Origin of the sequence: Terrabacter sp. LjRoot27 (assembly GCF_964254175.1) — a bacterium.
Taxonomy (GTDB): Bacteria; Actinomycetota; Actinomycetes; order Actinomycetales; family Dermatophilaceae; genus Terrabacter.
Window position 1 is genome coordinate 4144107 of the sequence record NZ_CAXUSS020000001.1, and the last position, 114268, is coordinate 4258374.

The window sequence follows — 114268 nt, forward strand, 5'->3', positions numbered from 1 at the left end:
CCAAGGCGCAGGCGCTCGTCGCGCAGGTGTCCGAGATGGCGCGCGAGCTCAAGGACGTGCCGCTGCTCGCCCACACCCACGGGCAGCCCGCGACGCCGACGACGATGGGCAAGGAGCTCGCCGTCCTCGCGCACCGCCTCGGCCGGCAGCTGCGCCGGATCGAGGGGCAGGAGTACCTCGGCAAGTTCAACGGCGCGACCGGCACGTTCGGCGCGCACGCGCTCGCGCTGCCCGACGTCGACTGGCCCGCCGTGTCTCGCGCGTTCGTCGAGGGCCTCGGACTCACGTGGAACCCGCTGACGACGCAGATCGAGAGCCACGACTGGCAGGCCGAGCTCTACGCCGACGTCGCGCGCTTCAACCGCATCCTGCACAACCTCTGCACCGACGTGTGGACCTACATCTCGATGGGCTACTTCGCGCAGGTGCGCGGCCAGGGCACGGTCGGGTCGTCGACGATGCCTCACAAGGTCAACCCGATCCGCTTCGAGAACGCCGAGGCCAACCTCGAGGTGAGCAACGCGCTGCTCGACGTGCTCGGCGGCACGCTGGTGCAGAGCCGCCTCCAGCGCGACCTCACCGACTCGAGCATGCAGCGCAACATCGGCACGGCCTTCGGCCACTCGATGCTCGCGCTCGACAACGTCGCCCGTGGTCTGGCCGGCCTCGACGCCGTGCCCGAGCGCATGGCCGCCGACCTCGAGGCCAACTGGGAAGTGCTCGGTGAGCCGATCCAGTCGGCGATGAGGGCCCTTGGCGCACAGGGGGTTCCGGGCATGGAGGAGCCCTACGAGCGGCTCAAGGAGCTGACCCGAGGGCGTCGCATCGACGGTGACGACCTGCGTGAGTTCGTCCGAGGGCTGGGGCTGCCCGCCGACGTCGAGGCCCGCTTCGTGGCGCTGACGCCGCAGACCTACACGGCCCTCGCGAGCCGGCTCGTCGACGACTACCTCGCCTGACGGCATACGCCCGCTGGTCGGTGGTCCCCCCGCAGGCCGGCGCGGGACCGCGCGACACAGCAAACCCCGCCTCGGCCGGCTGCCCACGCGTGCGACCAGCTTCGGGGCGCAGCTCGATGTGTCCTCGTGGCCCGGCCTCAGCTCCGCGGACGGTCGAGCCGCTCGGCGGCGTCGCGCAGCACCTGGGCGACGCGTGAGCCGAACCGCTCCCCCGGCGTCGGCTCGGTCTCGACCTGGCGGCGCAGCTCGTCGGCCTCCGCCTGCGCCGCCGCCCTGACCTCGGGGTCGGAGGACTCGAGCCGGGCGGCGAGCGCGGCCACCTGACGCACGGCCTCGCCGACCGCGGCCACCGCCGCGGCAGGTGAGGAGGTCAGCTCCTCGGGCGTGCTCCCGCTCTGCCGTGCCACCCACCGCGTCCCGGGGCCGTATGCCGTCTCGTCGGGTTCGTCGCTCATGTGCCCTCCCTCGAGTCGTCCGTCGCAAGCCCCAGCAGGTCGCGTGGGCTGCGCTCCCCGCGTGCCACCGCAGCGAGCTGGTCGAGCGAGGTGACGACGTGACCCGCCTCGGGGCGGGCGGTCAGGTCGAGTCCGGTCGAGCAGGCCCACACGGCGTCGCCGACGCGGTAGCCGACGACGGGCACGCCGGAGTCGGCGAGCTCGATGTTCACCTCGGCGAGATCGGGGTCGTCGAGGGTCACGAGCGGCCCGTCGAGGCCGGCGGCCGCCGTGCGGCTCGGCTCGTCGAGGGGGTTGCCCGTCAGATCGAGCACCTGCACCCCGCCCAGGCCGATGACGGCTGACGCATCGCGGATCCGGTTGCGGCGCAAGGACACCACCTGCAGAGGTAGGCCTGCGAGGGGTGAGAGGTCGGCGAGGTCGCTGTTCTCGACGGCGAGCACGCGGAGCCGGCCCAGCGACGACAGGACCGAGTAGTCACCGACGTCGCACGCGATGAGCGACAGGGTCTCGAGGCGCTCGAAGTGCTCGAGCCCGGCCAGGGAGCGCGCGTGCGACACGATGAGGTCGACGACCTCACCGGGCGGGGTGCCGGGAGGGACGGCGCCGGCTCCGACGAGCTCGGCCAGGGCCCGGTCCACGTCGGTCGTCATGCGCCGGTCTCCGCAGCGACGGCCGCGGACGACGCCGCGAAGCTGGCCTGGATGCGCTGCCAGTTGAGACGCTGCCGGAAGGCGAGCTGGGCCACGGTCAGGGCTGCGTCCTCACCGCTCTCGAGACGGAAGAGCATGCCGACGGGCTGGTTCAGGGCACTCTCCGGGATCATCCCGACGCCGCCGTCCCAGACGCGCCCGGGCAGCTGCGACTGCAGGTGCTGGATGTAGGCCAGCGGGCCGAGGCCGTTCTGCGCGTTGAACTCGGTGCGTAGCCAGTCATGGAACTCCTCCGTGCCCATCGTGCCGGTCATCGAGGTCGGGTCGGCCGGGTCGCGGAAGGCGCCGACGTGACCCGACATCCGCACCGTAGCCACCGTGCTGTCCGCTGCGCGCACGCCTCGCGGGGCCCGCGTGGTCGTGACGACGGGCGGGTGCAGCACGTAGCGGGTCGGCGACCGCAGCGTGTTGTGCGCGACGACCCACCGGAGGCCGTCGCGGATGTTGCCGGTGTTGGCCGTCTCGACCGCGGTCTCGATGACCCGCGGGATGAAACCCGTCGTGATCCACTCGTGGCTCGCCGGCTCGACGTTGCGGAAGAGCCGCTTGACGTAGTTCTTCGTCTCGGCGCTGGCGTTCCAGACGGCGATGAACTGGGCCCACGTGACCCCGTTCGAGCTGCCAGGCGACACCATGGCCCGCAGGAAGGCGATGACGTCGCCGGCTCGGGTGATCGCCGTCTTGATGAGCGGGTTGACGACGTCGGCGGGCAGGCCGACGAACGACCCCCAGCGGCCCCCGGACGCCGTGTAGGTCATCGTCTGGATCTGGCGCAGCAGGGCCGAGTTGTCCTCGGTCGTGATGGTGCGGTTCGCGACCCGGACCATCCGCGTCACCGTGTCGCTGCCCAGCACGCGCAGGAAGTCGGTGCGCACCGTGTGGGCCGGGTCGGGCGAGTCGGTCTCGAACGCGTGGTTCTTGAACGTGCCCGACGAGGCCGACCGCGGGTTGCGCTGGCTGCCGACGAGGAACCACGGCAGCAGCTGCCGGTGCGTCGAGCCCTGGCCGAGGTAGCTGCGCGCACCGTCGGTGGACACGACGCTCGGCTCCCAGATCGGCGTCGTGCCGTCCGGCGCGACCTTGGCCCGACCGATGGTGGGCTCCCACTGCGAGGCGACCGTCGCGGCGTACTCGGACCCGTGTCCCTGGAGGTGCGAGGCGATGTCGCGGAGATACTCGTCGGGGTCCTTCTCCTCGAAGAGCTCGAAGCACTCGCGCAGGACCGAGGCGAGACCGCGCTGCCGGGACTCGAGCGAGTTGTCAGACGGCGGCTCCTGGTCGTCGCGCGGGTCGCGGTTGGCCGCCTCGAAGGCCTGGGCGAGCGCGTCCGCGTCGGCGTCCATCGACGTGAGCAGCCCGTCGAGCTCGGTCAGCTTGGCCTCGGCCGCCGAGCGGTCCTCGGCGTTCTCGATGGCGGACAGCCGCCCCCGCCACTCGGCCGCCTTGTCGCGGATCGCCGTCGGGGTGGAGGCGACCATGAGGGTGGCATCGTTCCCGGAGCGGTCGATCCACGTGCGGTGGGCCTCGTGGGCGGCGCTGAAGCGCACCGTCGTGCCGAGCTCGGAGTCGTCGTTGTGGCCGGCCTCCTCGGGGTCGCCACCGATCCCCATGCGCGCCAGCAGCGCCCGACCCCGCTCGGCGAGGAAGCCGATGACCCGGTCCATGGCGGCATAGACGACCGCCTGCATGCGGGTGATGACGTCGGCGATCTCGCCGGGCAGCCCGCCGAGGTGGCAGAGGCCGGCGAGGAAGTCGATGACGGGCGGGATGAGGGAGGCGAGCGAGCGCTCGACGGCCGCCGCGAGGCCGCCGATGTTGCCGGCGATGACGTCGGCCATGCCGTTGACGATGGCCTCGACGAACCGGAAGATCCGGGCCGCGTTGCGGAAGATCCACGAGCACACCTGGTAGATGAGGTCGATGGCCTGGGCGATGGCGCCCACCGGGTTGAGCATCCCGATGACGCGGACGACGACCTGCTGGATGAGCGTCTCCACGAGGTACTGCACCGCCGCCTCGAGGATCATGTTGACGATGTTCTCGGGGGTCAGCTGCTCCTTGACGAGCTCGACGAGCCCCTCGGGTCCGCGCTCGATGAGGACCGAGACGAGCTGCCACGCCGCCTCGATGACCTCGACGGCCGTCGGCCCGATGTGCCGCACGAGGATCTCGCGCACGCGCGGCCACGTGACGCCCATGAGCTGGAGCGCGAAGGAGAAGAGCGAGCGCGCCGAGAAGTCGCGAGGCATCGGGATCGGTGTCTCGAGCCCGGAGAAGAGCCAGTCCCAGAAGCCGTGCAGCACGTGCGTGCCGAAGTGGTCGAAGAACTGCTCGAAGCCCTGCTTGACCCCGGCGACGAGGTTGTTGATGAAGTTCTCGGGGTCGTCGGCGATGTCCGAGATGACCTGCTCGATGCGGGCGATCAACGCCCAGAAGGCTGCCGGCGGGATGCCGACGAGACGGAGCAGGCCGTTGATGATGGCCCGCACCGGGTCGTCGATGAACTCCTCGATGGCGGCGACGACCCGGCCGATGAGCCCGCCGGCCTCGTCCCGGCGTGCCTGTGCCTCGGCGTGCACCTCGTTGACGGCCTGGACGGCCCGCTGCGACACGTCGCGCACGAAGCTCGTCTGGGCGTCGGTGACGCGCTGGCTCAGGCCGTCGAGCATCCCGGCGAACCGCGCCCGCTCCTGCGCCGCCCACTCCGGGAACTCCTCCTCCATGGCCCGGAACGCCGTGTCGATGTCGTCGCGCGCGTGGTTGATGACGGCCTGCGCCGCGGCGACGACGCCGTTGACGTCGCTCGAGATGTCGGTGAGCAGGGTGCAGACGCCGTCGCCGAACTCCCGCTCGGCGCGGTTGTACTCGTCCGTCACCCAGTCGGGCAGCCCGCCGATGTAGTCGCCGACGGCGAGGATCGCGCCGCCGACCCCGGAGTGCCGGTCGTCGATCCAGCGCTTGACCCGGTCGAGGGTGTCGTGGAAGTCCTGCGAGAGCCGCGCGAGGCCGGCGTCCCAGCGGGCGATCGCGGTGCGGCTCAGTGGCTCGAGCAGGGCGTTGACCTGCGTCTGCGCCTGGTCGTAGATGCCCTGGGCCCGCGTGGAGACCGACTCGCGGGTCTGCTCCTCGGACGTGACCATGCCGCCCTGGGCGCCGCCGACGGCGCCCACGGTGCCGGACCGCGAGGCGCGCATCGCCGCGACGGCCTGCTGCTGCAGCGCCGCCATGTCGCCCTGGGCCGTGTCGATGGCCTGCTGCTGCTCGGCCTGGATCTGCTGCGGCGTCCGCGTCGCGGCCTCCCCCAGCTCGCCGCGCGCGGCCCGGGCCTCCGCGAACGGTCCGTCCGGGATCTCCTGCGTCACCCGGGTGTCGATGCCGGAGTCGGCGATCCGCTGGTCGGTGGCCGCGACGTCGGCGTCGAGCGAGGTGTTCTCCGGCGGGATCGGGTCGGGAGCCGCTCCGGCCGCGTCGACGCCCATCCCCGGTGACGTCGGCGAGGGCGCGGCGATCGGGGTCGGGGTCAGGGCCGGGGTCCCGGCGGGCGGAGAGCCCATGGCGTCGTAGCTGCTGCCGACCTCCGCGGTCTGCGTCTCGACCGACCCCGTGATCGTGGCGCCGGCCGCCTGGGCCTCATGCGTCGGGTCGGTCTCGAGGAGCTCGTCCTCGTCCTCGGGCCGGTTCTCCCGGATCGCCGTCCGGATGCGCTCGCACAGGGCGACGATCTCGGGGCTCGGAGCGGGCCGTTCACCCAGCTCTGCGGCGAGCTCCTCACGGGCGCGGGCCGCCGTCTCCGCGGCCGGCTCGGTCACGGCCCCGCGGGAGTCGGCGACGTTGGCGTCGGCCGTCGGCAGGTCGCGCGCCGCTCCGGCTGCGCTGCGCGCTCCCCCGGCGACCGAGCCGCCCCGGGCCGCCGCAGCAGGTGTGAGCGTCGCCGGCGGCTCGGGCATGATCAGCTCGACCGGCGGGGCGGCCTCGCCCTCCGCCGCACTCCCGTCGGCGCCACCGGGTATGCCGTCCGCCGAGGTCCCGGTCCCGGCGCCCTCCGCGCCGGGCCCGGCCACGGCTGCCGTGGCCTGCTCGGGGGTCTCGCCCGCGCCCGCCGTCGACGCCTCCCCCGTCGCCTCGCCCGTCGCCTCTCCCGTGCGCGCGGCTGCGCCCTCCGCGACCGCGCTCGACGCTGCTCCCTCCGGCACGGTGGCCGGGACGACGGTCGTGTCGGCGGGCGGCGCGGCCGGGGTCGGCGGGGCGGGCGGCACGAGCGGTGCCGGCTCGCCCGTGACGGCGCCGAAGAGGCCGCCCAGCGCGGCGCGCACCGCTGCGTCGAGCACGGCGAGCATCTCGGGGCTGTCGACGCCGTAGACGCCGGGCGCGAGGAAGAGGTCCTCGTCGGTGACGAAGGCGGGTGCGCCGGCGACGGGGGCGTCCGGGTGGACGCGGATGCCGCTGACGTCGACGCCGAGCAGCCCCCGGTAGACCTCGGCCACACGCGGCGTCAGCGGCAGCCCCGGAGGCACCACGTCGCCAGGCAGGTGGATCGTCGCCCGGTCCCCGGCGCGGGGTGCGTCGACGCCCTCCGGCGCGGACCAGCCCGCCTCGGCCGGCAGCGCACGTAGGTCGACGCCGAGCGTCGTGCCCCGCAGCGTGACAGCGGGCGCCGACAGGGCCTGCTCGGGGCTCCAGCCCTCGACGCGCCAGGTCGCCTCGCCGAGGTGCAGCCCGAGCAGGCCGACCCGGGCGCGCATCTCGACGGTCCCGTCGAGCGACCCGTCGGACCGGAAGCCGGCCCGACCCGTCAGCTCGGTGAAGGGGGCCCGTCCGCTCAGCACCACGGCACCGCCGTCGACACCCCACTCCGCCTGCACGGCCGAGAGGCCACCTGCGGTCGTGGCCGGGTCGAGCGCGACCACGGCTGCGTCGCCCACCGGGTGTGGCACGCTCCCGAGCACCGGCGCGTCCTCGCCGACCGGCGACCGCGGCGCGACGGCGTCCCGCGGCGACCGCGTCGAGCCCTTGGACGCACGCTCGGCGTCCGCGCCGGGCCCCGGTCCCGCCCGGGTCGTGACCGGCGTGCTCACCGCGGCACCGTCCGCCCCGCCTTCTCGAACTGGCGACGGATGCCGTCGAGGAGGTGGTCGGTCGTCACGACCCGGCCGTTCGACGCGGCGAGGTAGGCCGCGTCGAGCGTCGCGTCCCGGATCTGCGCCCCCGTCAGCGGGTAACGGCGTGCGAGGTCGCCCAGGTCGATCGACGCGTCCATCGGCAGCGACGCGGGCGCCACTGCGGCCCAGAGTCGTTCGCGCTCGCCCGGTCCCGGCTCGGGGAACTCGACCATGACGTGGATGCGCCGCTGGAAGGCGGTGTCGATGTTGGCGAGCAGGTTCGAGGTGAGCACGACGATGCCGGGGTGCTGCTCGACCCGCGACAGCAGGTAGGACACCTCCTGGTTGGCGTAGCGGTCGTGCGCGTCGCCGACCTCCGTGCGCGCCCCGAAGACCGCGTCCGCCTCGTCGAAGACGAGGACGCAGCGCTCGCGTGCCGCCCGCTCGAAGACCTTCGCGAGGGCCTTCTCCGTCTCGCCGATGTACTTCGACACGAGCGCCGAGAGGTCGACGAGGTATGCCGGGAGGCCGGCTGACGCTGCCAGTGCCGCGGCCGTCATCGTCTTCCCGGTGCCCGGCGGGCCGTGGAAGAGGGCGATGAGGCCGCTCGCGTTGTCGTGGTGGGCGCCGAAGCCCCAGTCGTCGACGACGGTGTCGCGCTGGGTGATCCGGCCCGCGAGGTCGTCGATCCGGCCCCTGGCGGCTGCGGGGAGCACGACGTCGGCGAGGGTGTGGACGGTCGTCAGCGGGCGGGCCGGGAAGTCCGAGGACGCGACGGGCGCCTCCTCGGGCAGCCCCAGCAGCCAGGCGACGAGGGACGGGTCGGGGCGCAGCACCCCGGACAGGTCGCCGGGCGGGTCGAGGGACAGCAGGCCCTGGGCGCGCAGGCGCCCCTGCGACGACAGCAGGACGGTGGCGTCGAGGCGGCCGCGGAACGACCGGGCCACGAGGGTGCGGGCCACCTCGCCGGTCAGGCCGACGACGGACGGTCGGTCCGTCAGGGCGCCGTAGCGCACGGCGAAGCGCTCGTCGGCGTGCGGCGCGACCGCGGCGACGAGGAGGACCGCCTCGGCCGCGGACAGCCCGGTGAGCGTGACGAGCTCGGCGAGGGGCCCGACCCCGGCGAAGCGCTCGATCGACGGCAGTCCCTCGCCGTCGCCCTCGATGCCGAGCGGTCGGCCCGCGGGTCCACCCCGGCGCTCCTCGATGCGCACGGCCACGAGCGCGTCGATCATCTCGAAGGCCGCGCGCAGCTCGTCGACCTCCGGCGGCCCGCCCGCGGTGCGGGAGGTCCCCGACAGCGGCTCCGGTCCGGCTCTCACCGGAACCTCACGGTGACGGGCGGGGACCACGGCAGCTTGAGCAGGCCGACCGGATAGGGCAGGCGCGGCAGCAGCACGTCGAGCGGGTGCGCGGCGGCGGTGAGCAGCGCGGGGTCGCGGTCGGTGTCGAGCAGTCCGGCGCGCACGACCCAGGACGCCCGCACGAAGGCCTCGCTCGACCGCTCGAAGCCCGGGAGCAGCCCCGCGAAGCCGGCGAGCACGCCGCTCGCGGACTCGGCGACCTCGCGGGCTCCGCTGAGCGGCATACGTGCTCGGGACTCGACGTCGGCTGCCGGTGGGCGGCCGGCGAGGAGCCGGACGAGCGGGTCGTCGACGAGCGACGGGTCGTCGGGGTCGACGACGGCGGCGAGTGCCGCCTCGCGGACGTCGACCGGGTCGAGCCGGGGGTGCAGCGCCTCGGCGCGACGGCAGTGGTCGGCGAGCCACGGGTAGAGCAGGACGAGACCGGCCGCCCGGGTGAGGTCGGCGACGACGACGGGGGCACCGCTCTCCGGCGCGACCTGGGCGACGGCCGCGAGGCGGGCGAGCACCTGGGTCTCGTCGTGAAGAGCGGGCGACGCGTCCGCGCGAGCCGCGCCCTGCTGCCCCGAGGCGACGTCGGCCGTGCCAGCGTCCGCCCCCGGCGCGTCGGGTCGCTCCGTCGGCTCCGACAAGGACCGTGGCCAGGGCTCTTTCGGCACTGGGCCTCCCGCTGGAAGCCCTTGCGGCGCAACGGCTCTCGCGACCATGTCGACGACCGCAAGCCACTCGGCGACCTCTAGCTCGGCTCGGACCGTGGCCGCGACCTGCGGGTCCGCGAGGGCCAGCACGGCGCCCGGGAGGTCGGCGGGCCGCGGGCCGGCGGCACCCACCCAGAGCCGGGCCCCCGTGGCGACGTCGACCGGCGAGCGCCGGGGGCGCGCAGGCGGCGACGCGTCGGCGCCGCCACGGGCCACGGCCGTCGCGCCAGCACCGCCCCCGTCGGCGAGCACCTGCGCGCGGATCGCGTCGGCCCACAGCAGCGCCAGCGTCTCGTCGTCGTAGTCGTCGACGGACAGGTCGAGCGTCACGAGCACGTGGTCGAGCCGGACGTCGCCGATGTCGGCGAGGGCCCGGTCGAGGGCCGCAGGGAGCGCCGTGGCCGCGACGCGCGCGAGTCGTCGCGCGCCCGGCCCGCGCAGGCGCAGCACGTCGACGGCCACGTCGGTCACGGCACCAGGCCCCCGAGGTCACGCAGCTGCGCGTCGAGCTGCCGACCCACGTCCTTGGACACACCCGATGCCTTGACGAGCGTGCGGAGCGTGCCGAGCACCTCGAGCGTCGCCGCCGTCAGGGCCGCGGGCTCGACCGACTCCACGGCCTCCTCCGGCGTGTCCGGGGGTGCCACCGCCTGCGCGAGGGCGGCGTGGGCGCGGTCGGCCGCTGCGGCATACCGGCTGAAGCTGCGGTTGCGCGGGTTGGGCAGCGACCGCAGCGCGTCGACGGTCGTCCGAGCGAAGTCGGCGACGCCCTGGGCGAGCTCGCGGTCGACCTGGCCCGACGGCTTGACGATCCCACCGATCCCACCGATGCCACCGATCCCGCCGACGCCCGGGCCGCTGATGACGCCACCGCCCCCGGGGCCGCTGACGACCCCACCCCCGATGTGCGTGCCGATGTTGGGGTCGACGGCGATGACGCCGCCGCCACCGACCTTGGGGTCGAGCTTGATGCCGTCGCCGAACTTCGAGATGACCTCGACCTTGCCCTCGAGGACGTCGATCCGGTTCTGGACCGTGTCGATGCGCTTGATGCCGGACTCGAGCTCACCGAGGCGGTTCGTGATCGTCACCGCGTCGAAGCTGCCGCGGAACGACGTGAAGTCGGTCTGGAGCAGCGTCATGGTGCCGCCGAGCCCGGCGACCGTCTGGTCGAGCTGCCCGAGGTGGGTCTCGAAGCCGGTCGACAGGCCACGCAGCTCGGTGGCCGCCGCCATCGCCTCGGTCGCCGCGCCCACGGCCGCCGGCAGCGCCGACCCCACGGTCCGCACGTTCTGCACCGTCGGGACGCGCCCCGTCGAGACGACGACGCCGTTCGCGTCGGTGCCGAGCACGACGGAGTCCGAGGCCGCGAAGCCGCCGGCCGGCGCATAACCGTCGAGGGTCATGACGTCCCCGGCCGACATGACCCGGACGTCGGCGATGGCACCCTGCCCTGCGATGAAGCCGCCGAGCACCGTCTTGACGTCGTTCGCGTCGTGACCGAGGAAGTCGGTGAGCGGGAACTCCTGCTCGCCGAGGACGTCGACGGGCTGCCGTTCGTAGACGACGTCGGGCCGCTCCCACGTCTTGATGGGCGGGTTCCACACCGGTTCGCGCGGGTCGAAGACCCACGTGTGCCGCCACCTGTCCGGGATCTCCTTGGGCGGGAAGACGATCTTGATGCACTTGTCGCCGACGCGGATGGACCCGACGGGGCAGGCGACGGGCGGCTTGGGGTCACCGACGGGCGCCGGGTCGGGTGGGGCGAAGCCGGCGAGGAGCGCCTCGACCTCGTCGCGGAAGGCGCCGGCAGGGTCGGTGCACGAGCCCCCGAGGAAGGCCTCGGTGAAGCCGCGTGGCGGCTCCCACGCGTGCCGGTAGGCGCAGTCGAAGACCCACGTGCTCGACACCTGGTGGAGCCAGCCGAGCACAACCCCGGGGCGCGTCGTGTCGCGGTCCCACGTGAGGGCCAGCAGGGCGCGGACGCGCAGCAGGTCGAGGGTCGCGAAGAGCACCATGTTGAGCCAGCCGCACTTGTAGCCCCTGACGCCCGCCGTGTCGGTGCTCGCGATCGACGTGGCCTGCAGCTTCGCGATGAGGGTGGGGTCGACGAGGGGCTGGGTGCCGTTGGTCAGCCGGGCGGCGATGGCGTTGCGCAGCGTCGGGTAGGAGTTGATCGGCGAGGAGTCGAGGGCGAGGCGGATCGGCTCGACGGTGAGGAGGGGCTCGGCCGCGAAGTCCATCCGGGTGCCTGTGACGCGGCCGGCGACGACCCGAACGGCGACACCGCGGGTGTGCAGCTCGGCGTGCCCCGCGCAGCCCGACTCGCCGCAGTCAGGGGTGGGCTCGACGGTGTCGGTCGCCTCGAGGACGACGCTGAAGGCGCCGGGTGCCGCGTCGACGAAGTCGTAGGCCACCGACTCGGCGACGGGCGGCAGGGCCAGCGTCTGTTCCGCCGCGAGGATCAGCGGCTCACCGCGCTGGTCGATCGCGAGCCCGGGCCCGACCGTGAGGGTCGTCGGCGTCGACACGGTGCCGCCGAGGCCGGCGTTGACGCCGAAGCCGACGAGGCGCCCGACGAGGCGGTCGCGCTGGTGGAGGAAGTCCCTGAGGTCGTTGAGCTCGGCCTCGGTGAGGGTCTGGCCGTCCACGAAGACGGGGTACTGGTTGTCTGCCATCGCTGGTTTCCCTTCGGGACTCACGTCGTCGAACCGGTCGGCAGGAGGCCGACGCCGAGGCGGTCGACGCCTCGGCCGGCGTCGATGCACTCGTAGAGGTGGATGCCGCTCGCGTGGCTCACGACCGACACGACGGAGCACAGGAGCGCGTTGAGGTCGGCCTGCTGCTGCTGGACGGCGAGGGCGTATGCCGTCACCTCGTCCGCCGTGGGCGTGGGCGGGAGCGTCGGCGGGGACGCGAGCACCGCGAGGTCGGTGAAGACCGCCGGGTCGGTGAAGCAGACGCGCAGGTCGACGTGCGCGGGGGCGTAGCGCCGGACGAAGTCGACGGCCTCCTCGCGCCGCTCCCAGTCGACGAAGCCCTTCGCCGTCGACGGGTCACCGGTGCTCGGCACGGGGACGCTCGTCGGGACGAAGAGGGTCGCGGTGTAGGCCTCGGCGGTGAGGCCGGCGCCCGGTGCCTTGAAGTGCTCGAGCAGGTAGGGCCGGCCGGCGGCGGGCAGGTCGAACCACAGGCAGAACCAGCTGAGGAAGCCGCGTGGCGTTCCGCGGCGGCGCCAGAGCCGGGTGCAGCGGGCGAGGAGCTCGCGGCGCTGCTGGAGGCCACGCTCGGTGCCGGGCCAGCTCGTCGGGAACGTCACGCTCGCCCACCGCGCGACCTCGTCGTAGGTGTCGAGGTGGTGTGCGAGGAGCGCGTCCGCACCCGCGTCGAGGGGCAGGTCGGCGGGCCAGCGCAGCGTCGCGTCGGGCCCGAGGGCCGTGAGCAGGTCCTCGAGGTGCTCGACGACCGCGTGGCTCAGCTCGTCGGCGAGGCCGAGGTAGGCGTCGACCTGGGCGAACGAGACCTCGTCCTCCTGGTAGACGGCGGGCAGCTGCGACGCGAGGCGGGTGTGGTCGGGTCCGCGCGTGGGAGTGGTGGCCGAACCCACCGGTCCGGGGCTACGCATCGCCGCACCGGCTCGTCAGCGAGAAGCGCACCCGGATGCAGCGGGCGTCCGCGAGCCGGGGCACCGCGTTGCGCGGGATCGGGAGGTAGCCGTGGCTCGCAGGGAGGAAGTCGGGGTCCCCGTCGACCTTCATCGCGAGGTCCTCGACGCCGCGGACGAGCGGGTTGCCGACGATGGCCTCGACGACCTCGGTGAAGCGCACCGACTCCCCCGGCACCCAGCCGAAGGTGGGCTGGTCATGACGAGGCCAGGGCCCGTCGACGACCGGCGCCGGGCTGGGGGCGAACGTCTCGGGCCGCCCGCGCTCGAAGAAGGCGGTGATGCGGGCCCGCGCGTCGTCGACGACGGCCTCGCGGTTGGCGCCGACCTCGGTGACGAGGGTCGCCTGGACGAGGACGGGTGCGCGCTCGAGCAGGCTCGCGCCGACCTCGTCGCAGACGACGCGTCGCGGCTCGAGGTCGTCGACGTCGTCGCGCCAGTCGGGGAACGGCGCACCGGCCTCGGGCCCGATGGCCGTCGTGAGGACGTCGCGCAGGAAGGCGGCCCGGCGTGCGGGTGTGGTGGGCTCGGTGCGGCTCTCGACCACGAGGGTCAGGGCGGAGGCGTGCTCGTCGACGGCGACGGACGGGATGGCGTCGGTGGGCAGCCCGTTCCACGCGATGCCGCGCAGCCGGCCCCGGACGGTCCACGCGCGCACGACGTCCGGGTGGGCCCGGGCGCGGCGGGCGTAGTCGTCGGCCGTCACGGGCTCGCACGTCAGCGCCTGCACCGGGTGCGGTGGCCACACGAGGGAGCGTCCCTGCTCGTCCTCGAGGTCCTCCGGGAGCAGGCCGGCGGCCTGCGGGGCGGCCGCGACGGAATACGTCACCTCGTCGGCGTCGAGCCCCGCGAGGGCCAGGGTGGCCCGGGTGGCCGCGAGGGTGTCGGCGGTCGTCACGCGCACGCCGTCGAGGTGGTCGGTGAGCACCTCGCGCGAGCGTCGCCGCCGCTCTCGGCGCACGAGGGCGACGACCTCCTCGTCCCAGAGCGGCAGCGACCAGGCGAGCTCGGCAGCGGCCGCGGCGTCGATGGCCGGGACGTCGAGCGGCGCGTCGGGGTCGCTGCGCCGTGGCGCTGCCGCGACCGCGTCGGCGTAGGCGGCCGACACGGCGGAGGCGACGACGCCGGCCTGCTCCTGCGCGACCTGGCGCACGAGCCGGCTGCGCATGAGCGCGACCATCGCCGGGCGGTCCGCGGGCCGGAAGGCGCTCGCCCACGGCTCGGCCGACAGCAGGGCGACCGCGTCGGCGCGTGACCGGCAGTCGCGGACGAGGGGCTCGAGCACCGTCGCGGACGTCGCCGGTGCGGCGAGGGCGTCGGCGAGGGCCGACAGCGGTGCGAGGTCCCCGGCGGCGAGGGCAGGGTCGGACGGGTCGGTCTCGGGGTCCCACCGGCCGGCGGGGAGCGTCGTGTCCCAGTGCCGACCCGCGTCGGCCTCCCAGGCGCGCACCTCGAGCGGCCAGTCGTCGAGGTGCCGCTCGGCGGCCCGGTAGTGCAGGTCGGCGAGGCCGTAGGCGAGGACCTCGAGCAGGGTGATGCCGGGGTCGGCGGCGTTGTGGTCGGTCCACGCGGGTGTCGCCGTCGCGGTGAGGTGGTCGACCATGCGGGCCCGCACCGTCTCCCAGTCCGCGTCGGGGGCGACGGGCACGAACCGCGTGATCGGCGTGGCCTGCTCGGTGGACGGCCCGGTGGCCGGTCGTGGACTCACAGCTGCTCCTCGCACGAGAGGCGGTGGTCGCCGGACGAGCAGTAGAGCCCGCGGCACGGGTCGACGGTGACGACCTCCACGGTGCCGCCCGACCCGTCGTGCAGGGCGAAGTCGAGGACGACGTCGACGTCGGGCTGGCGCTCGAGGAAGGCGATGAGGGTCGAGGCGTAGAGGTCCCGACCCCAGCGGACGGGGACGGTGCCCGTGGGGTGGAGCACCCGCTCGAGGGCTGCGCTGATCGCCTGGGTGCCCGTCAGCGCGGCGACGCCCGGGCGGAGCCGGATCGACGCGACGACGGTGACGGGCCGGTAGTCCGGACAGAGCACGTGGAGGGTGGCACCGATCGGCGCCCGAGGCTGCACGAGGTCGACGACGCGGCCCGCGAGGCTCACGGACGGCCGGGGTGCGACGTCGAGCGGACGGTCCGGCACGACGACGAGGCCGACGTGACCGGGGGCCCGCAGCCCGTCGCTGCCGGTGTGCGGCAGGCACAGCACGGCGGCGACCTCGGGGAGGGCGAGGGCGACGTGCTGCTCGAGGTCCCACGGGGTCAGGGCACGGTCGCGGTGGCGCACCCGTGCCGAGGCACGCGCGAGGTAGGCGGCATCCGTCTCCGGCGCCCTGCCACGCACCGACGCGAGGTTGGTGACCTTCTTGACGCCGATGACGGGCGCGAGGGTGCCCTTGATCGTGCCGACGGGCACGGCCTGGGCCGAGCTGGGGTCGAGCCCGGGATCCGCTGCCCGGGAGACGAACTCGGCCACGACGGCGTCGACGACCACGGCGAGGAGCACGCCGAGGCGCCCCGGCTGGTCGGTCTCGATCCGCACCCAGCGGCCGGTGTCGGCCGAGACGTCGACGCACCCGACGGCCCAGGTGCGCGGGGCGACGAAGCGGAGCAGACCGGCTTCGCGGAGCTGCCGCGAGCCGTCGGCGACGGCGAGCGGCGACCACGTCGTGCCGTCCCAGAACTGCCACGAGGCGGCGACCGTGTCGGAGCTGCCGCACGGCGACGCGGAGTCGACGTCGAGGTAGAGCGAGACGCTCGACCCGAGGGCGGCGTCGGGCAGCTCGAGACCGATGGCGACCATGCCCGTGGCCCCGAGGTCGGACACGACGAGCCGGAACGGGGTGAAGCGTCCGGCCGCCCCTCCGGCCCGGCTCTGTCGGCGCCACCCGCTGCTCGACTCGACGAGCGTGGCCTCGACGGGGTTCGTCGTGTAGCGCACCGTCACGGCGGACGCGATGGGTGGCACCGGCACGGGCGGCATCGTCGGCTTGGGAGTCGTCCCCGCGACGGCACGCGTCGCGAAGTCGGCGACCTTGGTCTGGTAGTCGGTCCAGCCGAAGTCGCCCTGGACGAGGAAGGCCCGGAGGTAGTGGCCCGGCTGACCCGCGACCGCGAAGGTCTCGGAGGCGACGACGGACCCGCTCACCGTGGCCGAGAGCGTGCCGAAGCTCGACGATGCCGTCCCGACCGGTTTCCAGGCCCCGTCCTCGCGGCGCTGCCACACGACCGACGGCGTCGTCGTCGTCGAGACGGCGCCGTAGATGGACGTCCACTGTGTCTCGACAGCGGCGTACTGCGACCCAAGGGTGGTCTTGATGCTCATCAGCTGCGTCTTGAGGGTGTCGGCGAGCCAGACGGGGATGCCCGTGCCGCCGGCCGACGACGAGAGGGGTGCGCCGCCCTCCTGCATGACCGAGACCGCGACCTCGACCGTCGCGAGCGCCTTGCCGAACGCCTCGTCCGACCGGACGTAGAAGGCGTCGCCGCGCTTCGCGACGGCACCGAACGGCTGGAACTCCTTGGTGACGTCGACCGCTCCGTCGTTGTAGAAGGCCGCCTCGGGGACGTATGCCGTCCGGTTCGTCACGCGGACGGTGGCCCCGGTGAACGAGAAGCCCACGGGCACCGGCGCTCCGGTCGCGACGACGCCCTCGATCCACGGGGTCTCGCCGTCGAGCGCACCGCAGCCACCGGTCAGCGTGACCGTGACGGTCGACCCGGAGACGGTGCCGCCGGTCGTCCCGCTCGTCGTGCCGTCGGCCCGCGACCAGCGCCACACGAGGACGGACAGGCCGTCCGTGCCGGCCGCACCCGTGAAGGCGACCTGCGCCGTGAGGTCGCCTCCGTCGAAGGCGAGGGCCGGTGAGTGGATCCGGAGGGAGTGCGTGGCCTCCGGACCTGCCGATGGACGCAGCGGGAAGTCGGGCGCCGCGGCCGCGACCCCGTGGGCACGGCCGGGATCTCCGGGCGCGAAGGACCGCACGCCGGTCAGGGCTGCGCCGTGCGCCGTCAGGGCGTCGAGGGTGACGTAGCGGCGCTCGTTGCCGAAGGCGTCCTTGCCGCCGCGCAGGGGCGTGCCCGGCGGCAGCACGGCGGGTGCCGCCTTGGGGTCGACGGTCGCGTGGGCGACGACGCGGTCGGGCAGGGCGGGCAGGCGACCGATGCCGAGGACGTCCTCGAGCCACGTCCGCCGGGTCCGCTCCGGAAGGATGGCGAGGTGCGCGTCGAGGGCGGCGTACTCGGCGGCGACCGCGGCGAGCAGCTCCCGGTCGGGCGCTCCGGCCGGCGAGGGCGCCGTCGCGCCGTCCGGGTCCGCCGCGAAGAGCACGTCGGCCCAGGTCTCGTCGGCGTCGTAGGGCGTCAGCCGTGCGGCGGCGGCCATCGCGGCGACGACCTGCTCCGGGGTGCGCCCTCCCGCGGTCATGAGGCACCCGCGAGGTAGAAGGGCACGACGAGACTCGTCGGTCGCCGGTGCCGGTCGATGCGGAACTCGATGGTGACGTCGACCCGGTCGTCGGCCTCGCCCGCCGGGACCGCCTCGACGGCGTCGACGATGACCCGCGGCTCGCCGAGCACGAGAGCGCGGCGCACGTCGTCGGCGAGCCGGTGGCAGGCCTCCGAGGTGCGGGGCTCGAAGACGTAGCGGTCGACCCCTGCGCCGAGCTCGGGTCGCATGACGCGGCTGCCGATCATGGTGCGCAGGAGCAGGACGAGCGCCTCGCCGACGTGCTCGGCGCCGTCGTTCGTCACGACGTCGACGGACCCGGTGGTGCCCGTGCCGCCCGTGCCGCCCGTGCCGCCCGTGCCGTCGACGTCCGCGCGCTCCCAGCGCGGCGGGAACGCCCAGCCGCGTCCGACCTGCGGGTAGTCCGTGGTGCTCATCCGATCACCACCGTCGGGCTGCCCACGACGACCGACGCGCCGCAGCCGCAGGCGTCACCGGCGCGCAGGGCCGGTCGGCCCTGGACGAGGACCGTCGCGGAGCCGGCGACGAAGGGACTGGCGGGGATGTGCGACGGCGGAGGGATGACGCAGGCGTGCATGTCGCCCAGGACGGCGGCCGGCATCCCGGCGATGAGCACGGTGGCGACGCCCGGTCCGACGACCGTGCCCCCGTGCGCGGTGGTGTCACCGACGCGTGCTGCCCCCGGCATGTCTCCTCCTCGTTCGCTGTCGTTGGTGTGGTGGTCCGGACCGGATGCTGTCCGGCTAGTTGATGGTCACGAGAGATCCCTTGAGCCCCAGCGATCCCGAGGCCTTGACGTCGAGGGTCGCCGAGCTCTCGATGCTCGACGGCCCCGACGCCTTGGCGGCGAGCTTGAGCGAGTCGAGCGAGATGGTCCCGGACGACGACGAGAGCGTGATGTCGCCCTGCGCCGCGGTCAGCTCGATGCCGTCGCCCGACAGCCGGATCGCGTTGCCGCTGTCCTTGTGGGTGATGACGACCTCGGAGTCCTTGTCGGACAACACGATCGAGTGGCCCTTGCCGGTCTGGAGGGTGACCGCGCTGGCGTCGCCGTCCTCGAGGCGGAGGGTGTGCTGGTCGGGTGAGACGAAGGCGCGCACGGCGTTCGTGTCCGGGTCGACGGTCAGGGGTGGCTGCTGGCTGCCGTTGTAGAGCGAGCCGAGGACGACGGGGTGTGCCGGGTCGCCGCCGACGAAGCCGACGAGCACCTCCTGCCCGACCGAGGGGACGATGACGGCGCCGTAGCCGTCGCCCGCGTCGACGTTGGAGAGGCGGGCCCAGACGCCGTCACCGCCGTCGCTGCGCCAGGGCAGTCGCACCTTGACGCGGTTGAGCGACGCCGGGTCGTCGAGCGCCTCGACGAGCCCGATCCCGATGGCCGGTCCGCGGTCGCCGGAGCGGGCCGAACCGTCGTCGCGGCCCGCGCGCGGGACGAGCCGTGGCGGGGAGCCCACCTGGAACTCGGTGACGTAGCCCTGCGCCGAGAGCCGGTGCCGGGCTGCGGTGACGTAGTGCGGTCCGGACATCCGCCGTCCGACGCCGGCGAGGGAGAGCCAGCCGTCGCAGCGCAGCCCCGGCTCGCCCTGCACGACGCCGGTGCCGTGGATGTGCCCGAGCGCGGAGCGTCGTTGGGCGGCGACGGCCCTCGCGTCGGCCTCGTCGGCCGCCCCGACCGCGTCGGACTCGACGCGCTCGGCGCGCAGCGGCCAGCCGGCGTCACCGACGGCGGCCGAGTGCGTCTGCCGGTCGCCGACGTCGAGGTCGGCCGCGCCGGCGCTCTGCTCGCTCTCGGTCGCCTCGGCGGCGTCGACGTCCCAGCCGACCCCGACCGCGGTGTCGATGGCCCGGGTCAGGTCCTCGGTGAGGTGCAGCTCGACGAGCGACCGGGTCCAGTCGAGCTCGAGCGGGTCCTGCGCGGCCGACGGCGGCCGGAGCACGAGCTTCGTGCCGCGGACGAAGACGACCCAGCCGAGCTCGGCCGCCCGTCGTGTCAGGGCGTCCCAGTCGCTGACCCTGTCGCTGGCCCAGAAGGGGTGCGTGACGCCGTCGGCCGCGTCGGTCTCGAGCGAGTAGTCCGCGGCGAGGGCCGAGGCGATGTCGGCGTCGGTGACGTCGGCGAGCTGGCGCGACCGCGGCGGGTGGTCCATGAGGACGGAGCGCGACCGGCCGTCGACCCGGAGCACCGGCGGGCTGCCGCTGGGGAAGTGCGTCGTCAGCGAGGCGATGACGCCGTCGAAGACCTCGGTGAGGTCGGAGTGGTAGCCGATGGAGACCGCGATGCCCGCCCCGGGTGTGAACGGCCCGTCGTCGCTGTGCCGCACGGCGCGCTGGTCGGCGTCCCAGTTCTGCACGAGAAGCGTGAGCCGTCCGTGGCGGCCGACCTCCTCGTGCACGTCGAGCTCGACGACGTCGGCTGCGACGATCGGCTCGAGCGCCGTGCCGCCGACCCGCACCTCGAAGGCCGGTCGGTCGCGCTGGGTCCTCGGCGCGGTCATCGGACCGTCCCCAGCGGCGGGAGCAGGAGCAGCTGCCCGGTGGTGAGGCCGCGCGGGTTCGTCAGCCGGTTGGCCGCCGCGAGCGGGCGCCAGTAGGCGGGGTCGCCGTAGACCCGGGCGGCGATGGCGTCGAGTGCGTCGCCGTCCTTGACGAGCCACGTCTGGTAGAGGTCGGGCGAGGCCGGCCGGTCCTCGGCGGCGACCTCCTGCGGCGACAGCGCCTCCTTGAGCGAGAGCTTGACCGTGGCCCGCAGCGGCTCGCCGGCGCGGTCGAAGAGCTTGTACGTCACGTCGGCCTGGGTGAGGATCCCGCGGAAGCTGAACCGCCCCCAGTAGCAGTGCACGTAGTAGGGCTGGTGCGTGTCGCCCTGGAACTTCGTCAGCGCGAGCAGCGCGTCGAGCAGCTCGCCGATGCCACCGGGCTCGCCGACGACCCCCGTGCCGTCGAGCAGCAGGTCGACCTGCACCTGGTCGGGCTCGCCGCCGCTGAAGGACTGCTGGGGCGCAGACGTGCCTGCCGACTGGGTCGCCTGGTAGAGGTTCTTGCGCGAGAAGGACAGCTCGGTCGGGTTGAGCAGGGCCTGCCAGCGCAGCCCGGTGGGCTGCTCGAACTTCAGGTCGGCGTACGCGTCGATGGTCAGCTTCGTCAGCTGCGTGGCCGTGAGGTTCATCGGTCCCACTCCCGCCTCAGCACCTCGAGGACGCGCTCGACGGCGCGCCGCACGAGGGCCTCCATGGCCGCGTCGTCGAGCGCCGCGTCGGGCGCCGGCCCGACAGCATCCGTCCTCGGCGCGACGACGACCTCGGTGACGATCTCCCCGATGACGACGGGCACTCAGACCACCCTCTTGAGGACGAGCCCGTGGTGGGCGATCTCGACGGCCTCGACGGCGACGGCCGAGCTCTGCGCGTCGAGGTCGGGGCCGGTGAGCTTGACCGGCCAGCCGCGGGTGAAGGCCCACACGCGGACCGGAGCAAGAGCGCCCTCGACGGTGCTCATGAGCACGACGGTCCCGTCACGGGGGGTGACGACGCCCGTCACGTGGAACTCGTAGAACCAGTCCCAGAGCTCCAGGAGCGGGCCCGCGCCCTGGTTGAGGACGAGGTTGGGGAAGGACGCCCGCGTCGGGAAGCGGTGGGCGAAGCGGTTCTCGCCGCCCTCCTGGTACTCCTCGACGGCGACCTCACCCGCGAGCCCGGTGCACTTGCTGAAGCTGACGGACGCGAGCCCGTCGATGGCCAGCACGAAGTGCGCCGTCGTGAACGGCACGAGCGCGGGTGAGGCGAGCGGGAGCATCGGCTACTTCGCCTCGATCTCGATGCCCTCGCAGGCGAACTCGACCGACTCGATGGCGACGTCGGTGCCGGTCGACTTGAGACCGGGGCCCTCGATCTTGACCGGCCAGGCCTCCTTGATCTTCCACGTCATGACGGGCTCGCGCTCCTCGTTGAGGAGGCTCACCGTGACGTCACGACGTTCGACCGCGCCGATGGTGATGGAGTTGTACCACTCGAAGAGCCCGTTGCCGGCCTCCGTCGGGGCGATGCCGCGCTTGAGCGTGACGTTGGAGAACTTGCGCAGTCCGGGCTGCTTGCGCGTCGAGAACTGCGGGTCGGCGCCTCCGCGGTACTCGACGACCTCGGCCTCCATCGTCAGCCCGCTCACCTCCGAGAAGCTCGAGGTCTGCTGGCGGTCGCCCCAGCTGACGGTGAAGTGCAGGGTGGTCATGGGATACATGTCAGGCTCCTTGGCTCACAAGAGGATTCACGCGATGGGCGCACGTGTCGGCTGGTCACGGCGGGTCACTCGGACAGCCGCTTGTGGCTGAAGCGGAAGACGACGAACTCGGCGGGCTTGGCCGGTGCGATGGCGACCTCGGTGATGATGAGACCGAGGTCGATGTCCGTCTCGGTCATCGTCTCGCCGAGCCCGACGCGCACGCGGTAGGCCTGCTCGGGCTTCGTGCCCGCGAGCGCGCCGGCGCGCCACTGCTGGTCGAGGAAGTTCTCGACGGAGACCTTGACGCGGATCCACGTCTGGGCGGTGTTGGGCTCGAAGACGACCCACTGCGTGGCGCGGTCGACGGACGTCTCGACCATGTTGAAGAGTCGTCGGACGTTGACGTAGCGCCACGTCGTGTCGTCGGTCGCGTTGCGCGCGCCCCACAGCCGGGTGCCGCGGCCCGGGAAGGCCCGGATGAGGTTGACGCCGCCGGGGTTGAGCAGGTCCTGCCGGCGCTGCGTGTAGGCCTGCGAGAGCCCGACGATGCCGGTGACCGTCTCGTTGCCGGGGGCCTTGTGCACGCCGCGCAGCCGGTCGGTGCGGGCGAAGACCCCCGCGACGAAGCCCGACGGCGGCACGGTCGTGAAGCGGTCGATCGAGTCGGGGTCGATCGTGACGATCTGCAGGTGCGGGGCGTAGAGGGCGGCATACGTGCTCGAGAGCGTCGTGTTGCGCCACGACAGCAGGTCGGTGTCGTCGAGGTCGGGCGCGTCGACGATCGCGAAGCGGCGGAAGTTCTCGCAGTGCGTCACGACCTGGCCGACGAGGTCGGCCTGCAGGAGCGGGTCGCCGAGCGTCAGCGCGTCCGGGCAGATGACCATGGCCGGCTCGGACACCTCCTCGAGCCGGGTCAGGCCGGCGCGGAAGTCGTCGTTGGTCGGGGCCTTGTCGGCGCCGATCCGGTCGACGGCCGTGTAGAAGGGCGCGGCTGCGAGCGACACCGCCGGGGCCCCGCCCGCCCGGGCGGTCACGGTGACGAGGGACGAGGCGCCGTTGACGACGTCGTCCTTGGCGAAGTACGCCGGGTGGTCGGGGCTGAGGGACAGGCCCCCGAACGTCTCGGCGAGCACGCCACCGACCGTCACGGCCAGCGAGAACCGCGCGGCGACGACGGAGGCCGACTCGACGGCATACAGCGGGAAGCGCACCTGGGCGGTGTTGGAGACGGCGGTGCCCGCCGCGAAGCGCAGCACGTACGTGTCGCCCCCCGCCGCGTCGACCGCCGTCACCGTGGCGTATGCCGTCCCGAGACCGAGCACGTCGCCGACCCTGGGTGCCACGGCGCAGCGGACGGCGATGCCGTCGTCGGCGTCGGCCTGGAGGGTGAACGTCGCGTCGGTGTACGTGTCGGTCGCGACGGGGGCGGGTGCGAGCGTGAACCCGCCGGCCGTGCGGGTCGCGACGACGGCGGGGGTCGGGCCCGCGCCGGTGTACGTCACCCTGGCACCTGCCGGGAGGAAGCCGTAGGCGTTCGCGACGTCGGCGGCGGACAGCCCGGTGATCCCGAGGCCCGAGTCGGCGAGCAGGACCGCGGTGACGGGGGCGTTGACGGTGACCGGTCCGCTCGGGGGTGCGGTGGCGCCGACGACGACGAAGCGGTTCGTCTGCCAGGACGCCGTGCGACCGTCGCCGGTCGTGAGACGTGCGGCCGCGTGCTCGGCTCCGCTCGCCGTCAGCTCGGACGCGATCGGCGCCGTGAGCGGACGGTCGAAGGCGAGGGCCGAGGCCGAGACGTTGAGCGAGGGCGGTGACCCCGCCGGGGTGCCCGCGATCGTCGCGGTGGCCCGGTAGTCGGTGCGACGCTGGACGAACGCCGCGCCGGGAACCGCGCCGAGGGACGCGTCGAGGGTCAGCGTGACCCCGCTGCCGGCGGTCGTGACGTCGGTGACGACCGCGCTGGAGCGGGTGCCGTTGGGGGCGACGGCGACGACGACGTCGCCCTTCCTGAAGCCCTTGCCGGACGGGAGGAAGACCGAGGTGGCGGCCGCGGCCGCCGCGCTCGCGACGACCGACCCGGCGGGGAGGGTGACGGCGGCGCTCGCGCTGCCGACCGTGATCGACGTCGTGGTCAGGGCCGTGACGAGGGCGGTGGGCGGCGCGGCGACCGCCCCGCTCGTCGGGGCCGCCACGAGGGCGACGGTGTCACCGGGCTTGAGCCCGGCGGTCGAGGCGACGGCGATCGTGCCGCCCCCGCCGCTCGCGATGGCGCCCGTCGCCGAGGTCGTCGCCGCGCGGTAGAAGGAGCCCGACGCGGCGGACTCGTCGGCGGAGACCGCGACACCCAGGTCGTTGCCCCAGGTGCCGGGCGAGCTCGCCTCGATGTCGAAGCTCTCCGTGCCGGAGACGTCGAAGGCCGTCCACGAGGCGCCGGTCGACGGGTCGACACGGACGATCCAGGCGGCCGGGCCGCCGTTCTCGAAGTAGCCGAAGACCGACTCGCCCGTGAAGCCCCGTGACGTCGCGGCCCCGAAGGTGCGCACGAAGTCGGCCCAGCCGGTGACGCGCGTGGGCTCCTTGACGGGGCCCCGGCGCGTCGTGCCGAGCACGGCGACGACGCTCGTGGGGGCGGCTGCGATCGGTTGCGGCCCCGAGGGGACCTCCTCGACGTAGACGCCGGGTGAAAGGTAGGTCGTCACGGTGCCCTCCTCGGCTCGTGCTCTCTCGTGCGGTTCAGGTGGGGGTGCGGTTCGGGTGCGGTTCGGTCGTGGTGCGGTTCGTATGGTGAGTGGTGCTGGTGGTGAGTGGTGCGGGTCCGTCAGGTCGTGTCGACGAGGTGGACGGTGGTGGTCGACGTCGAGACGTCGACGGCGAGCGTGCGCAGCGGCTGGCCGCCGACGAGCACGTCGAGCGGGGTGAAGGCGGCGGTCCACTCGACGGCAGCGGACCGGTAGGTGCCCGGCGCGACCTCGGGCAGGGCGACGCTCGGCCGGGGGTTCGGTCCCGAGGTCGCGCGCGCCGTGACGGTGGCGCCGGTGCGCGGCGCGCCGGTCGACGGGGTCGTGAGCACGACGGTCAGGGTCATCGGCACCGGGTGGACGACGTGCTCGATCTCGGCGGCATCGAGGTCGATGACCATCGTGCGCGGAGGACGGCCCGCGACCGGCGGCACGACGAGGACGTCGGCGAGTGCCCCGTCGGTGAGGGTCACGACGACCTTCGGGAGCGTGGCGGGCACCGGGGCGTCGGCGCGGGTGCTGACGACGAGGACGTCCGGCAGGACGCGGAGGGTCCAGCCGGCGGGTGCCGGCTCGAGGCGGGCGTCGAGCCCGCGCAGCCGGGCGCCCGTCGAGGCGTGGACGAGTCGCACCGTGTGGCGCAGGGTCGTCGTCACCGTCGCGAGGTGCGGACGGGCCACCGGCTGCACGCTCACGGCGCACCCACCCAGTCGATCCGGTGCTCGCGCACCCGGCCGCGGCCGTCGCGCTCGAGGACCGGCACGGGGGCGACGTCGACCTCGTAGAAGAGGGCGAGCCGGCCCGCTCGGCCGAGCGACCCCCACACCTGGTTGCGCTCGTCGGCGTTCGGGGCGAGCAGCCGGATGCCGAGGCTCTCGACGTCGTCCGACAGCGGCGGCGCGAGGTCGGGCGGCCGCACGACCGGCGTCGTGTGGAAGGCCTGGACGATGCGCCCGAGCCGGGTCTGGGCCTCGTCGTGCTCGCCGATGTAGGTGACGAGGTAGGTCAGCTGGAGCGAGAGCGGGGCGCGGACGAGACCGGTGAGCCCGTCGACGAGAGGCCGGTTGCGCAGGTGCGGGTGCTCGGCGACGGCGATGAGCGCGAGGATGCCCTTCGTGTCCGGCAGGGCCGTCTTGTCGCCCTGCGAGAGCGAGTGGAGCACGACCCACGAGCCGAGGTCGGGAGTGGCTCGGTGGATGACGTCGCGCAGCGCCTCGCTGACCTCGCGGATCACGGTCGCTCCCAGCGCCGGGGGGCCACGCCGTCGTCGTCGAGGCGTGCCTCGACGATCCGCTCGATCTCGGCGAACGATCCCACGTAGGTCTCCTCGTCCGTGGCCATGTCGCGCACCCGGGCCCTGATGACGGCCGGGAGCGAGTCGACGTCGCGGGGCTCGGCCCACACGTCGATGAGGAATCGCCGCCTCCACGCTCGCATCACCAGGCCGTGACCCTTCTGCTCATGGACGAGCGTCCCGGCCACCGATCACCGACCGCTCACGGCGACCCTCACCCCCGATCACGACCCGATCACCACCTCCCCCCAACCGTCGAAAGGCCACAAACCGGGGCCCCTTCGCACGCTCGGCGCCCCGGTTTGTGGCCTTTCGACGGTTTCTGCCTGGGAGGAGGGCGCTCGTGTCGCCTGCCCGGCCACACGGCATACGCCCTCGGTGCCCGTCAGGGCATGCGGTGGAGGCGGTCGAGCGCGCGGTCGACGATCTCGGCGAGGCGCACGACCTCGCGCCGGGCCCGCTCGAGCTCGGCGACGAGCGCGGCCACGGACGCGGCCTGACCGGCGTCCCCCCGCGTGATCCGCGCGTAGAGCGCGACCGTCTCGGGCATCGGGTCCGCGCCCAGCTCGGCGAGGAGCGTCAGGCGGCACTGCTCGAACTGCCGCTCGACGAGGTCGTGCCGGCCGGACGCCGCGTAGGCGCCCATGAGGTGGCGGTGGACGTCCTCGCGCAGCGGCTCGATGGCGAGCGCGAGCGCCCCGTAGCGGTCGACGGCCGCGACGTCGCCATGGGCACCGTGGTGCTGCACGAGGTAGTCGAGGGCGGTGAGGTAGAGGGTCTCGATGCGGTGGCGCGCGCCGAGCACCCACTCGTCGTCGCAGACCTCGACGAGCCGGCCGCGGTGGAGCGCCACGGCGTCCTCGAGCCGCCGGACGTCGTCGTCGGTGAGGTCGACGACGCTGCGCCGCAGCACGGGCGCGAGGAGGTCCTCGAAGTGCACGGCGTCGACGGTCATCGGCACGGCCGGGCTCAGCGCCACCGACCGTCCACCGGAGCGGCCCACGAGCTCGACGCCCGTGCTGGCCCGCACCTCGGACTGCAGCCGCCAGACGGCGGTGTTGAGCCGGCGTCGGGCCGAGTCCTCCGGGCAGTCGGCGAAGAGCTGGGCAGCCGCGACGGCGCGCTGGCGTCCCTCGCGCGGTGCGAGCGCGAGATAGGCGACGAGCACCGCGGCACCCGGCGACAACGCCACGGGATCGTCTCCCGAGACGAGCGTCGGAGCACCGAGAAGATTGAGTCTGAGCCCCGAGACGGCCACGCTAACCCCCACACATCGAGGTGGGCTGCTCACCCAAGAAAATACGCCCGAACCACGACTTTCGTGACCGGTTCGGCCGGATCCGTCGACGGCGGGCAAGGGCGTGCGCGTGGCCCCTTCAGGTATGCCGTCCGGCGGGCTAACGTGCGAGGGCATGGCCCGCTCGCGCCCCGCCCGGCTCCGCGACATCGACGAGGCAGCCGCCGCGCTGCCCGAGGTGACGCGTGACCCGCCGTCCGGCGGGCGCCCGAGCTTCCAGGTGCGGGGCAGGACGTTCGCCTTTGCGCGCGGCCCGCGCAAGGACGCCTTCGACCCGGAGACGGGCGAGCCCTACGACGACGTGCTCGCCTTCTCGTGCACGGCCGAGGACAAGGAGTCGATGGTCTCGGACCCGGACTCGCCGTGGTTCACGACCCCGCACTGGAACGGCTACAACGCCGTGCTCCTGCTCGAGCGGGACCTCGGGAGGCTGACGGCGGACGAGATCCGCGAAGTCGTCACCGACGCGTGGCTGACCAAGGCGCCGAAGCGGCTCGCGAAGGAGCTGCTCGACGGTCCGTGACGGAAGGAATACCCCAGAGGGGTATCGTGTTGACCACGACGAGGAGGTGCCATGGCTGGATACACCGGCAGCAAGGACGACTACCTGAAGCGGCTGCGCCGCATCGAGGGCCAGGTGCGGGGCGTGCAGAAGATGGTCGACACCGACACCTACTGCATCGACATCCTGACCCAGGTCAGCGCGATCACCAAGGCGCTGCAGGCGGTCAGCCTCGGCCTGCTCGAGGACCACGTCGCGCACTGCGTCGTCGACGCCGCTCGAGAGTCCGACGAGGCCGCCGCCGAGAAGGTGCGCGAGGCCTCGGAGGCCATCGCACGCCTCGTGCGCAGCTGAGCACCCCACCGACCACCGCCCGAGGAGGCACCCGATGAGCACCACCACCCAGACCGAGATCACCGTCACCGGCATGACGTGCGGCCACTGCAGCGCCGCCGTCAGCGGCGAGCTGTCGGCCCTGCCCGGCGTCGTCGCGGTCGCGGTCGACCTGCACCCCGGCGAGGACTCCCCCGTCACCATCACGAGCGAGGCCCCCCTCGACCCGTCCGCCGTCGCGGACGCCGTCGCCGAGGCCGGTTACAGCCTCCGATGACCGAGGGCCGGGCACCGGTGACGACGGCCGAGCGGACCCCCGGCGAGGTCCGCCTCGCCATCACCGGCATGACCTGCGCCTCCTGCTCCGCGCGCATCGAGCGCAAGCTGTCGAAGGTCGCCGGCGTCGAGTCCGCGACCGTCAACCTCGCCACCGAGAAGGCCCTCGTCTCGTTCACCGCCCCGGTCACGGTCGAGCAGATCGTCGCCGAGGTGAAGAAGACCGGCTACGGCGCCACCGTCATCGGCGGCTCGCGCCCTGCGCCGCCGGCCCCCACCGCACCGAGCACGTATGCCGTGTCGCCCGGGAGCGCCGGCGCCGTGGATGGCGCGGGTGGCGAGGTCGCCAAGCCCGCCGCCGGGGCACTGCTCGAGAAGCTGCGGGCCCAGGAGCTGGCCCGCCAGAAGGTCCGCGACGCCGCCGCGACAGCCAAGCCCGATGCCCGTCCCGCGCCGGCGCCGGCGCACCCCGCGGGACACGACGTCCACGCGGATCACTCCGGTGACGAGGGTCAGCCGGGCTCCGACGGCTCGGTCGGCTCGGGCGAGAACCACCTCGACCACACGCCCGCGCAGGACGTCCTCAAGCCCCGGCTCGTCGCCGCCATCGCGCTGACGGTCCCGGTGCTGCTGATCGCCATGGTGCTGCCCGAGTTCGCGGCCGGCCCGTGGCTCGAGCTGCTCCTCGCGACACCCGTCGTCTTCTGGTGCGCGTGGCCGTTCCACCGCGCTGCCGCCGTCAACGCCCGCCACCTCGCCTCGACGATGGACACCCTCGTCTCGATCGGCGTGCTCGCGGCGTGGGGCTACTCCGTCGTCGAGCTGCTCCAGGGCGGCATGCACCTCTACTTCGAGGTCGCCTCGGTCGTCACGACGTTCCTGCTCGTCGGCCGCTTCCTCGAGGCGCGCGCCAAGGACTCCGGCAAGGACGCCCTGCGCTCGCTGCTCGACCTCGGCGCCAAGGACGTCTCGGTCCTGCGCATCGACCCGCAGTCTCGGATCACGAGCGAGCTGCGCATCCCCATCGACCAGCTCGTCGTTGGCGACCAGTTCGTCGTGCGGCCGGGTGAGAAGGTCGCGACCGACGGCACGGTGCGCGACGGGTCGAGCGCCGTCGACGCGAGCCTCGTCACCGGCGAGTCCACGCCGGTCGACGTGTCCCCCGGCGACGACGTCACGGGCGGCTCGATCAACACGACCGGACGCCTCGTCGTCGAGGCGCGCAAGGTCGGCGCCGACACGATGCTCGCCGGGATCCAGCGTCTCGTCGAGACCGCGCAGACCGGCAAGGCCGACGTCCAGCGTCTCGCCGACCGCGTGTCCGCGATCTTCGTGCCGGTCGTCCTCGTCATCGCGGTCGTCACGCTCGTCGCGTGGCTCCTGACGGGCCACGACATCGGCACCTCGCTCGCCGTCGCCGTGACGGTCCTCATCATCGCCTGCCCCTGTGCGCTCGGTCTGGCCACGCCGACGGCCCTGCTCGTCGGCACCGGCCGCGGCGCGCAGCTCGGCACGCTCATCAAGGGTCCGCAGGTGCTCGAGGACACGCGCCGCGTCGACACCGTCGTGCTCGACAAGACCGGCACCGTGACCACCGGTGAGCTGCGTCTGCGCAGCATCGCCGTGCGCGGCAAGCTCTCCAAGAAGGCCGCCCTCACCGCGGCCGCCGCCGTCGAGCAGGGCAGCGAGCACCCCATCGCCCGCGCCGTCGTCGACGGCGCCCGGCTGGCGAAGCTCGACCTGCCGCGCATCCGCGACTTCCAGTCCAACCCGGGCGAGGGCGCCACCGCGCGGATCAAGGACACCGAGGTCACCGTCGGCAAGGCCGTGCTCTTCGAGAGCGTCGACCCCGAGCTCGTCGCCCACGCCCACAGCCACGCCGGCACGACCGTCTTCGTCGGCTGGGACGGCGTGGCCCAGGCGGCCCTCACCGTCGAGGACACGGTGCGCGACTCGTCCAAGGACGCGATCGCCCGGCTCCGGGCGCTCGGCCTGACGCCCTACCTGCTGACCGGCGACAGCGCGTCCAACGCGCGCAGCGTCGCCGAGCAGGTCGGCATCGACGCCTCCAACGTCCGCGCCGACGTGCTGCCCGCTCAGAAGCACGCCGTCGTCACCGAGCTGCAGAAGTCAGGTCGCGTCGTCGCCATGGTCGGCGACGGTGTCAACGACGCCGCGGCCCTCGCCCAGGCCGACCTCGGTCTCGCGATGGGCTCGGGCACGGACGTCGCCATGGACTCGGCCGACATCGTCCTCGTGCGCACCGACCTCGACGCCGTCGGGGACGCGATCGGCCTCTCCCGCGAGACGTTGCGCATCATCAAGCAGAACCTCGCCTGGGCCTTCGGCTACAACACCGCCGCCATCCCGCTCGCCGCCTTCGGCCTGCTCAACCCGATGATCGCCGGCGCGACGATGGCCCTCTCGTCGGTGCTCGTCGTCAGCAACTCCCTGCGCCTCAAGCGCTGGGGCCGCTGACCTGCCCGCTCAGACGTTGATGTCGAAGCCGAGGTCGTAGTCGCTCGCCGCGATGCCGCCCGTCCCCCAGTTCTCGGGCGGGCTCTCGCGCAGAAGGATGGAGACGTGCTCCCGCGGGATGCCGTGAGCCTCCAGCCGTTCGACCAGCTGTCGGTAGAGGGCACGCTTGGCGTCGATCGACCGGCCGGCGAAGCAGTCGATGGTGACCCGGGTGTAGGTGTCTGCGACACCGGCCTGCAAGCCGTTGACCATGACGTGGGGCTCGAACTCGGCCAGTCGGATGAAGCGGTCGCTCTCGGGGATCTTGAACGCGGTGACGATGGCCGCGTGGACCGCGTCGATCAGGGCGACCTGCTGCTCCGGCGTGTAGGAGCGGCGGACTTCGATCAGGGTGCTGGGCATGACGTCCCTTCCGGTGGCCGACGGGCTCGCCATACTTCCATCCGGTGAGCCGCGCTGACCTGCGACCCGCCACGACACCCGCACGATCCATGACGCGTCCGGTGACACCCGAGGGCGGCGCCGTTAGGTTCGGTGCATGGTGGCCTTCGTGAAGTCGGTGACGTTCGACTGCTCCGAGCCGTTGCGGCTCGCGGCCTTCTGGGCCGCGGCCCTCGGCTCGAACGTCGACGAGGACAGCACCGACGAGCGGGCCTGGGTCGAGCCGGCGGGCTGGGGTGGACCGACCCTGTGGTTCCAGCCCGTCCCCGAGCCCAAGACGGCGAAGAACCGGCAGCACTTCGACCTGCGCACCATGGACACCGTCGAGGCCGAGGTCGAGCGCCTCGTCGCGCTGGGCGCGACCGTCGTCGGCAGCGACGGCGACCTGGTGGTCATGGCCGACCCGGAGGGCAACGAGTTCTGCGTCGAGTCCTGACGGTGCGCCGATAGGCGTTGCGACCCGTGCCGAGTCGCATCCGCACTTTGACGCACTCGGCACGCTCTGGTGGGCTCGGGTCACCGGACGGCGGACCTGTCGCCGGTCACGACAGGGGAGGTCAGACGGTGACGTCGACGACGAGAACACCACACCCGGCTCCGCCGGACGAGCGGCGCGGCACTCGGCTCGGGTCAGGTCTCTGGTCGAGTCCATGGGTGGTGCTGGTCGCCGCTGTGCTCGGCTGGTTCGTCGGCCTCCTGCCCTGGCTCGTGAGGCGATCGCAACAGGGCACCTTCGGCACGCCGTGGAACCCGCGCAACGACCTGCGTGACGCACTGCTGCCCTTCCACCACCAGCTGCTGCCGCTGCTCGTCGTCGTCACGGTCGTGGCCGGACTGCTCGCGGCGAGCGCCCCGTGGTGCAGCACCTTCCGCCGGTCCCGGCGCCTCGTCCTTGCGGCGATGTCGACGCTGGGCGTGCTGCTCGCGGGCGGGTGGTCGGTCGTCCAGACGCTCTCCCCCGAGCCCGACCTCGGTGGCTCCGGCGCGAACGTCGACCAGGTGCGCCTGGCGTTCGTCGCGGTGACCGTCGCGGGTGCGCTGCTCGGCCTCGTCCTGGGACTCACGCTGTCGCTCGGCGGCGCGGCGATGCAAGCCGTGGCGGCAGCCCCGGCAGCCGTCTTCGTCGCCGACTGGCTGGGCCAGCTCGTGCTCGCCGGCCTGGGGGTGCCCGGGCCGGCCTGGCTGCCGACGGTGCTCGCCGCTCTCGCCGGCGCCGTCGTCGGCCTGGCACTGGCGCGCGCAGCCCGGGTCCACCTGGTCGCCCGTGTCGCGGCCTGGGTCGGCTCGCTCGTCCTGCTCGTCGTGACCGCGTCGGCGCTGACGGCCGTGCGCTACGTGCTCGAGGCGCTGCGCGGCACGCCGGTCCGTGGCGACGCTCTCTCCGAGCTGCTCGCCGACGGGCTCCGGGTCCTCGTCGGGTCGCTGCAGGCAACCCTCTCCGCGTGGGGTCCGCCGCCGGCTCCCCCACTGCTCGCGGTGCTCGTCGCGCTGGCCGTAGGGACCCTGGGCACCCTCGTCGCCCGGCGCGCCCGCCCCGAAGCCGCCGACTCGACGGGGGCGGCTGCATGAGCGGCCTGTCGCGCCGCACCCTGCTCGGCGCAGCCACCGTGCCCGCCCTCCCGCTCGCGGTCGCACCGGTCGCACCAGCCGCGGCCACGCCGTCACCGTCGTCCTCGATGTCACCATCGGGCTCGCGTGTGCCGACGGCTCGTCCCAGCGGCCTCGCGGCCCTGACGTGGTTGGGCAACGCCGGCTGGCGCATCGAGGGCACCCGCAGCGTCACGTTGGTCGACCCCTACGTCACGCGTTTCGACACCGGCCTGTCCCGCGGCGCCTTCGTCGCCACCACGCCGCTGACGGTCGATGAGCAGGCCGTCGCCCGGCACTGTCCGCGGGCCGACCGGATCCTCGTCACGCACTCGCACTGGGACCATGTCGCCGACGTCCCGGCCATTGCGGCCCGCACGGGCGCCACCGTCTTCGGCACACGGACGACGGGCTTCGTGGCCCGTGCCATGGGCGTCTCGGCGACCCGCGTCGTCGACGTCCGTGGCGGCGAGGTGCTCGACTTCGGCGACGTCGTCGTCGAGGTCGTCCGGTCGCTGCACAGCCGCAACGCCAAGCACGCGATCCTCTTCCCCGGCACGCTGACTGACGTGCCCGCTGCACCCGTCAGCATCGCCGACCTACCTGAGGGGGACACCCTGTCCTACGTCGTCGGGACACCTGGCGGGCCCAGGGCATACCTCTCCGGCGCAAGCGACGCGGACGTTCGGGCGCTGTCAGACCTGCGCCCCGACGTCGCAGCCGTCCCCGTCGCGGCGGCCGACGCAACGCACGACTACCTGCCGAGGCTGCTCGAGACGCTCGACCGTCCGCGTACCGTCGTGGCCGTGCACTGGGACGACTTCGACGCGCCGCTCGGGGTCGGCGAGCGGCCTCTCGACGCCTCGATGGGGCAGCGGCTGCCACGCTTCGTCGACGAGGTGAAGCGCGTCAGCCCGCGGTCGACGGTCGTCGTCCCCCGTCACCTGCAGCGACTGCCGCTGTGACGACCGACACGGGCCCACGCAGCAGGAGGCAGGAGCGCCGTCGAGATCGGCGCCCCGGCGACGCCGCCCTGCCCTGACCTCGGGCTCCCACCCGACGACGTCAGTCCCTTCCTGCTGCCCCTCGTCAGGTAGCAGCGGCAAGGCCGGCGCGACAGCCCGTCAGGGACGCCCGTCGGGCAGTGGCCTGCGCAGGGGTTCGACGACCGTCCGGGCCACGTCGCCGATGACCGCGTCGACCACGGGCAGGTGCCGCTCGGGCCGGGCGGCGCACGTGAGCACGGCCACCGCGACGGGGACCTCGCCGGGGAAGCTGACGACGCCGGCCTCGTGCCGGAGGATCCCCAGCGTGCCGGTCTTGCCGGCGGTCACGACATCGTCGTGGGGGAAGCCGCTCGCGAGCCGGTGCCGGAACACCTGCCGCCGCATCGCGTCGCGGACCAGCTCTCCGTGCGGCCCAGCCGCGACCCGACCCGACCAGAGGAGGGCAAGCAGCGTGGCAAGGTCACGCGCGGTGCTCGTGCTGGCCCGTGCCGCGTCGTACTCCGCGGTGCGCACGTCGTGGTCGAGGTCGGTCAGGGCGTCGAGCGCGGCGAGCGGGTCGGAGACCGCCGTGTCGCGCTGCACCTGTCGCTGGCTGTCGGCGCTGCCGTGCCGCACGTGCGTGTCGTGCAGACCCCACCGACGCAGTGCCTCCTCGACCCGGTCGAGCCCGACGAGCTCGAGCACGTGGTCGGCGCTCGCGTTGTCCGAGAGCGTCACCATGAGGCGCACCGCGTCGCGCACCGACACCTCCACGTCGTCGGACAGCGTCGAGACGCCAGTCGGCCCGGGCGTGCGCTGCCCGGGCGTCATGATGATGCGAGCCAGCGGGTCGAGCTCGCCGGCGTCGGCCAGCTCGGCCCACGCCACCGCGAGGGGCAGCTTGTAGAGCGAGGCCATGGCGACGGGCGCGTCGGCTCCCAGACCGACGCCCTCCTCGCTCACGCCCCCGGGATCGTATGCGTCGAGGCCGTCGCGTCGACCGTCCCGCAGCGCGTCGCCGTGGTCACGGGCGGCCCCCGTCGTCGGAGCGACCGACATGTCATCGACCCGTCGAGCGTGAACCCAGCCGCGCACCCCGGCGCCGTCGAACAGCCCCTCGAGGCGAGCACGGAGCGCGGCGCCGCCACCGACGTGATCGACACGTCCGACGCGTCCGAAGGCCTGTCGCGGGCTCACGCCAGCGCCTGCTCGACGCACTCGCGCAGACCGACCACCGGCGCCCTGCGGTGAGCGGCCGACGGGCTCAGGGCGCGGAGCCGCACGACGGCCAGGGCGTCGGGAAGATCGACCAGGCGCGTGCCGGGCGGTGTGATCCGGTCGGTCGTGAGGCGGCAGGCGCGCCCAGCGGCGATGAGCGCCGTCGCCGTCGCGGCCGACACCTCCGTCACGACGTCGCCGGAGTGGCCGTGCCGTCGGAGCGTGTCGACGAGCTGGTCGTGGGCCGGCGGGTGGTGCTGGCGAGGCTCGGTGACGACGGGGATCCTGATCAAGGCGAGGGCGTCCGGCGCGTCGGCCGGCACGAGCAGCCGCTGCGGGACGCGGACCACCTCACCGGCCGCGGTGCCGTCGACGACGCCAGGGTGACGGACCACCGCGACGTCGAGCGCCCCGCGACGCACCCGGTCGACGAGGTCCACCGACGCGGCCTCGACCGGCTCCACCTCACGGCCGAGGCTGCTGCGCACGGCGGCCACCACTGCGGCTCCGGCGGACTCGAGTCCGGTGCACAGTCCGACCCGGAGCGACGGCTCGTGGTGCGTCAGGTCTCGCACCAACACGTCGATGGTGCGCGCCTCGGACAGCAGGCGCCTCGCGAGCGGTAGCAGCTGCTCGCCCACCTCGGTCAACTCGACCCCTTGCGATGAACGGTCGAAGAGCGTTGCACCCCAGTGTTGCTCGAGTCGGCGAATGCCCTGCGACAGTGGCGGCTGGGTCATGCCGAGATCGGCTGCGGCCTCACCGAAATGCCGCCTCGTCGCCACCGCGACGAAGAACTCGAGATGGCGCAGGAGGTTCACGGCTGCGCCTCGACCTCATCGGTCGGTGCCCACGGCAGGGCCGCGACCGGACCCGGGTCCGAGCCGCCCGATGTCAGCTGCGGCGCGCCGGAGCCGGTCAGGTAGGCGTGCATGTTCGCGGCCACCTCGCGCAGGGGCCGCGGGGGCAGGTAGGCCGACGCCCCGGCGTCGAGCAGCCGGCTCACGGGCCCCGGCGCGCTGACGCCGAGCTCGTCGTCCTCGATCTCGGTCACGATGATGCGGGCCTGCGGGAACATCCCGCGCAGCGACCCCAGCAGCTGCGGGCTCACCGGGTGGGTCAGCACCACGTCGGCGCTCGTCGGCGCCCTGAGCAGGTCGAGCACGACGTAGCCGTCCCCCAGCTCGTCGGAGAGCCGCTGGCGAGCGGCCTTCGACAGCTTCGTCGCCGTCGCCACGACCATGACGCCCTCGGGCACGCGCTCCGGACCGCCACCGTCGCCGTCCCCGCGACCGGTCGGCTCCGGTTCCGGCCCACCCACGACGGTGCCCACCAGCACGCTCGGGCGGTGCAGGAGCACGCCGATCTCGCGTCCGTCGCGGCGGAGCGTGACCTCCTGCCCGGCGACCATCGCCTCCACGGCAGCACGCACGTCGCGGGGCAGCACCTCGACGTCGAGGCTCGGCGCCGCGCGGCGCCTCCCCCACCTGTGGACCTGACCGTCGCGCTCCTGCACCGGCTCCTGGGGCATCCAGGCACCCTAACCCGGCCACCCCGGCGAACCGGGCGCGACCGGCCGCCGCGCGACACGGCATACCCCCCCCGGGACGACGAACGGCGGCCACCCCGAAGGGTGACCGCCGAACGCGTGCGAGTTGGTGGCTCGGTCAGATGGTGACCTTGCCGGCCGGGGTGTCGAAGGTGACCGACAGCAGGCCCGGCGTGCCGTGCGGGGCGACGAAGGTGAAGTCGATGCCGCCCTTGTCGAAGGTGTCCTCCGGGCCGAGCCACTCGCGCACGCGCTTGGGGTCACCGGCGATCTGGAGGTTGTCGATGGAGACCGACGTGTCGGCGCCCGCGGAGGGGTGCACCGTCATGTCGTCCCACTCGATGAAGTAGGGGACCTGCGGGTCCGCCATGAGGCCCTTGATGCCGAGCTGGCGCCACTTGAGCTCGGTGCCGTCGGGGCGGTGCCGGTTGCCCGGGACCGACTCACGGCCGAGGCGCTGCTCGACCACGGCGATGTCGTCGACGGCGACGACCCAGCCGAGCCAGCCACCGCCGGCCTCGGAGGCGGCACGGACGGCCTGCCCGAAGGGCGCCTTGTCGGAGGCCGGGTGGTCCAGCACCTCGACGACCTCGAGGTAGTGGTCCTTGGCCAGGGGGAAGATCACGTTGCGCGTGCCGAACCGGGGATGCACCCCTCCGTCGACCGGCGCGACGCCGATGAGCTCGGACAGTCGGGCGGCTGTGGCCTTGAGGCCACCGGCCTCCGCTGCATAGGAGACGTGGTCAACTCGCATACAGAACATCGTGACACACGCCGAGGGGTGCTCTTGACCACCCCTCCCTGTCTCTTGCGGGGCTCGTCACACGCGTCACATGAATGAAACCTGAGTGTCATCTCGTATGCCGTCCCGCGGGCTCTCACGGGCTCCCGCGGGCCCCGCGGGCCCCGCGGGCCCCGGGGTCGGTCGTCGGTCAGCGGGCGTCGCGCTGGCGGACGGCCTCGTAGAGCACGATCGCGGCCGACGCCGCGACGTTGAGGCTGTTCGCCTTGCCGTGCATCGGGATCCGGACGCGGTGCGTGGCGGCGTCGAGCAGGGTGCGGTCGGCGCCGTGCTTCTCGCTGCCGACGGCGATGGCGACACGGCCCGTGTAGTCGACGTCGGTGTGCAGCAGGTCGGTCTCGGGGGTCGTGACGACGAGGCGGATCTCGTTCGCGGTCAGCCACTCGAGGGCCTCGGACGTCGTCGCGCTCGCGGCCGGCACGGCGAAGACGGTGCCCTTGCTCGCGCGCACGACGTTGGGGTTGCCCCAGTCGGTGACGGGGTCTGCGGCCACGACGGCGTCGACCCCGGCGGCGTCGGCGGTGCGGAGCATGGCTCCGAGGTTGCCGGGCTTCTCGACGCCCTGGCTGAGCAGGGTCAGGTGGTCGGGCCCGTCGACGCGGAGGTCGGCGAGCGAGACGCCGATGCGATCGACGACGGCAATGAGCCCGTCGGGTCCCTCGCGGTAGCTGACCTTCTCGAAGGCGCCGCGGCTGAGGTGCACGACCTCGACGCGGTCGTCGCGCAGGCGCGCGAGCAGGTCGGCCTGGTGGCCGATGTCCTGGCTGCCGGCACGGCCGGCGGGGCTGAAGAGCTCCTCGCAGACGTAGACGGTGCCGGGGCGGACGCCGGCCGACAGGGCGAGGCCGATCTCCTCGTAGCCCTCGACGAGCGTCTGGCCCGTCTCCTCGCGGGTGCGGCGGCGGCGCAGGCCGAGCACGGCCTTGAGGCGCGGGTTGGACGCCGACGTGATCGTCAGCTCGCGGGCGGGAGGCGTCGGGTTCGTCATGGCAGCCCCAGCATCCCACCCGCCCGCGGGTCAGGGGTGGAGGCGGGCGCCCTTGAGGACGCGGTCGACGGTGTTCTTCGGCGCGTGGAGGGCGAGGCCGACGAGGTCGAGGTCGGCGGCGGGCACGGTCGCGACCGCCGCGCGGTTGTCGGCGTCGTGACCGGTCGCGAACATCTCGCGCGTGTAGACGGCGAGCGCCGTGCCGCGTCGGAGGGCGCGTTCGTGCGCGGCGGTCAGCGTCGGGCCGGTGCCCTCGAAGACGAGGACGGGCATGCCGAGGAGGGGGAGGTACGCGTGTCCGTCGCCGTCGGCATACGGCTGCCCGACGAGCTCGGGGTGCGCGGCCGTCACGCCGCTGACGAGGAACGCCGTGACGTTGAGGCGCTGCCAGGGCTCGAGGTCGTCGCGCACGAGGACCGCGATCTTGGTGTCGAAGGGCGGGGTCAGCAGGTCGTCCATGGCCCCACCCTGCGCGGCCCGGCCACCCCTCGTCTTGTACGTCCTTGATCCCGCCCCCCTTCCCACCCGCAACGGGGCCGGGGTCAGGCGCTGCGCTGGTAGCGGGCCGGGGTCGTGCCGAGGAAGCGGCGGAAGTGGCGGGTCAGGTGCGCCTGGTCGTAGAAGCCGGTCTCCGTCGCCACGACCGCGGCCGGGACCCCGTCGCGCAGTCGCCGTCGCGCGAGGTCGAGACGCCGACCGATGACGTATGCGTGGGGCGGGAGGCCGTACGCCGCGGCGAAGGAGCGCACGAGGTGCGGCGTCGTGACGCCGAGCGACTCCGCGACGGCGGCGATGCCGGGGGTCCCGACGGGGTCGGCGTCGAGCATCTCGCGGGCGAGCCGGGCGACCTGGCCCGCCACGGGCTGCGCGCTGCCCACGGGAGCACGGTGACCGCGTACGAGATGGGCGGTGAGCCGCTCGACGACGAGGGCGAGGCGCGACTCGGCCTCGAGGTCGTCGCGCGCCACGAGCGCCCGGTCGAGCCGGGAGACCGCCGAGCGGAGCGCGGCGTCGGGCAGGAGCGGGGCGTCGACGGCCGCACCGACGAGGTCGGGTGCGATGACGTCGTGCTCGAGGTAGACGACGCGCTTGCGGAAGCCGGTCGACGTCAGCGCCCGGCCGTCGTGGACGACGTGCGGCGGCAGGAGCGTGACGCCGGAGCGGACCGCCGTGTGGTCGTGACGGTCGAGGTCGTAGCCGATGACGCCGTCGTCGACGACGAGCAGCGTCCACGTGTCGTGGGTGTGCCCGGGGTAGGCGTGGTCGTGCCACTGCGCGTGGAAGACCTCGGCGACCCCGGCGACCGCCGGGCGCCACGACACGGTCCGGTCGATCGGCAGGTCCACACCGGCACGCTAACCCGGCGACCGCTCCTAGGGTGGGTGTCGACCGCGACCGAGGAGGAGCCGTGACCGAGCAGCCGGCGTACCCGCGTCTCATGCACACCGCCCTCGACACGACGGACGCCCGTGGGCTCGCCGAGTTCTACCGCGAGCTGCTGGGGCTGCACTACCGTCCGGGTGACGAGCCCCCGGCCGCCGGGGAGGACGACGCCGACTGGCTCGTGCTGCTCGACGCCGACGGCGTGCGACGGCTGGCGGTCCAACAGGTCGACGGACCGCTGCCGCGCCCGACCTGGCCGAGCCATGACGTGCCGATGCAGCTGCACGTCGACTACGCCGTGCCGAGCCTCGCCGAGCTCGAGCGCCACCGCGACCGCGCGCTCGCGCTCGGTGCGGAGGCGCTGTTCGACCGCACCGACGACCACGGGGAGCCTCTCGTCGTGCTCGCCGACCCGGCCGGGCACCCGTTCTGCCTTCTCGTCGCGCCCTGAGACCCCACGCTGTCGGTGCGCGGGCGTAGCGTCGACGGAGCGAGGACGCAGACCGAGACACGGAGGTGCGAGCCACATGACCACCCTCGAAGGACGACCCAACACCGCCCTGCTCGTCATCGACGTCCAGAACGACGTCGTCTCCGGCGCGTGGGACCGCGACGGCGTCATCGCCCGCATCAACGCCCTCGTCGACAAGGCGCGCAACGAGCACGTCCCCGTCATCTGGGTGCAGCACTCCGACGACAACATGCCGATCGACACCGACGGCTGGCAGTACGTCCCCGAGCTGACCCGCGATGCGTCCGAGCCGCTCGTCCACAAGCGCTACGGCGACTCCTTCGAGGACACCGACCTCGAGTCGATCCTGGCGGAGCGGCAGGTCGGTCGCGTCGTGGTGACCGGCGCCCAGACCGACGCGTGCATCCGCTCGACCCTGCACGGCGCGCTCGTCCGGGGCTACGACACGACGCTCGTCGAGGACGCCCACACGACCGAGGACCTCCGTCAATGGGGTGTCCCCGTCGCTCCCGAGCAGGTCATCGCCCACACCAACACCTACTGGTCATGGTCCGAGGCGCCGGGCCGCAAGGGTGACGTCGTACCCACGGCCGAGGTCGACTTCGGCGCGCACTGACCGGGCGCAGCCCGCGGCGGGCGGTGCAGGTGCACCCGCCTAGGGTTGGGTCATGCTCGACACGTTGGCCGCGCTGCCCTTCTGGCAGGCGTTCCTCGCGTTGTTCGTCATCGTCATGGCCCGCTCCAACGCGACCTACTGGGTCGGCCGGGGCGCCGTCGCGAGCTGGCGCCGCTATCGCGGGGCCCACGGCGACCTGACGACGCGGGCCGAGGCGCTGCTGCGCCGGCTCGGGCCGTTCGCCGTGACCCTCTCCTACCTCACGGTCGGCATCCAGACCGCGGTGCACCTGACCGCCGGGGTCATGCGGATGCCGGTGCGGCTCTACCTCCCGGCTGCCGTCGTCGGGTCGGCCGCCTGGGCCGCGCTCTACGCGACGGTCGGGCTCGCGGTCGTGCAGGCGTGGCTCGCCGCCGAGGCCGGGTCGTGGTGGGGCCTGGCCGTCGTCGTGCTCGTCGTGGCGGGGGCCGTCGCCTGGTTCGTGGCCCGACGCCGCTCGCGATCGAGTGAGCGGCCCGTCCCGCTCGAGTGAGCGCCACGTCTCCTGACACGACCCGAACACGAGCGTGACGTGGGCGCCGCCCGCGCTCACTACGCTGCGATCGTGTCCACCGAGCCCGGCGCGAGCCCCGACCGCCGCCCCGACCCCGGCCGCGGACTGGTGCTCGTGGTCGAGGACGAGCCGGCGATCGCCGACGTGCTGCGGCTCAACCTCCGCGCTGCCGGCTACGGCGTCGAGGTCGTCGGTGACGGCGCGAGCGCCCTCGACGCGGTGCGGGACCTGCGCCCGAGCGCCATCGTGCTCGACATCGGCCTGCCGGTCCTCGACGGCATCGAGGTGTGCCGCCGCCTCCGCGGCCGCGGCGACTGGACCCCCGTCCTCTTCGTGACGGCCCGCGACGACGAGGTCGACCGCATCGTCGGTCTCGAGCTCGGCGCCGACGACTACGTCACGAAGCCCTTCTCCCCGCGGGAGCTCGTGGCACGGCTCGGGGGCGTGCTGCGACGCACCCGCGGGGACTCCGGAGCGCCCGAGCTGCTCCGCGCCGGCGACCTCAGCGTCGACCTGACGAGCCACGAGGTGCGGGTCGCCGGGCGCGAGATCGCCCTGACCGCAACGGAGTTCGACCTCCTCAGCCACCTCATGCGTCGTCCGGGGGTCGTCTTCACGCGCGAGCAGCTGCTCAGCGACGTCTGGGGGTATGCCGCGACGGCCGGCGGGCGCACCGTCGACGTCCACGTCGCCCAGGTCCGCGCCAAGCTCGGCGACGCGAGCCCGATCCGCACCGTCCGCTCGGTCGGGTATGCCGCCGCGCGGGCTCCGCGCGGCGGTGCACTCCCGGGCTCGGACGACTCACCCGCTCCCCGGCCCAGATCGTGACGGCCTCGCGAGGGTCGCTGTCACGACGGATCGTCCTGCTCGCCGTCGGCATCGCCGTCCTGACCGCGCTGCTGGCCGGTCTGCTCGCCGTCGGTCTGGCCCGCACGTCGGCCGACGACTCGGCCCGGCGCACCCTGTCACGGATCGCCGACGCGAGCGCCGAGCGGGCCGACTCGGGGGCGGTCGCGCGGGCCTCGCAGGCCAAGGCGGTCCGCACGCTGGGGGCCCTCGGGATCGAGTCGGCGAGCATCGGCCGCGGCGGCGTGGTGACCTCGACGAGCGCCTTGGCCCGTGACGCCCTGACGCCGGCCCGACAGCGGGCCCTCCTCGCCGGCCGCACCATCTCGACCCGCGACGACCTCGGCGGGACCCTCGTCCTGCTCGAGGGCCGGCCCACCGACGCCGGCGGCATCATCCTCGTACAGCGCCGGTCCGACGCGACGGCCGACTCCGACCGGCTCGTGCGCCGCGTCCTGCTCGCCCTGGCCATCGCTGCCGTCGTCGCGGTGCTCGTCAGCGCCGCCGTGGCGCGGCGCCTGTCCCGGCCGCTGCGACGCACGGCCGACGCGGCGCACGCCCTCGCGGCCGGGCAGCGCGACGTCCGGGTCCCGGTCGAGGGTCCCGACGAGGTCGCCGAGGTCGCGTGCGCCCTCAACTCCCTGTCGAGCTCGCTGTCCCGGTCCGAAGGGCGCCAGCGCGACTTCCTCCTGTCGGTCTCGCACGACCTCCGCACGCCGCTCACCGGCATCAGCGGCTACGCCGAGTCGCTCGCGAGCGGCGTCGTGCCGCCGGAGGAGACCGCCCGGGTCGGCGGTGTCGTCCTCACCGAGTCGAAGCGGCTCGAGCGGCTCGTCGGTGACCTGCTCGACCTCGCGCGGCTCGGCGCCGACAGTCCGAGCGTCACCCCCCAGCGCACCGACCTCGTGACCCTGGGCCGCGAGGTCGAGTCGGTCTGGTCGCGCCGGTGCGCGGCCGTCGGGGTGCCCTTCACCTTCGTCTCGGCGGCGCCCGACGCCTGGACGGTCACCGACCCGGCTCGGGTGCGCCAGCTCGTCGACGGCCTGCTCGAGAACGCCCTCCGGGTCACCCCGTCCGGTCAGCCGATCGTCGTCGAGGTGCGCCGCGAAACGGGCTCCCCCACGGACGTCGTCGTCGTCGAGGTGCGTGACGGCGGACCCGGCCTCACCGACGACGACCTCGACGTCGCGTTCGAGCCGTCGGTGCTGCACGAGCGCTACCGCGGCCTCCGCCCCGTCGGCACCGGGCTCGGCCTCGCCATCGTCGGGCGCCTCGCCCAGCTGCTCGGCGGGACCGTCGAGGCCGGGCACGCCGCCGAGGGAGGAGCCCGCTTCACCTTGCGCCTCCCCCACGCCACCACGCCCTGACGGCGCCGGCCGCACCGTAGCGGCGGACGGCATACGCCCTCGGCAGCGACCGCTTCGAGACGGCCCCGATCCTGCGGAATGGGACGGACGTGTCGGCGGTTGTGCAGGCATGACCACCTGGGGCTTCATCGGCAGCGGCAACATCGGCAGCACCGTCGCCCGGCTCGCGATCGCGGCCGGACACGACGTCGTGCTGAGCAACAGCAGGGGTCCCGAGACCCTCGCGGACCTCGTGGCCGAGCTGGGCCCGCACGCCCGTGCCGCCACGGCGCCGGAGGCGGCCGCGGCCGGCGACCTCGTCGTCGTGACGATCCCGCTCAAGGCCTACCGCGACGTGCCCGTCGACGAGCTCGCCGGCAAGACCGTCATCGACACGATGAACTACTACCCCCAGCGCGACGGGCAGATCGACGCCCTCGACGACGGCTCCACGACGAGCTCCGAGCTGCTCCAGGCGCACCTGCCGCAGTCGCACGTCGTCAAGGGCTTCAACAACATCTTCTTCCAGCACCTGCGCGACCTCGCCCAGCCGCTGCTGCACTCCGGCGCCGACGGCCGCAGCGCCCTCGCGATCGCCGGTGACGACGCCACGGCGAAGGACGCCGTGCGCCGGGCGTTCGACGCCATCGGCTACGACACCCTCGACCTCGGCCCGCTCGCCGAGGGCTGGCGCACCCAGCCCGGCCAGCCGGCCTACGGGCTGCAGTACGCCAAGGACGAGGCCGACTGGACCGCCGGCGCGCGCCCGGTCAGCTCCGACGAGCTCGCCGGTCGGGCGATGCGGGCCACCCGCGAGGCCTGAGCCCGAGGTCTGGGCCGGAGACCGAGTCCACAACCCTCGACAGCCCGTTTGAGCGGCGGCCCGGCCACCCGTAGAATGACCGGTGAGGGGAGTACTTCCTCGCGCGATCCGGTCAGTACGGTGGTCCGACGACCACCCCGGTCCGTGGCCGACGGCAGTCGGTGAAGGAGACCTCAGACATCACGTTCTGAGGAGACCCATGCTCACTGCCCTGTCCGCCGCCACCCCGCCGCCCACCGGGTCGGCCGAGTCGATCGGCTCGCCGACGCTGTGGATCGCAACGATCGCCGGTGTCGCCGCCCTCTTCGTCATCGACTTCCTCATCACCCGTCGCCCGCACGACCCGAGCATGCGCGAGGCGATCGGCTGGTCGGCCTTCTACATCGCGATCCCCGTCGTCTTCGGCGGCTGGCTCTGGTGGCAGTACGGCTCCCAGCAGGGCGTCGAGTACTACACCGGCTACATCGTCGAGAAGTCGCTCTCGGTCGACAACCTCTTCGTCTTCATCATCCTGCTGTCGGCGTTCGCCGTGCCGCGCGAGCTGCGCCAGCGGGTGCTGCTCATCGGCGTCGGCGGCGCCCTCCTGCTCCGCGGCATCTTCATCGCGCTCGGCGCGCAGATGATCGCCAGCTTCGCGTGGACCTTCCTGCTCTTCGGCGCGATCCTGCTCGCGACGGCGGTCAAGGTCGGCCGCGACGCCCTGTCGCACACCGACCACAGCATCGACGTCGACCAGCTGCGCAGCGTCAAGCTGATCCGTCGCTTCTACCCCGTCACCGACACCTACGCGGGCACGAACCTCACGGTCCGCCAGGATGGAAAGCGGGCCCTGACGCCGCTGGCCCTCGTCGCCGTCGCGATCCTCGGCACCGACATCGTCTTCGCCATCGACTCCGTGCCGGCCGTCTACGGCATCACCGGCGACCCCTACCTCGTCTTCGCGACGAACGCCTTCGCCCTGCTCGGTCTGCGGGCGCTCTACTTCGTCCTCGAGGGCGCGCTGGCCAAGCTCGTCCACCTCGGCCACGGCCTGTCGCTCATCCTCGCCTTCATCGGCGTCAAGCTCGTCCTCCACTGGGCCCACGGCGTGTGGCCGGGCGTCCCGGAGATCCCGACGCTGCTCTCGCTCGGCGTCATCATCGGCATCCTCGCCGTCGTCACGGTGACCAGCCTGCTCGCCAACCGGCGGGTGGACGCCGAGAAGGCCGACGAGCCCGAGGACGAGACGTCGTCGGTGCCGCAGGCCTGACGAGCCGGCCCGAGCAGCCGGCCACACGGCAGACGCGGTCGTATGCCGTGTCGACCGTCATGAGGGAGGCGTCCCGCTGGGTGCGGGGCGCCTCCCTCGTCTGCCGCCACCCCGTCCGGCCCGTCCCCGGGCGGGGTGCCGCGTCTCAGCTCGTCGCGCTCGGGGAGGGAGAGCCGCCGGGCTGGGACGTCGTGACCTTGAAGACGACGACGCGGGCCGTCGGGTTCGTCGCGCCGACGCCGGTCACGAGAGCCTTGGAGCCGACCCTGACGGCCCCGATGGTCGAGTCGGCGCCCTTGCCGTTCGAGCGGACCCGGACCTTCGTGTCGCCGGAGACCGTGAAGGTCTGCGAGAAGCCGTCCTTGGCCTTGACGGTGACCGAGGTGGCGGACACGGCGGTGACGTCGCCGCGGATCGCCTGGTGGGTGACCGGGCCGGTCTTGCCCTGGGTGACCCACGTGCCGTGCAGCGCGCGGAGCATCCGGGTCCGCAGGCCCTTGCGGTCCGTCGCGCCGGCGTCGGCGCCCTGGGACGCGTCGTCGACGGCCGGGGTGTCGACGGCGGCGGAGACGAGGTCGATGGTGTCGCCGTCCGTCGCTGCCGAGTCCTGCCGCGGCGCGGCGCCGATGGCACTGGCGGCGGTGCCGGTCGCGTCGGTCTTCGAGCAGGCGCCGAGCGCCAGGCTGCCGAGGACGAGGACGGCCGCACCGAGGGCGGTGGAGGAGCGCTTGAGGCCGGTCGTCCGGCGGGTGTCGGTGTTCATGACCCCTACGTTCGCGCACGCAGGTGAAGCCTCGGTCCGGGTCGTGTTCGGATCGTGTTCGGGCACGTCACCGGGCAGGCACGCAGCACCTCGTGGGTCATCGGCCCGACCCGACCGCAGCCGCACCCGTCGGGGTCAGCGGCCCACCGGACACGGTGGGTGGCCGTCCCCGGGGTGTGCCGCCAGGTGCACCATCGCGCTCCGCTGGCGGGCGTATGCCGTCAGGCGAAGATCGGGCCCACGGCGGGGTAGGCGGCGGTGAGCGCCGTGCGGACGGCCGTCAGGGACGGCACGTCGGTGCCACCCTGGAAGCCGGTGTCGAGCCGCATCGGCTTGCCCCAGGCGGTGAGGTCCTCGATCGTCGTGCCGGTCGCGGCGCCGGAGAGCCGGCCGAACCAGTCGGCCCGGCCGTAGGTGACGTCGCCGCCGATGCAGACGAGCTCGACCCACGACGGGTCGGCGAGGCACACGTTCTCGTAGGGGTCGGGGTGGTGCCGCTCGAGGACGACGAGGTCGGCCGGCCGGCCCTCGGCGACGGATCCGAGGTGGTCGTCGAGCCCGGCCAGCCGCGCAGCGACCGAGGTCACCATGGCGACGAGGTCGGCGGCGGCGATCGGGTGCTCCTGGCGCGCGAGCTCGCGGCGGGCCACCTTCATCTCGGCGAGGAGGCTCGTCGACCCGGAGGGCAGCCAGTCGGCACCGAGCGCGACGGGCATCCCCGCCGCGATCGCCTCGCCCGCGAGGGTCGTCTCGCCGTAGAGGCGCAGGTTGGACTGCGGTGACCACACGAGCCGGCAGCCGAGCTCGGCGACGGTGTGCAGGTCGTCGGCGGTCAGGGCGCTGCCGTGGATGATGTTCGTCGCCGACGTCGCACCGCCGAGGGTGAGGAAGCGCTGGAACTCCTTGGCACTCACGGCATCCCCGCGCCGACCCTCGGACAGGTGGAGGTAGAAGGCGTTGACGTCACCGGCACCGATCCGCTTCATGACGGCCTCGAAGCTCGGCAGGCCGAACGACCCCGAGGGCAGGTCGATCATCGAGCGCGCCCGGTGCGCCCCGAAGGCCCACTGGTCGAGGTTGCGCACGAGCGGCTCGGACGACGCGCTGCTCGCACCCGAGGCACCCTGGATGCCGGTGACGCCGCCGACGAGCGCACGCACCTCGGCGTAGCGGGTCTGCGTCTTGGGCGGGACCTGCGTCAGCAGGATGTTCTGCGGGTCGCGGACGAGGGCCTGGTAGGGCTTGGAGCGGCGCCACGCGTAGCGGTTGTCGTAGAGCTTGGGCGGCTCCCAGGCGGCGAAGACGTTGAACTCGGGGTGGCCGTGGAGGTCGAGCAGGCCCGGCAGGATGACGCCGTCGGTCTCGAGCACGGCGACGTCGGTCGGCTTGCGCTTCGAGACGCGGCCGATGACCCCGTTCGCGACGGTGACGTAGCCGCTCGACCAGGCCCCGTCGGGCGTGATGACGGCTCCGTGCAGCGCGAACGGCGCCGGGGGCAGCGCCCGGGAGCGGCGCGTCGGCTCGGGCAGCTCCTCGGTGATGCCCCGGGCGTACGCCTTGGCGAACGGGCCCGGGCCGCCGCCGGACGCGCCCGGCTCCCAGTGCTCGAGGGCGGACTTCGTGCCGGCGCTGGGTCGCGCCGGCCGGGTCACAGAGCTGGCCATGTGCGGGCTCCCTTCGGGACGACGACGCTGATCGTCGCGCGCTTCGTCTGCTTGTCGTCGCCGGTGCGGGTCGCCCACGCGTCGACGTCGCGCCACCACCCGGGCGCGCCGGGTGGGAGGTCGACCTCCGGGATGGGCGCGAGGTCCGTGGAACCCCACGTGGCGGCATACGGCGTCAGGTCGGTGGGCCCCTCGGGGGTCACGTGCGCGGCGAGGTCGGGGAGGTGCTCGTTCCAGTTCGCGAGCTGGGCCGCCGTCGTCTCGGCGAGCGGCTTGCCCGACGCACGCGCGAATCCCTCTGCGTACGTGGGGTGCCGGATCGCGGCGAGGTGCAGCGACGCCGCGGTGTCGGGCTGGGTCCGCGCCCACGCGGCATACGCCGTCCTGGCGAGGTCACCGAGGGCGACCACGGCCGTGACCTCGGTACCGACGAGCAGCGCGTCGAGCCAGCGGTGGCGGTAGGCGGCGATGGCCGCGTCCTTCGCGTGACGGCTCCCGGCCGCCTGGCCGAAGACGCTGTAGAGGTAGACGTTGACCATGGCGTATGCCGTGTGGACGCCGACCTTGGCCAGCAGCCCCTGGACGCGCTGGCCGGCCTCACCGACGAGGATGCGGCGCGAGATCGCCTCGTGCGTCGCGGGGTCCTGGCCGAGGACGAGCACGCGGGCGCTGCCGTCGAGCCGGCCGCGGTGGAAGACCGGGCCCCACTCCGTGCGGAAGTCGGCCGACGGGTAGACGTCGTCACCGGGGTAGTCGGCGACGAGCGACGCGAAGGGCTCGGCGCCGTAGCCGACACAGCTCTGGTGCACCACGGCCATGGCAGACCTCCACCCGATCGACAGCCGTTGTCAGTGCAGGGTGACTCGACGGTAGTCCTGATACATCCACCCCGTCGGCGGATCGGCGGTTTGGCCGGCGGTGGGGGCTGACGGGCCGCTCAGCCGTCGCCGGCCGCGCGTCGCAGGAGGAGGGCCCTCTCGGCATCGTTCTGCGTCATGGCTGCCGCGCGGGCGAACTCGGCCCGGGCTTCCTCGTCGCGGCCGAGGCGGGCGAGCAGGTCGCCGCGGACGCTCGGCAGGAGGTGGTAGTCAGCAAGAGCCCCGGCGGCGACGAGCCCGTCGACGACCTCGAGCGCCGCGGCCGGACCCTCGGCGTAGGAGAGGGCGACCGCGCGGTTGAGCTCGATGACGGGCGACGGACGGGTGGCACCGAGCTGGGCGTAGAGCGCGACGATGCGCGGCCAGTCGGTGGCCTCGGGCGTCCGGGCGCGGGCGTGGCAGGCGGCGATGGCGGCCTGCAGCACGTAGGGACCGGCGGTTCCCCGGGCGGGGTCGACGAGCGACACGGCCCGATCGAGGGCAGCGAGCGCGTGGCGGATGAGGGCCCAGTCCCACTTCGTGCGGTCCTGGTCGAGGAGCAGGACCGGCTCGCCGTGGGGGCCGATGCGGGCGCGGGTGCGCGAGGCCTGGATCTCCATGAGGGCGAGGAGGCCGTGCACCTCGGGCTCGCTCGGTGCGAGCGCCGAGAGCACGCGCCCGAGCCGGATGGCCTCCTCCATGAGGTCGCCGCGCACCCAGTCGCGGCCCGACGTCGCGGCATACCCCTCGTTGAAGATGAGGTAGACGACCTCGAGGACCGACGCGAGGCGCGGCGCGAGCTCGGCGCCCGACGGCACCTCGATGGTGACGCCGTCCTGGCTCAGGGTCTTCTTCGCGCGCGAGATGCGCTGGGCGACGGTCGGCTCTGTCGTCAGGAATGCGCGGGCGATCTCGCGTGTCGTCAGACCGCCGATCATCCTCAGCGTCAAGGAGATCCGAGCCTGGGCGGTGAGGGCAGGGTGGCACGCGGCGAAGACGAGGCCGAGGACGTCGTCGTCGATGTCCTCGAGCGCGACGTCGAAGTCGCCCTCGGCCAGCTCGGCCACCCGCAGCTCCTCCATGTGTCCCACCTGCTGCAGCTTGCTCGCGAGGTTGACGTCGCGACGGATGCGGTCGATGGCCCGACGCCGGGCGGTCGAGGTCAGCCAGGCCCCCGGCTTGGTCGGGATGCCGTCGCGGGGCCACTGCTCGAGCGCCTGCACGAACGCGTCCTGGGCGAGGTCCTCGGCCAGGCCGACGTCGCCGACGAGGCGGGCCACGACGGCCGTCACCTTGGCGGCCTCCATGCGCCACACGGCCTCCAGCGTGCGCTGGACGTCGTCGGATCGCAGGCCCGGTTCGGCGGTGGATGACACCCGGACACTCTGGCACGAACCGGGGTCACCGACCCCGCCACACGGCATACGCGCTCGTGGGGGCCGTGTCGCGTGACCGGTGCCGGTCAGCCGCCGGCGGCGTTGCGAGCGGCCTCGGCCCGCATCTGCTCCTCGCGCTCGCGCAGCTCGGGCGTGAAGGCGTCGCCGAAGTCCTCGGGGGAGAAGACCTGCCGCAGCTCGAGCGCCTGACCGGGGTCGGGCGCGCACGAGACCGGCCACTTGCGGAGCCACTCGAGCGCCTCCTCGCGAGAGCTGACGTCGATGATCGTGAAGCCGGCGATGAGCTCCTTGGCCTCGGCGAACGGCCCGTCGGTCACGACCCAGTCGCCGTCCTCGCAGGTGACCCGCGCACCCTTGGCGGTCGGGTGCAGCCCCTGGCCGTCGACGAAGACGCCGGCCCTGAGCATCTCCTCGTTGTAGGCCTGCATGTCGGCGAACTGCTGCTCGGTGCCGGTCGTGCCCTGCTCGGTCTCGGGGGTGGCGTGGACGATGATCATGAAGCGCATGGCGGTCTCCTCCTGCGGTCGGCGCGGGGCCGTCGGGCCCTGCTCACCTCTACGTCGAACGGGCCGCACGCGTCTCGACACGGGCCCTCGAGAAACCTCCGGCGAGGGCTCAGCGACCGTCCGGTCGTCCGATGCTGGCACGGACGCGGCCGGCGAGGGCGCGGTAGAAGTCGGCGTTCGCGAGGTAGCGGTAGTGGTCGGTCGCGAGACTGCCCGCGGCGAAGAACGCCGAGTCGTCGACGCCCTCGACGATGCCCTCCGCGCGGAAGCTCAGCAGGTCGGCGTGGTCCCAGACGTTCCACCAGCCGCCGAGGTGCTCGCGGGGAGGGTATGCCGCCGGGCCGGGTCCACGGTCGGGCGCGCTCTCGAGGAAGAGCCCCAGCTCCTCGAAGAGTCCGACCTGCGACGCGGCCGCGCACCAGTAGTCGATGCGGATGCCACGGTGCTCGGGCATCCGCGGCAGGAAGTGGGTGACGAGGTCGTAGACGATCTGCCCGCCCATGCTGTGGGTGAGGACGACGAGCGGCTCGCCCCGGCTCTCGGCGGCGAAGGCCGCGGTGTCGAGGCCGGCGAGGACGCGCTCGATGATCGGCCCCGGAGCCCCCGCACTGCCGCGCGTCGAGACGTAGGTGAGGACGTCGCCGAGGAAGACCGGCACGAAGTCCTCGAGCGGCCGGCGCAGCGACGTCGCCGCCCCCCGCAGCCGCCGGATGCGTCTCGGCTCGGGGGTGACGTCGTCGACCGCGTCCACGACCGCCTCCTCGACCGCCTCTGCGACCGCCTCCTCGGCGGCCTCCGGCAGGTCGAGGGGTCGCGACACGAGGGACCGGCCGCCGAAGGCGAAGTGCGCGCCGAGGTCACCCCAGTAGATCCGCATGATCGGCACGCCACCGGGGTCGTCCGACACGGCGGGAGCGACGTGCTCGCGCAGCTGCGCCTCGATGGCGGGCCACGGCACCTCGCCGAAGGCCCGCGTCGCCCGGGCGAGGGTCGCGTCCTCGTCACGGACCGCGACGCCGTGGACGAAGACGATCGGCACGCGACGACCCGCCGTCCGGGCTAGAGCTCGAGCCGGGCCGTGGCGGCCGACTCGACCCCGTCGCGGAAGGCGACGCCCTCGCGGGCGGCCTGAGCCACCGCCTCGAGGACCGGGACGAGACCGTCCTCGTCGACGTGACCGGTGACCTCGTCGGCGACGGCCTTGACCTGGTCGGGGGCGTTGCCCATGGCGACGCCCCACGCGGCCCAGTGCAGCATCTCGAGGTCGTTGCGCTGGTCGCCGCAGGCGACGGTGTGGATCGGCTCGACGCGCAGCTGGCGGCGGACGAGCTCGAGGGCGCTCGCCTTGGACACGCCCTCGGGGTTGATGTCGAGCCACGCGGACCAGCCGACGGCATACGACACCCCGTGCAGACCGGCGCGCTCGACCATCTCCATGAACTCCTCGGCCGTGGCCTCGGGCTGGCGGAGGGTGACGCGTGTGACGGGGTGCGCGATGAGCTCGTCCCACTCGACCTCGCGCGACTCACCCATGAGCTCACCGTCGGGGAAGTGCCTGCTCACCTTGAAGCCGACGCCGGGCTCCTCGACGGCGATGAGCGCGTCGGGGAGGGCGACGCGCATCTTCTCGAGCACCGACCGGGGGTCGAAGGTCACCATGTCGATGATCGAGTAGCCCTCTGCCGCAGACGGGTCGAGCTGGAGCGTCAGGGCGCCGTTGGAGCAGATGGCGTAGCCCTGGCGCAGCCCGAGGGCCTCGAGGATCGGCGTCGTCGCGATGATCGAGCGGCCCGTCGCGATGACGACGGCGACGTCGTCGGGCAGGGCCTGGACGGCGTCGCGGACGCGATCGGAGAGCTCGCCCATGTGGTTGAGAGTCGTGCCGTCGAGGTCGAGGGCGAGCAGTCGCTGTGCCATGCGCTCACCGTATCGCCCGGATCGAGCCGCCCACGCAGGCCCGGACACTCGTCGCCCGCGCGCCGCGCCGCGCTCACCGGAACGTCGCCCGGCGTTCGCCGCTCGGCGGCCTGCTGCCGACGGACGACCGTTGCTCGTCGGACCGCCCCGACACGCCGTGCGACACGCCGGAGGAGCGCACTGGCGCCGACCAACGGTCGTCCGTCGGCGCGACCCGCGGCGTCAGGCGAGGCGGCCGAGGGCGTCCTCGATGCCGCGGTGCAGGGTCGGGTAGGCGTAGATCATCGAGCGCAGCCGCTCGATCGGGACCTCGCCGTGCACGGCGACGGCGAGCGCCCCGAGCACCTCTCCCCCGGCCGGCCCCATCGTCGTGGCGCCGACGAGGACGCCGCGGTCCGCGTCGGCGACGACCTTGATGAGGCCGTCGGCCTTGGCGATCCAGCCGCGGGTCGTCTCGCCGAGCGGCGTGACGCCGACCTGGACGTTGGCGAGCTTCTCGCGGGCCTGCTGCTCGGTCATCCCGACGGCACCGACCTCGGGATCGGTGAACGTGACGCGCGGGAGGGCGGCATACTCCGCCGGCGGGCCGTCGTCGCCGAGGACGTCACGGATGACGACTCCCGCCTGGTACATCGAGACGTGCGTGAAGGCGCCCTTGCCGGTGATGTCGCCGACGGCCCAGACGCCGTCGGTGACACGGCAGCGGTCGTCGACGGGCGCGGTGCGCGAGTCCTCGGCGACGCCGACCGTGTCGAGCCCGACCGCGGCGGGGTCGGCGCGGCGACCGGTGGCGACGAGGAGCTTCTCCGCCGTCAGCGTCGAGCCGTCGGCGAGCGTCACGCTGAAGGCGGTGCCGTCGTACGTGACCTTCTCGGCGCCGACGCCCTGCCGGACGGTGACGCCGTCGGCCTCGAGGGCGGTCGCGAGCGCCGCTGAGGCCTCGGGCTCCTCGAGGGCGAGGATGCGGTCGGCGGCCTCGACGACGGTCACGTCGACGCCGAAGCGGGCCATGACCTGGCTCAGCTCGCAGCCGATGGCGCCGCCGCCGAGGACGACGACCGAGGCGGGCAGCTCGCTGGCCTCGACGATGTCGTGGTTGGTCCAGTAGGGCGTGTCCGCTAGACCCTCGACGGGCGGGATCGCAGCCGTCGTGCCGGTGTTGACGACGATGCCCGTGGTCGCCGTGTAGGCGGTGCCGTCGACGTCGACGCGCCCGGGCCCCGCGATGCGCGCCGTCCCGCGGACGAACGTCGCACCCTTGCCGGTGAGTCGCTCGACGGCGACCTTGTCGTCCCAGTCGTCGGTGGCCTCCTCCCGGATGCGCTTCGCGACGACGGACCAGTCGGGCGTCACCTCGCCGACCGAGCCTGCCAGCCCCTCCACGCGACGGGCCTCGGCGAGCGCGTCGGCGGCGCGGATCATCATCTTCGACGGGATGCAGCCCCAGTAGGGGCACTCACCTCCGACGAGCCGGCGGTCGACGCCGAGGACGCGCAGGCCGCGCTCGGCGAGGCTCCCGGCGACGTGCTCACCCCCCGGTCCGAGCCCGATGACGATGACGTCGAAGGTGTGGTCGGTGTCGGTGGCCATGCCACAGCCTTACCCGCCCGGGCCCCGGTGGGAAGAGGCGGCCGTATGCCGTCCGCCGCGGTCGCGCTGTGCAGCTAGGGTCGGCGCGTGGAACAGGGGAACACCGATCTCGTGCTGCTGCTGTGGGCGACCAGGGCCTTCGCCGTCGTCATGCTGCTCGGAGTCGTCGCGATCGTGGCCGGTGGCTGGTGGGTGATCGCGCGCCCGGTCTTCGTCGAGGCGCTGCGTGCGCGTCGCACCGGCGACTGGTGGCACCCGTTCCTGCCGCGCGACGGTGGGTCGTGGGGGCCGCTGGCACGGAACCGGTGGTGGTCGGTCTTCCGCGCCGACCGTCGCGGCACGACAGGAGGGCTCGCCTGGCGCTGGGCGTGGTGGGGCGCCGTCGCGGCGGTCTTCACCGTCGTCCTGCCGTATGCCGTCATCAGCTCCGTCGTCCGCCTGGCCGGGGTGCTCACGAACGGCTGACCGGCACCGCCGTGTCGCCCATCGGGACGGTCGGCGCGCTGGCCGGCGCGGCGCGACGGGCGAGGCGGGCCCGGATCGGCTCCTGCGCGGCGAGGACGCTGCCGACGACGAGGACCATGGCGACGAGGTGCACGGGGCCGAAGTGCTCGCCGAGGAGTGCGACACCGAGCAGCACGCCGACGACCGGGTTGACGAGGCCGATGATCGAGGCCGACGTCGGGCCGAGGATCGCCAGGCCGCGGAACCACAGGACGTAGGCGACGCCGCTGCCGAGCAGGCCGAGGTAGACGAGGGCCCCGACGGCCGGCAGGTCGAGCGCGGGCGGTGCGCCCTCGACGACGAGCCCGATGGGCAGCAGCACCAGGCCGCCGGCGACGAGCTGCCACGACGTCATGGTGACGACGTCGTCGGTGGGCGACCACTTCCTCGTCAGGACGAAGCCCACCGACGAGAGCACGACGGCGAGGAAGCCGGCCCCGAGGCCGACCGGGTCGAGGGGCTTGTCGAGCCCGTTCTGGAGGACGAGCAGCGCGACCCCGACGAGGCCGACCAGACCGGCGGCCACCGAGACCCGGGCGGGGCGCTGACCCAGGAGCAGCCGGGAGACGCCCATCGTCACCATCGGGGCGGTCGCGACGAGCGTGGCCCCGAGCCCGCTCGGGAGGCGGTAGGCCGCGAGGAAGAGCAGCGCGTAGAAGAGGCCGATGTTGAGCGAGCCGAGGACGAGCGAGCGCCACCACCAGTCGCGCCGAGGCAGGCGTCGGAGCCAGAGGAGCATGAGCAGGCCGACGGGCAGGGCCCGCACGGTGGCGGCGAAGAGCGGACGGTCGGGTGGCAGCCACTGCTGCGTGACGGCATACGTGGACCCCCAGATGGCGGCGGGGAGCGCCGTCGTCGCGACGTCCGCCCAGCTCGACCGATTGCCTTCCATGGAAGATAAAATACCTTCCGGAGAAGATATATTCCCGTCATGGACCACCACGAGGACCACGCGCAGCACGTCGTCGACCAGTGGGCGGCCGTCCGTCCCGAGCTCGACGTCACCCCGGTGCTCGTCATCGGCCGGCTGCACCGCGTCGCCCTGGCCCTGACGACCGAGCTCGTGAAGGTCTACAACGCGCACGGTCTCGGCGAGGGCGACTTCGACGTGCTCGCGACCCTGCGCCGCACCGGCGAGCCCTACGAGCTGACACCCACCGAGCTCATGGACCAGACGATGGTGACGTCGGGCGCCGTGACGAAGCGCCTCGACCGGCTCGAGGGCGCGGGCCTCGTCGAGCGGCGCGTCGCGGACGACGACCGTCGCAGCCGCATCGTCGTCCTCACCGGGAAGGGGCGCGAGCTCATCGACCGCGCGGCGCCCGAGCACTTCGCCAACGAGGAGCGGCTGCTCGAGCCGCTCACGGCGAGCGAGCGGGCCACGCTCGCCCGGCTGCTCGGCAAGCTCGGCGCCTCCCTCGGGGTCTGAGACCGGGTCCACCCGCGACGGACGGGCGCCCGGACGCTGCGCCGGCGGCATACGCTGCGCTTCCATGACCGTCGCGTCGCTGGTGCTGCTCGGGGTCGCCGCGCTGCTCATCGGCTTCGCCAAGACGGCCATCGGCGGCGTCGCGAGCATCTCCATCGCGATCTTCGCCTTCGTCCTGCCGACGAAGGAGTCGACGGCGGCGATCCTGCTGCTCCTCCTCATCGGCGACGTCGTCGCCGTCTGGCACTACCGCCGTGACGCCGACCTCGGCCTGCTCAAGCGGCTCATCCCGGCCGTGCTGCCGGGGCTCGCCCTGGGCGCCCTCTTCCTCTCGTGGGTCGACGACGACACGCTGCGCCGGGCCATCGGCGGCCTGCTCCTCGTCCTCGCGGCGCTCCAGCTCGTCCTCACGTGGCGCTCACCCGACACGGCCCGGGTGGGCTCCTCCCGCGCGGCTGCGCTCGGCACCGGCGCGGCGGCAGGCTTCGCGACGATGACGGCGAACGCCGCAGGCCCGGTCATGACCCTCTACCTCGTCGCCCAGGGGGTCGAGAAGCGCCGCTTCCTCGGCACGGGTGCGCTCTTCTTCTTCGGGGTCAACCTCTGCAAGGTGCCCTTCAGCATCGGACTCGGCCTCTTCAGCCTCGAGACCCTCTGGCGCACAGCGCTGCTCGCCCCCCTCGTGCTCGTCGGCACGTGGGTCGGGCTGCACACGGCGCGGCGTCTCAGCCAGACCCGCTTCGACCAGGCCGTGCTCGCCGCGACCGTCGTCTCGGCGCTGGCCCTCGTCGTGCGCTGAGCCACGGCGCCTAGGGTGCTGGTCATGAGCCGCGCTGCCGACGACGTCGACCTCATCCGGGCCTCGCGACAGGCGTGGGGAGGCCTCGAGACGCTCCACGTGCTCGGCTACTTCGCCGACGACGTGCGTGACGCCTACGTCGCCCTCGGGCTGCACCCGCGCCTCAGCTACTTCGCCGCCCGTTCGGCGGCCTTCGGTGCGGTCGGGCCCGAGGTGCCGACCGCGACGTTCTACGTCTTCGCGCCGTGGCTGCACGCCAAGGCCCTGCCCGCGTCGTGGGCGGTCGCGAGCCCCGAGCAGGTGCAGCAGGCCCGGCGCGACGGCATGGCAGTCGTGCTCGACCGTGTCGTCGGCGACACCGACGTCAGCGAGCTGCTCGACCTCGCCCGCGCCGTCTGCGCGGGCCTCACGGCCCCCGGCCGCCCGTTGTATGCCGCCCACGCCGGGCTCGCGTGGCCCGACGAGCCGCGCCTCGCGCTCTGGCACGCCGCGACGCTCATCCGCGAGCACCGCGGCGACGGCCACGTGGCGGCCCTGCTGCGCGCCGGGCTCGACCCGGTCGAGTCGATCGTCATCGGCGGGCTCTTCTCCGGCAGCACCGGCTTCATGCGGTCGAGCCGCGGCTGGTCCGACGAGGAGTGGGCGGCGGGCGTCGAGCGGCTCACCGAGCGCGGGCTCGTCGACGGCGACGGTCTGACCGAGCACGGCCTCGCCTTCCGCAAGGACCTCGAGCGCGAGACGGACCGGATGGCCCTCGAGGGCTGGGCCCACCTCGGGCTCGACGGCACGCGCCGGGTCGCCGAGCTCGCGGCGCCGCTGCGGGCGGCCGCGCTCGCGAGCGGCATCCTCCCCCACTGGATCAGCTCCCGCGGCTGACGCGGACCCGCGTCGGAGGACCGCAAAGACGATCAGGTCCGAGGCGTCACGTCGGCGCAGGATCGGGTCATGACCACACGAACCGCCCCCGCGCCCGACCTCGTCCCGACCAGCTTCGACACGCTCCCCTGGTCCGGTCCGCTCACCTCACGCGCCCCGTCCCCCCGCATCGTTCCCGAGCCGCCGCGTCGCGGAGAGCCGGGCGGCGAGGAGTGCGGGGTGTGCTCCCACCACACGAGCAGCAGCGTCTGGAGCGACGAGCACTGGACCCTGCACCCCGCCGTCGGGGGCAGCCTGCCCGGCACCGTCTGGCTCGCCAGCCGCGAGCACGTCGACTCCCTGGTCGACCTGCCGGCGGCGGTCGCGGCGTCGTTCGGTCTCGTCCTGGCCCGCGTCGAGCGCGCGATCCTCGCGCTCGGCGACGTCGGCCGGGTCCACGTCTACCGGTGGGGTGACGGCGGAGCGCACTTCCACGTCTGGCTCATGCCGCGACCTCTCGGGATGCTCGACGCCAACGGCCCGATGCTGCCGCTGTGGGAGGACGTCCTGCCCAACATCTCCGACGAGGCCATGCGCGAGTCGGCCGAGCGGGTCGCCGCGGCAATGGAGTCGACGAGCTGAGCCTGCCCGCCGGCGAGCGTCCCGGGCCGTCGTGCCCGACGCGGCTCCGCTCAGGGCGCCGGCGACGACGGCTCGGGAGTGAAGGCGTCGCGGAAGCGCTTCAGTGCGACCTCGTCGTCGACCGAGGCGAAGCCCTCGAGACCGATCGGACCGGCGTAGCCCATCTCGACGAGGGCCCGCGCGATCGCCGGATAGGCGATCTCCCCGGTGCCGGGCTCGCGACGACCGGGCACGTCGGCCACCTGGACCTCGCCGATGTGCGGCAGGGCCCGGCGGCAGAGCTCGATGAGGTTCCCCTCCCCGATCTGGGCGTGGTAGAGGTCGAGCATCAGCTTGAGGTGCGGGCTGTCGACGGCCTCGACGAGAGCCAGGCAGTCGGCGGCGGTCGCGAAGGGCACGCCGGGGTGGTCGACGGCGGTGTTGAGGTTCTCGAGGACGAACATGACGCCCTCGCGCTCCCCCAGCTCGGCGATGCGTCCGAGCGTGCGCTGGGCCGTCAGCCACATCGGTCCCGTCGCCATGGGCTCGGGACGCACGGGCAGGCCCCGGTCGTCGAGGCCCGTGCCGTGGAGGTTGAGGCGCGGGATGCCGAGCCGCCGCGCCACGGGCACCGACTCGGCCGCGGTCGCGAGCAGCTCACTCGCTCCCTCGTCGTCACCGAGCCGGCCGCGCACGTAGCCGGTCATCGACGAGTAGACGACGCCCTCGTCACGGAGGGCGACGAGCTCGTCGACGTCGTGCCGCGTCCAGTCCCAGATCTCGACCTCGAAGCCGAGCGCGTGGATGCGCCGCACCCGCTCGGTGAAGGGCAGGTCGAGGTAGACCATCTCGGCGCTCACCGCGAGCGTGAACGGGCTCGCCATCAGGCACCCGCTCCGGTCGTCACGCGGTCGGTGTCGCGGATGGTCACGGTGCGACCGGTCTCGACGGCCTCGATGCAGGCGAGCGCGATCCGCAGCGCGGCGCGCGCGTCCTCACCACCGACCTGCGTGGGCCCGCCGGCGCGGACCGCGGCGCAGAAGGCAGCGAGCTCGGCGGCATACGCGTCGGTGAACAGGTCGGTGTCGGCGCGGGCCGTCGGACTCGCGACCCCGGCCGCGCTCCAGTGCGCGGTGCGGAGGTGGGCCGGGCTCCCGGCCGTGACCATCCCGGCCGAGCCGAAGACCTCGGCGCGCACGTCGTAGCCGTAGGCAGCCGAGAAGCTCGCCTCGGCGACGGCGATCGCCCCGTTGTCGTAGCGGATCGTCACGACGGCGGTGTCGAGCAGGCCGGCGTCCTTGAAGTCGGGCGCGACGAGGGCGTCGGCCATGACGGAGACCTCGACGGCCGTCGCGCCGGCGTTGAACCAGTTGAGCGCGTCGAAGTCGTGGATGAGCGTCTGGGTGAAGATCGTCCACGGCGGCACGCCGGCCGGGTCGGCGAGCCCGGGGTCACGGGTGAGCGAGCGGAGCAGCTGCGGCGTCCCGATGCCCCCGGCGGCGACCGTCTCGTGGGCGGCGGCGAAGTCGCTGGCGAAGCGCCGGTTGAAGCCGACCTGCAGGGGTATGCCGGCAGCTCGGGCCGCGGCGACCGCGCGGTCGGCGTCGGCGAGGGTCATCGCCATCGGCTTCTCGACGAAGACGGCCTTGCCGGCCCCCGCGGCGGCGACGACGAGGTCGGCGTGCGCCGTGCTGGCGCACGTGATGGCGACGGCCTCGACCCGGGGGTCGTCGATGAGCGCCTGCGGGTCGGTGGTCCACGGGGCGCCGAGCTCCTCGCCGAGGCGTTCCGCCGCGGCGGCCCGGGGGTCGGCGACGGCGACGAGCTCGGCCTCACCGAGCCTCCGAGCCAACGTCGTGGCGTGGTGGGTGCCGATGCGGCCGGCGCCGATGAGACCGATGCGGACCGGGTCGATGCGCGTCATGGCTGCTCCTTCGCAGAGAGGGACTAGAGCGCTCTAGTTCGTCCCTCATTGAAGCGCTCCACCGCCGCGCCGGTCAAGGGCTGGCCCATGGCCATGGAGCGCTCTAGAGTCGCGACGTGGGCAGCGAGAGGGTCACGATGGAGCACGTCGCCGCACGTGCCGGCGTCTCGCGCGCCCTCGTGTCGATCGTCTTCCGCGGTGTCGCCGGCGCCTCCGAGGCGACCCGCGAGCGCGTCCTCACCGCCGCACGCGAGCTCGACTACCGACCCGACACCCGCGCCAGCCGTCTCGGCAGCAGCCGCACCCGGACGCTGGGCGTGACCTTCAGCGTCGGGCACGCCTTCCACGGCGACCTGCTGGAGAGCCTCTACACGCACGCCGACGCGGCGGCCTACGAGCTGGTGCTGAGCGGCGTCACGCCGTCGCGCTCGGAGGCGGCCGCTGTGGAGACGCTGCTCGCCGAGCGGTGCGAGGGCATCATCCTGCTCGGCAGCAGCCAGGGCGCGGCCCACCTGGAGCGCCTGGCCGCACGGCTCCCGGTCGTCAGCGTCCTGCGGCCCGTCCCCGGCGGCGGCGTCGGGGTCGTCCGCACCGACGACGCCGCGGGGCTGCGCCTGTCGGTCGAGCACCTCCGCGGCCTCGGCCACCGGCGGATCGCCCTCCTCGACGGCGGTCGCACCGCGGGCGCGTCAGAGCGGCGCCGCGGCTACCGCACGGCGATGCGCCGCTCACCGGCCCTGACCGAGAGGGTCCTGCCGGGCGGCGTCAGCGAGCTCGAGGGAGCCGAGGCGGCCCGCGCCTACCTCGCGCTCGGCGCGCGCGAACGGCCCACGGCCGTGGCGGCGTTCAACGACCGGTGCGCGATCGGCTTCGTCGACGTGGTGCGGCAGGCCGGGCTCCGCGTGCCCGGTGACGTGTCCGTCGTCGGCTTCGACGACATCACCGAGGCCGGCTACCCGCACGTGGCCCTGACGACGGTGCGCCAGGACGCCCAGCGCCTCGGATCCGAGACCGTGCGCACCCTGGCCGACCGGCTCGACCGCGAGTCCCCCGAGGGAGGGTCCGGCACGGCGCACGCCGACCCCGTCGTCATCGAGCCCGAGCTCGTCGTGCGCGCCAGCACGGCTCCTGTCGCTGGCCGCGGCGCGCCCTCGTGAAGCCGCGTGACGTGCTCGGCCGCGACGTCGGGCCGGACGTGCGCGTGCAGCTCACGAGCCTCCGGGGTCGCGTCGTCCGGTCGTTGTCGCTCGGCGGCGACGAGCCTCGCACGACACCGCTCGTCGTCCTCCTCCCCGGGCTCGGACTGCCCTTCTACACGATCCCCACGGCCCGGGCCCTCGTCGCCCGTGGCCTGGCCTGCACGGTGCTCGACCTGCCGGGCTTCGGCTCCGACCTGCCGCGGCCGACGAGCCCCTCCATCCACGCGACGGGCCTGACGGCCGCCCGGTGGATCGAGGCCCAGGCCGCCGGGCACCCGGTCGTCGTCCTCGGCCACTCGACGGGCGGGCAGGCGGCGCTGACCGCCGCCCTCGCCCTCAGCGCCCGCCGCCGCGACTTCTCGCTCGTGCTCGCCGGGACGACCTTCGCGCCCGAGCAGCGCCGCCTGCACCGGTTGGCCCGTGCGACTCCCTTCGCCTACCGCGACGACCGCCTCGACCAGGTCGACGCGATGGAGGTCTACCGGGGCCGGGGCGGCATCGTCGCGATGCTCCGGTCAGGGCTCCGCGACGCCCCGGAGGAGCGGATCGCGCACCTGCCGGTGCCCGTGACGGTGACGGCAGGGGTGCACGACGCCTTCGTGCCGGTCACGTGGCTCGACCAGCTGGCCGGGTCGGCCGGCAGCGCGCCCCGCGTCCGCACGTCGCTGCTCGGCGGGTCGCACAACAACCTCTTCACGCACCCCGACGAGATCGCCGACCTCGTCGCGCTGGCCGCCGCCGACGCGACCGCCGGCTGAGCGGCGCGCAAAAGAGCAGGCGCCACGGTCGGTCCGGCTGGCACGGTGGGAGCCATGCCGACCTTCACGTCGCACGACGGCTCCGAGCTCGCCTACCGCGTCGACGGCACGGGCGACCCGCTCGTCGTCTGGCCCGGCGGGCCCGCGCGCGACGCCGCCTACCTCGGCGACCTCGGCGGGCTGGCCGACGTGGCCGGGCGCGCGCTCGTCGTCCCCGACCCGCGCGGCACGGGCGCGTCACCGAGGCCTGCCGACCTCACGGCATACGGCCCGTCGCGGCTCGCCGACGACCTCGAGGCCCTGCGCACCCACCTCGGGCTCGAGCGCCTCGAGCTCCTGGGCCACTCCGCCGGCGCGTCGGTGTGCCTGCTGTACGCCGCCCGCCACCCCGAGCGGGTCCGCCGCCTCGTCCTCGTCACGCCGAGCACGGCGGCGGCGGGCCTCGACATCGACGACGACGAGTGGGAGGCCCGGGTCGCGCTTCGCTCTGGCGAGCCGTGGTTCGCGGCGGCACACGCCGCCCTCGAGTCCGACGACGACTCACCCGCGAGACGGCAGGCCATGTCGCCCTTCCTCTACGGGGCGTGGACCGTCGCGGCGCAGCAGCACGCGGCGACGGACGACGCCCAGCGCAACCGCGAGGGCACCCGGGCCTTCCGCTCCGAGCCGGTCGATGCCACGGCGACGCGGGCAGCGCTGACCGCGCTCGTCACCCCGGTGCGGGTCGTCGTCGGCGAGCTCGACCTCATGCCGGGGCCGGATCTCGGCGTCGAGCTCGCCGAGGTCTTCGCCGACGGTGGCTGCGTCGTGCAGCCGGGCGCCGGCCACTTCCCATGGGTCGACGACCCAGAGCTCTTCGCACGACTCGTCACCGACGTCCTCACCGGCTGAGTCGCGCCCGTCAGCCCGTCGGGACGGGGTCGCGCCCCTGCCAGGTGCAGATGCACGCCTCGTTGCCCTCGGGGTCGGCGAGGATCCAGAAGGCCGGCGCCCTGGCGTCGGAGACGAGGTGGCCTCCGGCGGCAAGCGCCCGCTCGATGCGGCCGGCCGCCTCGTCGTGGGCGACCGTGACGTCGAGGTGGATCCGGTTGCGCTGCGGGCGCGGCTCGTCCATCTGCTGGAACCACACGGCCGGTCCCAGGCGGAGCGGGTCCTGCACGTCGTCGCGGGCGATGACGTCCCAGCCGAGGACGGCGTCCCAGAAGGGCCGGACCGCGTCGATGTCCATGGCGTCGATGGCGATCTCGACGACGGTGAGGGTCCCGGGCTCCGACGTCAGCCCCATGTCGGCGACGACCGAGTCGACGGCCCGACCGACCGCGATGTCGTCGTCGCTGACGCCGCCTGCCGGCTCGGTCGACACGGCGAGGTGGACGACGGCGCCACGGACGTCGAGGTCGGGCTGCCGACCCAGGGGCGCCGCCACGGCGCCGACCCGCGCGACGAAGTCGAACGCCGTCGCGACGTCGGGCGCCCGCACCGTGAGGTGCATCCGCTGGAGCAGGAACCGCCACGTGGGCAAGGCGTCGGACGCCGCCTGGCGGGTGAGCTTGTCGGCCATGAAATGACCGTAGCCCGCCGCACCGACGGGCGGGCCCTCACGGCTCGCGTATGCCGCCGCGCCGGGTCGTCGCGTCACCGCGCGGTGCCGTCGTGCCGCGGACCACGAGCTGCGGCTCGAGGACCAGCTCGACCGACTCGGTGCGCCCGTCGTCGAGGCGCTGCGTCGCTGCCTCGACCGCGGCCGTCGCCATCGCCTCGTGGATCTGGCTGACGCTCGTGAGGTCGACGGTCGCGAGCCGGGCGATGAGGCTGTCGTCGTAGCCGACGACCGAGACGTCCCGGGGCACGTCGACGCCCTCGCGCCGCAGGCGGTCGAGGAGGCCGAGCGCGGCCCGGTCGTTGAACGCGACGAGGGCGGACGGCATACGCACACGATCTCGGGTGGCCTCGCGGCCGTCGGCCGGCCCCGGTTTACGGCCTTTCGACGGTTGGGGGGCGAGGATGGTGGCTGCGGCGCGGGTGCCGGACTCCTCGTCTCCCCCGCCGTCGACGACGTGCACGGAGTCCGCGAGGCCGAGGCGTTTCATGGCGCTGCGGTAGCCCTGCCGGCGCAACGTCGCGATCGGACCACGGGGCCCGTCGACGAAGGCGATGTCGCGGTGCCCCAGCCCGACGAGGTGCTCGACGGCGAGGCCAACACCCACGTCGTCGGCCGCACGCACGACGTCCACGCCGGCCGCCTGCGCCCGACGGCCGATGGCCACGACGTGGTGCTCCTCGGCGAGGGCCGCGAGCTCGGCGTCGGGCAGCCGCGGACCGAGCAGCAGCAGCGCCTCGCACCGGAAGTCGAGGAGCGACTCGACGGCGCGGCGCTCGTCGCGGGTGCGCGTCAGGGGGCTGACGACGATGTCGTAGCCCCGCTCGTCGGCGGCGGCCTGGAGGTCCTCGAGCAGCTCGGCGTGGAAGGTGCTGCGCACGTCCATCGTCACGCCGAGCAGCTGGGTGCGCCGCCGGGCGAGGAGGCTCGCGGTGCGGTCGGCGCGGTAGCCGAGCTCACGGGCGGCGTCGAGCACGGCCTCGCGCGTGGCGGCACCCGGCCCGGGGCGTCCGCGCAGGACGAGGGATGCCGATGCGGTGCTGACGCCGGCCCGGGAGGCGACGTCCTCGAGGCGCGGGCGCGCGGGACGGGACGGCATACGGCTCCTCCTGGGGGGCGGCATCGGGACGGACTCAGGACAGATTGTCAGAACAAAGTGTTGACAGGCGCGAGGGGCGCTCCGCACACTGGAGGCATCGTAACTTAAAGCGCTTTAAAACGCTCGTTGACCCCTGACCCAGATGTCCAGAGAGGTACATCCCATGACGCAGTCACCCATCGGCGTCGCCGTCGTCGGCGCCGGCATGGCGGGCCGGGCGCACTGCGCCGGCTACCGCGCCGCCCCCACGCTCTTCGACCCGCCGCTGCCCCCCATCCGGTATGCCGCCGTCGTCGACGCGAACGAGGCCGTCGCCGAGGACGCTGCCGCCCGCTACGGCTACGAGCGCCACGGCACCGACTGGCGTGAGCTGCTGACCGCCGACGACGTCCACGTCGTCAGCGTCGTCGTCGCCAACCACCTGCACCGCGAGATCGTCGAGTCCCTCCTCGACGCCGGCAAGCACGTGCTCTGCGAGAAGCCGATCGCGGCGAGCATCGACGACGCGCGGGCCATGATCGCGGCCGCCCAGATGCACCCCGACCTCGCGACCGGCACGGCGTTCGTCTACCGCCGCCAGCCCGCCGTCGCCGCGATCCGCGACCTCCTGCGCGACGAGCTCGGCGAGGTCAGCCACTTCAACGGCCGCTACTGGTGCGACTACGCCCGCAGCCGCGAGACCCCGATGGCGTGGCGCTACAAGGGTGGTCAGGGCACAGGAGCGCTCGCCGACATCGGCAGCCACCTCATCGACCTCGCCGAGTTCCTCTGCGGCCCCATGGCTTCCGTGAGCGGCGCGACGTTCACGACGAAGGTCACGGATCGCGCCGTACCGCTCGGCACGACCTACGGCCACGCCAGGGCCGAGCTGTCCGACGTGCGCGAGCCGGTCGAGAACGACGACGTCGCGACCTTCACCGCCCACTTCGGGTCCGGCGCCGTCGGCACCTTCTCGATCTCGCGCATCGCCCCCGGGCACGCCAACTCGCTCGCCTTCGACCTCATGGCCGAGCACGGAGCCGCCAAGTGGGACATGGACCGTCCCGCCGAGTTCTCCGTCATCCGCAAGCTGCGTGACGACGGCCTGGACGGCTACAACCAGGTGCTCGCCGGTCCCGCGCACCCCTACGTCAAGGGCGGCCTGCCGATGGACTTCCCCGGCGTCTCCTTCGGCGTCGCCGACCTCTTCGGCTACCAGTGCCGCGCCTTCCTCGAGCAGGTCGCCGGCATCGAGGGCCTGCCGCCCGTCGCGACCTTCGAGGACGGCCTGCGCGATCTCACCATCATCGACGCGGTCACGCGGTCGGCCGCGGCCGACGGCGCCGCGGTCCCGCTCGCCTGACTCGCTCGAGTCCCCCACCACCCCAAACACTTTCGGAAGGTACGACCATGCAGCTCGGCGCCTACAACGCCTGCCTCGGCGACAAGCCCCTCGGCGAGGCCCTCGACATGATCGCGAGCCTCGGGCTCACGAGCGTCGAGGTCAACTCCGGCGGCTTCCTGCCGCCCATCCACCTGCCCGTCGACGACCTCCGCGCGAGCGACCAGGCCCGCCAGGACTACCTCGGCGAGTACAGCTCGCGCGGACTGACCCTGACCGCCCTCAACTGCAACGGCAACCCGCTGCACCCGGCCGCGGGCTTCCCGCACTCGCAGGACCTCGTCGACTCGATCGAGCTCGCCGCGCTCCTCGGCGTCCCGCGCGTCATCACGATGTCGGGCGCTCCCGGCGGCGAGCCGGGCACCTCTGTCCCCGTGTGGAACCCGCTCCCCTGGTGGAGCCCCTTCCTCGACGTCCAGGACCACCAGTGGAGCGTCGCGGTCCCCTACTGGAAGGACATCCAGGCTCGGGCCGTCGACGCGGACGTCCGCGTCGCCATCGAGATGCACCCGGGCAACATCGTCTTCAACCCGCGCACCCTGCACCGCCTCGTCGAGGAGACCGGCGCGACCCACGTCGGAACGGAGATGGACCCGAGCCACCTCTTCTGGCAGGGCATCGACCCCGTCCTCGCCGTCGCCGACCTCGGCGAGCTCGTCTTCATCGCGGCCGCCAAGGACACGCGCGTCAACGACGCCGCGAAGGTCAACGGCGTCATCGACGACTCCTTCGACCGCGTCGCCGAGGGTGAGCAGGGCTACCTGCCGCTCGGCGGCGGCACGACCCTCAGCGGCTGGCCCAAGACCCCGTCGTGGGACTTCGTCGCCGTCGGCCGCGGGCACGACACGGCCTACTGGACCGAGTTCCTCCGCGCCCTGCACCAGGTCGACCCCGACATGCCGGTGAACATCGAGCACGAGGACCAGGAGCTCGACCAGCTCGAGGGGCTGCGCTTCGCCGCCGACACGCTCATCGAGGCGGCGAAGGGCATCTGACTCACGGGCGAGGCGCAGGGTGAGGCGACCTCGATGCGCACGCGACCGCCATCTGGCACGGCGCGGCGGTCGTGACCGGAGCGGCCAGATCGCTCCGGAAGGCTCCTCACACCATGAACTGGTCGTGGCGCGCGTAGAACTCGGTCCACTCGCTCGGTGACAGCTGCCGTCCGGACGTCGAGATCTCGAGCAGCTCGAGGACGAAGCGCTCGCGCGGGATGCCGGGCGTGAAGAGCGTCAGGACCTCCGCCGACTCGGCGCCCGCGACCCGGAGACCGTGGATCCCACCGCGGGGCACGTGGACGAGGTCCCCGGACGACGACGTCACCCACCGGGCCCCGTCGAAGACGTCGAGCGAGCCGGCCAGCACGTAGAAGGACTCGGAGAACGTCCGGTGGAAGTGGGCCGCCACGTCGGTCCCCGGACGGAACTCGGCCCGGAACAGCCCGAAGTCGCCGTCGGTCTGGGCGCCGGTCGCGACGATGCTGCCGACACCCGGACGGCTCGGGTGCTCGGCGACCGGATGGACGCGGGCACTCACCTCACCGGTGTCTCCGACGTACGTCACGGCATACCTCCTCCGGTGTCGGCGCCGCGCGACTCTCCAGTGAAGCACCCGGGGAACGCGCCGTGGAAGGCCCGGCCACGCGGATCGCGTGACCGGGCCCTCGTCGCTGCACCGAGTGATGTCCGGTCAGTGCTGCTCGCCCTGGCGGTCACCGTTCCAGCTGATCTCCCACGTCGTGTTGTCGCCGTGCTGCTGGGTCCAGAACGTCCGCCAGGCGGTCGACGTCGTGGGCTGGGGCAGCTTGGCACCGAGGAGGCCGCCGACCGTCGGGTCGCCGTCGGACACGTGGATGCCGGTGATCTCGTTGTCGCCGTCGTTGTAGGACGGGCCGCTCATCGAGTCGAACGTCGCAGACGCGTCGCGGCCCTCCGCCAGGAAGCGGACGGGCCTCGGAGCGCGACCCCGCCCGGCGGCATACGATCCCTCCTGGTCGCGGCCGTCGGCGAGGTTGAAGACGTAGCCGGAGTCGAGCGCGTTGCGCTGGGTGTGGAGGCCGTCGCCGGCGTCCTCGACGACGAGCAGGTCGTCCTTGGTCGCGAAGGTGATGTTGTCGAAGCCGGTGTGCTCGACGTCCCCGACCGCGGCGATCGAGATGCGACCGGTGTCTGCGGTCGAGCTCGTCTGCGAGATGCGGAAGACGCCGCCGTAGGCGCCCGGGAGGGTGCTCGAGGTGCTCGTGTCACCCGTCTCGGTGAAGTAGAACTCCTTGTAGCCCGTGCCGGGACGGAAGACGCCGTTCTCGGGGCGCTTGAGCGGCGTGGCGTTCGCAGCCTTGGCAGCGGCCGTGGCGTCGAACGCCTCCGTCGTGCCCGTGTGGATCGTGACCCACGTCGTCGCGAAGGACGAGCCGTACGTGTGCAGCTCGCGGATGAACGGGTCCGACGGGTTGGACTGCAGCTGCGACGTCGTGGCCGGCGTGCCGTCCGCGCGCCTGATCTGCAGCGCCTGGAGCTTCCCGCCCCGGGTGAGGTCGCTCTGGTCGTTCGGCACGAAACGGTAGACGAAGCTGTTGGGCACCTTGCCGCCGCTCGCGCCGGCACCGCCGATGTCCTCGAGCATCCACACGTTGCCGGCAGCGTCGTTCTGGATGCCCTCGAAGCCACCGGAGCCGAGCGCCGCGAGGCGCGTCGCCCGGCCACCGTCGACGGGGTCGCCGTTCGCGTCGAGGCCGACTGCGAAGACACCACCCTTGGGTGCACTCGACTCGGCGGTGAGCAGCAGCTGCTTCGTGAACGGGTCCCACATGATGCCGTCGATCGTCGGGTAGGCGTTGCCTGCGACGTCCGTGTCGGAGATCAGCGTGACCCGCTTGAGGGGGTCGGTCTCGTCGAGGTTGATGCGCGTGACGTAACCGCGCGGGCCGGTCTCGTGGCCCTGGTAGAGGTAGTGCCTGCCGCCGAGGACGAGGTAGACGTTCTTGTCGGGCTCGGTCTTGTGCGCCTCGTTCGTCGTCTGCGTCAGGGGCGCGCCGTCGAGGGTGTTGTAGCCGTAGTGCGTCACGCCGTTGGCCGTGTCGGGGTTCGTCAGGGGCAGGTTGCCCCAGGCGACGGACGTCTGGCCGGCCGAGGGGGTGAGGACGTTGCCCTGCACGCCGAACTTCGGGTTGGCGTGCGGCACGCCCACGACGGGCAGACCGCCGTAGGCGTCGGCGGAGGACCCGCCGAGGGCGAAGGCGGCGGCAGCGGCGAGGGTGCCGACGAGCCCCGCCTTGACGATGGTGGAAGTGTGCACGGAGAAGCCTCTCGTGGGCCCCGGTGTGAGTGCCCGGGGTGGGTGAGCTGAGACCTCTCCACACTTTCGGCGGAGGCTGGGAGAACCCTTCGGATCCCGTGAACGGGGCGCAAGATCGCGCCGACGGGTCGATGAAGACTCGGCGACCCGGGGCGGTCGGCGCAGGTCGACCGGAGGTGGCGTTCCGGGACGGGCCGCCGCTCGCGGGGCGTGCCCACCCGGTGTCGTGACGACACCGGGTGGGCACGCTCCCCTTGGCTGCCAGCAGGGGGCCTGGATGCCCGCGGCGTCAGCAGCCGACGACGTCAGCAGCCGGGGAGCCGGAAGCTCGCGATCCGGGTCTGCCAACCCGCGGGGCTCGAGGCCTGGCCCGCCGCCGTGTAGTACTCGTTGACGTACCAGAAGGTGCAGTCGTCCGACGGGTCGACGTTCATCGAGGTGTAGTCGCCCCACCGCGAGTTCGTCGTCGTCTGGACGCCCGAGCCGTCGATGATCGTGCCTTCACCGAGGTTCATCGTGCCCAGCGGCGCGGCGGCCGACCTTCCGGTGTAACGGATGCCGGGATAGACGTCCACGCCGTCGACCACGCTGTAGCCGAGCGCCATGTTGCCCTTCTTGTCCTGGGCGATGCTCCCCATCCAGCGGTTCACGCCGTCGGCGGGGGCGTACGTGCCCTGCTGCGCGACGGCATACGTCCCCGCGGAGCGGCGCACCTCGTACCAGCGCATCCCGGCCTGGCCGGGCGACGCCTCCACCGACTGGGCGGTGACGAGCGACTCGACGCCCTTGAAGCTGCGGTACGCCAGTCGCCAGGTCGGGCGCTGCCGGTAGCTGAGCACGTCGAGGTAGCGGTTCGGGTCGGTGACCCCGGGCTGGGGCAGGCAGTCACGCGCGGTCGGGGCGCAGGGGAACTGCGAGTCGAAGGCCGCGACGGGGAGCTGCTCCGCCAGCGTCAACGACGAGGTGGGGGTGGAGCGCCACTTGACCTTCAGGTCCCAGACGTTGAGCGCGTCCGAGGTGGCGCCGTAGCCGCCGCCGTCGTCCTGCGTCCCGACGATGGGGATCGCGCTGTCCTCGCGGGGCTTGGTGATGCCGTCGATGTCGGCCGGGAGCAGCCCGTCACCGACGAGGGGCAGCATGCCCGGCGCGTTGCCGTCGAGGAAGTAGCTGACGACGCGGGCGGGCTGGCCGTTGACCATCTTGTTCTTCTCGAGCGCGTAGACGCCGATGCCGTACTCGACCGTCGGGCCGAACTCGCGCGTGGTGAGCACGTAGGAGTCGGTCCACACGCCGTACTTCGGGTAGTCCGGGAAGTACTGGAAGTTCTCGGTCTTGAAGGCGTATCGGTAGTAGGTGCCCGTCGGGTCCCCGGTCGTCGAGATGGCGACGCAGTTCCAGAACGGCTTGGTGGGGTCGTCGAGCCCGCTCGTCGTGAACTGCGAGAGGAGCCACCGGCCGGTCAGCTGGTCGTAGAGGACGACCGGGTCGCCGGAGCCGTCGGTGCAGTCGGTGACGGCGAAGCCGTCCCACAGGGCCCCGATCGGGGTCGCCGGGATGAGCGGCGTGCCGGACTTGTCGAAGACCTGGTAGGCCAGGTTCGTCATCTCGACGTAGTGGTTCGGGCCGACGTCGCCGATCGGGTCCGGCGGGTTGACGCGGCCACCGAAGAGGGTGAAGTTGTCCTGGTTGCTGACGCCCTCGAAGTTGGCGATGGTCTGGCCCACGGCGAGCGCAGGAGCGGACGTCTGGAGCGCGGCGTCGGCCGAGGGTGTCGTCGCGGCCCTGCCCGCGCCGGGAGCGCCGCGCTCGTTGACGATCCGCGCGGTCGAGACGGTCCGGTGCCCGCCCTTGGCGGCGAGGGCGGACATCGGTGGGGAGATGTCCGGCGCCACCGGCGCCGAGTAGATCGGGCTCGACGCCTCCCGCTGTGGCGCGACGGAGGGGGCCTCGGCCGCGACCGCCACGGCGGTCACCGAGGCGGCCAGCAGGGCCGATCCGGTGAGGCACGCGACGGCGGTGCGGAGTCGGCGGCTGGAACGGTGTGCTCTCACGACAGCTCCTCGTCCGGGTGTCCGGCGGGTCGCCTCGTGAGGCGGCTCCGCCGTCACTCCTTGCTGGTCCCCGAGACGGTGGGCGGACCTGCGGTCACGGACCCACGATGCGTACGGCCACGATCGAGCCGTACGCCGACGGCGCATCCTCGGTGGGACGCGCGTGGCTCGGCTGGCGGCCTCCGGGAGGGGGTCGGATCCGGCCAGATGTGTTCGGCGGTACGCCAACTCACGCTAGCGCTGACGGCGGCTCTCCGCCGGAAAACGGCCGGCACCGCCACCACTGGTCTCGGCCACCACTGGTCTCGACCGCCTCGGCACGCCGCGCGTGCTGTGCCACGACGGACGGGGTACGTGTCAGGGGATGGCCTGCTCGGGGAGCACCACCCAGGCCGCCCGCCCGTATCCCCGCGCGCATCGCCGCGCGCCACCGAAAGCCGAGACCCCGATGGCCCTCGAGACGCAGCTGCGCCACCGGCGCCCCTACCGCGGAGCGCACCTCGTCACCCGCCTCGTCGGGCCGGCGACGATCGCCGCCGTGGTCGTCGCCTTCGCCCTGCTCTGGCTCCTGGCCCGGCCGCGTGGCGACGTGGGCCAGTTCGTCGGTCAGCTCATCGGCGCCGAGGGTGTCCTGCTCCTGTCCGTCGGGCTCGTCCTCATCAGCACGCTGCGCTGGGTCGAGCAGTTCTTCGACGGCGTCGACAAGGCGGCCGTGTGGCACCGGCGGGTCGCGATGACCGGCACGGTCCTCATCGGCGTGCACATCGCGGCGACGGGCAACCCGAACCCCACCCAGCTCGGTCCGACCCTGGGCACGATCGGCATCGTCGGTCTCGCCACCCTCACCGTGTGGGCGATCGCCCCGCGGTGGCGCTCCATCACCCCTCGTCCGCTGCGCCGGCCCGTGGAGCGCTTCACGGGGACGCCTCCGGCCCGGTTCGTCGGACGATGGATCGGCCGCTACGGGCTCTGGCGCGGCTTCCACCGCCTCACCGGGGTCTTCCTCGCGTTCGGCTTCGTCCACGGGCTCATGGACGCGACCCTCTTCGGCTCGCAGCTGCTGCGCTGGTCGTACGTCACGGTCGGCGGTGTCGGGCTCGCCTTCTACGTCTACCGCGAGCTGCTGGCCCGGCGCATCGCCCGGACCCATGACTACGAGGTGTCGTCGGTCGAGCCCATCGACGACGCGTCCTACGAGATCTGGCTCCGCCCGCTCGGTGACCGCTTCGCCTTCCGGCCCGGCCAGTTCGCCCTCGTCAACCTCGAGGCCCGCGACCGGTGGCACCGCCACCCCTTCACGATCGCCAGCGGCCCGCAGGAGAGGGAGGTCCGCATCACCGTGCGCGCCCTCGGCGACTTCACCTCGAGCATCGGCGACCTCGTCGCACCCGGCATGCCGGCCGTCATCAGCAGCCCGCAGGGTCATTTCGACTTCACGCGGGGCACCGAGCACCAGGTGTGGGTCGCCGGCGGCATCGGGGTCTCGCCGATGCTCAGCTGGCTCCGCTCCGTGCGCCCCGGTGAGCTGCCGCACCGCGTCGACCTCTTCTACACGGCACGCGGCCCGGCTCCCCTCGCCGACGAGGTCGCGCACCTCGCAGGGCACCACGACGAGCTGCACCTCCACCTCGTCGACACCGAGACCGACCCGCGGCTGACGGTCGAGCAGGTCCTCGAGACGGTCGGCGTCGAGCCTGGCCTGCTCTCGGCCTTCCTCTGTGGTCCGGAGCCGATGGTGAGCGCACTCCAGCGCGGACTCGTCCGTGCCGGGGTCGGGCCGGCCAACGTCCACCGCGAGTTCTACAACCTGCGCTGAACGCCCGCAGGCCCGCAGCGGTTCGAGGTGTTCGGCTCGCCGGTCCTGCGGGCCGAACACCTCGATCCGGGTCAGCGGCGGTCAGCTCCCGCCCTCGGAGTTGTCGGCCTGGGCGCCGGCCGACGTCGCCGGCTTGCTCCCACCTTGGCTCTGCGGCTGACCGGAGCTCGAGGCCGAGCTCGAGTCCGAGCTCGAGTCCGAGCTCGAGTCCGAGCTCGACGACGACGGGCTGGAGGTCGACGACGTCGCCGACTTGCCCTGTCCACCGGGACCGTTGGCGTCGGCGCCGGTCGAGCCGCCCGACGAGCCGGGCTGGTTCGCGGCCACCGAGTCGGCCGCCTGCGGGGTGGCGCCCGCGTCCTGCTCCGCCTCGAAGACCTTGAGCCGCTTGCCCACACCGAAGCCGAGCTTGACCTTGTCGAGCTTGCCGTCCTTGAGCTGGAACTCGAGAACGGGCCTCACGTCGAGGCGGTTGAAGTACTTCGCCTTGCGCTCGCGCGCCGAGTTGAAGCCCTTGAGCAGGCTCAGCGTCGCCCGACCCCGGACCGTGTCGGTGTTGGCGGCGAAGAAGTTCGCCAGCTTCGTCACCTGGGCGCTCTTGATCGGGTCGCCGTCGGGCTTGAGCTCGGCGACCGTGTTGATGGCGTCGTTGAGGTTGATCGGCTTGGACACCCGTCCGTCGGTGTCCACGAAGCCGACCGGGTTGGGCTGGCCGTAGGTGTACGCCGTGGTCAGCGTCGGGTTGTCGACCAGTGCGCTCGCGTCGTCGGTGAGGATCGGGTCGACGGTGAGGAAGCGCGCCTGGTCCGTGGAGTACCAGCGGTCACCGAAGTTGATGATGCGGTGGTCCTCGTCGACGTAGCCACCGGCGTACTGCCACGGGGTCCGGAAGATCGTGCTGTCCTCCTTGATCCAGACCTGTCCGGTCGGGAAGTACTCCTGGTGCTGGAAGACCTTCCCGACGCGGTCGGTGACGATGTTCGTGCTGCCCTGAAGGTCCTTGTGCATGAAGTAGACCCGCTGGTCGAAGGAGTCACCCGTCGTCGTCATGTTGACGGCGAGGCGGTCGTTGCCGGCCCAGATGTTCTTGAGCATCGTCCCGTTGCGCACCGTCACCCACGGGTTGACGTAGTAGGTGACGCCCTGCTCCTTGATCTCGATGGACAGCTGGCCGGCGTAGTCGTAGACGTAGTCGGTCTGCTTGCGCCCGGTGTTGTTCGGGTTGTGGTCGACGATCTCGACGAGCTTGCCCGCCCAGTCCCACGACACGTTGCGGATCATGTCGGGGTTCGTGACGGTCGTCTGCTCGCCGTCCGAGTCGTACTCGTACGTCTCGGTGCGCTTGTTGAGGGAGTCGACGACCGTGGTCGCCTGGTTGGGCTTCGCCCCGTCGTACGTGTACGCCGTGCGGTCGAAGGTGTTGGCGAGGACGGTGGCTTCCTTGCACCTCTTCGTGCAGCCGGTGTCGACGGTCCAGTCGCGCTGGGCCATCCGGGTCACCTTGCTCGTCGCGTCGTCGAGCGTCGCCGACCACGTGAAGCTGCGCGTCGTCTTCGGCGCGTAGTCCCAGGTGCCGGTCGCCTCACGCAGCCGGTAGCGCCCGTCGTAGGTGTACGTCTGCTTCGTGGGACCGCCGAAGAGCGACGGGACGTCCGGCGGCAGCTCGTTGCGGAACTGCTTCACGTTGCCCACGAGGTCGTAGTCGTACTTGAGGTTCATGAGCAGCCGTGTGCCGTCGGGCGACATCGCCGATCGGCCCTTGAGTGCCCTGGTGTCGACGTCCCGGTAGGTCGTGTCGACGACGCCGTCGCCGGTCCGGCGCTGCGAGGTCGTGCCGTAGACGTCGTAGCGCTGGTCGTCGAGGTAGCTGTGCACGCACGGCACGGCGACGTCGACCTTGACGGTGGTGCCGGACGGGTGGGCTGCCGCCGTCGGGAGCAGGACGGTGCCGTTGACGCCGCGCTCGACGGTGTAGTCGAACGTGCCCGGCACGACGCCCGGCGTGCGCGCGGTGACGTTGAGCTGCTCACCGCCGAGGCGGATGGTGAACGGAAGCGTCGGGCTCCAGCTCGAGGGCGGGTCGCCGTGCTGGTACTCGGTGACGGTGATGGTCGTCGCGGTGGCGTCGACCGACGTCGTCAGCAGACCGAGCTCGGTGCAGTCGTTCGTGCCGACGACGCGCTTGAGCCGTCCGCCCGTGTCGTAGTCGTTGCGCACGGTCTCGCCGTCGGGCAGCGACACGGTCGCGAGGCGGCCGAGCCAGTCGTTGTCGTAGCTCGTCGTGAACGGCCCCGTGTTGGGGTGCGGGCCGGTCATCGTCGTGACGTCCTGGGCGAGGCGCCCGTTGACGTCGTAGCCGAAGGTCTGGATCCGCGCCTTGTCCCCGACATGGACCATCTTGCCCGCGGCGTTGCCCGTCGTCGGGTGACCGAGGTAGCCGCCGTAGTCCATCGTCACGGGCTTCTCGTCGGGATAGGTGATGGAGGTCAGCAGGCCGAAGTCGAAGCCGAAGACGGTCCTGACGTTGCCCTCCTCGCGGAGCACGGGGCTCTGCTCGGAGGTCTTGTTGCCGGCGAGGTCGTAGGTCCAGTTGACGAGTCCGCCGTCGGGCGTCGTCGTCGAGGTCCTGCGGCCGAGCAGGTCGTAGGTGTGGGTCGTGACGAGCCCACCGGGCGAGTCGATGCGCAGGATCTGCCCGAGCCGGTCGTACGCGTAGGTCGTGAAGAGGGAGCTCCCCGTGGCCGTGCGGTCCTCGCTGCGCAGGACGTTCTCGTGGGCGTCCTGCCACGTCTTCGTGTGGCGCCCGAGCGGGTCGGTGACGTCGACGGTCGCGACGGTGCCGAAGGGGACGTAACCCTCGAAGCCGTAGGCCGTCCGCGTCGTCGCCTCGTTGGAGAGCCGTTCCACGAGGACGCGGTCGAGGACGTCGAACGTCGTGATCGTCGCCTTGACGTAGGTCGGGTTGCTCACGTCGACGGTGTAGTCGGCAAGGGTCTTGCCGGTCTGGAGGAACGGCTTCCACTGGTGGATCGTGCGGCCGAGGCCGTCGACGTCGGAGCCGCCCTCGCAGGCGTAGCCGGCGCCGGTGTCCCCGGTGACGGGGTCGTAGACGAGCGCGTCGCGCTTGCGCCCGGTCACGCGGCCCGAGCCGTCGACGTACGTCGCGGTGTCGATGGTCGTGCCCGGGTTGAACTCGTCGGTGTGGGTCACCGTCGCGTAGGGGTAGTCCTTGTCGTCGGGGTGGTAGGCGAAGGTCGCGACACCGCCGTCGGGCGAGGTGATGGTCCGCACCCGGCTCAGGGCGTCATAGGTGTAGGTCGTGACGTTGCCGTTCGCGTCGGTGCGGGTCCTGACCCGTCCCGTGGGACCGTCGAACGTCGCCGTGGACGTCAGGCCGACGGCTTGGCCGGTCGGGTCCTGGTCCTCCGAGATGAGCTTCCTCGTGGTGTCGGCAGGGCTCACCCCTGAGGGGTCGCCGGAGCCGACGGTCTCGAAGTCGGTGACGGAGGCGACGTTCGCGTGGTTGACGTCGTCGTAGAGGTAGCGGACGGCATACCGCTTGCCGTCGGCATCGGGCGGCATGACGACGCGGTTGTAGCTGCCGTAGGCGTCGAAGCTGAGCAACGTCTCGGCGTACGTGTCGGGGGCGCCTCCCACGCCGGGTGTCAGCAGCTCACGCTGGACGGTCACCGCGTTGTTGTCGCAGTACGCCGTGTTGCCCTCCTTCGAACGCAGGACGGCACCTCCGGGCGCGGTGACGGTGATGCCCACCGGCTGGCTGTCCCACGTCGGACAGTTCGTCGCGGACCAGTACGGTGCGCGCGGGGCCGGTGGCGCCTTGAGGGTGGTGCCGCAGCCGAAGAGGGCGGTCAGGGTCGCACTGAGGCTCGTCTCGCAGTTCGCGTAGGAGATGGAGGCCACCGTGTCGTCGGCGGTCGTGCCTGGCAGTCCGCGGTCGACGACGGTGGTCGGGTTGCCGAGACGGTCGTAGCCGTACTCGGTCGTCACCGTCTGCTTGAGGGATCCGCCTGAGTACCAGAGCTGCTCGACCTCTGAGACCTGTGGCGTGGCCCGGAGCGCGAGCTGCTGCTCGACCGTTGCACCACCGAGGTCCAGCGGACCGTAGCCGCCTCCGGTGGAGGCGTTCTTGTCGAGGTCCTTGAGCGCCCAGGTGGTCCGGGTCGCCTGCATCGGCGTGCCGGTGGCCGCGGGCCCGTCGAAGACCGTGGTCTCGTACTCCAGCCCGGACTCGAAGACGGAGCCGTTGAGGTACTTGTGCTGGACGGTGCGCACCTTGTCGGCCGTCGTCGGGGAGTCGACGACAGCGTGGTCGTATGCCGTGTAGTGCTCGCTGACGGTCACCATGTCGTAGCCGAGGTCGGTCCGGTTGACGAAGTCCTGCGCGGTCCTGCCGTAGGAGATCGTGCTGCGCTTCTGGGCGATGCCGTCGGCCCCACGGGTCGAGTCCACCGTGACGTCGTCGAGCAGCCACTGGCTGTCCGGGTGGCTCGTCGTGTTGCCGTCGCGGTGGTAGTCGAGACCGATGGTGCCGCCCATGGGGGTCGTCACGCTCTTGAGCAGGTTCGTGCGTCCCTGCGTGTTGAGGGCCACCTTGACCTGGCTCGAGCCGCTGGCACGCGAGACGGTGTCGGCGTAGCCGTCACCGTTGACGTCGGTCAGGTCGACGTCCGTCGAGGTCATGCTGTTCTCGTAGTGCCCGCCGGGGTTGAGGATGAGGTAGCAGCCGACGAGGCAGAGGGGGATGCCGACCGTGACGTCCGCGCCACCTCCGAGACTCTCGGCGCTGTCCTGGCGGATCTGGGGCACGCCGTCCACGTCGATGATCCCGAGGACCTTGTAGCCCGAGCTCTGGTGGTTGCCGTAGATCGTGTCGGTGGTGAGGCCGGTGCCGTTGCTGAAGGCGATCTTGACGACGTCGTTCCCGTTGTCGTCCTTGCTGCGGTAGACGGCGTCGATCAGCCCGTCGCCGTTGACGTCGTCCCACGACACGTTCGGCAGGTCGACGTTGGAGTTCTTGGCGATGCCGCCCGAGAGGCCGCCGTTGTCGATGTTGAAGCCGAAGCTCCCGCCGACCGACCCGCTGTAGGAGTTGGTCGAGCTGAATGATCCCACGGTCCAGGGCATCTCAGCCGTGAAGGAGTGGCCGAGGTTGAGCCGCACCCGGATGCCCGAGGCGTTGACCTTGATCCGGTCGGGCAGGCCGTCGCCGTTGATGTCGCTCAGCGTCTCCTGGACGGGGATCGTCCCGTCGCCGGGGACCTTCGCGAGGGCGGTGGTGTTGCTGGGTTTGTTGGACCCGCTCGGGTTGGTGAAGCTCGCTCCGAGGCCCAGGGACGCGCCGATGTTGGCGTTGAAGGTGTCGGCGGCCGGGCCGCCCTTGCCGGCGGAGCCGCCCTTGGTGGCGTTCGTCGTCCCCTTGTTGTTGCCCGAGATGCCGATCGGCGCTCCACCGAAGGAGCCGGAGAGGGCGAGGGTCGTCGCGGAGTCCACGACGGAGACGCCGCCTCCGGTGCACGCGACGCGGGCGTTGGCCGGCCCGCACTCCTGCGTGCCGCGGGGGTTGGTGTAGGTGACCGAGTCGGGACGCACCGTGTCAGGGAAGCCGTCGCCGTTCAGGTCGAGGAAGTCGACCATGCTGCGGCTCCAACCGGCGGCGAAGCTGCCTCCGAACGGCCCCACGCCGGCCATGAGCATGAAGACGGGACCGGTGACCCCGAGCAGCTTGGGGGCCTGGGTGCCGCTGGACGCCGGCGCTCCGGTGATCGGCAGGTCCTCGCCGAAGCGGGCTGCCCCCGTGACCCCGTGCTCGGCCGCGTAGATCTTGGCCACCTTGCTCTTCGGCCCGTCCCAGCTCTGGGTCAGGGTGTCGGGGTCGACGACGGCGTTGAAGGCGAACGCGTTCGGGATCTTCTCGGTGGCCTTGGAGGTGTCGATCTCGGGCAGCGTGTTCGAGGGATCGGGGTAGCTGCCGAAGCCGGTGGTGTTGATCGACGTGTCCGTCGGGCAGGCGCCCCCGAACATCGACTGGCAGGCGTCGTCCTTGTTGTCGAAGGGCGCGCCTCCGGCGTCGGGGACATCGAAGTCGCTCTCGGTCAGCTTCGTCGTCGCTCGAGCTCCGGTGGCTGTGTAGCCGGCGGCCGCCCACCCGCGGTAGGCGATCGGGAAGTAGGACTGCGCCCCTGCCCAGTTGACGGTCTGGGGGACGTCCTCGGACTTGGCTACCGAGCTCTCCGTCCAGCTCATGACGAGGTCGACACCGCTGACGTGCGAGGACAGCCCCGCCTTGCGCATGGTGACGTCGAACCAGTAGCGCGTGCCGTTCGTGAGCGTGAGCTCGGGCAGCTTGCTCGAGGCACTGCTGGCCGCGGAGCCGCTGTCGAACGACCCGCTGCCCGAGGGCACGGCATACGACGCCTTGTAGACGACGCCGGCCGCGGTCTTGGCGGTGACGACCATCTCGCCGCCGGGGTTGTCGGAGTCGCGCGACCCGGTCAGGCGCGGGGTGACGGTGCGGCCGAGGGTCGACGTCCAGGCGACCGCCGGGGCGGTACGCGTCGTGTTGGGGTAGGTGTCGACGTCCATGTGCGGCGCGAGGATCGGCTTCGTCGAGTCACAGGCCCCCGACGAGAGGAAGCACAGCTTCCCGGCCCGGAACCAGTCGATCTTCGAGAGGTCGACAGGGCTGTCGACGGCGAGCCGCGTCTGGACGGCGTCGTAGGCGATGATCTCGCCCTTGGCGTTCTTGACGGGCGGCGAGAAGGTCGGCGCGGCCGTGAAGCCGAAGCGACCGACCTCCGACGCACCGACGACGGCGAGGCGGGCGTTGGCGAGGGCTGCGGTGGCGTAGCAGCCGAAGCTCGTGCTCGCGTCGGCGACGCACCACTGTCCGCCGCTCTGGGTGACGACCTTGGCGCGGGCCGCGTCGGCGTTCCCGGCGCTGTCGAGCGCCGTGATCGTGACGGCTGCCGGGGTGAGGTTCTCCGTCGTGCCGTTGCGCACCACGACCTCCGGGCGGAGGTCGTCGGACGTGGTTGCGGTCTTGTCGATGGCGGCCGTGAACTGCGCGGTGCCGCCGATGTTCACCGACGTGAAGAGGCCCGGCCGGCCGGCGAGGGTGAAGTCGTCGGTGAGCGAGTACGCCCGCTGGTCGAGGCCGTTGGCGTCGGGAGCGGCGCCGCCGGCATACGTGATGTCGGCCGTCCACGTGACGACGTCACCGTTGCCCTTGGGGCGTGAGCCCGCGCGGAAGTAGAGGGCCTGGCCCTTGTCGACGTGAATGGGATCGAGCGCCGGCTGCCACATGGGCGCCGCGACCGTCAGGGTGGAGTGGTCGACCTCGCCGCCGCCCTTCTGGATGGCGACGCGGACGGCGCCACCAGCTGCGTCGGGCAGCGGGGTGCTCAGGGTTGCCTTGGCGGTGACGGTGACGTCGCCGGTGAAGGGCGCCACCCAGCGCCGGACGGTGTCGATCGGCGGCACGGAGTCGCGGAGCCGGTCGACCATGGCGTCGAAGGCGGCGTCGCTGGTCGGGACCGTCTGGGGTGTCAGGGGGACGCGCGTCAGCGCGTCGGAGGAGCTGAAGGTGGGCTGGCACGACTCGACCGTGACCGGACCCGACGCGCAGACGAGGTGGTTGAAGAGCACCTGCGTGCCGTCGACGAAGTCGACGAGGCCGTCGCCGTTCGCGTCGGTGAAGTAGCTGTCCGACCAGCTCCACTGCCCGCCGACGTTGAAGACGGCATACACCCCGAAGTACGCCTCGGGCCCGCCCTGGATGCCGATGGAACGCTGGACCGGCAGCCCGGAGACGCCCTGCAGCGTGTGGGTGGGACCGAAGGTCAGGTCGGCCGTCCGCGAGGCGGTGGGGAGGCTCGTGTTGAGCTGGTACTCGATCGTCCCCGTCGGTCCGGTGGGCTTGATGACGTCGCGGTAGACCTTGTCGGGCAGGGAGTCGCCGTTGAGGTCGATGAACTCGATGACGGAGTCGGTCGTCGTGCCGTTCATGGCGAACGAGCCACCCACCGAGCCCGTCTTCTCCGGGTCGGCCAGGTTGAAGCCGACGTAGATCTTGCCGTCGCCCGCCTGTGTCATGGACGCCCCGAGACCGCTCAGCTTGGAGTCGACGTAGGCCGTGGTGCCGTCTTTGGGAAGCGGGCCGTCGCCGGTCTGCCACCTGGCCTCCTTGTCGAACCCGCTCTTCGCGGTGGCGATGTCGTCGAAGTAGCTGAAGGTGTGCTTGAGGCCGGTGGCCGGGCAGGCCGCGAGCCCGTTGCAGCCGATCTGCTCGACCGTCGTGAGCCGCGTCTTGCCGAAGTGCGGGTCCGGGGCGTACGTCAGCGCGTAGCGCGTCACGACGTCGCCGGTCTTGCGATAGACGACGTCGACGCTCGTCAGCAGGTCCTGGTCGAGGTCGAGCACGCCGCCGCGTCCGTCGAGGACCGCGTCGGTGCGCGCGCCCGGGGTCCGGTTGAACCGCACCTCGTAGGCGGGGTCCTCGGCCGCGCCGCTGGCGGTGCTGCCGGCGGTGTAGAGGATCTTGCTGAGGTAGACGTGCTTGGGGCAGACCTCGCCGCTCGGGCAGCTCGCGCCTGCGGCCAGGGGTGACCAGCCCGTGCGCGCGGCCGTGTCCTTCTCGTAGCTGACGGTCGTGTACTCGTAACGGATCAGGTTGACGCCGATGTCGCGCTGCGCGGTGAGGAACCAACGGACGCCGTCGCCGTTCGCGTCTGTGAGGATGCTGCCCGGCTGACGCCTCCTGTCGTCGATGCCGACCTTCGTGCCACTCGCGCCGACCGGACCTCCGGCGTCGGGAGCCATGCCGTAGAAGCGCACGCCGCCCTTCTTGTCGCGCACCTCCCACGTGTAGTTGCTCGGCTTGTCGCCGTGACGGATGATCTGCTCGAACTCGGTCTCGACCTTGCGGGTGAAGTCCTGGCGCTCGGCCACGCGGGGGTCGAGCACGGCCTTGACGGCGTTCGGCACGAGGGCGTCGCCGTCGAGGGTGTAGGACTCGCTCTCGACGTTGCCGCACGGTGGGCTCTTCGTCGAGCCGTCGCAGAACCGTGGGGAGCCGAAGGACGTGTCGACGGCGATCTCCGGCGGCGCGAGATCCCAGCCGAGACCCGCCCAGGACGATCCACCTTCGGAGCTGTAGGCGAGGCTGACGTCGGGCGTGCTTCCGCGGCCCTGGGGCAGCACGAGGGGGTAGGTCAGCTCGGCGGTGCCGCTCGGGTTGGCCTCGGGCGGGTCGACCTGCGACAGCCCCTCCGTGGCGTCGGCGTAGAGAAGGTCGGCCGTCGAGCCGTCACCGATCTCTTCAGGGGTCGTCGGCGCCTGCCCCGGGAGGGTGGAGTCGATCAGTCCACCGAGCGGTCCGCCGGCCACCGCCATCGGGATCGCCGTCGTCATGGCCAGCAGCGCAGCGAGCACGACCGCCCAGAAGCCACGTCGCCGGGGTCGGCGGATGGGCTGGGACGGCTGGACCGACTGCTGGTCGCGGTCGCTGGGCACGGGCAGGCGGCGTGAGGCCATGGTGAAGCTCCCTGGACTTCTCCCCGAGTCACGCGAACCCAACGGTGGGTGGGTCCGAGAGCGCGCACGGCACGTGGAGCAGCCGCGGCGAGGTGCGCGTCCGCAAGCGGGACGCGGGAGGGGTCGGCGATGGGCGGCCTTGCAGTGAGGGGTCGTCCGGCGTCGGCCGGGATCGGCGTTCGGCGGTACGGGAACTCACGTTATTGGTCGGCCCCACACCACGTGAGGCAAATGACGAACTTCGCCCACTTCTGTTTGAATTCGACGAAATCCGTTGTCGGAGAGAGTGATTTCGCAGGTTGTGGTGGTGGCGGCGCCCGGGATCCGGAGGCCCGGTGTCGAGGCTTTGGGGGGACGGACAAGCCGCCGGGCTTGCGTTGGAGCGCACTCCAACACCTAGCGTCGATGAAATGACCGACACCTTCCCCCTGGCAGACCGCACCGTCCGACGCGTGGGCTTCGGCGCCATGCAGCTCCCCGGCCCCGGCGTCATGGGCCCGCCGCGCGACCGCGCCGAGGCGCTGCGCGTGCTGCGCCGCGCCGTCGAGCTCGGCGTCGACCACATCGACACGGCGCAGTTCTACGGACCCGACGTCAGCAACGAGCTGATCCGCGAGGCCCTCCACCCGTATGCCGCCGACCTCGCCCTCGTGTCCAAGGTGGGCGCGCGTCGTGACGCGGCCGGCGCCTGGTTGCCCGCGCAGAAGCCGGCAGAGCTGCGAGCCGACGTCGAGGCGAACCTGCGTGCTCTGGGCGTCGACCGCCTGACGGCGGTGAACCTGCGCCGTATGGACGCCGACGCGCCCGGCGCCGACGAGGTGGCGCTCGAGGACCAGGTGGCCGAGCTGGCCGCCCTGCGTGACGAGGGCAAGATCGCCGGCGTCGGCCTCTCGACGGTGTCGGCTGCGGATCTCGCTGCAGCGCAGGCGATCACGGAGATCGTGTGCGTGCAGAACCCGTTCAGCCTCGTCGACCAGACGGACACCGAGGTGCTGGACACGTGCACGGCGGCCGGGATCGCGTATGTGCCGTACTTCCCGCTCGGCTCGGCCTTCCCGCACCTGCCGAAGGTCGTGGACCAGCCTGCGGTGCAGGCGGTCGCTGAGCGCCGTGGCGTGCCAGCAGCGCGGATCGGCCTGGCCTGGCTGCTCGCCCGCGCCGACAACGTCCTGCTCATCCCGGGCACGTCGTCGGTCGCGCACCTCGAGGAGAACATGGCGGTCGCCGACCTCCAGCTGACCGACGACGACCTGGCCGAGCTGGCGTCGGTCGCTGCCTGACCCCGGCTGGGCGTCAGCGGCGCGTGAGGAGGACGACCGGGATGACCCGGTCGGTCTTCTGCTCGTAGTCGGCGAAGCCCGGGTAGCGGCGCTTCTGCTCCTCCCAGACCGGCTCTCGCTCGTCGGGAGTCATGACCGTCGCGTGCACGTCGATCGTCTCGACCTCACCATCGGTGCCCACCTCGATCGCGACGTCGGGGTGGGCCTTGAGGTTGTGGAACCACGCCGGGTTCACGTCGAGACCGGCGTAGGACGCGAAGACGGCCCAGCCGCCGTCGACGGCCTGGTACATCATCGGGTTGACGCGCGGCTCCCCCGACTTGGCACCCGTGGTGTGGAGCAGGAGCAGCGGCGCACCCTCGAAGTTGCCGCCGACCTTCCCGCCGTTGTCCCGGAACTCGGCAATGACCTTGTCGTTCCACTCGCTCATGCCGCTCACGCTACGCCCGCCGGAAGCGACCGCCCCCGAAGCGCCGCCACACCTCGACCCAGGTCGACAGCGCCTCGTTGCGCCGCCCCAGCGGTCGGCGTCGCATGCGACTCCGCCTACGGTGACGGGTAGTAGTTCAAGCTCTCGTCGGTCATCTTCTTCGCCTTCTTGAGCAGTCGACGCGGCACACGGGGACTGGCGGACGTCACCTCGACCCACGTCGCGGTCAGAGCGCGCAGCCGATCCCGTTGGTCCGACGGCACCTCGTCGAGACCGAACTGCCACAGGTCGCGCGCGGTCGCCTGAAGTGCGTTGTACGACGCGGCCGCCCTGAGATGCTGGGTCGAGATGTCTCCCGGTCGTAGGGCCGTGACGAGTGCGGCCGAAGCCGCTGCTCCGAGGGCGAGCAGTCCCGCGGCGGTGGCGTTGTTGCTGAACGCACTGCCGCTCGCTGCCGCTGCGAGCACGGCCGCGAGGCCGCCGGCGACCCACTGGAAGTTGCCCCAGAAGCCCGCTGCCGTGACATGCCGCTCTGCCTGTCGCCAGCTGTCCTCCTCGATCCGCTTCGTGAAGACGTAGGGATCCACCTTGAGACTGGCGTCAGCGGCGCGGAGGGCAGGTGGGTGATTGTCGGGTGGTTCCGTCGATGACGCCATGAGGTGCTCCTTCGACTCGGTCCCGGCCTCACAGGTTCATCCCAGTGTGCCGGGAGTGGAGCACACGCGCGGCGGCATGGCGGACACCCGCTGAGAGCAGGCGCAGCCAGGGCCGTCGACCTGCGTCAGTCCGCCGCCCGCCAGGCGCGCGGGGGTTACCGGACATGGCGACGGCCGGACCTCCGGAAAGGGCCGACAGTCCAGCACCTCGCCCAGGCACCCGGTGTATACGGTGTGAACACACATCGGTGCCTCCCCGAGTCGCGTCGACCCACGTCCATCCCGGGGACCGCCATGACACGTGGAGGCAAGGCAATGAGACTTCTCCTGACCTCTGGCGGCGTCACGAACGCGAGCATCCACGACGCGCTCGTCGACCTGCTGGGCAAGCCGATCGCCGACTCCAGCGCGCTGTGCATCCCGACCGGCATGTACGGACACCCGTCGGTCGGCCCCGGCGTCAGGGCGTGGGAGTTCATCAGCGGAAAATCGGAGAACCCCATGGTCGATCTGGGCTGGAAGTCCGTCGGCGTTCTCGAGCTGACCGCGCTGCCCAGCATCGACGAAGCGCGCTGGGTACCTCTGCTCCGGGAGACGGATGTGTTGCTGGTGGGGGGCGGCGACGTTCTCTACCTGTCTTACTGGATGCGTGAGTCCGGGCTGACGGACCTGCTCCCGTCGCTGAGCGAGACGGTCTGGGTGGGGCTGAGTGCCGGGAGCATGGTGATGACCCCCGAGGTCGGGGAGGACTTCATCCAGTGGAGACCGCCGACCGGGGACGTCAGCACCCTGGGCCTCGTCGACTTCTCGATCTGTCCCCATCTGGCTCCGGACGGCATGCCGGGCAACTCCATGGCCGAGGCGGAGCAGTGGGTGGCAGGCATCTCGCATCCTGCGTACGCCATGGACGACCAGACGGCGATCAAGGTGGCTGATGGCACCGTCGAGGTTGTGTCAGAAGGGAACTGGAAGCACTTCCCTCGTGACCGCTGACGCCACCTCGAGTCAGAGACGGCCCTGACGGAACCGTCCGTCAGGCTGTTGCACCGAGCCGGTGTCGCACGACCCTCCGGCGCAGGGTGGGCGACGCCTCGACCTCGTAGCCGGCGTCGAGGAAGACCTGGAGCAGCCCGACCGACGCCTCGTCCCAGATGACGGTCTTGCCCGGCGGCGGCTCGGTGGGGTAGCCCTCGAGGACGCGAGCGCCGACCTGCCTGCCGTACTCGACGGTGGCGGCGGCAAGCTCGTACATCAGTCCCTGCCGCCGGAAGGCCGGACGCACGACGAAGCAGGTGACCGACCAGACGCCCTCGAGCTCGGGGTCCATGCGCATCCACGCCTTCTGCCGGGCCCAGATCCTCGGGTAGCTCTCCCGCGGCTCGACCGCGACCCACCCGGCCGGGTCTCCGTCGACGTAGCCGATCAGGCCCGACGTCGGGCCGCTCGTGCCGCAGCCGGCCTGCTCCAGGAGCGCGGCGTCGCGCTCCTCCTGGGTCGTGTCGCGCCAGATCCAGCCCGGCACCTTGAGCGCCTGGCAACGGCACTTGCGGGCGCCGCCGGCGTCGAACACGGCCTCGACCTCCTCGACGGTCGCGTCGTTGGCCGGTCGCCAGCTGAACTCGGGCACACCTCGAGACTAGTGGCGGTGATGGGGACGCGCCCGGACGAGCGACCGCCTGTCGGCAGGCGCTGGCAGACTCGTGGCGTGTCCCGGCCGCCGCGCATCGAGCCCTCCGGCGACGTCGTCGCTCGCATCGGGTCGACGGCGCTGGCACTGCCCGACGCCTACGAGGAGGACGCCTGGACCGGCATACGGTGGCGGGTGCGGAGCAAGACCTTCGCCCACGTCCTCGTGGCTCAGGAGGGCTACACGTCCGCGTACCGCGACGTGACCGGGGTGACCGAGCCGACCACGGTGCTGACCTTCCGCTCCTCCGGCGACGAGCTGTCGGCACTGGCCAACGCGGGGCCGCCGTTCTACCAGCCGCCGTGGTCGCCCACCGTCGTCGGCATGGTGCTCGACGTCGACACCGACTGGGACGAGGTCGCCGAGCTGGTGACCGAGAGCTACCGGTTCTGCGCGCCCCTCACGCTGAGGCGCCGACTGGGTCGGTGACGGCGCACGACGTGGCTAGAGGAAGTCGGCCGGGTCGAAGTCCTCGATGGCGATGACCCGGATGCGCGGCAGCGACTCCCGGAAGGCCTGCACGTCGTACTCGAGGTCGAAGGTGGCCAGACCCTGGGCCGTCAGCTCGAGGAACGCGTTGCTGCGGAACTCCTGGAACCCGACGACGCCCACCCGCCGGCCGTCCAGCAGGTCGCCCATCTGGTCGACGAAGTCCCCGTCGTTGCTGACGAGGAGCACGTCCGCCCGGCGTTGACGGATCTCGACGAGTGTCCGCTGGATGGCGATGTCGACGACCTTCTCGCCGGCCGCGCCGGAGAGGGGGACGGGCCGGTAGCCGATGGCCATCAGAGCCTGGACGAACGGCATCGGGAGCTCGTTGTTGGCCGCGAGGAAGAAGAGCCCGACCGCCGGCTGGTTCCACAGCTCCTGCGCGAACTGCAGCAGCCGCTCCCACCTCGGGCGCTCCTCAGGGCGCGGGCGCCGTCCCAGGATCGAGGTCCCGAGGGTGGCGTCGATGTTCTCCCCGTCGATGAGGACGTACGTGATGCGAGGAGACTCAGCCATGGGACGGAGCCTACGTCCCCCGCCGCCCCGGCAACCCCACCGACAGCGACGCGAGCAGCGGCCTAGGGCCGGGGGGCCGTGAGATACGCGATCACCAGGACGCCGAGCGAGACCGCCACCAGCAGTGCACCGATCTGCGTCTGCCTGCCCCGCCGCGCCGAGACGTCGCGCCCGGACCGTCCCGGCCCCGTCTGCGAGGCCCACACGATCATGCCGAGCCCGACCACGAGCAGGGCACCGACGCCGACCCAGACGTAGGTCATCGGCCGGACCCGGCCGTCTCGCTCCGCAGCTCGTCCGCCATCCACCCACGATCGCACAAAGGCCGGTGCGCACCTCGTCGACGGACTGCTAGCGTCCGAGTGATCGTGATCCGTCTGCAGGAGGTGAGACCCGTGAACGCAGCAACCGCACTGGGTGCTCCCCCGCAGTCCACGATCGCGCGACCGACGTAGTCGCCACGGGGAGGCCCTCCACGCAACGCGCGAAAGGCACTCCCATGAACACCATCTCGACGCCCCCAGACCCCCATTCCGGGAACTGGACGACTGTCCAGCAGGCCCATGCCACAAGCCAACTGGCCTTCCCGGACCAACGCGCCCTCGTGCTGGCCGGTGCGGGAGCCGCAGGCAACGCGTGGGAGCTCGGCCTCGTCGCCGGACTCTCGGCCGCCGGCGTCGACCTCACCGGGGCCGACCTCGTCGTCGGGACCTCGGCCGGGTCGACCGTGGCCGCTCAGGTCACCGGCACCACACCCCCCGCGGAGCTGTATGCCGCCATCCTCGCCGAGGTGCCCCGGCCTCCGTCACACGGTGGCGCGGTCCACCGCCGAAGCGCACCGACCGTCTCGGGCCCGAGCTACCTGGAGTGGTCGGACACGATCATCGCGACGTCAGCGAACGCATACGACATGCGTCGCCGGATGGGCGCGGCTGCGCTGGAGCGGGAGGCTGCCAGCCCGTCCGATCCGACACGGTGGCGCGACGTCGTCGCGGCCCGGCTCCCCGACCACGACTGGCCGCGACAGCGAGTGCTCATCGTGGCCGTCGATGCGGAGACCGGAGATCCGGTCGTCTTCGACCGGGACAGCGGTGTCGACCTCGTGGACGCCGTCGCGGCCAGCACCTCGGCCATGACGCCCCACCGGATCGGGGATCGCCGCTATCTCAACGGCGGCTACCGCCGCAGCGAGAACGCCGACCTGGCGGCCGGCTACGGGCGCGTCCTCGTGCTGTCCCCGTTCAGCGGGCGCACGCGCATGCCGCTCGAGTGGGGCATGGACCTGGCCAGCCAGGTCGCGGAGCTGAGGGCCGGCGGCAGCACGGTCGAGACCGTCTACCCGGACAGCCGGTGCGGTGACGTCTTCGGTGCCGACGCGCTCGACCCATCGACCCGTCTCCCGGCTGCTCGCGGCGGCTACGCCCAGGGCTTCGACCTCGCGGAGCGGCTGGCCGAGCTGTGGAACTGATGCCGGCCCACCGGGGCGCCCGAAGAAAGTCCGGTGACCGCTGTCCGACCGAGGCGGTGCTGTTCGTTGCCAGAGTGAGAGCAGTTGACACACCCACTCTGGAGAGGAACCACCATGTCTGAGGTCGTCGCCATCATGTCCATGTCGCTCGACGGATTCGTCGCCGGTCCCCACGACGACGTGATGCAGGTCTTCGACTGGTACTTCGCCTCCGGCGACGTCGAGTTCACCACCGGCGGCTCGGACCCCATGACGTTCAAGGTGTCCGAGCCGAGCGCCCACTACCTCCGCGAGCTCACGCCCCGGCTCGGGGCCGTGCTCACCGGGCGACGCACCTTCGAGGTCGCCCAGGGCTGGGGCGGCAACCACGCCTGGGGGCCCGCGTTCGTCGTCACGCACGAGGTCCCCGAGGGCTGGCCGCGGCCCGACTCGACCGTCCACTTCGTGACCGACGGCATCGAGAGCGCAGTCCGTCAGGCCAAGGACGCTGCCGGCGAGAAGTCCGTCGGGCTCCACGGCGCGGACACCATCCAGCAGTGCCTCAACGCCGGACTGGTCGACTACCTCCAGATCGACGTCGCCGCAGTGCTGCTCGGCGACGGGGTGCGACTCTTCGACCACCTCGACACGACGCCGGCCGTCCTCGGCGACCCGACCGTCATCGCCGGCGTGGGCGTGACGCACCTGCGCTACCCGGTGCGCACGGCGCAGTCCTCCTGACGTCGCTCACCGGACCGAGCGACCGCGGCGTCGACCCGGCCATCGTTCGCCAATCCGGGCCGTGGCCCGCGCGCGAGTCGCATAATGCCGATCAGGACGACTCGCTCCCCACTCGAGCCAGGCTGTCCGGCCTGACGACCCACGAGCCGAGGAGCGAACGAGATGCCAGCAGACAGCCGCGCCGGAGGCCGGCGTGGAGCCCGACGAGCGAGCGGGAGCATGCCGGCGGTTGCCGTCGCGGTCCTCTTCTTCGCCGTCCTGGCGGCCCTGCTGTTCCGGGACGAGCTCCCTCTCTGGCTGCCGGTCGCCTACCTGCTGCTCAGCGGCATCTCCTTCACGATGTACCGCGCGGACAAGTCCGCGGCTGCGGTCAGTGGCAGACGGCGTACGCCGGAGTCCACCCTCCACACGATCGACCTCCTGGGCGGCTGGCCGGGTGCACTCGTCGCCCGACACGTCTTCCGGCACAAGACGGTCAAGCAGCCGTTCCGCACCGTCTTCTGGCTCACCGTGGTCGTCAACTGCGCGGCCCTCGCATGGCTCGTGCGCGAGCTGTCGTCCGTCTAGATCCGCCCGCCCTCTTCCCCACCGAATTCTCCGAAACCGGGACACGACCGGCGATGAGCCGGACACTTCCCTAGCAGTTCCAGGGAACCCACAGGGAAGAGCCACTCATGAGCGACAACAACTACCAGTACCCCGCGCCCGAAGGGGAGCCGACCGCGCCGTTGACGTGGGCACCCCCGCAGGGCTCTCCGCTCCCGGAGGAGGGTGCGACGCCGAAGCAGAAGATGGGCAGGGGCAAGAAGGCCGGGCTGTGGGCCGGTGGTCTTGTCGTTGCTCTCATCGCCCTCGGTGCGACCGGCGGCAACGCCAAGACAACTCCGACTGCCGCCACCGCCGTGAGCGTAACGACGACGGATGACGCCACGACCCCCGCAACCGCAACCTCACCGGCTGCCACGGTCGACACGGCAGCAGCCGACAAGGCAGCAGCCGACAAGGCAGCAGCCGACAAGGCAGCAGCGGACAAGGCAGCAGCTGCGAAGGTGGCTGCGGCCAAGGCAGCCGCCGCAAAGGCTGCAGCGGCGAAGGCCGCGGCTGAGGAGGCCGCGAATGCCATGACCGTCTCGCAGGAGCAGGCCGTCGCTCAGGCCGAGTCCTACCTGGAGTTCAGCGCCTTCTCGCGCAAGGGTCTGATCAAGCAGCTGCAGTTCGAGCAGTTCTCCAAGGCCGACGCGACATACGCCGTCGACCACATCACGGTGAACTGGAACGAGCAGGCTGCGAAGCAGGCCAAGTCCTACCTCGAGATGACTCCGTTCTCCCGCGGAGGACTCGTCTCGCAGCTGAAGTTCGAGGGGTTCACTACCGCGCAGGCCACCTACGGCGTCAAGGCCGTCGGTCTCTGAGCAGTCCTTCGGCGCACTCGTTGTCGTCAAGGGGCCCGGTCTGCGAGGACTGGCCGGGCCCCAGGCACCGTCACCAACGACCGCGCTTCTGGGGGCATGGCCCGGCTTCCGGCGTTCCGGTCCCGCATGAGCCGGGCGGGAGGATCCTGAAGCCATGGCTGACAGCAGGCCTGCGAGGAGCCTGGCGATCCCGTTGACGGCGTTCGCCGTGGGAGCCGTCGTCGCGCTGCTCGTCGGGGTCTTCGGCAAGGTCCACGACCCGACGCTCGCCGGCACGACGACCTTCGGCTTCCGCACGGTCATCGACATGAAGGTCGTGCTGTCCGTCGTCATCGGGGTGCTCGCGCTGCTCCAGCTCGTCGGCGCGCTCTGGCTCTACGGCCGGCTCGGCGTCAGCGCACCGTCGTGGCTCGGGACCGCCCACCGCATCGGCGGCGCCACAGCCGTCGTGCTCCTCGTCTTCGTCGCCTACCACTGCCTCTGGGCACTCGGCCTCGAGTCCGGGACGCTCCCCGGCGGGGAGCCCGTGGCCACGCGGACCGTCGTGCACGGCGTCCTCGGGTGCGCGGTCATCGGCGCGGTCGTGGTCAAGGTCGTCGCGGTGCGCTCCAGGCGCGCACCCGGATGGTTCCTGCCCGTCGCCGGCGGGCTGCTCTTCGCGCTGCTCATCGGCGCCGTGCTGACGTCGGCCGTCTGGTACATCGGGGCACAGGGCTGGCCGAGCTCGGGTGGCTACTGACCCGCCAGCACCGTGGTCGTCACCCTGACGTATGCCGGGTGCTCAGGAGACGCTCTGCTCGCCGGCTCGCGCAGGGGGCCGGGACGCACCCGAGCCGGGCGGGAGTGCGTCGCCGCTGTCGAACTCGCCGGTCTGGGCCACCGTGACGGCCACCGACCGGAGCTTCTCGTTGAGCCGTTGGGACGCCCGTCGGAGGGCGTCGAACGCATCCTCCGGGGTGAGCTTGAGCCGCTCCATGAGGATCCCCTTGGCCTGGCCGATGACGTCGCGGGACGCGAGGGCCTGGTTCAGCCCCTCGGCCAGATCCTGGAGGTCGCGACGTTGGTGCGCTGCCCCCGCGGCCAGCCCCGCGTGTGCGGCGAGGATGAGCCCGATGTTCTGCGCCTCGTCGCTGAAGGCGTCCGGCTCGAACCCGTACGTGTTCAGCGATCCCCCGGCGCCGTCGGCCCACAGTCCGGGCGCAGCCAGGCGGTAGGAGGCGGCGGACTCGGCGCCGAGGTCGGACGGGCGTGACGCCAGCGCCGGCCAGCGGGTGTCGGGGAAAGACCGCGCATACACGACGGCTTCGTCCACCGCGTCCAGGCAGGGGCCCTCGTGGACCTCGTACTGCGCCTGGTCGACGGCCGACGCGGCCGAGGCCGTGGTCGCGACGGTCCGGAACGTCCCGGCCTCCCTGAGCGTGACACTGGCCATCTCGCACCCCGCGACGGTGCTCACCGCGGCCAGCGCGATCCGCGACAGGACCTCGTCGAAGGAGTCGGCGGCGTGGAGGTGCTCGGCGACCGCCGCGAAGGCCGCGGCCAGCCTGGTCGTCGGCGTGGCCGCGTGGCGTCGCTCGGCGGCCTCGTCCCGCTCCACCGCGGCGGCGTCGCGCGAGGCCGCCATCTCCTCGCGGTCCTGGCGCGCCTGTGCCCGGTCCGCGCGGTCGGCAACCCGTGAAGCCGGGGACTCGACACTGCCACCTGCAGACCCGAGCCCAGCCGCACGAGCGTCCAGCTGCTGCTCCCGCTCGTCCAGCAGCGCCTGTCGCGCGTCCGCGATCGCGTCCCGGGCGTCCGCGACGGCGTCGCGCTCGGCCGCCAGCTCGTCACGCCGGTCGGCGACGAAGTCGCGCTTCTCGGCAGCCCACTCGCGCTCGTCCTCGACCGGTTCCGATGTCATCGCGATGCCTCCTCCCGGACGCCGGATGCTGCATCGACTCTACGCGTCGGGGCGTGCCGCTCAGGTGGCTATGCACGAGGTGCCGAACGCGAGCGGCAGCTCGTCGTGCAACCGGCGCTGGTGTGGGCCAGACCTGCCCGTGATGGGGCCGGGACGGTTGGGCCGGGACGCCGTCGGGTAGGACCCGAAGGACCAGCAACCTGATCGAAGGAGTGCACATGTCGGATGACGAGAAGGTCGCCAAGGACCTCGTGGAGACGCTGAAGGACGGCGAGCGCGGCTTCGCGTCGGCCGCCGAGAAGCTGCGTGACAGCGACCGCGCCGAGTGGGCGACCACCCTGCAGCGGCTGTCCGAGCAGCGCGCCGGCTTCCGCCGCGAGATCGTCGAGATGGGCCACGAGTACGGCGACGACGTCGACGAGAGCGGTTCGGTCGCAGCATCCCTGCACCGCGGCTGGATCTCGCTCAAGGACGCCCTGACCGGCGACGACGCGGGCAGCGTCCTCGGCGCCGCCGTGACCGGCGAGGACCACGCGGTCTCCGAGTACGAGAAGGCCGAGAAGGCCGACCTCAGCGCCGGCTTCCGCGCCGTCGTCGCTCGCCAGCACGCTGCGATCGTCGCTGCGCGCGACGAGGTCAAGGCCCTGCACGTCGTCGACTGACCGACGCCGCGAGCTCGACCTGGCCCCTCCACCGGACCCCGTCCCGTGGAGGGGCCATCGCGTGGGGCGCCGCCGATACCCTGACGAGGAAGGCCTGACCCAGGAGGTGTGCCGTGTCGTACGTCGTCGACTTCGTGGACGTGTCGACCGAGGGGCTCGAGAGCTCCCCCGTCGCGGAAGCGCTGGCGGGCCTCCGGGCCAACGAGGCGCGCTACTACAAGAACAAGTACGACCACGTCTTCACCGTCGAACCCGCGGCAGAGGCGAGCGAGGTCGTCGACCACGTGCACCGCATCCTCGCGGAGGAGCGCGACCTCGTCATCGGCTCACGGCCGCTCGAGGCCACGGCGTTCGAGGTCGACGGTCTGAGGATGGCGTACGTCTTCTACGAGTCCGGCCTGTCCGTCAACGTCATGTACGCGCTCGACCCGGCCGGGAAACGCGCCGTCGGCTTCAAGCTCTCGGACGGCATGGAGGTCCCCGAGGAGCTCGCTTCCCGCTTCACGTTCGCCCGCCAGAAGTCGAAGCTGGCCGGGACGATCCGCGGCTCCTACTTCGTCATCAAGGGCAAGTACTGACCCAGCCGTCCACGGCCGATGGTGCCCGACCGCACCCGAGCGACTAGACAGGTCACGTGCACCTCGACCCGACCGACCACTTCGTCCACGTCCGCGGAGCCAGCGAGCACAACCTCAAGACCGTCGACGTCGACCTGCCGCGCGATGCCATGGTTGCCTTCACCGGCGTCTCCGGGTCCGGCAAGTCCTCGCTGGCCTTCGGCACGCTCTACGCCGAGGCGCAGCGCCGCTACTTCGAGTCGGTCGCGCCCTACGCCCGCCGGCTGCTCCAGCAGGTCGGCGCCCCGCACGTCCAGGAGATCACCGGCCTCCCGCCGGCCGTCGCGCTTCAGCAACGCCGCGGCGCCGCGAGCTCGCGCTCGACCGTCGGCACGCTGACGACCCTCTCGAACCTCGTGCGGATGCTCTACTCCCGCGCCGGCACCTACCCCGACGGCGCGACCCGGCTCGAGGCCGAGGCCTTCTCGCCCAACACCGCCGCCGGAGCGTGCCCCGAGTGCCACGGGCTGGGCGAGGCGCACGACGTGGCCGAGGACCTCCTCGTCCCCGACACCTCGCTCAGCATCCGCGACGGGGCCATCGCGGCGTGGCCGGGCGCCTGGCAGGGCAAGAACCTCGTCCGCGTCACCCGGACCCTCGGCATCGACGTCGACGTGCCGTGGCGCGACCTCCCCCGCAAGGACCGCGACTGGCTGCTCTACACCGACGAGCAGCCGCGGGTGCTCATCGACCGACGCGGTGAGGCCGACGACACGACCGGCCGCGACTACCACGGCACCTTCTGGAGCGCCCGCAAGCACATCCGTCACACACTGGCCGACACGAAGAGCCAGATGATGCGCGACAAGGCGCTGCGCTTCGTCCGCAGCGTCCGGTGCCCGGCCTGCCACGGCACGGGGCTGCGGGAGGACGCCCTCGCGGTGACCTTCCGGGGACTCGACATCGCGCACACCAACGCGTTGTCGTTCACCGACCTCGCGGCGCTGCTGCGCCCCGTCGCCGAGCTGACCGAGGCTGGCGCCGCGACGTCGTCCGCCGCGTCCGGCGAGGCCACCGAGGTCGCCGTGCGCCTCTGCACCGAGCTCGTGGCGCGCGTCCAGGTGCTGCTCGACCTCGGGCTCGGCTACCTCTCGCTCGGGCGCAGCTCTACGACGCTCTCGCCGGGAGAGGCGCAGCGCCTGCGCATCGCGTCCCAGCTGCGCTCGGGGCTCTTCGGGGTCGTCTACGTCCTCGACGAGCCGTCCGCGGGACTGCACCCGGCCGACGCCGCGCCGCTGCTCGAGGTGCTCGACGCGCTGAAGCGGTCGGGCAACTCGCTCTTCGTCGTCGAGCACGACCTCGACATCGTCCGCCGCGCCGACTGGGTCGTCGACATCGGCCCAGGCGCCGGCGAGCAGGGCGGCCACGTGCTCTACTCCGGACCCGTCGACGGCCTCGAGCACGTCGAGGCCTCGGTCACCGGGCACCACCTCTTCGGCCGAGCCGAGCGGCCCCCGCGCCCCCGGCGCTCGCCCCAGGGGTGGCTGCACCTGCGCGGCATCAGCCGGCACAACCTCGACGACCTCTCCGTCGACGTGCCCCTCTGCGTCCTGACGGCCGTCACCGGCGTCTCCGGGTCGGGCAAGTCGACGCTCGTGACCCAGGTGCTCTCCGAGCTCGTCCGCCGCCACCTCGGCCAGAGCCCCGACGACCCCGAGGAGACCGAGCTCGAGATCGACGTCGACGACGCCACCGGCCTCGAGTCGTTCGACCGGCTCGTCCGCGTCGACCAGCGCCCCATCGGCCGCACCCCGCGCTCCAACCTCGCCACCTACACCGGCCTCTTCGACGCCGTGCGCAAGCTGTATGCCGCCACCCCGGAGGCGCGCGAGCGCGGCTACGGCGCGGGCCGATTCTCCTTCAACGTCGCCGAGGGACGCTGCGAGACGTGCCAGGGCGAGGGGTTCGTCTCCGTCGAGCTCCTCTTCCTGCCCGGGACGTATGCGCCGTGCCCGACCTGCCACGGCGCGCGCTACAACGCCGAGACCCTCGAGATCACCTACCGCGGCAAGAACGTCGCCGACGTGCTGGCCCTCTCCGTCGACGAGGCCGCCGACTTCCTCGCCGAGGTGCCGGCCGCCGCGCGCAGCCTCACGACGCTGCGCGAGGTCGGGCTCGGCTACCTGCGTCTCGGTCAGCCCGCCACCGAGCTGAGCGGAGGGGAGGCCCAGCGGATCAAGCTGGCGACCGAGCTGCAGCGAGCCCGGCGCGGGCACGCCCTCTACCTGCTCGACGAGCCCACGGCCGGGCTGCACCCGGCCGACATCGCCCTGCTGCTGCGTCAGCTCCACCGCCTGGTCGACGCCGGCAACACCGTCGTGCTCGTCGAGCACGACCTCGGCACGATCATCAGTGCCGACTGGGTCATCGACCTCGGTCCGGGAGGTGGGGACGCAGGAGGCCGTGTCGTCGCGACCGGCACGGCTGAGGAGGTCGCCGCTGCCGAGGGGAGCGCGACGGCACCCTACCTCGCCGCCCATCTAGCCTTGGGCACAGATCAGTAGCGGCCGGATCCGCTTGGCGCAGAAGGGGACTCAGCCCGTGCGCGGAGCCGGCACGAGGTAGACCGGCACCGGGGCCGAACGGATGATCTTCGAGGCGCGCGAGCCGAGGAAGAGCCGCGCTGCCGGTGCCGACGAGCTCGGACCGACGACGAGCAGGTCGCCGTCGCTCCAGTCGACGTCCCAGATCGCCGTGCTCCACGAGACGCCCTCGCCGACGACGAGCGACCGGGCGAGACGCTCGGCCAGGGCGGCGTCCCGGGCCCCCACCTGGTCCCGGAGAGCGGCCGTCGTGCGAGCCACCCACCGGTCGACGACGAGGTCGTCGGCCGACTCCTCGACGCTGCCGTAGATCCGCTTGGGCGGTCGGACGGCGAACGACACCGCCCGGAGGCTCGCGCCGACGGCCTGGGCCAGCCGGGCCCCCGCGACCGCCACGTGCGCCGCCCCCGCGGACCCGCCGAAGCCGATGGTGACCCGCCGGATCCGGGAGCCGGGGATCGGTCGGTAGCCGAGCGGCGCCAGGAGCACCGGCAGGGGCGCCGAGTGCACGAGCCGGTCGGTCACGCTGCCGAAGGAGATGCGGCCGAGCGCGCCCTTGCTCGACGAGCCGAGCACGAGCGCGGACGCGCCGACCTCGGCCGCCAGCTCGAGCAGCCCCGAGGGGATCGACGATGCGGCACGCACGACGAAGGTCGCCCGGACGTCGGGAGGCAGTGCGGTCCGCGCCTGCTCGAGGATGGACTCTCCCCAGTCGCGGAGCGGAGCGAGGTAGTCGCCGTCGACGAACTCCACGGCCCCCGCCGCGTGGGGGGTCGTCACGACGACGGCCACCGTGAGGGGCTCGCCCGTGGACCGTGAGAGCACGGCGGCCAGCTCGAGCGCCGACGTGCCGCTGTCCTGCGCCGTGTAGGCGACGACGATGGTCACGGCTCACGCCTGCATGACGAGCGAGGCGGCCTCGACGTGGGTCACCGGCAGGCCGAGCTCACTCGCCCGGTCGACGACCTCGAAGCGCTGCCAGATCGAGTCCGAGGCGGGCAGCGTCACGATGACGATCTGGTCGGGGTCGAAGTGGCTCACCGCCGCCCGGAGAGCCCGGAGCGGCCGGTAGTCGCCGAGACCGCCGGTCGCGTCGAGGCGGTGCGCGGTGAGTGCTTCGAGCGTCCGGTCCAGCCGCGCCTGGGCCGCCTCGGTCGTCGCCTCGGCGACGGACACGGCGCCGTGCGTCGAGGCGGTGCCCGTCTCCACGGCACTGGCCGGGACGCATACGTAGTAGGTCGCCTTGCCCATCGCGTCGATCCGCTGGAGCTCGCGCATCAGCTCGTCGGCCTCGAGGGTCTGGTTGGCGAGGACGAGCACGCGGCGCGCCTCGCCGGTGTGGTCGGGCGCGACCCGCTCGGGCAGGCGCGCGATACGGGCCCGGTTGATGAAGAAGAGGACGAGCACGATGCCGAACGACACGAGGCTGAGCACGAGCTGGATCCGCACGTCCTCGGTCAGGCCCATCTGGACGAGGACGAGCACGATGCCCAGCGCCGTGATGACCGACAGCGCGGGGAACCACCACATCTTCACCTTGAGCGTCGACGCGTCGGCCCGGTAGCGCAGGATGATCTGCGAGACGGCGATGAGCAGGTAGACGAAGAGGATGACGGCGCCGGACGAGTTGAGCAGGAACGAGAAGACGGTGTCGGGCGAGACGGCCGCCATGATGACGGCGAGGAAGCCGACGACCGACGAGGCCAGGATGGCGACCATCGGCACGCCCCGGGAGTTGACCGAGACCATCGACGCGGGCGCCTCGCGGCGAGCGGCCAGCACGAAGAGCATCCGGGACGCGGTGTAGAGCCCGGAGTTGAGGCACGAGAGCACGGCGGTCAGCACCACCGCGTTCATCACGTGGTCGGCATACGGGATGCCCATCTCCTGGAAGGCCGCGACGTAGGGCGACGCCTCGAGGGTGGCCGAGTTCCACGGCAGGATCACCGCGAGCAGGAAGATCGAGCCGACGAAGAAGATCGCGATGCGGGTGATGACGGAGTTCGCGGCCTTCGAGACGGCCCGCTCCGGGTTGTCCGACTCGGCGGCGGCGATCGTCGCGATCTCGGCGCCCACCATCGAGAAGATCACCGTGACGACGCCCGCGGTGACCGCCAGCCCACCGTTGGGGAAGAAGCCGCCGTGCGCGGTGAGGTTGCTGAAGTCGAGGTCGGCGTTCGGCCAGATCCCGAAGACGAAGAGGGCACCGCAGGCGAGGAAGACGATGATCGCCGCGACCTTGATCCCGGCGAACCAGAACTCGAACTCGCCGAACGAGGAGACCGAGATGAGGTTGGTGCCCGTCATGAGGAGCATGAGCAGCAGGCTCAGCACCCACGTCGGCACGCCCGGCAGCCAGAAGTTGATGACCTTGGCGCCGGCGACGGCCTCGAAGCCCACGACGATGACCCAGAAGTACCAGTAGAGCCAGCCGACCGAGAAGCCGGCCCAGTCACCGAGCGCCTTGCGCGAGTAGTCGGCGAACGAGCCGGTGGACGGGTTGGCCACGGCCATCTCGGCGAGCATCCGCATCACCATGATGATGAGGACGCCGCACAGGGCGTACGTGATGAACGCGCCCGGACCGGTGTCGTGGATGACGGTGCCGGACCCGACGAAGAGGCCCGCACCGATGACGCCGCCCATGGCGATCATCGTCAGCTGCCGCTGGTTGAGCGACCGCTTGAGCTCCGGGCCCGCGCCGGCCACGTCAGGCCGTCCGATCCGTGATGGCAACGGGACAGGGGTTCACGTGACGAGACATGGGACAGCCCTCTCGATCGGACCGAGGAGGCTGACCGCCCCCGCGACGATCTGCCCAAAGTAGCCACGCCCGGACCATCTGTCCACGCGAGTCGAACCGTGTCCAAGCCCGGTCGACGCGGACACCCTTGCCGTGACTCGGGGGGCTTCAGCCGACCGGCAGCTCGACCCGGGAACCGCCGCCCAGCAGGAAGGCGCGGCAGACCCGGGCGACGTGGCTCTTCCGCCGCAGCGCTTCGATGAAGCGGTGGATCGCCGGCAGCCGGCGCCGGGGATCCACCGCGCTGTACCGCTCTGGGCCTGAGCCGGCCGGCGTCGACGTCAGGCGCAGCAGTCGTGCTTGGCGATCTCGACCGTGCCGACGCTCTCGTCGGTTAGCGCGGAATCCGACGCCGCAGACGCACGCGGCGGCATGCCCGTCCCATGACCGTCGCCCCGTGCGCTCGCCGCGACACAGCAGAGATCCACTCCTGCACCTCTGTGACGAAGGCGCCCCAGAAGGGTTGCACGTTGTCTCGGGCGGACTGAGGAAGCCAACCGGTTCTCCGGAACTATGGATAGTCGACCAGATTCAGGACGGACCAACCTCAGATCCTCGAGCACGCGGTCGCAGGCGGGTCGGCCCCCAGTTGATAGAGATCCACACACGGCGGGCCGCCATTCGCGCCTTGCAGTCCGTCATTGGCCGAGACTCCGGGCGTGACATGAGTGCCAGCCCCGATGTCGGACTCATCGCTGTCAACTGGCGTTCCATGACACTCTGCCGAGGCGTCCGAGCAGAGAACGTCATTTCGCAGTCACGATGTGAACGTCGCTCGTGACCAGCTCGCAACTATCGACACCTCTCTCTGCACGGCATCGCTCCCCGCGTGACGGCCTCGGGCCTCGGCACGCACGCTGAGCATTGCTGACCGCTCTCAGGCTTCGGCATCTAGTCACGCTCGCCCACCCTTAGGATCAGTTCGTGACTGTGAGCTCACGGCCAGCAGTGGCCACGCTATCCACAAAAAGCTGAAGGTGGACACATAGGCAAGTGAATTTCAACCACGTTTATCCGAGTGCTGCCACTCAACTCAGCATCACGCCAATGGGAACTGTGGAGGGGACAGCTAGTGTTGACTATAGGTGAGGCACTCGTAATCGCACCACTCAGCATTCTGTGCGCCATCTTTGGAGTCGCAACACTTGCAGCCGCCTGCGTCATAGCAAATGCCGATCTGCTCGGAGTCGGATCCATCCGATCGCACCGGCCAGGCACATCTTGGCTTCATGCCACCACCATGCTATTTCGGCGCCAGCGCCGGTTGGCGAGCAACGGATCTGTCTTCGCCCTTAGGCAGATAGGAATTACCCTCCTCATCATCGTTCTGTGCTGTATCGGAGTGTACTTTGCCGCAGCTGGACTTAGCCTATCCATTGACATCGTTACGGCAGGATTCTCACCTGAGCTAGGCGTTAGCGCTGCGGGGCCAGCATCTGCTCTGCTTGCTATGAGTAAATTCGCACAGTTCGTGGAACTAGTAGCCAGCTCGCCCGTGAATCCTGACTTCTCTGGCGACGCGCCGGTCCTAACACTTGCACAGCCAATTAGCCACATGCCAACCATGAGCTCTCTTACGATGGAGGGCACGTTGGCCGCACTAGCTCTCGCGATACCACTGGCCGTGGTGACCAGGCTATGGATGCTGCATGCGATGAGTAACATGCGGCCAGAGGATTCTCCGAGCGCGAACGGCACCGATAACTCCACGGCACTGAGGGGACTAGACCTCGTGCGCCTGAGACGCACCATCGGATACAGGAACGCATTCCTTCTCCTGATGGTCAACAGCTGGTTTCGATGGCTCGTCCTCGGGCTGCCACTGACCTGGATACCACTCGCCTTCACTCTCCTGACCCTTGGCGTGGGGCAGCAAGAGCCTGGCCCAACCAGTGCTGCACTTCCCATGGCGGGAGCTCCCATTTGGTGTGCGCTCGCGATAGCCGGAGTCGCACTCATTTCCCTCTCTAAGAATCTGCACAGGATTCCGAATGGCACGCAGACGACCGAGCGGACACGCAAGTTCTTGACCCTCCTCGCGGCGTTAGAGGTGAAGGAAACGCACCCAGGACGAGTCCGGAATTTCTCATATACGGGCTTAGAGAGAAGTCGTCTGATGAAATCCTCCAGGGCATTAGAGAAGAGCATTCTACGAGAAGCACGAAAACACGAGAGAAAGGCACCAGATTCCGCAGAAGCGACCTTGCTTATGACATCGGCTTGGCAGCTACAAAAATGGCGCTCATCCCTATGGGCAAACTTCTGGAGCCCGGACGAATCGATTCGAACGGCAGCCTATGCCGCCACAGTCGTAGCGAACGGCGCTCCAGACCCGCATGCCTTGATCATGATCGCCAAGCAACTCAGCGCCCTCGACGATGACGCGACCCGGGGCGAGTTTCTACAACTGAGGCGTGAGCACCTGCCCGATCGCATCCTCTCGGTGGTTCAACATCTCACTTGGAATGAGGTGTTGAACCGAGTCGGTGCGAGCATAACCTTGGCGTGGCTTCTGTTTGGAATCGTTTCCGTTCTGGTCGCCTTAAAGTCCGGAGCACGGCCGTTCACGGACTATAGCCCATGATCCGGCCACGCCCAGCAGTGTGAACGGGACAGCGTTGCATTTGCACTTCTTGATACGGGAAGAGCGCACAGTGGTGCGGATCCCGTCCCATCAATGTTGCAGGCGGACCGTGTGGCGAGTAACTGAAGCGACGGATCCCGTCCTCGACGTCGACGCTCTTGAGCCAGTTGCGCAGGCAGGACTCGGAGATCCCGAAGTCCTTGGCGACTTGTCCGAGCGGGCCTCGCCGCGCCGGGCGGAGGCCAAGAGACCGCCGCGTAACTCCTTGCAGTGGGCTGCAGGCATGGTTAACATCCTTCCAGCGGCGACCTCCGTCGCCACAGTCGGGTGTCAACCAGACCGTTAGCAGTCCCCGCAACAAACCGCCGCGGTTGATGAGCGACATCGAAGCATGAGCGCGCCGGAGAGCCCGGCCCAAAGTTTGTACTGTGCATATCTTGTCGACCGCTGGCCTTTGCGAGGGTGGTCGACCTCATCTCGTCGCTCGGGCCCCGCCCTATTCAGGCGTAGAAGTCGGGCTTCGCGATCATCTCGACCTTGACGACGCCCTCGTCGGTGAGCGCACGGACACCGGCGTCACAGACGCACGCGGCGGCATACCCGTCCCACGACGTCGAGCCCGTGTGCTCGCCGCGCGCCACCGCGGAGATCCACTCCTGCACCTCCGTGACGAAGGCGCCCCCGAAGCGGTCGTTGTGGTCGCGGGCGATCGCGTTGCGCACTCCGACGCCGTCGCGCACGACGATGGCGTTCTGGTCGCCGAGGCTCACGGTCCCCTTCTCGGCCACGGCCTCGCAGCGGATGTCGTAGCCGAACTGGCAGTTGACGAAGATCTCGTCGTCGACGCGCACCCCGGACTCGGTCTCGAGGATGAGCACGAGCGGGTCCTGGAGGTGCTCGAAGCGCAGCGACGTCTTCTTCGGCTTGTCGACGCGCGCCGAGACGAACTCCTCGCCGAGGAGCCAGCGCATCGTGTCGACCTCGTGGATCGCCGTGTCGTTGATGGCCATGTCCCACGTGTAGTGCTCGGGCACGGTCGGGTTGCGGTGCGCGCAGTGGACCATGAGCGTCTCGCCGAGGTCGCCCGAGTCGAGCAGCGCCTTCATCTCGCGGTAGCTCCGGTCGAAGCGACGCATGAATCCCACTGTCACCAGGCGCCGCCCGCTCGCCTGCTCGGCCTCCATGATCCGCAGCGCCGCCTCGGCCGTCGGCGTCAGGGGCTTCTCGCAGAAGACGGGCTTGCCCGCCGCGATGGCCGCGAGGACGTCCACCTCGTGCGCCGGCCCGTAGCTGCAGATCATGACGGCGTCGACGTCGTCGGCGGTGATGAGCTCGGCCGACGAGGGGTATGCCGTCCCGTCGATCCGCGACGCCACCTCGGCCGCGCGGGCCGGGTCGACGTCGGAGACGGCGACGACCCGGCCGCCGGCGATGACGGTGTGGATGCGGTCGATGTGCGCCTGGCCCATGCCGCCCGGGCCGATCATGCCGATGCGTACGGTCATTGGTGTGACTCCTTCGTCGACGTGAGCAGGGCTCAGCGGAGGCCGAGGCCGATGGACGCGAGGTACTCGCGGGTCTGGATGGCGTTGGGCAGCGGGTAGGACGGGTCGCACGGGTACATGTCCTGCTCGCACACGACGTAGAGCTCCTTGTCCAGGTCGGCGAGGGCCTCGACGAGCGACGGCATGTCCGGCGCGCCGGCCGGCGGCGCGACCGAGCAGCCCTTGGCGACAGCGAGTCCGAAGGGCCAGTCCTCGTCGTGGGCCTGCCTGACGAGCCCTTCGTCCATCGCCTTGATGTGGACGTAGGAGATGCGCTCGGGGTACGTGCGGCACAGCTCCATCGGGTCGCCGCCGCCGTAGACGATGTGGCCCGTGTCGAGGCAGAAGCCGACGTAGTCGGGGTCCGTCGCCTGGAAGACGCGGTCGATGTCCTCGGGCGTCTCGATGTGGCTGTCGCCGTGCGGGTGCAGCACCATCTGGAGGCCGTAGTCCTCCTTCATGATGCGACCGAGCTTGTCGGCACCCCCGATGTAGGCGTTCCACGCCTCCGTCGACAGCACGCGGTCGTCGGTGAACTCCCACGTCTTGTCGTCGCGGAAGAGCGGCGGCAGGTGCACGATGTACTCCGCGCCGACGGCGGCGTGGGTCTCGGCGATCTCGCGGAAGGTCTTCTCGGTGTCGGCCCAGGCCTCCGGCTTGTGCAGGATGCCCCAGCCGGTGCCGGCGACGACCCGGAAGCCGCGCTTGTCCATCTCCTCCTGCAGGCGCTTCGGGTCCTTGGGGAAGTAGCCGAACGGCCCCGTCTCCATGACCGAGAAGCCGGCCTGCGCCATCTCGTCGAGCGCGGTCTCCCAGTGGATCTGCTTCTCGTCCTCGGGGAACCAGACGCCCCACTGGTCGGGACAGACACCGATCGTCAGCTTGCTGTAGCGGTCGTCGGTGTTGCGGGCCTTGGACTCGGCCATGGTCAGTCGTTCCTCTCGAAAAGGTTTGGGAGTCAGTCGTTCTGGGGGAAGCCGAGGTTGAGGCCGCCGTGGCTCGGGTCGAGCCAACGTGAGGTGACGACCTTGCCGCGGGTGAAGAAGTGGACGCCCTCCATGCCGTGGGCGTGCGTGTCGCCGAAGAGCGAGTTCTTCCACCCGCCGAAGGAGTAGTACGACACCGGGACGGGGATCGGCACGTTGACGCCGACCATGCCGACCTGGACATTGCGCTGGAACTTCCGGGCCGCGCCGCCGTCGTTGGTGAAGATCGCCGTGCCGTTGCCGTAGGGGTTGCTGTTGATGAGCTTCAGCCCCTCGTCGTAGGAGCCGACGCGCACGACCGACAGCACCGGGCCGAAGATCTCGTCGTCGTAGAGCGACATCCCGGGCGTGACGTGGTCGAAGAGGGTCGGCGCGAGGAAGTAGCCCTCGCCATCGGACTCGTAGGAGTCCTGGCGACCGTCGACGACGAGGGTCGCGCCCTCGGTCACCCCGGCGTCGAGGTAGGACGTCACCTTGTCGCGGTGCTGCGACGTGACGAGCGGGCCCATGTCGCAGCCGCGCGTGCCGTCACCGGTCACGAGCTTGCCCATGCGGTCCTTGATCTTCGAGATCAGCTCGTCCGCGATGGGTTCGACCGCGACGAGCGCCGAGATCGCCATGCACCGCTCCCCCGCCGAGCCGAAACCGGCGTTGACGGCGGCATCGGCTGCGAGGTCGAGGTCGGCGTCGGGCAGCACGAGCATGTGGTTCTTCGCTCCACCGAGGGCCTGCACGCGCTTGCCGTGCGCCGTGCCCGTCTCGTAGACGTACTTCGCGATCGGCGTCGAGCCGACGAACGACACGGACTTCACCTCAGGGTGCGTCAGGAGCGCGTCGACGGCCTCCTTGTCGCCGTTGACGACCTGCATGACGCCGTCGGGCAGCCCCGCCTCCTTCCAGAGCGCCGCGACCGCGATCGCCGCCGACGGGTCCTTCTCCGACGGCTTGAGGATGACGGCGTTGCCGCACGCGATGGCGATGGGGATGAACCACATCGGCACCATGGCCGGGAAGTTGAAGGGCGAGATGACCGCGACGACGCCGAGCGGCTGGCGGATCGAGTAGACGTCGACGTTCGTCGAGGCGTTCTCCGAGAAGCCGCCACGCAGCAGGTGCGGGATGCCACAGGCGAACTCGGCGACCTCCAGGCCGCGCGTCACCTCGCCGAGCGCGTCGGAGAGCACCTTGCCGTGCTCGGACGTGATGAGCGCCGCGATGTCCTCCTTGCGCTCGTTGAGCAGCTCGCGGAAGGCGAAGAGCACCCCCGAACGCTTGGCGAGCGAGGCGTCGGCCCACTCCTCCCACGCGGAGGCGGCGGACGTCACGACCTCGTCGACGAGCGAGGCCGAGGCCAGGTCGAGCACGCCGGACTGCTCCCCCGTCGCGGGGTTGAAGACGGGCGACGTGCGCTCGGCGGTGCCGGTCCACGGCTGCCCGTCGATGAGGTGGGTGATGCGGGTGGGGGTGCTCATGGCGGTGTCCTTCGGTTCAGGTCAAGGCGGAGGGGGCGTGTGCCGGGTGGCCGGCTCGGGTGCGAACGGCTGGGATCCCGCCGGGATCCGTCGCGGCTCAGGGAGAGACGAGCGTGGGCGGCGTCGACCACTTGTCGAGGTAGGAGCGGATGGTGTCGCGCATGTAGGTGCTGGACTCACGCGCGCGGTCCTCCCAGGCGAAGACGCAGGAGGTGACGATGCCGTCGAAGCCGATGCGCTCGAGCCCGGCGAAGAACTGGCCGAAGTCGACCTCGCCCTGGCCGATGTCGAGGTGCTGGTGCACCGTGACCTGCGAGCCGGGCGGGTTGACGATGTAGCGCAGCCCCGACGACGCCGTGTGGTCGTAGGCGTCGGCGACGTGGACCATCGTCAGCAGGTCGCCGGCCTTGTCCATGATCCCGTCGCAGTCGTTGCCCTGGTGGAAGGTGTGCGGCGCGCAGTAGAGGAACGACACGTGGGGGCTGTTGATCCCCCTGATGATGTCGAGGGCGCGCTTGCCGTCCTCCTCCCAGTCGTCGGGGTGCGGCTCGAGCACGAGCCGGATCCCCTCCTTCTCGAAGACGGGCAGCAGCTCCTCCATCGACTGCCAGAACATCCGCTCGCAGACAGACGCCTCACGGGGGTTGCCGTTGAGCTCGGAGTTCATCGTGTCGACGCCGAGGTCGCTGGCGATCTGGATGGCGCGCGTCCAGTAGCGCACCGCCGCCTTCCGGTCCTCCTCGTCGGGACCTGACCACCTGAAGAGCGGCAGGAGCGAGGACACCCCGACCCCGGCCGACGCCAGTGCCGACCGGAAGGCGGCCACGCCGGCGTCGTCGATGCGCGGGTGGTTGAAGAAGGGGATGACGTCGTCGCGCGGCGAGAGCTCGATCCACTCGTAGCCGAGGTCGGCCACGAGAGCGGGCAGCTCGAGCAGCGGGGTCTCGCGGAACATGTAGGGGTCGAGGGCGAGCTTCATGACGCGGACTCCGGGTGAGGGGGGCGGATCGGGGTGACGAGCGGACGCTGGGTGGCCTTGTGGTCGACGTACTCCGCGTATGCCGTCTGCGTCGTGTCGAGGTCGCTGACCTCCGAGACCGGGACGTCCCACCACGACGCACTGTCGGGCGCGTGGACGAGCGGGTCGGTCTCGACGTGGATGACGACGGGGCCGCCGTCGGCCGGGGCGGCCTTGGCCTCCTTGATCGCCTGGTGCAGCTCGTCGAGCGAGTGCACCTCGATGACGTGCGCACCGAGGGACCGCGCGTTGGCGGCGAGGTCGACGGGCAGCACGTCGCCGTCGAGGCGCCCGGACGACTCACCGCGGAAGCGGTAGCTCGTGCCGAAGCGCTGCGAGCCGAGCGACTCCGACAGCGACCCGATCGAGTGGAAGCCGTGGTTCTGCACGAGGACGACGATGACCTTGATGCGCTCCTGGACCGCCGTGACGAGCTCGGTCGGCATCATGAGGTAGCCGCCGTCGCCGACCATGGCGAAGACGTCGCGCGACTCGTCGGCGAGCCGGATGCCGAGCGAGGCCGGCACCTCGTAGCCCATGCAGGAGTAGCCGTACTCGACGTGGTACGCCTTGCGGTCGCGCACCCGCCACAGCTTGTGGATGTCGCCCGGCATCGAGCCCGCCGCACAGAGCACGACGTCGCGGGGGTCGGTCAGCTCGTTGACCGCACCGAGCACCTGGCCCTGGGTCAGCAGGCCGTCGGCCAGCCGGTCGGTGACCTCCGGGGACGGGTGGAAGGCCGCCTCGACCGAGGCGTCCCACTCGGCCCACAGCGCGGCCTGGCGCGACCGGTAGGCGTCGTCGACGGCATACCCGTCGAGCGCCGCGGTGAGCGCGACGAGCGCCTCCCGGGCGTCGGCGACGACCGAGAGCCCCGAGTGCTTGCCGGCGTCGAAGCGCGCGACGTTGATGTTGACGAAGCGGACCCCGTCGTCCTGGAAGGCCGTTCGCGAGGCGGTGGTGAAGTCGCTCCAGCGCGTGCCGATGCCGATGACGACGTCGGCCTCGGCCGCGAGCGCGTTGGCGGCCGTCGTCCCGGTCGAGCCGACGGCGCCCATCTCCTGCGGGTGGCCGTGCGGGAGCGAGCCCTTGCCGGCCTGCGACTCACCGACGGGGATGCCCGTGGACTCGCAGAACGCACGCAGCGCCTCCTCGGCACCCGAGTAGTGCACGCCACCGCCGGCGACGACGAGGGGACGACGCGCCGACCGGATGACCGCGGCCGCGTCAGCGACGTCGACGGCCTCGGGCAGCGGCCGCGCCACCCGCCACGTGCGCGGCGCGAAGAGCTCGACCGGCCAGTCGTGGGCCTCGGCCTGCACGTCCTGCGGCAGGGAGATCGTCACGGCGCCCGTCTCGACGGGGTCGGTGAGCACCCGCATCGCACCGAGCAGCGCCGACGGCAGCTGCTCGGGCCGGCTGACCCGGTCGAAGAACTTCGACAGCGGGCGGAAGGCGTCGTTGACCGTCACGTCGGCGGCATACGGCTGCTCGAGCTCCTGGAGCACGGGGGCGCTGACGCGCGTCGCGAAGGTGCCGGACGGCAGCAGCAGCACGGGGATCCGGTTGACCGTCGCGAGCGCCGCACCGGTGAGCATGTTCGTCGAGCCGGGGCCCACCGACGCCGTGCACGCCCACGTCTGGAGGCGGTCCTTCTGGCGTGCGTAGGCGACGGACGTGTGGACCATGGCCTGCTCGTTGCGGGCCAGTACATAAGGCAGTCGCTCCACGGACTCATGACTGGCGGCGAGCTCGTTCTGGAGCAGGGCCTGGCCGATCCCGGCGACGTTGCCGTGGCCGAAGATGCCGAAGCAGCCGGCGAAGAGCTTCTGCCGCTCGCCGTCGCGCTCGCTCCACTGGTTGGCGAGGAAGCGCACCACGGCCTGGGCCACGGTGAGGCGCACGGTGGTGCCGCCCACGGTCTGGGTGTCGCTCGTCATCGAGCACCTCCAAGGGAAAGTCGGGGGTCGACCGGCTGGTCGGACCACGTGTCGCGGACCCAGCCGTGTGCCGGGTCGTCGCAGATGAGCCAGGCCCGTTGCTGGCCCGGGCCGGCCATGACGTTGAGGTAGTAGAGGTCGTAGCCGGGCGCGGCCATCGCCGGCCCGTGCCAGCCGTGCGGCACGAGGACGACGTCACCCGACCGCACCTCGGCGAGCACGTCGATCGGCCGCTCGTCGGTGCCGTAGACCCGCTGGTAGCCGACCGGGTTCGTGCCCGCCACCTCCGGAGCTCCCGACGACGGGGCGACCTCGAAGTAGTAGATCTCCTCGAGCTCGGTCTCGACGCCGGGCCGCTCCTCGTCGTGCTTGTGCGGCGGGTAGGAGCTCCAGTTGCCGCCGGGGGTGACGACCTCGCACGCGATGACCGAGTCGGCGTCGAGCACGCCGGGGATGCCGAAGTTGCGCACCTCACGGGACGCGACACCGGCCCCGCGCAGCTCGACGGGCACGTCTGCGACGCCCACGTGACGGAACGGCGGCGTGTGCCGTCGCGCCGCGCGGGCGCCGCAGACGGCGACCTTGGCGGGACCGCCCTCGGCGGTCACCGTGACGTCGCAGTCACGCGTGGCGTAGGCGACGTCGGTGGGCCCGGCGAAGACCGAGTCCCGGCCGGCGAGGACGGCCTGGTGCTCGAGCCCCTCGGGGTCGAGCGCCGTGACGGCGACCGATCCCGAGAGCGGCACGACGACGTGCTCCCACTCGCCGGCCGCGATGGTGCGGCTCTCACCGGCAGTCAGCTCGGCGGCATACAACCGGGTGTGCGACCACCCGTCGACGGCGTCGTCGATGACGACCGACCACTCCGTCGTGCGGGCGCTCCCGAGAGGGCGCACCCAGCGCTCGTTGTCGCTCACGCGCCGACCCCGCTCCCGTGCACCGATCCCTGCACCGATCCCTGCACCGACCCGTGCACCAGCTCGGCGGCGATGTCGACGGCCGCCGCGACGTCACCGTCGGGCGGGAAGAGCAGGGCGCGCCCGACGACGAGACCGCGCACGGCCGGCAGGTCGAGCGCCCGGCCCCACGACGCGTACGTGTCCTGCGGGTCGCCCTGCGGGTCGCCGCCGAGCAGGAGGGTCGGCAGGGTCGTCGCGTCCATGACCCGGTCGAGCTCGTCGACGACGGGCAGCTTGAGCCACGTGTAGGCGCTCGAGGCACCGAGGCCCGCGGCGATGTGGACCGACCTGATCACCGCGTCCGGGTCGAGCTGGTTGACGACCCGCCCGCCCTCGCGCGTCGACAGGAACGGCTCGACCATCGCCATGACCTGGTGCTCCGCGAGCTCGGTGACGGCGTGGGCGCTCGCCTCGAGGGTGGCCACGGTGCCCGGGTCGTCGAGGCAGATGCGCGTCAGCATCTTGCCGCCGTCGATGCCACGCGCCGCGATCTCGGCCGCCGTGTAGGCGGTGAAGCGGTCGTCGAGCTCGAAGGTGGCGCCCTGGAGGCCGCCGCGGTTCATCGAGCCGATGGCGACCTTGTCGTCGAGCGCACCGAGCAGGAGCAGGTCGTCGAGGACGTCGGGCGTGCCGAGGACGCCGTCGACGCCGGGCCGCTGGAGGGCGGTGACGAGGCGCTCGAGCAGGTCGCTGCGGCTCGCCATCGCGGCGCCGGCACCGCGGACGCCGAGGGCGCCCCGCGCGGGGTGGTCGGCGGCGACGAGGAGCATCCGGCCGTCCTCGCGGACGAGCGGACGGCGGCGGCGCGCGGCCCACGCCTCGGCGATGCGCCCGGGCTCGCGCACGCGGATCTCGGTGAGGTCGGCGACGCGGACGGTCGGGCGGACGGCGGGCTCGTGCTGCGTGGTGGTCATCGCGCCTCCTCGGCGGTGGTGGCGAACGGTGAGGCCTGCCGGCCGGCGGTGGCCAGGCGCTCGTCGACCTCGGCGGAGGTCGGCATGGCGGTGGAGCACTCGAGCCTGCTGGCGACGATCGCACCTGCGACGTTCGCGAACTCGAGGACGCGCCGGAGGTCCCAGCCCTCGAGCAGGCCGTGGCAGAGTGCGCCGCCGAACGCGTCGCCGGCACCGAGGCCGTTGACGACGTCGACGGGGAAGGGCGGGACCTCGAGGCGCTCGTCACGGGTCGCGGCGAGCACCCCCTTGGGTCCCTGCTTGACGACGGCGAGCTCGACGCCGCGCTCGAGCAGCGCGTCGGCCGCCCGCTGGGGATCGGTCTCGCCGACGGCGACCTCGCACTCCTCGCGGTTGCCGACGGCGACGGTCACGTGGTCGAGCGCGCGGCCGACCTGCTCGCTCGCCTCGGCCGGGTCGGACCAGAACATCGGGCGGTAGTCGAGGTCGAGGACGGTGTGGGTGCGGCGGCCGCGGGCCTCCCAGGCGCGGAAGTGCGCAGCCCGGCTCGGCTCCTGCGACAGGCCCGTGACGGTCGCCCAGTAGACGCCGGCGTCGCGGATCGCGTCGAGCGGCAGCTCGTCGGCCTCGATCATGAGGTCGGGGGCGATCGGGTAGCGGTAGAACCACAGGGGGAAGTCGTCGGGCGGGAAGACCTCGCAGAAGGTGACGGGCGTCGGCGGCCCGGCGACGGCGGAGACGAAGGCGTCGTCGACGCCGAAGTCGCGCAGCGCCTCGTGGACGTAGCGGCCGAACGCGTCCTGCCCGGTTCGCGTGACGAGCGCGGTGCGGTGGCCGTGGCGAGCCGCCGCGACCGCGACGTTCGTCGCGCTGCCGCCGAGGAACTTCTCGAAGGTCCGCACCTTCTCGAGGCCGACCCCGTGCTGGAGGGGGTAGATGTCGACGCCGGTGCGACCGATCGCGACGACGTCGTAGGCCGTGCCCGAGGGGGTGTCGTATGCCGTGTCGCCGGCTGCCGGGGTCGTGGTGTCCATGGCGTCCACGACGTTCACAGGCTCGGGATCTCGTCGAGCGAGACGACCCGACCCTCGCTCCGGGAGAGCTCGCAGGCCTCGGCGACCCGGAAGGCCTGGAGCGCGTCGTCGACGGTGCACGGCGAGGCGAGCGCCCCGCGGGCGACGGCGGCGAAGGCCGTCAGCTCGGCGCGGTAGGCCGGCAGGAAGCGCTCCATGAACGACCAGTGGCGGGGGCCGACCGGGTAGGTGGCGCCGGGCTCGGCGGAGGTGACGGCGAGCGAGTCGTCGTAGCCGACGCCGATCGTGCCGTCGCTGCCGAGGACCTCCATGCGCACGTCGTGGCCCGCGCCGTTGTAGCGCGTCGCGGAGAGGTTGACGAGCGTGCCGTCGTCGAGGGTGAGCACGGCCGCGGCGGTGTCGACGTCGCCGGCCTCGGAGAAGAACGCGGCGCCCTTGTTGGCGCCGGTCGCGTAGACCGAGGCGACCTCGCGGCCGGTGACGAAGCGGATGATGTCGAAGTCGTGGATCGAGCAGTCGCGGAAGAGGCCGCCGCTCGTCGGGATGTAGGCGGCGTGCGGCGGCGCCTGGTCGTGCGTCTGCGCCCGGATGCTGTGGACGAAGCCGAGCTCGCCACCGGCCACGGCCTGCTGGGCGCGCTGGTAGCCGCGGTCGAAGCGTCGCTGGAAGCCGACGTGGACGGGCGTGCTCGTCGTGCGGACGAGCCGCGCGAGGTCCATCGTCTCGTCGAGCGTGGCGGCCACGGGCTTCTCGCAGAAGGTCGGGACGCCGGCCTCGAGACCGAGGCGGATGAGGGGCGCGTGCCCGGGCGTCGCGGTGGCGATGACGAAGCCGTCGACGCCCTGGGCGAGCAGCTCGGCCGGCGAGGCGGCGAAGCCGACCTCGAGCTTGTCGGCGACGGCGCGGGCGGCGTCGGCGTCGAGGTCGGCGACGACGACCTCGTCGACGTCGGACAGGTCGCGGAGGGTCTCGGCGTGGAACGCCCCGATGCGGCCGACTCCGGCCAGTCCGATGCGCATGTGCACACTCCCTTGGGTGATCGCGGTGGGCGGCGTTCCGGTGGGGTGGTCGCCGCGGGGTCCGGTCGGCGAGCGCCTCGACGTCGTCGTCCCTACGAGAACGATGGTCGTGCCGTGCACCTCGCCCTGTCAAGCAAATGTTAGGACATTCTGATGTTTGATCAATCTCTTGACAGCACTGCAGGAGAGGGAGCATCCTCCAATCGCTGGCACCGACGCCGGGACCGGCAGACATCGCACCGATGTCCGCCCGCGACGGAGGAGCCAGTGCGAGCACGGTGACCCACCACGTCGCCGGAGCCCGCCGAGATCCCCGCACACCTTCCGGGCGACGACCTCGCCCCACACCGTCCCCACCGGACGCGACGCAGCCAGACCCCTCAGGCCACGCGCACCACAGGCGCACCGGCCGGGTCGCCACGACCCGACACCCCTCCAGCCCGCACCTCACGTGCCAGGCGGCACACGGCATACGGGCTCCACCCTGATCGACGGGCTCACCGTCACAGAACGTCGCGCCACTCCGGCGACCGGGCCACCGCGACGCAACGAAAGGATTCAACGATGACTCCGACTCGGACTCGCAAGAGCCTGACCGTCGCAGCAGGCATGGCCACGGCCGCAGCCCTCG

The 114268-nt window shown here is 72.2% G+C and carries 102 protein-coding genes and 1 pseudogene (2 of these 103 only partly in view); 39 read left to right on the forward strand and 64 right to left on the reverse strand.

Translation table 11 applies throughout. From position 1 onward, the window contains the following. On the forward strand, positions 1-959 hold the 3' portion of the coding sequence (purB, locus tag ACSQ2D_RS19100) for an adenylosuccinate lyase (RefSeq protein ID WP_435987490.1). Its footprint begins 454 nt before the window's first position; only the last 959 of its 1413 coding nucleotides appear in the window; its start codon lies off the left edge, out of view; the stop codon is at positions 957-959. 137 nt (positions 960-1096) lie between these two features. Here purB and ACSQ2D_RS19105 read toward each other — a convergent pair whose 3' ends face one another. From ACSQ2D_RS19105 to ACSQ2D_RS19205, 21 genes are all read right to left on the reverse strand, one after another. Then, a complete protein-coding gene (locus ACSQ2D_RS19105; RefSeq protein ID WP_435987491.1) occupies positions 1097-1414 on the reverse strand; it encodes a hypothetical protein in 318 nt (105 codons plus the stop codon). After that, positions 1411-2067 (reverse strand): hypothetical protein, encoded by a 657-nt coding sequence (locus ACSQ2D_RS19110; protein WP_435987492.1) that lies wholly within the window; start codon positions 2065-2067, stop codon positions 1411-1413. The genes ACSQ2D_RS19105 and ACSQ2D_RS19110 overlap by 4 nt, the downstream gene beginning before the upstream one ends. Beyond that, positions 2064-7202 carry a hypothetical protein gene (locus tag ACSQ2D_RS19115; protein ID WP_435987493.1) on the reverse strand — a complete coding sequence of 1713 codons (5139 nt, stop codon included), beginning with the start codon at positions 7200-7202 and terminating at the stop codon, positions 2064-2066. Before ACSQ2D_RS19115 ends, ACSQ2D_RS19110 begins: the two co-directional genes overlap by 4 nt. Next, on the reverse strand, positions 7199-8548 hold the full coding sequence (locus ACSQ2D_RS19120; RefSeq protein WP_435987494.1) for an ATP-binding protein: 1350 nt from the start codon (positions 8546-8548) through the stop codon (positions 7199-7201). Before ACSQ2D_RS19120 ends, ACSQ2D_RS19115 begins: the two co-directional genes overlap by 4 nt. Then, entirely contained in the window at positions 8545-9759 is a 1215-nt protein-coding gene (locus tag ACSQ2D_RS19125; protein WP_435987495.1) for a contractile injection system tape measure protein, read from the reverse strand. The genes ACSQ2D_RS19120 and ACSQ2D_RS19125 overlap by 4 nt, the downstream gene beginning before the upstream one ends. Continuing rightward, the gene (locus ACSQ2D_RS19130) at positions 9756-11966 is read right to left on the reverse strand and encodes a hypothetical protein (RefSeq protein WP_435987496.1); all 2211 of its coding nucleotides are present in this window, start codon (positions 11964-11966) and stop codon (positions 9756-9758) included. Before ACSQ2D_RS19130 ends, ACSQ2D_RS19125 begins: the two co-directional genes overlap by 4 nt. Before the next feature lie 20 nt (positions 11967-11986). Next, positions 11987-12895, reverse strand: a complete 909-nt coding sequence (locus ACSQ2D_RS19135) for a hypothetical protein (RefSeq protein WP_435987497.1) — start codon at positions 12893-12895, stop codon at positions 11987-11989. Positions 12896-12905: 10 nt separating this feature from the next. Further along, positions 12906-14660, reverse strand: a complete 1755-nt coding sequence (locus ACSQ2D_RS19140; RefSeq protein ID WP_435987498.1) for a hypothetical protein — start codon at positions 14658-14660, stop codon at positions 12906-12908. Continuing rightward, the gene (locus tag ACSQ2D_RS19145; protein WP_435987499.1) at positions 14657-17374 is read right to left on the reverse strand and encodes a baseplate J/gp47 family protein; all 2718 of its coding nucleotides are present in this window, start codon (positions 17372-17374) and stop codon (positions 14657-14659) included. The genes ACSQ2D_RS19140 and ACSQ2D_RS19145 overlap by 4 nt, the downstream gene beginning before the upstream one ends. Beyond that, positions 17371-17832 carry a GPW/gp25 family protein gene (locus ACSQ2D_RS19150; protein ID WP_435987500.1) on the reverse strand — a complete coding sequence of 154 codons (462 nt, stop codon included), beginning with the start codon at positions 17830-17832 and terminating at the stop codon, positions 17371-17373. The genes ACSQ2D_RS19145 and ACSQ2D_RS19150 overlap by 4 nt, the downstream gene beginning before the upstream one ends. After that, positions 17829-18104, reverse strand: coding sequence for a PAAR domain-containing protein (locus ACSQ2D_RS19155; RefSeq protein WP_256794385.1), 276 nt, complete (start codon positions 18102-18104; stop codon positions 17829-17831). Before ACSQ2D_RS19155 ends, ACSQ2D_RS19150 begins: the two co-directional genes overlap by 4 nt. Before the next feature lie 55 nt (positions 18105-18159). Beyond that, a complete protein-coding gene (locus ACSQ2D_RS19160) occupies positions 18160-19911 on the reverse strand; it encodes a phage baseplate assembly protein V (protein ID WP_435987501.1) in 1752 nt (583 codons plus the stop codon). After that, positions 19908-20582 (reverse strand): CIS tube protein, encoded by a 675-nt coding sequence (locus tag ACSQ2D_RS19165; RefSeq protein ID WP_435987502.1) that lies wholly within the window; start codon positions 20580-20582, stop codon positions 19908-19910. Before ACSQ2D_RS19165 ends, ACSQ2D_RS19160 begins: the two co-directional genes overlap by 4 nt. Then, positions 20579-20746, reverse strand: coding sequence for a DUF5908 family protein (locus ACSQ2D_RS19170; RefSeq protein ID WP_435987503.1), 168 nt, complete (start codon positions 20744-20746; stop codon positions 20579-20581). Before ACSQ2D_RS19170 ends, ACSQ2D_RS19165 begins: the two co-directional genes overlap by 4 nt. Next, positions 20747-21208: a phage tail protein gene (locus tag ACSQ2D_RS19175; RefSeq protein WP_435987504.1), complete on the reverse strand. Its 462-nt coding sequence runs from the start codon at positions 21206-21208 to the stop codon at positions 20747-20749. Positions 21209-21211: 3 nt separating this feature from the next. After that, positions 21212-21649, reverse strand: coding sequence for a phage tail protein (locus ACSQ2D_RS19180; protein ID WP_056774549.1), 438 nt, complete (start codon positions 21647-21649; stop codon positions 21212-21214). A gap of 65 nt (positions 21650-21714) precedes the next feature. Continuing rightward, on the reverse strand, positions 21715-24330 hold the full coding sequence (locus ACSQ2D_RS19185; RefSeq protein ID WP_435987505.1) for a phage tail sheath subtilisin-like domain-containing protein: 2616 nt from the start codon (positions 24328-24330) through the stop codon (positions 21715-21717). 119 nt (positions 24331-24449) lie between these two features. Further along, positions 24450-25064, reverse strand: a complete 615-nt coding sequence (locus tag ACSQ2D_RS19190) for a hypothetical protein (protein WP_435987506.1) — start codon at positions 25062-25064, stop codon at positions 24450-24452. Then, on the reverse strand, positions 25061-25603 hold the full coding sequence (locus ACSQ2D_RS19195; RefSeq protein ID WP_435987507.1) for a Pvc16 family protein: 543 nt from the start codon (positions 25601-25603) through the stop codon (positions 25061-25063). The genes ACSQ2D_RS19190 and ACSQ2D_RS19195 overlap by 4 nt, the downstream gene beginning before the upstream one ends. Then, positions 25600-25806: a hypothetical protein gene (locus ACSQ2D_RS19200; RefSeq protein WP_435987508.1), complete on the reverse strand. Its 207-nt coding sequence runs from the start codon at positions 25804-25806 to the stop codon at positions 25600-25602. The genes ACSQ2D_RS19195 and ACSQ2D_RS19200 overlap by 4 nt, the downstream gene beginning before the upstream one ends. Positions 25807-26048: 242 nt before the next feature. Then, entirely contained in the window at positions 26049-26855 is an 807-nt protein-coding gene (locus ACSQ2D_RS19205) for an AfsR/SARP family transcriptional regulator (RefSeq protein ID WP_435987509.1), read from the reverse strand. 220 nt (positions 26856-27075) lie between these two features. Between ACSQ2D_RS19205 and ACSQ2D_RS19210 the strand changes: the two genes are divergently transcribed. From ACSQ2D_RS19210 to ACSQ2D_RS19225, 4 genes are read left to right on the forward strand one after another with little or no spacing between them, the layout of a single operon-like run. Continuing rightward, on the forward strand, positions 27076-27483 hold the full coding sequence (locus ACSQ2D_RS19210; RefSeq protein WP_435987510.1) for an MmcQ/YjbR family DNA-binding protein: 408 nt from the start codon (positions 27076-27078) through the stop codon (positions 27481-27483). A gap of 51 nt (positions 27484-27534) precedes the next feature. Continuing rightward, positions 27535-27816, forward strand: a complete 282-nt coding sequence (locus tag ACSQ2D_RS19215; RefSeq protein WP_020143728.1) for a metal-sensitive transcriptional regulator — start codon at positions 27535-27537, stop codon at positions 27814-27816. A gap of 34 nt (positions 27817-27850) precedes the next feature. After that, a complete protein-coding gene (locus ACSQ2D_RS19220) occupies positions 27851-28072 on the forward strand; it encodes a heavy-metal-associated domain-containing protein (protein WP_435987511.1) in 222 nt (73 codons plus the stop codon). Then, positions 28069-30549 (forward strand): heavy metal translocating P-type ATPase, encoded by a 2481-nt coding sequence (locus ACSQ2D_RS19225; protein WP_435987512.1) that lies wholly within the window; start codon positions 28069-28071, stop codon positions 30547-30549. The genes ACSQ2D_RS19220 and ACSQ2D_RS19225 overlap by 4 nt, the downstream gene beginning before the upstream one ends. Before the next feature lie 9 nt (positions 30550-30558). Here ACSQ2D_RS19225 and ACSQ2D_RS19230 read toward each other — a convergent pair whose 3' ends face one another. After that, entirely contained in the window at positions 30559-30951 is a 393-nt protein-coding gene (locus ACSQ2D_RS19230) for a tautomerase family protein (RefSeq protein WP_435987513.1), read from the reverse strand. A gap of 136 nt (positions 30952-31087) precedes the next feature. Between ACSQ2D_RS19230 and ACSQ2D_RS19235 the strand changes: the two genes are divergently transcribed. The 3 genes from ACSQ2D_RS19235 (at position 31088) to ACSQ2D_RS19245 (ending at position 33542) form a co-directional block, all read left to right on the forward strand. Then, positions 31088-31426 carry a VOC family protein gene (locus tag ACSQ2D_RS19235; protein WP_435987514.1) on the forward strand — a complete coding sequence of 113 codons (339 nt, stop codon included), beginning with the start codon at positions 31088-31090 and terminating at the stop codon, positions 31424-31426. A gap of 218 nt (positions 31427-31644) precedes the next feature. Next, complete coding sequence (locus ACSQ2D_RS19240) at positions 31645-32559, forward strand: hypothetical protein (RefSeq protein WP_435987515.1); 915 nt, start codon at positions 31645-31647, stop codon at positions 32557-32559. Beyond that, positions 32556-33542, forward strand: coding sequence for an MBL fold metallo-hydrolase (locus ACSQ2D_RS19245; protein WP_435987516.1), 987 nt, complete (start codon positions 32556-32558; stop codon positions 33540-33542). The genes ACSQ2D_RS19240 and ACSQ2D_RS19245 overlap by 4 nt, the downstream gene beginning before the upstream one ends. Positions 33543-33701: 159 nt before the next feature. Here ACSQ2D_RS19245 and ACSQ2D_RS19250 read toward each other — a convergent pair whose 3' ends face one another. From ACSQ2D_RS19250 to ACSQ2D_RS19280, 7 genes are all read right to left on the reverse strand, one after another. After that, positions 33702-34526, reverse strand: a complete 825-nt coding sequence (locus ACSQ2D_RS19250; RefSeq protein ID WP_435987517.1) for a serine hydrolase — start codon at positions 34524-34526, stop codon at positions 33702-33704. 230 nt (positions 34527-34756) lie between these two features. Continuing rightward, the gene (locus ACSQ2D_RS19255; RefSeq protein ID WP_435987518.1) at positions 34757-35602 is read right to left on the reverse strand and encodes a LysR family transcriptional regulator; all 846 of its coding nucleotides are present in this window, start codon (positions 35600-35602) and stop codon (positions 34757-34759) included. Then, the gene (locus ACSQ2D_RS19260) at positions 35599-36312 is read right to left on the reverse strand and encodes a hypothetical protein (RefSeq protein ID WP_435987519.1); all 714 of its coding nucleotides are present in this window, start codon (positions 36310-36312) and stop codon (positions 35599-35601) included. The genes ACSQ2D_RS19255 and ACSQ2D_RS19260 overlap by 4 nt, the downstream gene beginning before the upstream one ends. Positions 36313-36448: 136 nt before the next feature. After that, complete coding sequence (locus tag ACSQ2D_RS19265) at positions 36449-37084, reverse strand: VOC family protein (RefSeq protein ID WP_020143723.1); 636 nt, start codon at positions 37082-37084, stop codon at positions 36449-36451. 178 nt (positions 37085-37262) lie between these two features. Next, positions 37263-38120: an RNA methyltransferase gene (locus ACSQ2D_RS19270; RefSeq protein ID WP_435987520.1), complete on the reverse strand. Its 858-nt coding sequence runs from the start codon at positions 38118-38120 to the stop codon at positions 37263-37265. Between the two features lie 30 nt (positions 38121-38150). Next, a complete protein-coding gene (locus tag ACSQ2D_RS19275; RefSeq protein WP_435987521.1) occupies positions 38151-38579 on the reverse strand; it encodes a DUF2000 family protein in 429 nt (142 codons plus the stop codon). Between the two features lie 83 nt (positions 38580-38662). Then, positions 38663-39466, reverse strand: coding sequence for an AraC family transcriptional regulator (locus tag ACSQ2D_RS19280; protein ID WP_435987522.1), 804 nt, complete (start codon positions 39464-39466; stop codon positions 38663-38665). A 62-nt stretch (positions 39467-39528) separates the two neighbouring features. On the opposite strand from ACSQ2D_RS19280, the gene ACSQ2D_RS19285 reads away from it, so the two are divergent. From ACSQ2D_RS19285 to ACSQ2D_RS19315, 7 genes are all read left to right on the forward strand, one after another. Next, on the forward strand, positions 39529-39954 hold the full coding sequence (locus tag ACSQ2D_RS19285; RefSeq protein WP_435987523.1) for a VOC family protein: 426 nt from the start codon (positions 39529-39531) through the stop codon (positions 39952-39954). Positions 39955-40030: 76 nt separating this feature from the next. Then, positions 40031-40591, forward strand: a complete 561-nt coding sequence (locus ACSQ2D_RS19290) for a cysteine hydrolase family protein (protein WP_435987524.1) — start codon at positions 40031-40033, stop codon at positions 40589-40591. Between the two features lie 52 nt (positions 40592-40643). Beyond that, a complete protein-coding gene (locus ACSQ2D_RS19295; protein ID WP_435987525.1) occupies positions 40644-41123 on the forward strand; it encodes a DedA family protein in 480 nt (159 codons plus the stop codon). 72 nt (positions 41124-41195) lie between these two features. Next, the gene (locus tag ACSQ2D_RS19300) at positions 41196-41972 is read left to right on the forward strand and encodes a response regulator transcription factor (protein WP_435987526.1); all 777 of its coding nucleotides are present in this window, start codon (positions 41196-41198) and stop codon (positions 41970-41972) included. After that, positions 41969-43357, forward strand: a complete 1389-nt coding sequence (locus ACSQ2D_RS19305) for a sensor histidine kinase (protein ID WP_435987527.1) — start codon at positions 41969-41971, stop codon at positions 43355-43357. The genes ACSQ2D_RS19300 and ACSQ2D_RS19305 overlap by 4 nt, the downstream gene beginning before the upstream one ends. Positions 43358-43466: 109 nt before the next feature. Then, a complete protein-coding gene (locus ACSQ2D_RS19310; RefSeq protein ID WP_435987528.1) occupies positions 43467-44159 on the forward strand; it encodes an NADPH-dependent F420 reductase in 693 nt (230 codons plus the stop codon). 199 nt (positions 44160-44358) lie between these two features. Further along, a complete protein-coding gene (locus ACSQ2D_RS19315) occupies positions 44359-45408 on the forward strand; it encodes a TerC family protein (RefSeq protein ID WP_435987529.1) in 1050 nt (349 codons plus the stop codon). Positions 45409-45553: 145 nt separating this feature from the next. Here the strand turns inward: ACSQ2D_RS19315 and ACSQ2D_RS19320 are convergent, their stop codons facing one another. The 8 genes from ACSQ2D_RS19320 to ACSQ2D_RS19355 form a co-directional block, all read right to left on the reverse strand. Continuing rightward, positions 45554-46171 carry a hypothetical protein gene (locus tag ACSQ2D_RS19320; RefSeq protein WP_435987530.1) on the reverse strand — a complete coding sequence of 206 codons (618 nt, stop codon included), beginning with the start codon at positions 46169-46171 and terminating at the stop codon, positions 45554-45556. Positions 46172-46392: 221 nt separating this feature from the next. Further along, complete coding sequence (locus ACSQ2D_RS19325; RefSeq protein ID WP_435987531.1) at positions 46393-47835, reverse strand: amidohydrolase family protein; 1443 nt, start codon at positions 47833-47835, stop codon at positions 46393-46395. After that, entirely contained in the window at positions 47820-48653 is an 834-nt protein-coding gene (locus ACSQ2D_RS19330; protein ID WP_435987532.1) for a uracil-DNA glycosylase family protein, read from the reverse strand. Before ACSQ2D_RS19330 ends, ACSQ2D_RS19325 begins: the two co-directional genes overlap by 16 nt. Before the next feature lie 119 nt (positions 48654-48772). Further along, positions 48773-49999 carry an RNA polymerase sigma factor gene (locus ACSQ2D_RS19335; RefSeq protein WP_435987879.1) on the reverse strand — a complete coding sequence of 409 codons (1227 nt, stop codon included), beginning with the start codon at positions 49997-49999 and terminating at the stop codon, positions 48773-48775. A 155-nt stretch (positions 50000-50154) separates the two neighbouring features. After that, positions 50155-50595, reverse strand: a complete 441-nt coding sequence (locus tag ACSQ2D_RS19340; protein ID WP_435987533.1) for a YciI family protein — start codon at positions 50593-50595, stop codon at positions 50155-50157. Between the two features lie 109 nt (positions 50596-50704). Further along, positions 50705-51634 (reverse strand): hypothetical protein, encoded by a 930-nt coding sequence (locus tag ACSQ2D_RS19345; RefSeq protein ID WP_435987534.1) that lies wholly within the window; start codon positions 51632-51634, stop codon positions 50705-50707. 20 nt (positions 51635-51654) lie between these two features. Continuing rightward, on the reverse strand, positions 51655-52512 hold the full coding sequence (locus tag ACSQ2D_RS19350; protein ID WP_435987535.1) for an HAD family hydrolase: 858 nt from the start codon (positions 52510-52512) through the stop codon (positions 51655-51657). Positions 52513-52734: 222 nt separating this feature from the next. After that, on the reverse strand, positions 52735-54102 hold the full coding sequence (locus ACSQ2D_RS19355) for a dihydrolipoyl dehydrogenase family protein (protein WP_435987536.1): 1368 nt from the start codon (positions 54100-54102) through the stop codon (positions 52735-52737). A gap of 87 nt (positions 54103-54189) precedes the next feature. On the opposite strand from ACSQ2D_RS19355, the gene ACSQ2D_RS19360 reads away from it, so the two are divergent. After that, positions 54190-54567 (forward strand): hypothetical protein, encoded by a 378-nt coding sequence (locus tag ACSQ2D_RS19360; protein ID WP_435987537.1) that lies wholly within the window; start codon positions 54190-54192, stop codon positions 54565-54567. On the opposite strand, the gene ACSQ2D_RS19365 is transcribed toward ACSQ2D_RS19360, so the two are convergent. Beyond that, on the reverse strand, positions 54554-55498 hold the full coding sequence (locus ACSQ2D_RS19365) for a DMT family transporter (RefSeq protein WP_435987538.1): 945 nt from the start codon (positions 55496-55498) through the stop codon (positions 54554-54556). The genes ACSQ2D_RS19360 and ACSQ2D_RS19365 overlap by 14 nt on opposite strands. 39 nt (positions 55499-55537) lie before the next feature. On the opposite strand from ACSQ2D_RS19365, the gene ACSQ2D_RS19370 reads away from it, so the two are divergent. The 4 genes from ACSQ2D_RS19370 to ACSQ2D_RS19385 all read left to right on the forward strand — a co-directional run bounded on the left by ACSQ2D_RS19370 (position 55538) and on the right by ACSQ2D_RS19385 (position 58331). After that, complete coding sequence (locus tag ACSQ2D_RS19370; RefSeq protein ID WP_435987539.1) at positions 55538-56035, forward strand: MarR family winged helix-turn-helix transcriptional regulator; 498 nt, start codon at positions 55538-55540, stop codon at positions 56033-56035. Positions 56036-56099: 64 nt separating this feature from the next. Further along, positions 56100-56834, forward strand: coding sequence for a sulfite exporter TauE/SafE family protein (locus ACSQ2D_RS19375; protein WP_435987540.1), 735 nt, complete (start codon positions 56100-56102; stop codon positions 56832-56834). A gap of 24 nt (positions 56835-56858) precedes the next feature. After that, positions 56859-57710 carry an SCO6745 family protein gene (locus tag ACSQ2D_RS19380; RefSeq protein ID WP_435987541.1) on the forward strand — a complete coding sequence of 284 codons (852 nt, stop codon included), beginning with the start codon at positions 56859-56861 and terminating at the stop codon, positions 57708-57710. 69 nt (positions 57711-57779) lie between these two features. Continuing rightward, positions 57780-58331: an HIT family protein gene (locus ACSQ2D_RS19385; protein ID WP_435987542.1), complete on the forward strand. Its 552-nt coding sequence runs from the start codon at positions 57780-57782 to the stop codon at positions 58329-58331. A 50-nt stretch (positions 58332-58381) separates the two neighbouring features. Here ACSQ2D_RS19385 and ACSQ2D_RS19390 read toward each other — a convergent pair whose 3' ends face one another. Both ACSQ2D_RS19390 and ACSQ2D_RS19395 read right to left on the reverse strand, forming a co-directional pair. After that, positions 58382-59194: a TIM barrel protein gene (locus ACSQ2D_RS19390; RefSeq protein WP_435987543.1), complete on the reverse strand. Its 813-nt coding sequence runs from the start codon at positions 59192-59194 to the stop codon at positions 58382-58384. Beyond that, entirely contained in the window at positions 59194-60234 is a 1041-nt protein-coding gene (locus tag ACSQ2D_RS19395; RefSeq protein WP_435987544.1) for a Gfo/Idh/MocA family oxidoreductase, read from the reverse strand. Before ACSQ2D_RS19395 ends, ACSQ2D_RS19390 begins: the two co-directional genes overlap by 1 nt. Positions 60235-60350: 116 nt before the next feature. Here ACSQ2D_RS19395 and ACSQ2D_RS19400 point away from each other — a divergent pair, with 116 nt between their 5' ends. Genes ACSQ2D_RS19400 through ACSQ2D_RS19410 form a run of 3 tightly spaced genes read left to right on the forward strand, consistent with a single transcriptional unit; the run spans position 60351 to position 63082 of the window. Next, positions 60351-61391, forward strand: a complete 1041-nt coding sequence (locus ACSQ2D_RS19400) for a LacI family DNA-binding transcriptional regulator (RefSeq protein WP_435987545.1) — start codon at positions 60351-60353, stop codon at positions 61389-61391. Further along, a complete protein-coding gene (locus ACSQ2D_RS19405) occupies positions 61388-62191 on the forward strand; it encodes an alpha/beta fold hydrolase (protein WP_435987546.1) in 804 nt (267 codons plus the stop codon). The genes ACSQ2D_RS19400 and ACSQ2D_RS19405 overlap by 4 nt, the downstream gene beginning before the upstream one ends. A 54-nt stretch (positions 62192-62245) precedes the next feature. Continuing rightward, on the forward strand, positions 62246-63082 hold the full coding sequence (locus ACSQ2D_RS19410) for an alpha/beta fold hydrolase (RefSeq protein ID WP_435987547.1): 837 nt from the start codon (positions 62246-62248) through the stop codon (positions 63080-63082). A 10-nt stretch (positions 63083-63092) separates the two neighbouring features. Here ACSQ2D_RS19410 and ACSQ2D_RS19415 read toward each other — a convergent pair whose 3' ends face one another. Further along, complete coding sequence (locus ACSQ2D_RS19415; RefSeq protein WP_435987548.1) at positions 63093-63752, reverse strand: VOC family protein; 660 nt, start codon at positions 63750-63752, stop codon at positions 63093-63095. Between the two features lie 37 nt (positions 63753-63789). After that, the gene (locus tag ACSQ2D_RS19420; RefSeq protein WP_435987549.1) at positions 63790-64890 is read right to left on the reverse strand and encodes a LacI family DNA-binding transcriptional regulator; all 1101 of its coding nucleotides are present in this window, start codon (positions 64888-64890) and stop codon (positions 63790-63792) included. A 163-nt stretch (positions 64891-65053) separates the two neighbouring features. Between ACSQ2D_RS19420 and ACSQ2D_RS19425 the strand changes: the two genes are divergently transcribed. Both ACSQ2D_RS19425 and ACSQ2D_RS19430 read left to right on the forward strand, forming a co-directional pair. After that, positions 65054-66232 carry a Gfo/Idh/MocA family protein gene (locus ACSQ2D_RS19425; protein ID WP_435987550.1) on the forward strand — a complete coding sequence of 393 codons (1179 nt, stop codon included), beginning with the start codon at positions 65054-65056 and terminating at the stop codon, positions 66230-66232. Positions 66233-66279: 47 nt separating this feature from the next. After that, positions 66280-67266 (forward strand): sugar phosphate isomerase/epimerase family protein, encoded by a 987-nt coding sequence (locus ACSQ2D_RS19430; RefSeq protein ID WP_435987551.1) that lies wholly within the window; start codon positions 66280-66282, stop codon positions 67264-67266. A gap of 106 nt (positions 67267-67372) precedes the next feature. On the opposite strand, the gene ACSQ2D_RS19435 is transcribed toward ACSQ2D_RS19430, so the two are convergent. The 3 genes from ACSQ2D_RS19435 to ACSQ2D_RS19445 form a co-directional block, all read right to left on the reverse strand. Then, positions 67373-67834 (reverse strand): cupin domain-containing protein, encoded by a 462-nt coding sequence (locus ACSQ2D_RS19435; protein WP_435987552.1) that lies wholly within the window; start codon positions 67832-67834, stop codon positions 67373-67375. Positions 67835-67960: 126 nt separating this feature from the next. Then, the gene (locus ACSQ2D_RS19440; protein ID WP_435987553.1) at positions 67961-69565 is read right to left on the reverse strand and encodes an alkaline phosphatase PhoX; all 1605 of its coding nucleotides are present in this window, start codon (positions 69563-69565) and stop codon (positions 67961-67963) included. A 305-nt stretch (positions 69566-69870) separates the two neighbouring features. Next, a complete protein-coding gene (locus ACSQ2D_RS19445) occupies positions 69871-71616 on the reverse strand; it encodes a hypothetical protein (protein WP_435987554.1) in 1746 nt (581 codons plus the stop codon). A gap of 448 nt (positions 71617-72064) precedes the next feature. On the opposite strand from ACSQ2D_RS19445, the gene ACSQ2D_RS19450 reads away from it, so the two are divergent. After that, complete coding sequence (locus tag ACSQ2D_RS19450) at positions 72065-73432, forward strand: ferredoxin reductase family protein (RefSeq protein ID WP_435987555.1); 1368 nt, start codon at positions 72065-72067, stop codon at positions 73430-73432. Positions 73433-73513: 81 nt separating this feature from the next. Here ACSQ2D_RS19450 and ACSQ2D_RS19455 read toward each other — a convergent pair whose 3' ends face one another. Beyond that, a complete protein-coding gene (locus tag ACSQ2D_RS19455; RefSeq protein ID WP_435987556.1) occupies positions 73514-82984 on the reverse strand; it encodes a SpvB/TcaC N-terminal domain-containing protein in 9471 nt (3156 codons plus the stop codon). 410 nt (positions 82985-83394) lie between these two features. Between ACSQ2D_RS19455 and ACSQ2D_RS19460 the strand changes: the two genes are divergently transcribed. After that, positions 83395-84264, forward strand: a complete 870-nt coding sequence (locus ACSQ2D_RS19460; protein ID WP_435987557.1) for an oxidoreductase — start codon at positions 83395-83397, stop codon at positions 84262-84264. A gap of 13 nt (positions 84265-84277) precedes the next feature. On the opposite strand, the gene ACSQ2D_RS19465 is transcribed toward ACSQ2D_RS19460, so the two are convergent. Both ACSQ2D_RS19465 and ACSQ2D_RS19470 read right to left on the reverse strand, forming a co-directional pair. Then, positions 84278-84694, reverse strand: coding sequence for a nitroreductase family deazaflavin-dependent oxidoreductase (locus tag ACSQ2D_RS19465; RefSeq protein WP_435987558.1), 417 nt, complete (start codon positions 84692-84694; stop codon positions 84278-84280). 116 nt (positions 84695-84810) lie between these two features. Next, positions 84811-85281 (reverse strand): SLATT domain-containing protein, encoded by a 471-nt coding sequence (locus ACSQ2D_RS19470; protein ID WP_435987559.1) that lies wholly within the window; start codon positions 85279-85281, stop codon positions 84811-84813. A 384-nt stretch (positions 85282-85665) separates the two neighbouring features. Here ACSQ2D_RS19470 and ACSQ2D_RS19475 point away from each other — a divergent pair, with 384 nt between their 5' ends. Further along, positions 85666-86343, forward strand: coding sequence for a Type 1 glutamine amidotransferase-like domain-containing protein (locus ACSQ2D_RS19475; RefSeq protein WP_435987560.1), 678 nt, complete (start codon positions 85666-85668; stop codon positions 86341-86343). A gap of 40 nt (positions 86344-86383) precedes the next feature. Here the strand turns inward: ACSQ2D_RS19475 and ACSQ2D_RS19480 are convergent, their stop codons facing one another. Further along, a complete protein-coding gene (locus ACSQ2D_RS19480; protein WP_435987561.1) occupies positions 86384-86977 on the reverse strand; it encodes a GNAT family N-acetyltransferase in 594 nt (197 codons plus the stop codon). A gap of 78 nt (positions 86978-87055) precedes the next feature. Here ACSQ2D_RS19480 and ACSQ2D_RS19485 point away from each other — a divergent pair, with 78 nt between their 5' ends. Then, positions 87056-87466, forward strand: coding sequence for an MmcQ/YjbR family DNA-binding protein (locus ACSQ2D_RS19485; RefSeq protein WP_435987562.1), 411 nt, complete (start codon positions 87056-87058; stop codon positions 87464-87466). A 15-nt stretch (positions 87467-87481) separates the two neighbouring features. Here the strand turns inward: ACSQ2D_RS19485 and ACSQ2D_RS19490 are convergent, their stop codons facing one another. Continuing rightward, positions 87482-88042 carry an NYN domain-containing protein gene (locus ACSQ2D_RS19490; protein ID WP_435987563.1) on the reverse strand — a complete coding sequence of 187 codons (561 nt, stop codon included), beginning with the start codon at positions 88040-88042 and terminating at the stop codon, positions 87482-87484. A gap of 62 nt (positions 88043-88104) precedes the next feature. Further along, complete coding sequence (locus ACSQ2D_RS19495; protein WP_435987564.1) at positions 88105-88305, reverse strand: hypothetical protein; 201 nt, start codon at positions 88303-88305, stop codon at positions 88105-88107. Positions 88306-88646: 341 nt separating this feature from the next. On the opposite strand from ACSQ2D_RS19495, the gene ACSQ2D_RS19500 reads away from it, so the two are divergent. The 5 genes from ACSQ2D_RS19500 to ACSQ2D_RS19520 all read left to right on the forward strand — a co-directional run bounded on the left by ACSQ2D_RS19500 (position 88647) and on the right by ACSQ2D_RS19520 (position 92381). Continuing rightward, positions 88647-89510: a patatin-like phospholipase family protein gene (locus ACSQ2D_RS19500; protein ID WP_435987565.1), complete on the forward strand. Its 864-nt coding sequence runs from the start codon at positions 88647-88649 to the stop codon at positions 89508-89510. A gap of 114 nt (positions 89511-89624) precedes the next feature. Beyond that, the gene (locus tag ACSQ2D_RS19505) at positions 89625-90230 is read left to right on the forward strand and encodes a dihydrofolate reductase family protein (RefSeq protein ID WP_435987566.1); all 606 of its coding nucleotides are present in this window, start codon (positions 89625-89627) and stop codon (positions 90228-90230) included. Positions 90231-90449: 219 nt separating this feature from the next. Then, on the forward strand, positions 90450-90797 hold the full coding sequence (locus ACSQ2D_RS19510; RefSeq protein ID WP_435987567.1) for a DUF1294 domain-containing protein: 348 nt from the start codon (positions 90450-90452) through the stop codon (positions 90795-90797). Between the two features lie 107 nt (positions 90798-90904). Then, positions 90905-91642: an Ltp family lipoprotein gene (locus ACSQ2D_RS19515; RefSeq protein ID WP_435987568.1), complete on the forward strand. Its 738-nt coding sequence runs from the start codon at positions 90905-90907 to the stop codon at positions 91640-91642. Between the two features lie 154 nt (positions 91643-91796). Further along, on the forward strand, positions 91797-92381 hold the full coding sequence (locus ACSQ2D_RS19520) for a DUF6529 family protein (protein ID WP_435987569.1): 585 nt from the start codon (positions 91797-91799) through the stop codon (positions 92379-92381). 42 nt (positions 92382-92423) lie between these two features. Here ACSQ2D_RS19520 and ACSQ2D_RS19525 read toward each other — a convergent pair whose 3' ends face one another. Next, entirely contained in the window at positions 92424-93542 is a 1119-nt protein-coding gene (locus ACSQ2D_RS19525) for an ANTAR domain-containing protein (protein WP_435987570.1), read from the reverse strand. Positions 93543-93760: 218 nt separating this feature from the next. On the opposite strand from ACSQ2D_RS19525, the gene ACSQ2D_RS19530 reads away from it, so the two are divergent. The 3 genes from ACSQ2D_RS19530 (at position 93761) to uvrA (ending at position 97325) form a co-directional block, all read left to right on the forward strand. Further along, the gene (locus tag ACSQ2D_RS19530) at positions 93761-94204 is read left to right on the forward strand and encodes a ferritin-like domain-containing protein (RefSeq protein WP_435987571.1); all 444 of its coding nucleotides are present in this window, start codon (positions 93761-93763) and stop codon (positions 94202-94204) included. A 113-nt stretch (positions 94205-94317) separates the two neighbouring features. After that, positions 94318-94782: a phage tail protein gene (locus tag ACSQ2D_RS19535; RefSeq protein ID WP_435987572.1), complete on the forward strand. Its 465-nt coding sequence runs from the start codon at positions 94318-94320 to the stop codon at positions 94780-94782. Between the two features lie 56 nt (positions 94783-94838). Next, complete coding sequence (gene uvrA, locus ACSQ2D_RS19540; protein ID WP_435987573.1) at positions 94839-97325, forward strand: excinuclease ABC subunit UvrA; 2487 nt, start codon at positions 94839-94841, stop codon at positions 97323-97325. A 30-nt stretch (positions 97326-97355) separates the two neighbouring features. On the opposite strand, the gene ACSQ2D_RS19545 is transcribed toward uvrA, so the two are convergent. After that, positions 97356-98252: a universal stress protein gene (locus tag ACSQ2D_RS19545; protein WP_435987574.1), complete on the reverse strand. Its 897-nt coding sequence runs from the start codon at positions 98250-98252 to the stop codon at positions 97356-97358. Between the two features lie 3 nt (positions 98253-98255). After that, entirely contained in the window at positions 98256-100073 is a 1818-nt protein-coding gene (locus ACSQ2D_RS19550; RefSeq protein ID WP_435987575.1) for an amino acid permease, read from the reverse strand. 2210 nt (positions 100074-102283) lie between these two features. Between ACSQ2D_RS19550 and ACSQ2D_RS19555 the strand changes: the two genes are divergently transcribed. After that, a complete protein-coding gene (locus tag ACSQ2D_RS19555) occupies positions 102284-102751 on the forward strand; it encodes a hypothetical protein (protein WP_435987576.1) in 468 nt (155 codons plus the stop codon). 136 nt (positions 102752-102887) lie between these two features. On the opposite strand, the pseudogene ACSQ2D_RS19560 reads toward ACSQ2D_RS19555, so the two are convergent. From ACSQ2D_RS19560 to ACSQ2D_RS19605, 10 genes and pseudogenes are all read right to left on the reverse strand, one after another. Then, positions 102888-103036 (reverse strand): annotated as a pseudogene (locus tag ACSQ2D_RS19560) (IS3 family transposase); the annotation flags it as partial. 215 nt (positions 103037-103251) lie between these two features. Further along, the gene (locus tag ACSQ2D_RS19565) at positions 103252-104256 is read right to left on the reverse strand and encodes a Gfo/Idh/MocA family protein (RefSeq protein WP_435987577.1); all 1005 of its coding nucleotides are present in this window, start codon (positions 104254-104256) and stop codon (positions 103252-103254) included. A gap of 32 nt (positions 104257-104288) precedes the next feature. Beyond that, a complete protein-coding gene (locus ACSQ2D_RS19570; RefSeq protein WP_435987578.1) occupies positions 104289-105221 on the reverse strand; it encodes a TIM barrel protein in 933 nt (310 codons plus the stop codon). A gap of 32 nt (positions 105222-105253) precedes the next feature. Next, positions 105254-106753 carry a CoA-acylating methylmalonate-semialdehyde dehydrogenase gene (locus tag ACSQ2D_RS19575; protein WP_435987579.1) on the reverse strand — a complete coding sequence of 500 codons (1500 nt, stop codon included), beginning with the start codon at positions 106751-106753 and terminating at the stop codon, positions 105254-105256. Between the two features lie 97 nt (positions 106754-106850). Continuing rightward, a complete protein-coding gene (locus ACSQ2D_RS19580) occupies positions 106851-107732 on the reverse strand; it encodes a sugar phosphate isomerase/epimerase family protein (protein ID WP_435987580.1) in 882 nt (293 codons plus the stop codon). Next, positions 107729-109711: a 3D-(3,5/4)-trihydroxycyclohexane-1,2-dione acylhydrolase (decyclizing) gene (gene iolD, locus ACSQ2D_RS19585; RefSeq protein ID WP_435987581.1), complete on the reverse strand. Its 1983-nt coding sequence runs from the start codon at positions 109709-109711 to the stop codon at positions 107729-107731. Before iolD ends, ACSQ2D_RS19580 begins: the two co-directional genes overlap by 4 nt. Continuing rightward, positions 109708-110628, reverse strand: coding sequence for a 5-deoxy-glucuronate isomerase (gene iolB / locus ACSQ2D_RS19590; protein ID WP_435987582.1), 921 nt, complete (start codon positions 110626-110628; stop codon positions 109708-109710). Before iolB ends, iolD begins: the two co-directional genes overlap by 4 nt. Next, positions 110625-111584 (reverse strand): Cgl0159 family (beta/alpha)8-fold protein, encoded by a 960-nt coding sequence (locus tag ACSQ2D_RS19595; RefSeq protein ID WP_435987583.1) that lies wholly within the window; start codon positions 111582-111584, stop codon positions 110625-110627. The genes iolB and ACSQ2D_RS19595 overlap by 4 nt, the downstream gene beginning before the upstream one ends. Further along, positions 111581-112618, reverse strand: coding sequence for a 5-dehydro-2-deoxygluconokinase (gene iolC, locus ACSQ2D_RS19600; protein WP_435987584.1), 1038 nt, complete (start codon positions 112616-112618; stop codon positions 111581-111583). The genes ACSQ2D_RS19595 and iolC overlap by 4 nt, the downstream gene beginning before the upstream one ends. A gap of 14 nt (positions 112619-112632) precedes the next feature. Then, entirely contained in the window at positions 112633-113637 is a 1005-nt protein-coding gene (locus tag ACSQ2D_RS19605) for a Gfo/Idh/MocA family protein (protein ID WP_435987585.1), read from the reverse strand. Positions 113638-114201: 564 nt separating this feature from the next. On the opposite strand from ACSQ2D_RS19605, the gene ACSQ2D_RS19610 reads away from it, so the two are divergent. Continuing rightward, a protein-coding gene (locus ACSQ2D_RS19610; protein WP_435987586.1) for a substrate-binding domain-containing protein crosses the window boundary here: on the forward strand, positions 114202-114268 show its start. 935 nt of this gene lie beyond the right edge of the window; the window shows 67 of its 1002 coding nt (coding positions 1-67); its start codon is at positions 114202-114204; its stop codon lies beyond the right edge, outside the window.

Coding starts and splice junctions, on each gene's coding strand:
- ACSQ2D_RS19425 (WP_435987550.1), top strand. CDS start 65,054: ATGACGCAGTCACCCATCGGCGTCGCCGTCGTCGGCGCCGGCATGGCG.
- ACSQ2D_RS19380 (WP_435987541.1), top strand. CDS start 56,859: ATGAGCCGCGCTGCCGACGACGTCGACCTCATCCGGGCCTCGCGACAG.
- ACSQ2D_RS19375 (WP_435987540.1), top strand. CDS start 56,100: ATGACCGTCGCGTCGCTGGTGCTGCTCGGGGTCGCCGCGCTGCTCATC.
- ACSQ2D_RS19495 (WP_435987564.1), bottom strand. CDS start 88,305: ATGACCTACGTCTGGGTCGGCGTCGGTGCCCTGCTCGTGGTCGGGCTC.
- ACSQ2D_RS19265 (WP_020143723.1), bottom strand. CDS start 37,084: ATGCGAGTTGACCACGTCTCCTATGCAGCGGAGGCCGGTGGCCTCAAG.
- ACSQ2D_RS19475 (WP_435987560.1), top strand. CDS start 85,666: ATGAGACTTCTCCTGACCTCTGGCGGCGTCACGAACGCGAGCATCCAC.
- ACSQ2D_RS19310 (WP_435987528.1), top strand. CDS start 43,467: ATGACCACCTGGGGCTTCATCGGCAGCGGCAACATCGGCAGCACCGTC.
- ACSQ2D_RS19520 (WP_435987569.1), top strand. CDS start 91,797: ATGGCTGACAGCAGGCCTGCGAGGAGCCTGGCGATCCCGTTGACGGCG.
- ACSQ2D_RS19465 (WP_435987558.1), bottom strand. CDS start 84,694: ATGAGCGAGTGGAACGACAAGGTCATTGCCGAGTTCCGGGACAACGGC.
- ACSQ2D_RS19505 (WP_435987566.1), top strand. CDS start 89,625: ATGTCTGAGGTCGTCGCCATCATGTCCATGTCGCTCGACGGATTCGTC.
- ACSQ2D_RS19410 (WP_435987547.1), top strand. CDS start 62,246: ATGCCGACCTTCACGTCGCACGACGGCTCCGAGCTCGCCTACCGCGTC.
- ACSQ2D_RS19130 (WP_435987496.1), bottom strand. CDS start 11,966: ATGGCAGACAACCAGTACCCCGTCTTCGTGGACGGCCAGACCCTCACC.
- ACSQ2D_RS19160 (WP_435987501.1), bottom strand. CDS start 19,911: ATGACCGCGCCGAGGACCCAGCGCGACCGACCGGCCTTCGAGGTGCGG.
- ACSQ2D_RS19245 (WP_435987516.1), top strand. CDS start 32,556: ATGAGCGGCCTGTCGCGCCGCACCCTGCTCGGCGCAGCCACCGTGCCC.
- ACSQ2D_RS19555 (WP_435987576.1), top strand. CDS start 102,284: ATGAAATCCTCCAGGGCATTAGAGAAGAGCATTCTACGAGAAGCACGA.
- ACSQ2D_RS19210 (WP_435987510.1), top strand. CDS start 27,076: ATGGCCCGCTCGCGCCCCGCCCGGCTCCGCGACATCGACGAGGCAGCC.
- ACSQ2D_RS19490 (WP_435987563.1), bottom strand. CDS start 88,042: ATGGCTGAGTCTCCTCGCATCACGTACGTCCTCATCGACGGGGAGAAC.
- ACSQ2D_RS19225 (WP_435987512.1), top strand. CDS start 28,069: ATGACCGAGGGCCGGGCACCGGTGACGACGGCCGAGCGGACCCCCGGC.
- ACSQ2D_RS19565 (WP_435987577.1), bottom strand. CDS start 104,256: ATGACCGTACGCATCGGCATGATCGGCCCGGGCGGCATGGGCCAGGCG.
- ACSQ2D_RS19325 (WP_435987531.1), bottom strand. CDS start 47,835: ATGGCCAGCTCTGTGACCCGGCCGGCGCGACCCAGCGCCGGCACGAAG.
- ACSQ2D_RS19570 (WP_435987578.1), bottom strand. CDS start 105,221: ATGGCCGAGTCCAAGGCCCGCAACACCGACGACCGCTACAGCAAGCTG.
- ACSQ2D_RS19355 (WP_435987536.1), bottom strand. CDS start 54,102: ATGGCCACCGACACCGACCACACCTTCGACGTCATCGTCATCGGGCTC.
- ACSQ2D_RS19200 (WP_435987508.1), bottom strand. CDS start 25,806: ATGCGAGCGTGGAGGCGGCGATTCCTCATCGACGTGTGGGCCGAGCCC.
- ACSQ2D_RS19180 (WP_056774549.1), bottom strand. CDS start 21,649: ATGTATCCCATGACCACCCTGCACTTCACCGTCAGCTGGGGCGACCGC.
- iolC (WP_435987584.1), bottom strand. CDS start 112,618: ATGGACACCACGACCCCGGCAGCCGGCGACACGGCATACGACACCCCC.
- ACSQ2D_RS19460 (WP_435987557.1), top strand. CDS start 83,395: ATGACCGACACCTTCCCCCTGGCAGACCGCACCGTCCGACGCGTGGGC.
- ACSQ2D_RS19335 (WP_435987879.1), bottom strand. CDS start 49,999: ATGGAGGCCGCCAAGGTGACGGCCGTCGTGGCCCGCCTCGTCGGCGAC.
- ACSQ2D_RS19110 (WP_435987492.1), bottom strand. CDS start 2,067: ATGACGACCGACGTGGACCGGGCCCTGGCCGAGCTCGTCGGAGCCGGC.
- ACSQ2D_RS19165 (WP_435987502.1), bottom strand. CDS start 20,582: ATGAACCTCACGGCCACGCAGCTGACGAAGCTGACCATCGACGCGTAC.
- ACSQ2D_RS19230 (WP_435987513.1), bottom strand. CDS start 30,951: ATGCCCAGCACCCTGATCGAAGTCCGCCGCTCCTACACGCCGGAGCAG.
- ACSQ2D_RS19150 (WP_435987500.1), bottom strand. CDS start 17,832: ATGAGCACCACGGACTACCCGCAGGTCGGACGCGGCTGGGCGTTCCCG.
- ACSQ2D_RS19430 (WP_435987551.1), top strand. CDS start 66,280: ATGCAGCTCGGCGCCTACAACGCCTGCCTCGGCGACAAGCCCCTCGGC.
- ACSQ2D_RS19510 (WP_435987567.1), top strand. CDS start 90,450: ATGCCGGCGGTTGCCGTCGCGGTCCTCTTCTTCGCCGTCCTGGCGGCC.
- ACSQ2D_RS19605 (WP_435987585.1), bottom strand. CDS start 113,637: ATGCGCATCGGACTGGCCGGAGTCGGCCGCATCGGGGCGTTCCACGCC.
- ACSQ2D_RS19415 (WP_435987548.1), bottom strand. CDS start 63,752: ATGGCCGACAAGCTCACCCGCCAGGCGGCGTCCGACGCCTTGCCCACG.
- ACSQ2D_RS19450 (WP_435987555.1), top strand. CDS start 72,065: ATGGCCCTCGAGACGCAGCTGCGCCACCGGCGCCCCTACCGCGGAGCG.
- ACSQ2D_RS19385 (WP_435987542.1), top strand. CDS start 57,780: ATGACCACACGAACCGCCCCCGCGCCCGACCTCGTCCCGACCAGCTTC.
- ACSQ2D_RS19235 (WP_435987514.1), top strand. CDS start 31,088: ATGGTGGCCTTCGTGAAGTCGGTGACGTTCGACTGCTCCGAGCCGTTG.
- ACSQ2D_RS19155 (WP_256794385.1), bottom strand. CDS start 18,104: ATGCCGGGGGCAGCACGCGTCGGTGACACCACCGCGCACGGGGGCACG.
- ACSQ2D_RS19455 (WP_435987556.1), bottom strand. CDS start 82,984: ATGGCCTCACGCCGCCTGCCCGTGCCCAGCGACCGCGACCAGCAGTCG.
- ACSQ2D_RS19340 (WP_435987533.1), bottom strand. CDS start 50,595: ATGCGCTTCATGATCATCGTCCACGCCACCCCCGAGACCGAGCAGGGC.
- ACSQ2D_RS19515 (WP_435987568.1), top strand. CDS start 90,905: ATGAGCGACAACAACTACCAGTACCCCGCGCCCGAAGGGGAGCCGACC.
- ACSQ2D_RS19290 (WP_435987524.1), top strand. CDS start 40,031: ATGACCACCCTCGAAGGACGACCCAACACCGCCCTGCTCGTCATCGAC.
- iolD (WP_435987581.1), bottom strand. CDS start 109,711: ATGACGAGCGACACCCAGACCGTGGGCGGCACCACCGTGCGCCTCACC.
- ACSQ2D_RS19275 (WP_435987521.1), bottom strand. CDS start 38,579: ATGGACGACCTGCTGACCCCGCCCTTCGACACCAAGATCGCGGTCCTC.
- ACSQ2D_RS19260 (WP_435987519.1), bottom strand. CDS start 36,312: ATGCCCCAGGAGCCGGTGCAGGAGCGCGACGGTCAGGTCCACAGGTGG.
- ACSQ2D_RS19365 (WP_435987538.1), bottom strand. CDS start 55,498: ATGGAAGGCAATCGGTCGAGCTGGGCGGACGTCGCGACGACGGCGCTC.
- ACSQ2D_RS19145 (WP_435987499.1), bottom strand. CDS start 17,374: ATGACCGCGGGAGGGCGCACCCCGGAGCAGGTCGTCGCCGCGATGGCC.
- ACSQ2D_RS19350 (WP_435987535.1), bottom strand. CDS start 52,512: ATGGCACAGCGACTGCTCGCCCTCGACCTCGACGGCACGACTCTCAAC.
- ACSQ2D_RS19525 (WP_435987570.1), bottom strand. CDS start 93,542: ATGACATCGGAACCGGTCGAGGACGAGCGCGAGTGGGCTGCCGAGAAG.
- ACSQ2D_RS19530 (WP_435987571.1), top strand. CDS start 93,761: ATGTCGGATGACGAGAAGGTCGCCAAGGACCTCGTGGAGACGCTGAAG.
- ACSQ2D_RS19395 (WP_435987544.1), bottom strand. CDS start 60,234: ATGACGCGCATCGACCCGGTCCGCATCGGTCTCATCGGCGCCGGCCGC.
- ACSQ2D_RS19595 (WP_435987583.1), bottom strand. CDS start 111,584: ATGACCACCACGCAGCACGAGCCCGCCGTCCGCCCGACCGTCCGCGTC.
- ACSQ2D_RS19320 (WP_435987530.1), bottom strand. CDS start 46,171: ATGAACACCGACACCCGCCGGACGACCGGCCTCAAGCGCTCCTCCACC.
- ACSQ2D_RS19175 (WP_435987504.1), bottom strand. CDS start 21,208: ATGCTCCCGCTCGCCTCACCCGCGCTCGTGCCGTTCACGACGGCGCAC.
- ACSQ2D_RS19390 (WP_435987543.1), bottom strand. CDS start 59,194: ATGGCGAGCCCGTTCACGCTCGCGGTGAGCGCCGAGATGGTCTACCTC.
- ACSQ2D_RS19215 (WP_020143728.1), top strand. CDS start 27,535: ATGGCTGGATACACCGGCAGCAAGGACGACTACCTGAAGCGGCTGCGC.
- ACSQ2D_RS19575 (WP_435987579.1), bottom strand. CDS start 106,753: ATGAGCACCCCCACCCGCATCACCCACCTCATCGACGGGCAGCCGTGG.
- ACSQ2D_RS19370 (WP_435987539.1), top strand. CDS start 55,538: ATGGACCACCACGAGGACCACGCGCAGCACGTCGTCGACCAGTGGGCG.
- ACSQ2D_RS19330 (WP_435987532.1), bottom strand. CDS start 48,653: ATGGCCGTGGTGCACCAGAGCTGTGTCGGCTACGGCGCCGAGCCCTTC.
- ACSQ2D_RS19220 (WP_435987511.1), top strand. CDS start 27,851: ATGAGCACCACCACCCAGACCGAGATCACCGTCACCGGCATGACGTGC.
- ACSQ2D_RS19315 (WP_435987529.1), top strand. CDS start 44,359: ATGCTCACTGCCCTGTCCGCCGCCACCCCGCCGCCCACCGGGTCGGCC.
- ACSQ2D_RS19105 (WP_435987491.1), bottom strand. CDS start 1,414: ATGAGCGACGAACCCGACGAGACGGCATACGGCCCCGGGACGCGGTGG.
- ACSQ2D_RS19580 (WP_435987580.1), bottom strand. CDS start 107,732: ATGAAGCTCGCCCTCGACCCCTACATGTTCCGCGAGACCCCGCTGCTC.
- ACSQ2D_RS19420 (WP_435987549.1), bottom strand. CDS start 64,890: ATGCCGTCCCGTCCCGCGCGCCCGCGCCTCGAGGACGTCGCCTCCCGG.
- ACSQ2D_RS19295 (WP_435987525.1), top strand. CDS start 40,644: ATGCTCGACACGTTGGCCGCGCTGCCCTTCTGGCAGGCGTTCCTCGCG.
- ACSQ2D_RS19270 (WP_435987520.1), bottom strand. CDS start 38,120: ATGACGAACCCGACGCCTCCCGCCCGCGAGCTGACGATCACGTCGGCG.